110 protein-coding genes, 5 tRNA genes and 2 pseudogenes (2 of these 117 cut by a window edge) are annotated in these 112,150 nt (G+C 70.0%); 30 read left to right on the forward strand and 87 right to left on the reverse strand.

The window, feature by feature from the left end; genetic code table 11:
- The 5 genes from FEF34_RS14890 to glmS form a co-directional block, all read right to left on the reverse strand.
- Positions 1–681, reverse strand: the 5' portion of a protein-coding gene (locus FEF34_RS14890) for an alpha/beta fold hydrolase (RefSeq protein WP_138053635.1). 549 nt of this gene lie to the left of the window's left edge; the window shows 681 of its 1,230 coding nt (coding positions 1–681); the start codon lies at positions 679–681; the stop codon falls past the left edge of the window.
- A 39-nt stretch (positions 682–720) separates the two neighbouring features.
- Entirely contained in the window at positions 721–1,890 is a 1,170-nt protein-coding gene (gene alr, locus FEF34_RS14895; RefSeq protein WP_138053636.1) for an alanine racemase, read from the reverse strand.
- Between the two features lie 91 nt (positions 1,891–1,981).
- Entirely contained in the window at positions 1,982–3,415 is a 1,434-nt protein-coding gene (locus tag FEF34_RS14900; RefSeq protein WP_138053637.1) for an NAD(P)H-hydrate dehydratase, read from the reverse strand.
- A gap of 309 nt (positions 3,416–3,724) precedes the next feature.
- Entirely contained in the window at positions 3,725–4,093 is a 369-nt protein-coding gene (locus FEF34_RS14905; protein ID WP_138053638.1) for a holo-ACP synthase, read from the reverse strand.
- A complete protein-coding gene (glmS, locus tag FEF34_RS14910) occupies positions 4,090–5,937 on the reverse strand; it encodes a glutamine--fructose-6-phosphate transaminase (isomerizing) (RefSeq protein ID WP_138053639.1) in 1,848 nt (615 codons plus the stop codon). Before glmS ends, FEF34_RS14905 begins: the two co-directional genes overlap by 4 nt.
- A gap of 245 nt (positions 5,938–6,182) precedes the next feature.
- On the opposite strand from glmS, the gene coaA reads away from it, so the two are divergent.
- Complete coding sequence (gene coaA, locus FEF34_RS14915) at positions 6,183–7,175, forward strand: type I pantothenate kinase (protein WP_138053640.1); 993 nt, start codon at positions 6,183–6,185, stop codon at positions 7,173–7,175.
- A 61-nt stretch (positions 7,176–7,236) separates the two neighbouring features.
- Positions 7,237–7,422 (forward strand): hypothetical protein, encoded by a 186-nt coding sequence (locus tag FEF34_RS14920; RefSeq protein ID WP_138053641.1) that lies wholly within the window; start codon positions 7,237–7,239, stop codon positions 7,420–7,422.
- 48 nt (positions 7,423–7,470) lie between these two features.
- Here the strand turns inward: FEF34_RS14920 and FEF34_RS14925 are convergent, their stop codons facing one another.
- A complete protein-coding gene (locus FEF34_RS14925; RefSeq protein WP_138053642.1) occupies positions 7,471–7,719 on the reverse strand; it encodes a GntR family transcriptional regulator in 249 nt (82 codons plus the stop codon).
- 338 nt (positions 7,720–8,057) lie between these two features.
- Here FEF34_RS14925 and FEF34_RS14935 point away from each other — a divergent pair, with 338 nt between their 5' ends.
- Complete coding sequence (locus FEF34_RS14935) at positions 8,058–8,291, forward strand: hypothetical protein (protein ID WP_138053643.1); 234 nt, start codon at positions 8,058–8,060, stop codon at positions 8,289–8,291.
- Positions 8,288–8,485 carry a hypothetical protein gene (locus FEF34_RS14940; protein ID WP_138053644.1) on the forward strand — a complete coding sequence of 66 codons (198 nt, stop codon included), beginning with the start codon at positions 8,288–8,290 and terminating at the stop codon, positions 8,483–8,485. The genes FEF34_RS14935 and FEF34_RS14940 overlap by 4 nt, the downstream gene beginning before the upstream one ends.
- A 78-nt stretch (positions 8,486–8,563) precedes the next feature.
- Here FEF34_RS14940 and FEF34_RS14945 read toward each other — a convergent pair whose 3' ends face one another.
- The 5 genes from FEF34_RS14945 to FEF34_RS14965 all read right to left on the reverse strand — a co-directional run bounded on the left by FEF34_RS14945 (position 8,564) and on the right by FEF34_RS14965 (position 14,574).
- Complete coding sequence (locus FEF34_RS14945) at positions 8,564–9,970, reverse strand: alpha/beta hydrolase family protein (protein ID WP_138053645.1); 1,407 nt, start codon at positions 9,968–9,970, stop codon at positions 8,564–8,566.
- An 85-nt stretch (positions 9,971–10,055) separates the two neighbouring features.
- A complete protein-coding gene (glmM, locus tag FEF34_RS14950; RefSeq protein WP_138053646.1) occupies positions 10,056–11,414 on the reverse strand; it encodes a phosphoglucosamine mutase in 1,359 nt (452 codons plus the stop codon).
- 200 nt (positions 11,415–11,614) lie between these two features.
- A complete protein-coding gene (gene rpsI, locus FEF34_RS14955; protein WP_093656348.1) occupies positions 11,615–12,133 on the reverse strand; it encodes a 30S ribosomal protein S9 in 519 nt (172 codons plus the stop codon).
- Between the two features lie 41 nt (positions 12,134–12,174).
- Complete coding sequence (gene rplM / locus FEF34_RS14960; protein ID WP_017949632.1) at positions 12,175–12,618, reverse strand: 50S ribosomal protein L13; 444 nt, start codon at positions 12,616–12,618, stop codon at positions 12,175–12,177.
- Between the two features lie 294 nt (positions 12,619–12,912).
- Positions 12,913–14,574 (reverse strand): ABC-F family ATP-binding cassette domain-containing protein, encoded by a 1,662-nt coding sequence (locus tag FEF34_RS14965; RefSeq protein ID WP_138057497.1) that lies wholly within the window; start codon positions 14,572–14,574, stop codon positions 12,913–12,915.
- A gap of 47 nt (positions 14,575–14,621) precedes the next feature.
- Between FEF34_RS14965 and FEF34_RS14970 the strand changes: the two genes are divergently transcribed.
- Positions 14,622–15,494: a hypothetical protein gene (locus tag FEF34_RS14970; protein ID WP_138053647.1), complete on the forward strand. Its 873-nt coding sequence runs from the start codon at positions 14,622–14,624 to the stop codon at positions 15,492–15,494.
- A 197-nt stretch (positions 15,495–15,691) separates the two neighbouring features.
- Here the strand turns inward: FEF34_RS14970 and FEF34_RS14975 are convergent, their stop codons facing one another.
- From FEF34_RS14975 to FEF34_RS14990, 4 genes are read right to left on the reverse strand one after another with little or no spacing between them, the layout of a single operon-like run.
- The gene (locus FEF34_RS14975; protein ID WP_138053648.1) at positions 15,692–17,041 is read right to left on the reverse strand and encodes a UDP-glucose dehydrogenase family protein; all 1,350 of its coding nucleotides are present in this window, start codon (positions 17,039–17,041) and stop codon (positions 15,692–15,694) included.
- A gap of 49 nt (positions 17,042–17,090) precedes the next feature.
- Entirely contained in the window at positions 17,091–19,019 is a 1,929-nt protein-coding gene (locus FEF34_RS14980; protein ID WP_138053649.1) for a glycosyltransferase family 39 protein, read from the reverse strand.
- The gene (locus FEF34_RS14985; protein ID WP_138053650.1) at positions 19,019–20,023 is read right to left on the reverse strand and encodes a glycoside hydrolase family 26 protein; all 1,005 of its coding nucleotides are present in this window, start codon (positions 20,021–20,023) and stop codon (positions 19,019–19,021) included. The genes FEF34_RS14980 and FEF34_RS14985 overlap by 1 nt, the downstream gene beginning before the upstream one ends.
- On the reverse strand, positions 20,020–21,624 hold the full coding sequence (locus FEF34_RS14990) for a glycosyltransferase family 2 protein (protein WP_234042406.1): 1,605 nt from the start codon (positions 21,622–21,624) through the stop codon (positions 20,020–20,022). The genes FEF34_RS14985 and FEF34_RS14990 overlap by 4 nt, the downstream gene beginning before the upstream one ends.
- A gap of 272 nt (positions 21,625–21,896) precedes the next feature.
- Between FEF34_RS14990 and FEF34_RS14995 the strand changes: the two genes are divergently transcribed.
- Positions 21,897–22,805, forward strand: a complete 909-nt coding sequence (locus tag FEF34_RS14995; protein WP_138053651.1) for a UTP--glucose-1-phosphate uridylyltransferase — start codon at positions 21,897–21,899, stop codon at positions 22,803–22,805.
- A 98-nt stretch (positions 22,806–22,903) separates the two neighbouring features.
- Here the strand turns inward: FEF34_RS14995 and truA are convergent, their stop codons facing one another.
- From truA to FEF34_RS15170, 34 genes and pseudogenes are all read right to left on the reverse strand, one after another.
- Positions 22,904–23,773, reverse strand: a complete 870-nt coding sequence (truA, locus tag FEF34_RS15000) for a tRNA pseudouridine(38-40) synthase TruA (protein ID WP_138053652.1) — start codon at positions 23,771–23,773, stop codon at positions 22,904–22,906.
- Positions 23,774–23,871: 98 nt separating this feature from the next.
- Entirely contained in the window at positions 23,872–24,381 is a 510-nt protein-coding gene (gene rplQ / locus FEF34_RS15005) for a 50S ribosomal protein L17 (protein WP_138053653.1), read from the reverse strand.
- Between the two features lie 200 nt (positions 24,382–24,581).
- Complete coding sequence (locus FEF34_RS15010; RefSeq protein ID WP_003956430.1) at positions 24,582–25,604, reverse strand: DNA-directed RNA polymerase subunit alpha; 1,023 nt, start codon at positions 25,602–25,604, stop codon at positions 24,582–24,584.
- Positions 25,605–25,802: 198 nt separating this feature from the next.
- The gene (rpsK, locus tag FEF34_RS15015; protein WP_017949643.1) at positions 25,803–26,207 is read right to left on the reverse strand and encodes a 30S ribosomal protein S11; all 405 of its coding nucleotides are present in this window, start codon (positions 26,205–26,207) and stop codon (positions 25,803–25,805) included.
- 65 nt (positions 26,208–26,272) lie between these two features.
- Positions 26,273–26,653: a 30S ribosomal protein S13 gene (gene rpsM / locus FEF34_RS15020; protein ID WP_138053654.1), complete on the reverse strand. Its 381-nt coding sequence runs from the start codon at positions 26,651–26,653 to the stop codon at positions 26,273–26,275.
- Between the two features lie 196 nt (positions 26,654–26,849).
- Complete coding sequence (gene rpmJ, locus FEF34_RS15025; RefSeq protein WP_003956441.1) at positions 26,850–26,963, reverse strand: 50S ribosomal protein L36; 114 nt, start codon at positions 26,961–26,963, stop codon at positions 26,850–26,852.
- A 58-nt stretch (positions 26,964–27,021) separates the two neighbouring features.
- Positions 27,022–27,243 carry a translation initiation factor IF-1 gene (gene infA, locus FEF34_RS15030; RefSeq protein ID WP_003956442.1) on the reverse strand — a complete coding sequence of 74 codons (222 nt, stop codon included), beginning with the start codon at positions 27,241–27,243 and terminating at the stop codon, positions 27,022–27,024.
- 217 nt (positions 27,244–27,460) lie between these two features.
- Positions 27,461–28,297 (reverse strand): type I methionyl aminopeptidase, encoded by an 837-nt coding sequence (map, locus tag FEF34_RS15035; protein ID WP_138053655.1) that lies wholly within the window; start codon positions 28,295–28,297, stop codon positions 27,461–27,463.
- 132 nt (positions 28,298–28,429) lie between these two features.
- A complete protein-coding gene (locus tag FEF34_RS15040) occupies positions 28,430–29,095 on the reverse strand; it encodes an adenylate kinase (protein WP_138053656.1) in 666 nt (221 codons plus the stop codon).
- On the reverse strand, positions 29,095–30,414 hold the full coding sequence (gene secY / locus FEF34_RS15045) for a preprotein translocase subunit SecY (protein WP_138053657.1): 1,320 nt from the start codon (positions 30,412–30,414) through the stop codon (positions 29,095–29,097). The genes FEF34_RS15040 and secY overlap by 1 nt, the downstream gene beginning before the upstream one ends.
- A 243-nt stretch (positions 30,415–30,657) precedes the next feature.
- The gene (rplO, locus tag FEF34_RS15050) at positions 30,658–31,113 is read right to left on the reverse strand and encodes a 50S ribosomal protein L15 (RefSeq protein WP_017949648.1); all 456 of its coding nucleotides are present in this window, start codon (positions 31,111–31,113) and stop codon (positions 30,658–30,660) included.
- Positions 31,114–31,115: 2 nt separating this feature from the next.
- Positions 31,116–31,298 (reverse strand): 50S ribosomal protein L30, encoded by a 183-nt coding sequence (rpmD, locus tag FEF34_RS15055; protein WP_071273185.1) that lies wholly within the window; start codon positions 31,296–31,298, stop codon positions 31,116–31,118.
- The gene (gene rpsE / locus FEF34_RS15060) at positions 31,298–31,909 is read right to left on the reverse strand and encodes a 30S ribosomal protein S5 (protein ID WP_093656378.1); all 612 of its coding nucleotides are present in this window, start codon (positions 31,907–31,909) and stop codon (positions 31,298–31,300) included. The genes rpmD and rpsE overlap by 1 nt, the downstream gene beginning before the upstream one ends.
- Positions 31,910–31,947: 38 nt before the next feature.
- A complete protein-coding gene (gene rplR / locus FEF34_RS15065; protein ID WP_138053658.1) occupies positions 31,948–32,331 on the reverse strand; it encodes a 50S ribosomal protein L18 in 384 nt (127 codons plus the stop codon).
- A gap of 3 nt (positions 32,332–32,334) precedes the next feature.
- Positions 32,335–32,874 (reverse strand): 50S ribosomal protein L6, encoded by a 540-nt coding sequence (gene rplF, locus FEF34_RS15070; protein WP_138053659.1) that lies wholly within the window; start codon positions 32,872–32,874, stop codon positions 32,335–32,337.
- 22 nt (positions 32,875–32,896) lie between these two features.
- The gene (rpsH, locus tag FEF34_RS15075; protein ID WP_017949652.1) at positions 32,897–33,295 is read right to left on the reverse strand and encodes a 30S ribosomal protein S8; all 399 of its coding nucleotides are present in this window, start codon (positions 33,293–33,295) and stop codon (positions 32,897–32,899) included.
- A 211-nt stretch (positions 33,296–33,506) separates the two neighbouring features.
- Positions 33,507–33,692, reverse strand: a complete 186-nt coding sequence (locus FEF34_RS15085; protein ID WP_003956452.1) for a type Z 30S ribosomal protein S14 — start codon at positions 33,690–33,692, stop codon at positions 33,507–33,509.
- Positions 33,693–33,697: 5 nt separating this feature from the next.
- On the reverse strand, positions 33,698–34,255 hold the full coding sequence (gene rplE, locus FEF34_RS15090) for a 50S ribosomal protein L5 (protein ID WP_123188895.1): 558 nt from the start codon (positions 34,253–34,255) through the stop codon (positions 33,698–33,700).
- Positions 34,255–34,578 (reverse strand): 50S ribosomal protein L24, encoded by a 324-nt coding sequence (rplX, locus tag FEF34_RS15095; RefSeq protein WP_017949655.1) that lies wholly within the window; start codon positions 34,576–34,578, stop codon positions 34,255–34,257. Before rplX ends, rplE begins: the two co-directional genes overlap by 1 nt.
- Before the next feature lie 2 nt (positions 34,579–34,580).
- On the reverse strand, positions 34,581–34,949 hold the full coding sequence (gene rplN, locus FEF34_RS15100) for a 50S ribosomal protein L14 (RefSeq protein WP_003956455.1): 369 nt from the start codon (positions 34,947–34,949) through the stop codon (positions 34,581–34,583).
- A gap of 166 nt (positions 34,950–35,115) precedes the next feature.
- On the reverse strand, positions 35,116–35,400 hold the full coding sequence (gene rpsQ, locus FEF34_RS15105; RefSeq protein WP_093656384.1) for a 30S ribosomal protein S17: 285 nt from the start codon (positions 35,398–35,400) through the stop codon (positions 35,116–35,118).
- On the reverse strand, positions 35,400–35,624 hold the full coding sequence (gene rpmC, locus FEF34_RS15110) for a 50S ribosomal protein L29 (RefSeq protein WP_030759371.1): 225 nt from the start codon (positions 35,622–35,624) through the stop codon (positions 35,400–35,402). The genes rpsQ and rpmC overlap by 1 nt, the downstream gene beginning before the upstream one ends.
- Positions 35,624–36,043, reverse strand: coding sequence for a 50S ribosomal protein L16 (gene rplP / locus FEF34_RS15115; RefSeq protein WP_017949658.1), 420 nt, complete (start codon positions 36,041–36,043; stop codon positions 35,624–35,626). Before rplP ends, rpmC begins: the two co-directional genes overlap by 1 nt.
- Positions 36,044–36,048: 5 nt before the next feature.
- Positions 36,049–36,903, reverse strand: a complete 855-nt coding sequence (gene rpsC, locus FEF34_RS15120; RefSeq protein ID WP_138053660.1) for a 30S ribosomal protein S3 — start codon at positions 36,901–36,903, stop codon at positions 36,049–36,051.
- Positions 36,903–37,250: a 50S ribosomal protein L22 gene (gene rplV / locus FEF34_RS15125; protein WP_138057499.1), complete on the reverse strand. Its 348-nt coding sequence runs from the start codon at positions 37,248–37,250 to the stop codon at positions 36,903–36,905. Before rplV ends, rpsC begins: the two co-directional genes overlap by 1 nt.
- Before the next feature lie 42 nt (positions 37,251–37,292).
- A complete protein-coding gene (gene rpsS / locus FEF34_RS15130) occupies positions 37,293–37,574 on the reverse strand; it encodes a 30S ribosomal protein S19 (RefSeq protein WP_003956461.1) in 282 nt (93 codons plus the stop codon).
- A 12-nt stretch (positions 37,575–37,586) separates the two neighbouring features.
- Complete coding sequence (gene rplB, locus FEF34_RS15135) at positions 37,587–38,423, reverse strand: 50S ribosomal protein L2 (protein WP_017949662.1); 837 nt, start codon at positions 38,421–38,423, stop codon at positions 37,587–37,589.
- Between the two features lie 37 nt (positions 38,424–38,460).
- Entirely contained in the window at positions 38,461–38,775 is a 315-nt protein-coding gene (gene rplW / locus FEF34_RS15140; protein WP_018889347.1) for a 50S ribosomal protein L23, read from the reverse strand.
- On the reverse strand, positions 38,775–39,425 hold the full coding sequence (gene rplD, locus FEF34_RS15145) for a 50S ribosomal protein L4 (RefSeq protein ID WP_138053661.1): 651 nt from the start codon (positions 39,423–39,425) through the stop codon (positions 38,775–38,777). Before rplD ends, rplW begins: the two co-directional genes overlap by 1 nt.
- Before the next feature lie 8 nt (positions 39,426–39,433).
- The gene (gene rplC, locus FEF34_RS15150; protein ID WP_017949665.1) at positions 39,434–40,078 is read right to left on the reverse strand and encodes a 50S ribosomal protein L3; all 645 of its coding nucleotides are present in this window, start codon (positions 40,076–40,078) and stop codon (positions 39,434–39,436) included.
- A 13-nt stretch (positions 40,079–40,091) separates the two neighbouring features.
- Entirely contained in the window at positions 40,092–40,400 is a 309-nt protein-coding gene (gene rpsJ, locus FEF34_RS15155) for a 30S ribosomal protein S10 (RefSeq protein WP_003948644.1), read from the reverse strand.
- Between the two features lie 647 nt (positions 40,401–41,047).
- Complete coding sequence (locus FEF34_RS15160) at positions 41,048–41,545, reverse strand: allene oxide cyclase barrel-like domain-containing protein (protein WP_138053662.1); 498 nt, start codon at positions 41,543–41,545, stop codon at positions 41,048–41,050.
- 343 nt (positions 41,546–41,888) lie between these two features.
- Positions 41,889–42,935, reverse strand: a pseudogene (gene tuf / locus FEF34_RS15165) (elongation factor Tu); the annotation flags it as partial.
- A gap of 324 nt (positions 42,936–43,259) precedes the next feature.
- Positions 43,260–44,384 (reverse strand): hypothetical protein, encoded by a 1,125-nt coding sequence (locus FEF34_RS15170; protein WP_138053663.1) that lies wholly within the window; start codon positions 44,382–44,384, stop codon positions 43,260–43,262.
- Positions 44,385–44,791: 407 nt separating this feature from the next.
- Here FEF34_RS15170 and FEF34_RS15175 point away from each other — a divergent pair, with 407 nt between their 5' ends.
- On the forward strand, positions 44,792–46,462 hold the full coding sequence (locus FEF34_RS15175) for an RNA ligase family protein (protein WP_138053664.1): 1,671 nt from the start codon (positions 44,792–44,794) through the stop codon (positions 46,460–46,462).
- Positions 46,463–49,387, forward strand: coding sequence for a poly(A) polymerase (locus tag FEF34_RS42835; protein ID WP_234042407.1), 2,925 nt, complete (start codon positions 46,463–46,465; stop codon positions 49,385–49,387).
- A 285-nt stretch (positions 49,388–49,672) separates the two neighbouring features.
- Here FEF34_RS42835 and nshR read toward each other — a convergent pair whose 3' ends face one another.
- Positions 49,673–50,488 carry an NshR/TsnR family 23S rRNA methyltransferase gene (gene nshR / locus FEF34_RS15185; RefSeq protein WP_138053665.1) on the reverse strand — a complete coding sequence of 272 codons (816 nt, stop codon included), beginning with the start codon at positions 50,486–50,488 and terminating at the stop codon, positions 49,673–49,675.
- Positions 50,489–50,517: 29 nt separating this feature from the next.
- Positions 50,518–50,862 (reverse strand): hypothetical protein, encoded by a 345-nt coding sequence (locus FEF34_RS15190; RefSeq protein ID WP_138053666.1) that lies wholly within the window; start codon positions 50,860–50,862, stop codon positions 50,518–50,520.
- Positions 50,863–51,176: 314 nt separating this feature from the next.
- Here FEF34_RS15190 and FEF34_RS15195 point away from each other — a divergent pair, with 314 nt between their 5' ends.
- A complete protein-coding gene (locus FEF34_RS15195; protein WP_138053667.1) occupies positions 51,177–52,379 on the forward strand; it encodes a cytochrome P450 in 1,203 nt (400 codons plus the stop codon).
- 98 nt (positions 52,380–52,477) lie between these two features.
- On the opposite strand, the gene FEF34_RS15200 is transcribed toward FEF34_RS15195, so the two are convergent.
- From FEF34_RS15200 to FEF34_RS42840, 3 genes are all read right to left on the reverse strand, one after another.
- Complete coding sequence (locus FEF34_RS15200) at positions 52,478–53,527, reverse strand: lantibiotic dehydratase C-terminal domain-containing protein (protein ID WP_138053668.1); 1,050 nt, start codon at positions 53,525–53,527, stop codon at positions 52,478–52,480.
- On the reverse strand, positions 53,418–56,093 hold the full coding sequence (locus FEF34_RS15205; protein ID WP_138053669.1) for a lantibiotic dehydratase: 2,676 nt from the start codon (positions 56,091–56,093) through the stop codon (positions 53,418–53,420). The genes FEF34_RS15200 and FEF34_RS15205 overlap by 110 nt, the downstream gene beginning before the upstream one ends.
- A 347-nt stretch (positions 56,094–56,440) precedes the next feature.
- Positions 56,441–56,584, reverse strand: a complete 144-nt coding sequence (locus tag FEF34_RS42840; protein ID WP_094030676.1) for a thiocillin/thiostrepton family thiazolyl peptide — start codon at positions 56,582–56,584, stop codon at positions 56,441–56,443.
- A 185-nt stretch (positions 56,585–56,769) separates the two neighbouring features.
- On the opposite strand from FEF34_RS42840, the gene FEF34_RS15215 reads away from it, so the two are divergent.
- The 5 genes from FEF34_RS15215 to FEF34_RS15235 are packed head-to-tail and all read left to right on the forward strand — an operon-like array spanning position 56,770 to position 62,213.
- Complete coding sequence (locus FEF34_RS15215) at positions 56,770–57,846, forward strand: hypothetical protein (protein ID WP_138053671.1); 1,077 nt, start codon at positions 56,770–56,772, stop codon at positions 57,844–57,846.
- 46 nt (positions 57,847–57,892) lie between these two features.
- Positions 57,893–59,239 (forward strand): YcaO-like family protein, encoded by a 1,347-nt coding sequence (locus tag FEF34_RS15220; RefSeq protein ID WP_138053672.1) that lies wholly within the window; start codon positions 57,893–57,895, stop codon positions 59,237–59,239.
- The gene (locus FEF34_RS15225; protein ID WP_138053673.1) at positions 59,236–59,874 is read left to right on the forward strand and encodes a TOMM precursor leader peptide-binding protein; all 639 of its coding nucleotides are present in this window, start codon (positions 59,236–59,238) and stop codon (positions 59,872–59,874) included. Before FEF34_RS15220 ends, FEF34_RS15225 begins: the two co-directional genes overlap by 4 nt.
- A 15-nt stretch (positions 59,875–59,889) precedes the next feature.
- Positions 59,890–61,515 carry a tpaE gene (locus tag FEF34_RS15230; protein ID WP_138053674.1) on the forward strand — a complete coding sequence of 542 codons (1,626 nt, stop codon included), beginning with the start codon at positions 59,890–59,892 and terminating at the stop codon, positions 61,513–61,515.
- Positions 61,512–62,213 (forward strand): tpaF, encoded by a 702-nt coding sequence (locus tag FEF34_RS15235; protein ID WP_234042409.1) that lies wholly within the window; start codon positions 61,512–61,514, stop codon positions 62,211–62,213. The genes FEF34_RS15230 and FEF34_RS15235 overlap by 4 nt, the downstream gene beginning before the upstream one ends.
- A 206-nt stretch (positions 62,214–62,419) precedes the next feature.
- Here FEF34_RS15235 and tuf (FEF34_RS15240) read toward each other — a convergent pair whose 3' ends face one another.
- The 14 genes from tuf (FEF34_RS15240) to FEF34_RS15310 form a co-directional block, all read right to left on the reverse strand.
- Positions 62,420–63,613, reverse strand: coding sequence for an elongation factor Tu (tuf, locus tag FEF34_RS15240; RefSeq protein ID WP_138053675.1), 1,194 nt, complete (start codon positions 63,611–63,613; stop codon positions 62,420–62,422).
- 152 nt (positions 63,614–63,765) lie between these two features.
- Positions 63,766–65,892, reverse strand: coding sequence for an elongation factor G (gene fusA / locus FEF34_RS15245; RefSeq protein WP_138053676.1), 2,127 nt, complete (start codon positions 65,890–65,892; stop codon positions 63,766–63,768).
- A gap of 40 nt (positions 65,893–65,932) precedes the next feature.
- Entirely contained in the window at positions 65,933–66,403 is a 471-nt protein-coding gene (rpsG, locus tag FEF34_RS15250) for a 30S ribosomal protein S7 (protein ID WP_006347241.1), read from the reverse strand.
- A gap of 2 nt (positions 66,404–66,405) precedes the next feature.
- On the reverse strand, positions 66,406–66,777 hold the full coding sequence (gene rpsL / locus FEF34_RS15255; RefSeq protein ID WP_003948652.1) for a 30S ribosomal protein S12: 372 nt from the start codon (positions 66,775–66,777) through the stop codon (positions 66,406–66,408).
- Between the two features lie 621 nt (positions 66,778–67,398).
- Positions 67,399–71,313 (reverse strand): DNA-directed RNA polymerase subunit beta', encoded by a 3,915-nt coding sequence (locus FEF34_RS15260; RefSeq protein ID WP_138053677.1) that lies wholly within the window; start codon positions 71,311–71,313, stop codon positions 67,399–67,401.
- A 93-nt stretch (positions 71,314–71,406) separates the two neighbouring features.
- Complete coding sequence (gene rpoB, locus FEF34_RS15265; protein WP_138053678.1) at positions 71,407–74,892, reverse strand: DNA-directed RNA polymerase subunit beta; 3,486 nt, start codon at positions 74,890–74,892, stop codon at positions 71,407–71,409.
- A gap of 541 nt (positions 74,893–75,433) precedes the next feature.
- Positions 75,434–75,823, reverse strand: a complete 390-nt coding sequence (gene rplL / locus FEF34_RS15275; RefSeq protein ID WP_138053679.1) for a 50S ribosomal protein L7/L12 — start codon at positions 75,821–75,823, stop codon at positions 75,434–75,436.
- Positions 75,824–75,936: 113 nt separating this feature from the next.
- Entirely contained in the window at positions 75,937–76,467 is a 531-nt protein-coding gene (gene rplJ, locus FEF34_RS15280) for a 50S ribosomal protein L10 (RefSeq protein WP_138053680.1), read from the reverse strand.
- Between the two features lie 362 nt (positions 76,468–76,829).
- Positions 76,830–77,774, reverse strand: a complete 945-nt coding sequence (locus FEF34_RS15285) for a LolA-like protein (RefSeq protein ID WP_138057503.1) — start codon at positions 77,772–77,774, stop codon at positions 76,830–76,832.
- A gap of 156 nt (positions 77,775–77,930) precedes the next feature.
- Complete coding sequence (gene rplA / locus FEF34_RS15290) at positions 77,931–78,653, reverse strand: 50S ribosomal protein L1 (RefSeq protein WP_138053681.1); 723 nt, start codon at positions 78,651–78,653, stop codon at positions 77,931–77,933.
- Between the two features lie 82 nt (positions 78,654–78,735).
- On the reverse strand, positions 78,736–79,170 hold the full coding sequence (gene rplK, locus FEF34_RS15295; protein WP_138053682.1) for a 50S ribosomal protein L11: 435 nt from the start codon (positions 79,168–79,170) through the stop codon (positions 78,736–78,738).
- A gap of 174 nt (positions 79,171–79,344) precedes the next feature.
- Positions 79,345–80,229, reverse strand: coding sequence for a transcription termination/antitermination protein NusG (gene nusG, locus FEF34_RS15300; RefSeq protein WP_138053683.1), 885 nt, complete (start codon positions 80,227–80,229; stop codon positions 79,345–79,347).
- A gap of 74 nt (positions 80,230–80,303) precedes the next feature.
- Positions 80,304–80,591: a preprotein translocase subunit SecE gene (gene secE, locus FEF34_RS15305; RefSeq protein ID WP_093656441.1), complete on the reverse strand. Its 288-nt coding sequence runs from the start codon at positions 80,589–80,591 to the stop codon at positions 80,304–80,306.
- A gap of 106 nt (positions 80,592–80,697) precedes the next feature.
- A tRNA-Trp gene (locus FEF34_RS15310) sits at positions 80,698–80,770 on the reverse strand.
- Between the two features lie 204 nt (positions 80,771–80,974).
- Between FEF34_RS15310 and FEF34_RS15315 the strand changes: the two genes are divergently transcribed.
- A complete protein-coding gene (locus FEF34_RS15315) occupies positions 80,975–82,201 on the forward strand; it encodes a pyridoxal phosphate-dependent aminotransferase (RefSeq protein WP_138053684.1) in 1,227 nt (408 codons plus the stop codon).
- Positions 82,202–82,370: 169 nt separating this feature from the next.
- Entirely contained in the window at positions 82,371–83,423 is a 1,053-nt protein-coding gene (locus FEF34_RS15320) for an adenosine deaminase (protein ID WP_138053685.1), read from the forward strand.
- A gap of 275 nt (positions 83,424–83,698) precedes the next feature.
- Here FEF34_RS15320 and FEF34_RS15325 read toward each other — a convergent pair whose 3' ends face one another.
- The 6 genes from FEF34_RS15325 to FEF34_RS15350 all read right to left on the reverse strand — a co-directional run bounded on the left by FEF34_RS15325 (position 83,699) and on the right by FEF34_RS15350 (position 86,516).
- Complete coding sequence (locus FEF34_RS15325; RefSeq protein WP_138053686.1) at positions 83,699–84,754, reverse strand: UDP-N-acetylmuramate dehydrogenase; 1,056 nt, start codon at positions 84,752–84,754, stop codon at positions 83,699–83,701.
- Between the two features lie 312 nt (positions 84,755–85,066).
- Positions 85,067–85,495 (reverse strand): MaoC family dehydratase, encoded by a 429-nt coding sequence (locus FEF34_RS15330; RefSeq protein ID WP_138053687.1) that lies wholly within the window; start codon positions 85,493–85,495, stop codon positions 85,067–85,069.
- A gap of 4 nt (positions 85,496–85,499) precedes the next feature.
- Positions 85,500–85,952 carry a MaoC family dehydratase N-terminal domain-containing protein gene (locus tag FEF34_RS15335; RefSeq protein ID WP_138053688.1) on the reverse strand — a complete coding sequence of 151 codons (453 nt, stop codon included), beginning with the start codon at positions 85,950–85,952 and terminating at the stop codon, positions 85,500–85,502.
- Between the two features lie 120 nt (positions 85,953–86,072).
- Positions 86,073–86,237, reverse strand: a complete 165-nt coding sequence (rpmG, locus tag FEF34_RS15340; protein ID WP_003948671.1) for a 50S ribosomal protein L33 — start codon at positions 86,235–86,237, stop codon at positions 86,073–86,075.
- An 86-nt stretch (positions 86,238–86,323) separates the two neighbouring features.
- Positions 86,324–86,396: transfer RNA gene (locus tag FEF34_RS15345), tRNA-Met, on the reverse strand.
- A gap of 47 nt (positions 86,397–86,443) precedes the next feature.
- Positions 86,444–86,516 (reverse strand) — tRNA-Thr (locus FEF34_RS15350).
- A gap of 288 nt (positions 86,517–86,804) precedes the next feature.
- Here FEF34_RS15350 and FEF34_RS15355 point away from each other — a divergent pair.
- The 4 genes from FEF34_RS15355 (at position 86,805) to FEF34_RS15370 (ending at position 90,571) form a co-directional block, all read left to right on the forward strand.
- The gene (locus FEF34_RS15355) at positions 86,805–88,052 is read left to right on the forward strand and encodes an amidohydrolase family protein (protein ID WP_138053689.1); all 1,248 of its coding nucleotides are present in this window, start codon (positions 86,805–86,807) and stop codon (positions 88,050–88,052) included.
- 301 nt (positions 88,053–88,353) lie between these two features.
- Positions 88,354–89,010: an SDR family oxidoreductase gene (locus FEF34_RS15360; protein WP_138053690.1), complete on the forward strand. Its 657-nt coding sequence runs from the start codon at positions 88,354–88,356 to the stop codon at positions 89,008–89,010.
- A 503-nt stretch (positions 89,011–89,513) separates the two neighbouring features.
- A complete protein-coding gene (locus FEF34_RS15365; RefSeq protein WP_138053691.1) occupies positions 89,514–89,738 on the forward strand; it encodes a GyrI-like domain-containing protein in 225 nt (74 codons plus the stop codon).
- A gap of 374 nt (positions 89,739–90,112) precedes the next feature.
- Complete coding sequence (locus FEF34_RS15370; RefSeq protein WP_138053692.1) at positions 90,113–90,571, forward strand: transglycosylase SLT domain-containing protein; 459 nt, start codon at positions 90,113–90,115, stop codon at positions 90,569–90,571.
- A gap of 217 nt (positions 90,572–90,788) precedes the next feature.
- Here FEF34_RS15370 and FEF34_RS15375 read toward each other — a convergent pair whose 3' ends face one another.
- Positions 90,789–92,570 carry an FAD-dependent monooxygenase gene (locus tag FEF34_RS15375; RefSeq protein ID WP_138053693.1) on the reverse strand — a complete coding sequence of 594 codons (1,782 nt, stop codon included), beginning with the start codon at positions 92,568–92,570 and terminating at the stop codon, positions 90,789–90,791.
- A 972-nt stretch (positions 92,571–93,542) separates the two neighbouring features.
- On the opposite strand from FEF34_RS15375, the gene FEF34_RS15380 reads away from it, so the two are divergent.
- Positions 93,543–94,778, forward strand: a complete 1,236-nt coding sequence (locus FEF34_RS15380; protein WP_138053694.1) for a cation:proton antiporter domain-containing protein — start codon at positions 93,543–93,545, stop codon at positions 94,776–94,778.
- A 994-nt stretch (positions 94,779–95,772) separates the two neighbouring features.
- Complete coding sequence (gene nadE / locus FEF34_RS15385) at positions 95,773–96,603, forward strand: ammonia-dependent NAD(+) synthetase (RefSeq protein ID WP_138053695.1); 831 nt, start codon at positions 95,773–95,775, stop codon at positions 96,601–96,603.
- A gap of 333 nt (positions 96,604–96,936) precedes the next feature.
- On the opposite strand, the gene FEF34_RS41250 is transcribed toward nadE, so the two are convergent.
- A tRNA-Cys gene (locus FEF34_RS41250) sits at positions 96,937–97,024 on the reverse strand.
- Positions 97,025–97,103: 79 nt separating this feature from the next.
- Entirely contained in the window at positions 97,104–97,232 is a 129-nt protein-coding gene (locus FEF34_RS43665) for a hypothetical protein (RefSeq protein WP_267905221.1), read from the reverse strand.
- 554 nt (positions 97,233–97,786) lie between these two features.
- Here FEF34_RS43665 and FEF34_RS15395 point away from each other — a divergent pair.
- Together FEF34_RS15395 and FEF34_RS15400 are read left to right on the forward strand one after the other, a co-directional pair.
- The gene (locus tag FEF34_RS15395; protein WP_138053696.1) at positions 97,787–98,482 is read left to right on the forward strand and encodes a type 1 glutamine amidotransferase domain-containing protein; all 696 of its coding nucleotides are present in this window, start codon (positions 97,787–97,789) and stop codon (positions 98,480–98,482) included.
- A gap of 3 nt (positions 98,483–98,485) precedes the next feature.
- Entirely contained in the window at positions 98,486–99,115 is a 630-nt protein-coding gene (locus tag FEF34_RS15400) for a TetR/AcrR family transcriptional regulator (protein ID WP_138053697.1), read from the forward strand.
- 214 nt (positions 99,116–99,329) lie between these two features.
- Here the strand turns inward: FEF34_RS15400 and FEF34_RS15405 are convergent, their stop codons facing one another.
- The gene (locus FEF34_RS15405; protein ID WP_138053698.1) at positions 99,330–99,911 is read right to left on the reverse strand and encodes a TetR/AcrR family transcriptional regulator; all 582 of its coding nucleotides are present in this window, start codon (positions 99,909–99,911) and stop codon (positions 99,330–99,332) included.
- 236 nt (positions 99,912–100,147) lie between these two features.
- Here FEF34_RS15405 and FEF34_RS15410 point away from each other — a divergent pair, with 236 nt between their 5' ends.
- On the forward strand, positions 100,148–100,402 hold the full coding sequence (locus tag FEF34_RS15410) for a hypothetical protein (protein WP_138053699.1): 255 nt from the start codon (positions 100,148–100,150) through the stop codon (positions 100,400–100,402).
- Positions 100,403–100,590: 188 nt separating this feature from the next.
- A pseudogene (locus FEF34_RS15415) lies at positions 100,591–100,761 on the forward strand (transposase); the annotation flags it as partial.
- Between the two features lie 183 nt (positions 100,762–100,944).
- On the opposite strand, the gene FEF34_RS15420 reads toward FEF34_RS15415, so the two are convergent.
- Positions 100,945–101,026: transfer RNA gene (locus tag FEF34_RS15420), tRNA-Tyr, on the reverse strand.
- A 190-nt stretch (positions 101,027–101,216) separates the two neighbouring features.
- Between FEF34_RS15420 and FEF34_RS15425 the strand changes: the two genes are divergently transcribed.
- The 3 genes from FEF34_RS15425 (at position 101,217) to FEF34_RS15435 (ending at position 103,081) form a co-directional block, all read left to right on the forward strand.
- Positions 101,217–101,705, forward strand: coding sequence for a YajQ family cyclic di-GMP-binding protein (locus tag FEF34_RS15425; RefSeq protein ID WP_138053700.1), 489 nt, complete (start codon positions 101,217–101,219; stop codon positions 101,703–101,705).
- A gap of 201 nt (positions 101,706–101,906) precedes the next feature.
- Positions 101,907–102,413, forward strand: a complete 507-nt coding sequence (locus FEF34_RS15430; protein WP_138053701.1) for a methylated-DNA--[protein]-cysteine S-methyltransferase — start codon at positions 101,907–101,909, stop codon at positions 102,411–102,413.
- Entirely contained in the window at positions 102,410–103,081 is a 672-nt protein-coding gene (locus FEF34_RS15435) for an alpha-ketoglutarate-dependent dioxygenase AlkB family protein (protein WP_138053702.1), read from the forward strand. Before FEF34_RS15430 ends, FEF34_RS15435 begins: the two co-directional genes overlap by 4 nt.
- A 39-nt stretch (positions 103,082–103,120) precedes the next feature.
- Here the strand turns inward: FEF34_RS15435 and FEF34_RS15440 are convergent, their stop codons facing one another.
- On the reverse strand, positions 103,121–103,390 hold the full coding sequence (locus tag FEF34_RS15440) for a GlsB/YeaQ/YmgE family stress response membrane protein (RefSeq protein WP_138053703.1): 270 nt from the start codon (positions 103,388–103,390) through the stop codon (positions 103,121–103,123).
- Positions 103,391–103,505: 115 nt separating this feature from the next.
- On the opposite strand from FEF34_RS15440, the gene FEF34_RS15445 reads away from it, so the two are divergent.
- Complete coding sequence (locus FEF34_RS15445) at positions 103,506–104,750, forward strand: APC family permease (protein ID WP_138053704.1); 1,245 nt, start codon at positions 103,506–103,508, stop codon at positions 104,748–104,750.
- 179 nt (positions 104,751–104,929) lie between these two features.
- On the opposite strand, the gene FEF34_RS15450 is transcribed toward FEF34_RS15445, so the two are convergent.
- The 7 genes from FEF34_RS15450 to nuoK all read right to left on the reverse strand — a co-directional run.
- Positions 104,930–105,322, reverse strand: a complete 393-nt coding sequence (locus FEF34_RS15450) for a YccF domain-containing protein (RefSeq protein ID WP_138053705.1) — start codon at positions 105,320–105,322, stop codon at positions 104,930–104,932.
- Complete coding sequence (gene htpX, locus FEF34_RS15455; RefSeq protein ID WP_138053706.1) at positions 105,319–106,182, reverse strand: zinc metalloprotease HtpX; 864 nt, start codon at positions 106,180–106,182, stop codon at positions 105,319–105,321. Before htpX ends, FEF34_RS15450 begins: the two co-directional genes overlap by 4 nt.
- 163 nt (positions 106,183–106,345) lie before the next feature.
- Positions 106,346–106,804 carry a large conductance mechanosensitive channel protein MscL gene (gene mscL, locus FEF34_RS15460; protein ID WP_138053707.1) on the reverse strand — a complete coding sequence of 153 codons (459 nt, stop codon included), beginning with the start codon at positions 106,802–106,804 and terminating at the stop codon, positions 106,346–106,348.
- 192 nt (positions 106,805–106,996) lie between these two features.
- The gene (locus tag FEF34_RS15465; protein WP_138053708.1) at positions 106,997–108,535 is read right to left on the reverse strand and encodes an NADH-quinone oxidoreductase subunit N; all 1,539 of its coding nucleotides are present in this window, start codon (positions 108,533–108,535) and stop codon (positions 106,997–106,999) included.
- A complete protein-coding gene (locus FEF34_RS15470; protein WP_138053709.1) occupies positions 108,532–110,109 on the reverse strand; it encodes a complex I subunit 4 family protein in 1,578 nt (525 codons plus the stop codon). Before FEF34_RS15470 ends, FEF34_RS15465 begins: the two co-directional genes overlap by 4 nt.
- Before the next feature lie 3 nt (positions 110,110–110,112).
- Positions 110,113–112,104, reverse strand: coding sequence for an NADH-quinone oxidoreductase subunit 5 family protein (locus FEF34_RS15475; RefSeq protein WP_138053710.1), 1,992 nt, complete (start codon positions 112,102–112,104; stop codon positions 110,113–110,115).
- Positions 112,101–112,150 carry the 3' end of an NADH-quinone oxidoreductase subunit NuoK gene (gene nuoK, locus FEF34_RS15480; protein WP_138053711.1) on the reverse strand. Its footprint extends 310 nt past the window's final position, so 50 of the gene's 360 nt are visible here — the last part of the coding sequence; its start codon lies off the right edge, out of view; its stop codon occupies positions 112,101–112,103. Before nuoK ends, FEF34_RS15475 begins: the two co-directional genes overlap by 4 nt.

Raw genomic sequence — 112,150 nt, forward strand, 5'->3', positions numbered from 1 at the left:
GGCCGAGGTACCGACGAACGCGGCGCCCACGACCCTCTCCCGGATCAGCTCCGGGTGCGCGGCGGCCAGCGCCATCAGCGTCATACCGCCCATCGAATGGCCCACCAGCACCAGCGGCCCCTCCGGGGCGGCCTCGTCGACCACCGCCTTCAGATCACGGCCCAACTGGTCGATGGAGACCGGCACCCCGTCCGGGCCGGTCTGGGCGGCGCCCCGCCCCGACCGGCCGTGGCTGCGCTGGTCCCAGTGGACGGTACGGACCAGCCCGCGCAGCGCGGCCCGCTGGAAGTGCCAGGAGTCCTGGTTGAGGCAGTAGCCGTGGCAGAACACGACGGTCACCGGCGCGGGGGCCTTGCGGCCGAACAACCTGCGCCTGCGCGGCGCGGTGCCGCCCGCCTCCGGGTCCACCTCGTCCGTCTCGAAGTACAGGGCCGTGCCGTCGTCGGCGACGGCCCTGCCCGGAGTGCCGCGAAGCGCCCCGTACGGCCCCGAGGCGTCCAGGGCGAGCCTGGCCTTCCGGCGCATGCCACGGCCGACGGTCATCCGCTCCATCGCGACGCCCGCCGCCGCACCGGCGGCGATCACCCCTATGGCGGCGCCGGCGACACCCGCCCGGCGCCAGTTCCCCGTGGCGGCGTCGGTCACCGCCGCCGCCACGTCCCCCGCGCTGTTCTCGCTCACCGTGCCGCTCCTACTGGTCGTCGTCTCCTGGTCGTCCGGTCAGTCGCCGGATGCCGTGCCGTCGCCCTCGTGGAGATGGACACGCGGGACGCGCGCCCCGATCCGGGTCACGATCTCGTAGGCGATCGTGTCCGCCGCGTCCGCCCAGTCCTGGGCGGTCGGCTCGCCCCGGTCGCCCGGGCCGAACAGCACCGCCTCGGCGCCCTCCTCGACCGACTTCCCCTCGGGACCGAGGTCGACGACGAACTGGTCCATCGCCACCCGGCCGGCCACCCGCCGCCACTCGCCGCCGACCAGCACAGGTCCGCGACCGGAGGCGTGCCTCGGAATGCCGTCCGCGTACCCCACCGGCACCAGGCCGAGGGTGGTCTCGCCACCGGTGACGTAGTGGTGCCCGTAACCGACGCCGTGTCCGGCGGGGACGCGCTTCACCAGCGCCACCGACGCCCTGAGCGTCATCACCGGGCGCAGCCCGAAGTCGGCGGGCGTGCCCAGCTCCGGGCTCGGCGAGATCCCGTACACCGCGACGCCCGTGCGCACCAGGTCGAAGTGGCTCTCCGGAAGGGTCAGCGTGGCCGCGGAGTTGGCGATGTGCCGCACCTCCGGCTCGATGCCCTCCTTCTCCGCGTACGCCACCAGGTCCTTGAAGACGGACAGCTGGGCGGCGACGGAAGGGTGACCGGGCTCGTCGGCGCAGGCGAAGTGCGACCAGAGGCCGGTGACCCTGACGGTGCCCGCCTCCTCGGCGGCCCGGGCCGCCGCGACCAGTTCCGCCCAGTCGGCCGGCGGGCAGCCGTTGCGCCCGAGGCCCGTGTCCGCCTTGAGCTGGATCCTCGCGCGGCGGCCGGCCCCGGCGGCGGCCCTCGTCACCTCGCGCAGCGCCCACATGCCGCTGACCGCCACGTCCAGGTCCGCCTCGACCGCCTCGCGCCAGGGGCCTCCGGGCGTCCACAGCCAGCACATCATTCGGCCGCCGATCCCGGCGGCCCGCAGTCCGAGCGCCTCCTCCGGCGTCGCGGTGCCCAGCCAGTCGGCACCCGCGGCCAGGGCGGCTCGCGCGCAGGGCACCATCCCGTGCCCGTACGCGTCCGACTTGACCACGGCCATGAGGGCGGCGCGGGGCGCCCGCGCGCGCAGTGCGCGGACGTTGGCGCGCAGCGCGGCGAGGTCGATCTCGGCACGGGCACGGAAAGGTGCGTTCTGAGTCATCGCGCTCAGTCTCTCAGAGGCCCGCCGCTCGGTTCGTACGGCAACGGCCAACAGTGGCCCTGCTCACCCGCGCGCTGTGGCCCGCGGCACGTCAGGGTGTCCGCGTGTCGCGCCAGGCCCGGGGAATCGCCCCCGCCACGTCCTGTGCGGTGACCGGGGCGCCCCGCGAGGCGAGCCGCGCCGCCAGGCCGTGCAGGTACGCGGCGGCCGATGCGGCGTCGAGCGGTTCGAGGCCGGCCGCGAGAAGCGAGCCGGCGAGCCCCGACAGCACGTCGCCGCTGCCGGCCGTGGCGAGCCAGGAGGTACCCGTCGGGTTCACCCTGACCGGACGACGGCCGTCCGCGTCGGCCACGAGCGTCGTGGAGCCCTTCAGCAGCACCGTGGCACCGTACTTGGCGGCCAGCGCCCGTACGGAGCCGAGCCGCGCGGCCTCCACCTCCCCGCGCTCCACCCCGAGCAGCACGGCCGCCTCGCCCGCGTGCGGAGTGAGCAGCGTCGGGGCGCTGCGGGCCCGCAGCGTGTCCGGGTCGAGGCCCCGGAGACCGTCGGCGTCGACCAGGACCGGGACGTCGGACTCCAGCACCTCCGCCACCCCCGGACCGTCGCCCAGGCCCGGTCCGACGACCCAGGACTGCACCCGGCCCGCCCGGGACGGCGGCCAGCCGTGCACCAGCACCTCCGGGAACCGGGCGATCACCGCGTCCGCCCCGGGCCCCACGTACCGAACGGCCCCGGCGCCGCCGTGCACCGCGCCCGCCACGGCGAGCACCGCGGCGCCCGGGTAGCGGGCCGATCCGGCCACGACGCCGACGACCCCGCGACGGTACTTGTCGCTCTCGGCGGCGGGCACCGGCAGCAGGCGTGCCACGTCCGCGTGTTGCAGCGCCTCCAGGTCCGGTACGGACGGCAGCCGGGGACCGAGACCGATGTCGACGAGCCGCACGGCACCCACGTACTCGTGCGCCGGGTCGACGAGCAGGCCCGGTTTGTAGGTGCCGAAGGTGACGGTGGCGTCGGCGCGCAGGGCCTCGCCCTTCACCTCGCCGGTGTCCGCCTCTACGCCGCTCGGCAGATCGACGGCGACGACCGTCGCGCCGGAGCCCCGCGCGGCCCGCGCGAGCGGGACCGCGTCCGGGCGCAGACCGCCCTGGCCGCCGATGCCGGTGATGCCGTCGAGGACGACGTCGGCGACGGCGAGCACTCCGAAAGGGTCCTCGGCGACCCGGCCCCCGGCGGCCCGCAGCGCCTCGAGCCCGCCGCGGTGGACGCGGTCCGGGGCGAGCAGCACCGCGCTCACGCCGGCGCCGCGGCGGGCCAGCCGGGCGCCCGCGTACAGGGCGTCGCCGCCGTTGTCGCCGCTGCCGACGAGCAGGACGACCCGGGCGCTGGAGACGCGGGGCAGCAGTCCGGTGACCGCCGCGGCGACCCCCGCGGCGGCCCGCTGCATGAGGGCACCCTCCGGCAGCTCGGCCATCAGTTCGGCCTCGGCGGCCCTTACGGTGTCGACGCTGTAGGCATGACGCATGCTCAGAAGCATGCCGTGCGCGCGTGCGCGGCGCTTGCGGTGGCGTGACGTTGGCTCGCTCTCGACGGCGCCACCCGCTGCGGCCGGTCCCGGTCGGACCCGGTCGGACCCGGCCGCCGCGCAGGTCGTGGCGCGGCAGGCGCTGGGGAGACGCGAGGAGGGCGGATCCCACCCCCTGGGCGGGACGCCGAAAAGCACTCGGTTCCACCGGCGGAGCGCCGTCGGCGCCCGCCGACCAGCCGTTCCGGGCCGGGAGCGACCCCAGGCGGTCCGACCGGCAGGGGCCCGCCGCCCGGGACGCGCCGCGCCCTACCCCTCCGCGACCACCATCGCCGACGCCACCCCCGCGTCATGGCTCAGCGAGATGTGCCACGACCGCACCCCCCGCTCCCGCGCCGCCGACGCCACCGTGCCGGTGACCCGGAGGCGCGGCCTGCCGGAGTCCTCCACGTAGACCTCGCAGTCCGTCCAGAGCAGCCCTGCCGGTGCACCCAGCGACTTGGCGACCGCCTCCTTCGCGGCGAAGCGCGCCGCGAGGGAGGCGATTCCGCGCCGTTCCCCGCTCGGGAGGAACAGCTCGCTCCGCAGGAAGAGCCGGTCGGCCATCGCAGGTGTCCGGCGCAGCGCCTCCTCGAAGCGGTCGATCTCGGCGACGTCGATCCCCACCCCAATGATCATTCGACGGTGACCGACTTCGCCAGGTTGCGCGGCTGGTCCACCTCGTTGCCCCGGGCGGTGGCGAGTTCGCAGGCGAAGACCTGGAGGGGGACGGTCGCGACCATCGGCTGGAGCAGCGCCGGCGTCTGCGGGATGCTGATCAGGTGGTCGGCGTACGCCTCGACCGCCGCGTCGCCCTCCTCGGCGATGACGATGGTGCGGGCGCCGCGGGCCCGGATCTCCTGGATGTTGGACACGATCTTGTCGTGCAGCACGGAACGGCTGCGCGGCGACGGCACGACGACGACCACGGGCAGGTCGTTCTCGATCAGGGCGATGGGCCCGTGCTTGAGCTCGCCGGCGGCGAAGCCCTCGGCGTGCATGTAGGCGAGTTCCTTGAGCTTCAGCGCGCCCTCCAGGGCCACCGGGTAACCGACGTGCCGGCCGAGGAAGAGCACCGTGTTCTTGCGGGCCAGCGAACGGGCGAGCTCGCGCACCGGCTCCATGGTCTCCAGGACCTGGTCCACCTGGGTGGCGATCTGCGAGAGGTCCCGGATGACGGCCCGGATCTCGTCGCCCCACTTGGTGCCGCGCACCTGCCCCAGGTACAGCGCGACCAGGTAGCAGGCCACCAGCTGGGTCAGGAACGCCTTGGTCGAGGCGACGGCGACCTCCGGCCCGGCGTGCGTGTAGAGCACGGCGTCCGACTCGCGCGGGATCGTGGAGCCGTTGGTGTTGCAGATGGCGAGGACCTTCGCACCCTGCTCGCGGGCGTGGCGCAGCGCCATGAGCGTGTCCATGGTCTCGCCGGACTGCGAGATGGCGATGACGAGGGTGCGCTGGTCGAGGATCGGGTCGCGGTAGCGGAACTCGCTCGCCAGCTCCACCTCGCACGGGATCCGCGTCCAGTGCTCGATGGCGTACTTGGCGATGAGACCGGCGTGGAACGCCGTGCCGCACGCCACGATCACCACCTTGTGCGCCTCCCGCAGCACCGCGGCGGGGATACGCACCTCGTCGAGCGTGAGCGAGCCCTCCGCGTCGATCCGCCCGAGAAGCGTGTCGGCGACGGCCTTCGGCTGCTCGGCGATCTCCTTGAGCATGAAGTAGTCGTAGCCGCCCTTCTCGGCGGCGGAGGCGTCCCAGTCCACGTGGTACGAGCGCACCTCCGCGGGCGCGCCGTGGAAATCGGTCACCGTGACGCCGTCGCGCCGGAGTTCGACGACCTGGTCCTGCCCGAGCTCGACGGCCGAGCGCGTGTGGGCGATGAACGCGGCGACGTCCGAGGCCAGGAACGCCTCACCGTCGCCGACACCGACGACGAGCGGGGAGTTGCGCCGCGCGCCGACGACGACGTCGGGCTCGTCCGCGTGGACCGCGACCAGGGTGAACGCGCCGTCCAGCCGCCGGCACACCAGCCGCATGGCCTCGGCGAGTTCACCGCAGGACGAGAACTCCTCGGCGAGCAGATGGGCCACGACCTCCGTGTCCGTCTCGGAGGCCAGGTCGTGGCCGCGCTCGGCGAGTTCGGCCCGCAGCACGGCGAAGTTCTCGATGATGCCGTTGTGGACGACGGCGACGCGCCCGGCGTTGTCCAGGTGCGGATGGGCGTTGGCGTCGGTGGGGCCGCCGTGGGTGGCCCACCGGGTGTGCCCGATGCCCGTGGAACCGCTCGGCAGCGGCCGGTCGGTGAGTTCCTTCTCCAGGTTGAGCAGCTTCCCGGCCTTCTTGGCCGCGGCCAGCCCTCCGTCGGAGAGGACGGCCACGCCTGCCGAGTCGTAGCCCCGGTATTCGAGCCGCTTGAGCCCGGCGATGACGACATCGAGCGCGGACTGCGCTCCCACGTAACCCACGATTCCGCACATGGCGGCAGCCTACGACTCCGGCGCCCCGCCCGCCGCCGTCGCGGACCGCGTGAGCGCGGCGGTCCGTCGCGGGTCGGCCGAGCGGCCGGCGGCGGAAGCGGTCGGCGGCGGAAGCGGTCGGCGAGGCGACCGTGCCGGGTGCGCCGGTGCCCGGTGCATGACGCCCCGTGACCACCCGGCGGGGTCCGGCCCCGCGTGACCGAGCCCACCCCCCACGACCCGCCCTCAGCCCCGACAATGAGCATGTGATCACTTCGCCGCCACGAAGCCGCAGGGGCGACCGGACCGAGGCGTCCCCGTATGTCGACCTGACCCGTGAGGAGTGGAGCGCCCTCCGCGAGAAGACGCCGCTGCCGCTGACCGCCGCCGAGGTCGAGCGGCTCCGCGGCCTCGGTGACGTCATCGACCTCGACGAGGTACGGGACATCTATCTGCCGCTGTCCCGGCTGCTCAACCTGTACGTCGGGGCCACCGCCAATCTCCGCGGCGCCCTCAACACCTTCCTCGGCGAGGCCGGCAACGGCCACGGTACCCAGCGCGGCACCCCGTTCGTCATAGGCGTCGCGGGCTCCGTCGCCGTCGGCAAGTCCACGGTGGCCCGGCTGCTGCAGGCGCTGCTCGCCCGCTGGCCCGAGCACCCGCGCGTCGAACTGGTCACCACCGACGGGTTCCTCTACCCGATGAAGGAGCTCCGGGACCGGGGGTTGATGTCGCGGAAGGGCTTCCCCGAGTCGTACGACCGCCGCGCCCTGACCCGTTTCGTCGCCGACATCAAGGCCGGCAAGGACGAGGTGTCCGCGCCCGTCTACTCGCACCTCATCTACGACATCGTCCCGGGCGAACGGCTGACCGTGCGCCGCCCCGACATCCTGATCGTCGAGGGCCTCAACGTCCTCCAGCCCGCCCTGCCCGGCAAGGACGGGCGCACCCGGGTCGGTCTCGCCGACTACTTCGACTTCTCCGTGTACGTGGACGCGCGTCCGGAGGACATCGAGCGCTGGTACCTCAACCGCTTCCGCAAGCTGCGCGAGACCGCGTTCCAGGACCCGTCCTCGTACTTTCGCAGGTACACCCAGGTCTCCGAGGAGGAGGCACTGGACTACGCGCGGACGATGTGGCGCACGATCAACGGCGTCAACCTCCAGGAGAACGTGGCCCCGACGCGCGGGCGCGCCACCCTGGTCCTGCGCAAGGGCCCCGACCACAAGGTCCAGCGGCTCTCCCTGCGCAAGCTCTGACCCGCCGCCGGCCGGCCGAGGCCGGACCGGCCGACCGGACGAACGCCGAGGAGCCGTCCGCGTGCCGCGTCTGCGCCTGCCGGCGGTGGCACCCGGTCACGGCGACGACGGGCAGGCAGGGGGCTTCAGCCGCCAACTGCTGCTGAACCTGGTCGGGATCGTCTTGGCGGGGACGCTGACGCTGCTCGTCCAGAAGAGGCCGTGGACGCGCCGGCGCCGGGCTATGTCGAAGCCGGCGGGAGCCTGAGCGTCGTACGAATGGTGCGCGCGAACGATTCGCCAGGGATCCTGTCGCTCAGGCGCCCGTTCCTTTACCGTCCACGACGAAGACGCCCATGCCCGTCACGGTTTCGACGAGGCCCTCGTCCTTGAGTACCTTCACCGCCTTGCGCAGGGTGTCCCTGGCCACTCCGAATTCCGCTTCGAGTTCGACCAGGCTCGGAATGCGCCGCCCAGGGGGAATCGCGCCGCTCTCGATGCGCTCACGCAGAAACGCGGCGATCTGCTGATACGGCGGCACGGGGCCTTCCCGGTCAATACTCATGATCGCGACCGTAGACGTCGGGCGTTCACTCTCCATAGCTACCCCAGAGGCTAGACGGGGGTAGTACACCTCCTCTACGCTGCAAAGAAGCACCCCGGCGACGGATACAGCCGTCCCGGGGCGTGGCCATCAACCGACTAGGGCGTGTTGCGAAAGTAGCTCCGTCCGCCCGTAGGGCGGGGCCTGCGGCGTCTGGTGCGTGCGATCGCAAGGCGGAGGATCATCCTCGTACTGGACGTACTTGGATGACTCCGACAACGCAGCGAGCGTGCGTGCCAGGCGTCGCGGGCCAGGAGGGACTTTCGCAACACGCCCTAGGGAACCAAGGAGCCGATGACGTGACCGACCTTATCCCCCGCCTCGCCGCGCGGCTGCGGAGTTGGCTGGACCGGCGCTTCCCTCCGGGAGCGGGCCCCGGTACCACTCCCCCGCCCGCGCCGGGCGCGCGACCGGCGCCGCCCCTGCCCGCGCACCGCAGTCCGTACGGCCTCGACGAACCGCTCGACGGGGACGCGGGCGCGCTGGTGCGCCCCTACCTCGGCGACGCCCTCCTCCGCGAGGCGGCCGCATGAACCGCGACCGCTCCCCGGAACGGCCGCCGCCCGTGCGCATGTGCGTGCGGTGCGAGCAGGTCACGGACGATCCCGTACTGGTGCACGAGGTCCACGGTGCGAGCGGTCCCGGCTGGAACGTGTACGCCTGCCGCCGCTGCGCCCCTCTGTTCCCGCCTCCCGTCGACGTGTTCGACCTGCTGCGGGGCGACTGAACCGGGGCGACCGGGCCCGGAACGACGACGGGGCGGACCGGCCCGGCGCCGTGCCCGCCCCCGGAGCATCCGGACGGACTACCCGAGCGTCCCCTGCAGCCAGTCGAAGACGACCTCGCAGTGCAGCTGCGGCGCCATCGGCGAGCAGTGCAGCTGCGCACCCTCGGCCGCGGTGAGCTTCAGATAGTCCTTGGGCGCGGTCAGTGCGTCGAACATCTGCTGCGCCTGACCCGGGTAGAACTGCTCGTCCTCGTAGTCGAGCACGAGCGTCGGCGTCTTGATGCGCGGCACGATGTCCGTGATCGTCAGCGCCTGGATGCGCTTGGCGGGCGTGTAGAAGTCGGTGAAGATCTTGCCCTCGCGGGCGGCGAGCATCGCCGGGATGGAGAAGGGCTCGAAGCGCTTCTTCATCGTCGCGGCGTCGGCGGGGGACATTCCGGGAACGACTTCCTCGTTCCAGATGTTGTTCGTCTCCTCCTTGCTCGGGGTGAGGATCTCCCGGACCTCCGCGGGGAAGCCCAGCCACGGCTCCACGCAGCCGGGCATGGCCACCAGCGCGGCGATCCGGTCCTCGAATGCCGCGGCCCGGGGTGCCAGGTCACCGGCCATGCTCAACCCGGTGAGACCGATCTTGGCGGTGTCCACGTCGGAACGCTGCGACAGCCAGTCGACGAGGGGACCGACGACCTTCTCCCAGGTCGGGGTGAAGACCACCCGGTCCACGAAGAGCAGCTGGCCCTGGCCGGGACCGTCGTAGACGAGGGCGTTCCAGCCGCGGTCCAGGGCGGCCGCGACGCCGTAGGTCCACATGTCGACGTTCTGTCCGTCGCTGCCGTTGGTCAGGATCACGGTGGGGCGGCGGGTGTCCGACGAGTCCGGACGGAAGAACCACACCGGCAGCGGGGTCTTGCCGTAGGGGACGTTCGCCTTCACCGGTGCCGGGTCGCACAGGTCGCAGAACTTGTCCCAGGCGCCCCGCCCGGCCTTGTACAGGTCCTCCTCGCTGCCCGGGTCGTCCGAGCCGAGGACGAAGAACAGCGCCTGGGCGTAGTACTGCGCGGCGCGCAGCGCACGGAAGCGGGTGGTCTGGTCGTCGGGCTTGCCGCCCGGGGGCGGCCCCATCAGCTTGTCGCCGAGCTCGCGGAAGGTCGCGACGTACGTCTGCGCGGAGAGGCCGGCCTTGTTCACGGCGTTCACGGCGGTGAGGACCTCGCCCACCTCCCCCGCGCTGAAGCCGGCCCCGCCGAGAGCCCACAGACAGCTGAAGTTGTAGGCCGGATCCTCGAAGAGCGTCATCGCCCCGGGCGTCGGGCTGTCCGCCTGGGGCTGCGGCGAGGTCGCCCCGCTCGGCGTGGGCGCGTTCGCTGGCCTCGCCCCCGACGAGGTGCACCCGGCCAGTGCGGCGGCCCCGGCCCCGCCGAGGATCCCGGCCAGTGCGGTGCGACGGCTGGGCCCTGACGAGCGGTCAGCTGATACGTACGTCATGCCAGCCGAACGTAGGAGCCGTGCCGCCGGGCCTCCGGCCGCGACACCCGCCGTTCCCCCGAACGGCGGGCCGCGGAGTCCCGCGTCAGCCCAGCGCGGACTTCACCGCGTCGGCGAGCCGCCCGGCCACCGAGCGGGCCTGCTCGATGTCCGCCGCCTCGACCATCACCCGGACCAGCGGCTCGGTGCCGGAGGGGCGCAGCAGTACCCGGCCGGTGGTGCCGAGCTCGCGCTCGGCGTCGCCGACGGCGGCCGCCAGCTCGGCCGACGACGAGACGCGCGACTTGTCGACGTCCGGGACGTTGACCAGGACCTGCGGGAGGCGGTCCATGACACCGGCCAGCTCCGCCAGGGACCGGCCGGTCGCGGCGACGCGGGCCGCCAGCATCAGCCCGGTGAGCGTGCCGTCTCCGGTGGTGGCGTGGTCGAGGACGATGACGTGGCCGGACTGCTCGCCGCCCAGGGCGTAGCCGTGCTCCTTCATCGACTCCAGCACATAGCGGTCGCCGACGGCGGTCTGCACCAGTTCGACGCCCTCGCGCTCCATCGCCAGCTTGAAGCCCAGGTTCGACATCACGGTGGCGACGACGGTGTTGCCGCGCAGCGTGCCCGCCTCGCGCATGGCGAGCGCCAGCACCGCGAGGATCTGGTCGCCGTCGACCTCGTTGCCCTCCGCGTCCACGGCGAGGCAGCGGTCGGCGTCGCCGTCGTGGGCGATGCCGAAGTCGGCCCCGTGGTCGACGACCGCGGCCTTCAGCAGGCCGAGGTGGGTCGAACCGCAGTTGTCGTTGATGTTGAGGCCGTCCGGCTCGGCGCCGATCGTGACCACCTCCGCGCCGGCCCGCGCGAACGCCTCGGGCGAGACCCGGGCCGCGGCGCCGTGCGCCTCGTCGAGAACGACCTTGAGCCCGTCCAGCCGGTTCGGCAGCACGGCGATGAGGTGGGCGACGTACTTGTCGAAGCCCTCGTCGTAGTCCCGGACCCGGCCGACGCCCGCGCCGGTCGGCCGGTCCCACGGCGCGCCGGTGCGGTGCTCCTCGTAGACGGACTCGATCCGGTCCTCCAGCTCGTCGGCGAGCTTGTGGCCACCGCGGGCGAAGAACTTGACGCCGTTGTCCGGCATGGCGTTGTGGCTCGCGGAGAGCATCACTCCGAGGTCGGCGCCGAGCACGCCGGTGAGGTACGCCACCGCCGGGGTGGGCAGCACACCGACCCGCAGGACGTCCACGCCCGCGCTCGCGAGGCCCGCCACCACGGCGGCCTCCAGGAACTCCCCGGACGCGCGGGGATCACGTCCGACCACCGCCGTCGGCCGATGGCCCTCGAACGTGCCCGCCTCGGCCAGCACGTGCGCCGCCGCGACCGACAGGCCGAGCGCCAGCTCCGCCGTCAGATCCGCGTTCGCGACACCGCGCACACCGTCCGTGCCGAAGAGTCGTCCCACTGGTGTCCTCCGATTGTGCTCCGAAAAACGCAAGCCCCGTGGTGTCCCTGCGTGAGGGTGCGGGGTCCCCCGTGTGCCGTTTATACGCCGGGGGTACGGGGCTGTGTCACCCCGGGGGCGCCCCGGGTCCGGTATACGGAACGCCCCGGCGGCACCGAGTGCCGCCGGGGCGAACGTAAGCCGTACAGGCGAGCAGGCGATTAGCGCTTGCTGTACTGCGGGGCCTTGCGGGCCTTCTTCAGACCGGCCTTCTTCCGCTCGACCGCGCGGTCGTCGCGGCGCAGGAAGCCGGCCTTCTTCAGCGGGCCGCGGTTGTTCTCCACGTCCGCCTCGTTCAGCGCGCGGGCCACGCCGAGGCGCAGGGCGCCGGCCTGGCCGGACACGCCGCCACCCGCGATGCGGGCGATGACGTCGTAGCGGTCGTCGAGCTCGAGCACCTTGAAGGGCTCGTTGACTTCCTGCTGGTGCACCTTGTTCGGGAAGTAGTCCTCGAGGGTGCGACCGTTGATCGTCCACTTGCCGGTGCCCGGCACGATGCGGACACGGGCGATGGCGTTCTTGCGGCGACCCAGGCCGGCGGCCGGCTGCGGCTCGCCGAAGCGGGACGCGAGCGACTCGCTCGTGTACTCGCCCTCGACGGGGGCCTCGGACTCGAAGGTGGTGACCTCGGCGTAGGTCTCTTCGCCCTCGAGCGGGGTCTCGGTGGTGGTCTCGGCCACGATTCTCCTCAGATTCTGTTCGTCTTAGGGGGTGGCCGGACTTACTGCGCGACCTGGGTGATCTCGAACGGGACCGGCTGCTGGGCAGCGTGCGGGTGGTTCTCGCCCGCGTAGACCTTCAGCTTCGAGAGCATCTGACGGCCCAGGGAGTTCTTGGGCAGCATGCCCTTGACGGCCTTCTCGACGGCCTTCTCGGGGTTCTTGTCGAGCAGCTCGTCGTAGCGGACGGAGCGCAGACCACCCGGGTAGCCGGAGTGGCGGTACGCCATCTTCTGGGTCCGCTTGTTGCCGGACAGGTGCACCTTGTCGGCGTTGATGATGATGACGAAGTCACCAGCGTCGACGTGGGGCGCGTAGATCGGCTTGTGCTTGCCCCGCAGGAGGGTGGCAGCGGTGGTGGCCAGACGACCCAGGACGACGTCCTGGGCGTCGATGACGTGCCACTGGCGCGTCACATCGCCGGGCTTGGGGCTGTACGTACGCACGGTCGTAGCCTTCGCTTCTTCAGTGATGGGGATCCCCCGGCTCGTGAGAGCACGGAGGACGGGGTCCTGACAAGGCCACCCGGACGATCACGACAGCCCTGGCCGCACATCGGGGACGCAACCCGAGTGCATGCCGCTGGTCATCGGCCCGGTGAACCGGCGTAAGGGCCCCTCACGTGAGATAGAGCAAGCCAATACGCATAACGAACCAGCAGAATACCCGCGCTCCCCCGCACGGGTCAAAACGCCCCCGGCCCGGCGGCGCGGCCCGGCACGGAGGCCCCGGGGCCTCCGCTACCGCGCCCGGACCACCCTGCGCTCGTCCCAGACCGGCTCCGGCGCCTCCCTGACCACCCCGTCCGAGCCGAAGACGAGGAAGCGGTCGAAGGACCGGGCGAACCAGCGGTCGTGCGTCACCGCGAGCACCGTGCCCTCGTACGCCTCCAGGCCCTCCTGCAGTGCCTCCGCGGACTCCAGGTCCAGGTTGTCGGTCGGCTCGTCCAGCAGCAGCGAGGTCGCGCCGCGCAGCTCCAGCAGCAGGATCTGGAAGCGGGCCTGCTGCCCTCCCGAGAGCCGGTCGAACGTCTGGTCGCCCTGGCGTTCCAGCTCGTAGCGGCGCAGGGCGCTCATCGCGCCGCCGCGGTCCTTGGCGTGCTCGGTCCACAGGATGTCGACGAGCGTGCGGCCGAGCAGCTCCGGGTGGGCGTGGGTCTGGGCGAAGTGCCCGGGCACCACCCGGGCGCCCAGCTTCCACGTGCCCGTGTGGGCCACGTCCTCCCCCGCGAGCAGCCGCAGGAAGTGGGACTTGCCCGAGCCGTTCGAGCCGAGCACCGCGACCCGCTCGCCGTAGAAGACCTCCAGCGAGAAGGGTCTCATCAGCCCCGTCAGCTCCAGGTTCTCGCAGGTCACGGCCCGTACCCCGGTCCGGCCGCCGCGCAGCCGCATCCGGATGTCCTGCTCGCGCGGCGGCTCCGGCGGCGGGCCGGCCTCCTCGAACTTCCTGAACCGCGTCTGCATCGCGCGGTACCGCGATGCCATGTCGGGACTGATCGCCGCCTGCTGGCGCAGCTTGTGGACCAGGGCCTTCAGCCGGGCGTGCTCCTCCTCCCAGCGCCGCTTCAGCTCCTCGAAGCGCGCGAACCGCTCGCGCCGGGCCTCGTGGAAGGTGCCGAAACCGCCCCCGTGGACCCAGACGTCGCTGCCCGCGGGCCCCGGCTCCACGGCCACGATCTTCTGCGCGGCCGTGGCCAGCAGCTCCCGGTCGTGGGAGACGAAGAGCACGGTCTTGCGGGTCTCCCGCAGCCGGTCCTCCAGCCAGCGCTTGCCCGGTACGTCCAGATAGTTGTCCGGCTCGTCGAGCAGCAGCACCTCGTCCGGGCCGCGCAGCAGCGCCTCCAGCACCAGCCGCTTCTGCTCCCCGCCGGACAGGGTGCGCACCAGGCGCCACTGGGCCTTCTCGTAGGGGACGCCGAGCGCGGCCGTGGTGCACATGTCCCAGACGGTCTCGGCCTCGTACCCCTGCACCTCGGCCCAGTCGCTGAGCGCCTGCGCGTACCGCATCTGCGCGGCCTCGTCGTCGACGGTCATGATCAGATGCTCGGCCTCGTCGACCGCGCGGGCCGCGTCCCTGATCCTGGGCGGCGCGACCGAGACCAGCAGGTCCCGGACCGTGCGCTCGTCGCTCCCCCGTCGCCCTCCGGGCACCGGGGGCGCCGCCGCGGAACCCACGAACTGCGGCATCACTCCGAGGCCGCCGCTCGCCGACACCGTGCCGCCGTGCGGCTTCAGCTCACCGGACAGCAGGCGCAGGAGGGTCGTCTTGCCCGCGCCGTTCGCCCCGACCAGGGCGACGACCGACCCCTCGCCCACCCGGAACGACACGTCGCCGAGCAGCACCCTCCCGTCCGGGAGGAAGTACTCCAGATGCGCGGCCTCAAGATGTCCCATGGCGGGCATTGTCACCGCAGGACATGCTCACGCCCAACCGGTTTAGGATGCGCGGCATGAGCTTTGGGGGATCGCAGTGGCCGCAGGAGCCGCGGCAGCCGTACGAGTCCTACGGAGAGCCTCCGTCGTCGACGCCCGACTGGGCGGCGCTGGCCGACGCCTCCGCCGCGCGGGCCCGCCGCAGGAGATGGCTGCTCATCGGGGCGGGCGGTGTCGCGACGGCAGCCGTCGCCGCGATCGTGGCCACGGCGGTCGTCTTCACCAACGACGCGTCGTCCTCCGGCAAGACCGCCGGTGACCTGCCCACGGCTCCCCAGCTGCCGAACGAGACCACACAGCCGGAGCCGTCGTTCTCGACGGTCGCTCCCCCGCCGCCGCCGAACCCCAAGGACTTCATCTCCAGCGCGAAGAAGGACACCGCGCCGCTGAGCGCCGACACCCTCTTCCCGGGGAAGAAGCTCACGATGGGCGACCGGGTCTACGCCAAGGGCCCCACGGCCCGCACCACGAACTGCGCCTCCGCGACCCAGGCCTCGCTGGGCACGGCGCTCCGCTCGCACGGCTGCGACCAGGTCATCCGCGCCACGTACACCAAGGACGGCGTGGCCGTCACCATCGGCGTCGCCGTCTTCCCGACCGAGGCGCAGGCGCAGGCGGCCGTGAAGCAGTCCGCCCGCAGCATCGCCCCGCTCTCCGGCTCGGGCGTCGCCGCCTTCTGCAAGGGCGGGCCGGTGTGCCGCTTCGTGGGCAACTCCTACGGCCGGTACGCCTACTTCACCGCCACCGGCTACGTCAGCGGAAAGTCCGTCGCCAAGGGCGACAGCAAGGCGTTCCAGCCGGGCGACGACCTCGCGGAGTTCACGTTCCGCCAGATCGTGCGCCGCGGCGAGATGCAGGCGTCCGCGGCGGCCACGGCCCCGGCGGGCTGACGGCCGGGGCCGTTCCGGCACGGTCCCGGGCGCGGCCGACCACGCGGACGGGCGCCGGAACCGACGGCGGTCCGGCCGCCGCCCGGTGACCGCGTCGGCCCGGGTTCGCCCGGCGAGCCGTGCCTGACGCGAGAGCGGCCGTCACCGGCCTGCCGACGGTGTGCGCCCGACGCGCCCCGATCGCGGGGCGGCGGTCGTCATTCGGCACGCACGGCGGTCCCGGCCGAGCTGCGCGCAGGGCGGCCCAGCGCATGGAAGTCCCAGCCGGCGGCCATCCAGCGGTCCGCGTCCAGCGCCCCTCGGCCGTCGACGATCCGGCGCGCGCGGACGCGGGAGGCGAGGGCCGCCGGGTCGAGGTCCCGGAACTCGCGCCACTCGGTGAGGTGGAGCACCACATCGGCGTCCACCACCGCTTCCTCCGCCGACAGGGCGTAACCGAGCAGCGGGTGCGTCTTGCGCGCGTTGTCCATCGCCTGCGGGTCGTACACCGTGACATCGGCACCGTCCAGGTGGAGCCTGACGGCGATGTCCAGGGCGGGAGAGTCCCGGATGTCGTCGGAGTCCGGCTTGAAGGCCGCACCCAGTACGGCCACCCGGGCCCCCGCCGGATCCCCCGCGCACAACCGGCGCGTCAGGTCGACGACCCGGTCCCGGCGGCGCAGGTTCACCGCGTCGACCTCCTTGAGAAAGGCGAGGGAACGTCCGGTACCGAGCTCCTCGGCGCGGGCCGCGAAAGCCCGGATGTCCTTGGGCAGGCAGCCGCCGCCGAAGCCCACGCCGGCCCGCAGGAAACGGGCCCCGATGCGCTCGTCGTGGCCGATCGCGGTGGCCAGTACGGACACGTCGGCACCGGTGGCCTCGCAGACCTCCGCCATCGCGTTGATGAACGAGATCTTGGTCGCGAGGAAGGCGTTGGCGGCCGTCTTGACCAGCTCGGCCGTGGGGAAGTCGGCGGTGATCAGCGGGATCCCGGTGGCCAGGACGGGCGCGTAGACCTCCCGCAGCAGGGCCTCCGCCCGGTCCGAGCGGACTCCGAGGACCAGCCGGTCCGGCCGGAGGGTGTCCCGCACCGCGAAGCCCTCCCGCAGGAACTCCGGGTTCCAGGCGAGTTCGGCACCGGCTCCGGCGGGAGCCAGCGCCGCCAGCCGGGCGGCGAGCCGGTCCGCGGTGCCGACGGGCACCGTGGACTTCCCGACGACCAGGGCGGGGCCGGTCAGATGCGGCGCCAGGGCGTCGATCACCGCGTCCACATAGGTCAGGTCGGCGGCGTCGGAGCCCCTGGACTGCGGCGTGCCGACACAGCTGAAATGGACCCGGGCGAAGGCCGCGGCCTCCTCGTACGACGTGGTGAAGCGCAGGCGGCCGGTGGCGATGTGCCGGTCGAGCAGCTCCTGGAGGCCGGGCTCGTAGAACGGGAGCCGCCCGGACCGCAGTGAGGCGATCTTGTCCGGGTCGATGTCGACACCGAGTACGTCGTGGCCGAGTTCGGCCATGCAGGCGGCGTGGGTGGCACCAAGGTAGCCGGTGCCGATGACGGTGAGGCGCAACTGGCACTCTCCTTGATGTGATGCGGGTCGAGGGAACCCGGGGGACGGATCAGTACCTGACCCAGATGCGGTAGGTGCCCTTGCCTTCGCCCAGCTCGAACGGGACGGTGCCGAGGAGCCGGTACCCGCCGCTCCGCTTCACCGCGTCCTCGACCACCTTCTCCATCCGCGGGGAGGCGACTCCGTCGAGGACGACGAGGTCGAACCAGCCGTCGGCGATGGCCTTGCGGTAGCCCGCCTCGCCGCGGTGCATCGTGCCCTGGGCGTCCTCGTAGCCGATTCCGTAGAGCGAGGTCCAGCGCGACTGGTCGGTGCGGTCCCGGAGGTAGTAGACGGGGACGTTCGGCGTGGAGGCGAGGTACCGGCCCTTGTCGCCGACGTGCTCGCGCAGCACCTGGTTCAGCTTGGTGGCGGAAGCCCACGAGGAGAAGCGTTCCTCCGACTGCGCCAGCCCCATGCAGAGCATCGAGACCCAGAGGATGATGCCCAGCTGCGGATAGCGGAAGTGCGCCCCGATCAGCCGGGTGACGCCGATGCCCGCCATCGGGGCGGCGAAAAGCAGGCCGAACCCGATGTGCTTGTAGAGCGCCACGGACGTGGCGAGATGGACCTGGTACGCGGGCGCGAGCAGGGCGGTACCGCACAGGACCAGGCCGAGCAGCCCACGCCAGCGCCAGCCGGGGCCGCTCAGCCGGAGGGCGAGCGGAGACTCGTTCATCCGGCCGCGGCGGGCGTACGAGACGGCGCCACCGCAGGCGGTGGCGAACATCAGCCCGCCCCACAGGCCCGACTTCGCCAGCAGGGACAGGGCGGAGTCGGCGCCGTGCTCCCGTTCGGTGGTCGTGGCGCGCACGCCGTCCAGCACGTCCGTGAGGAACAGGCCTGCCGCGGCCAGCCCCGCCAGACCGACGGTCAGGAGCACGGCCCGGCCGAAGGCCCCGCGGCCCCGGTGGGGCCACGACGTCAGGAGCGCGAGTACGACGAGCGTGGGGAGGTAGAGCGCGGTGGCGTACTTGACGCCCACGGCGAGCACCGCGACCGGGGCGGCGAGCAGCACCGCGGCCGCCGGAGCCCGGTCCGTCCGGACCACGAGCCAGGTGGCGGCGGCGAGCAGGAAGATCGCGGCGGCGTCGTAGGTGGCGAAGAACCCGAGGACGACGGTGGACTGCGTCACGGCGAAGAGCGCGGCCGCGGCCAGTGCCGCGCGCTCGTTGAACAGCCGCCGGGTGAAGGAGTACAGCAGCGTGGTCGCGCCGAGCATGAACAGCAGGCTCAGCACCCGGGCGCCGGTGAGCCCGAACCGCCCGTCGACCGCCGCCGCCAGCACCGGGTACAGCTGGGGCGATCCGGAGAAGTAGGACACGTAGTCGCTCGGCAGCGGGGCGCCGTTGAACAGGTGGTCCAGTTGGGCGTGACCGGCCGACAGATACAGCGCCTCGTCCTGGAAGGCGGTGTTGGCGAGCCGCAGCGACAGCACCGCCTGGATCGCGAGCACACACAGCAGCAGGGCTCGGCTGACCCAGGAACGCCGTCGGCTGCCCCCCATGTCCCAGCCCGCTTCGGGGGTCTCGGGAATCTCGTAGCCCTGCCCGGATTCCGTCTTCGGTTCGGACGCGGCGCGGGGTTCGGGCACGACGACGACCGCGGGATCGAGGGTGCGGAGCCCCTGGGTGACCTCGTCCTGCGGGATCTCCGTCGGCACCTGCACGGCGTACGATGGCACGGCGTAGCCCTCGTGCTGCTGGGGATGCACGATGTACGCCTGAGCCGTGTACACCTCGTCGGGGTACCCCTGCTGCCCGTAGTGCTCGGCGGGCCAGGTGCCGGCCGGCTGCGCGGGGGCGGCTCCCGGCGGTACCCCGGTGTCCGTCTGGAACCAGGCGAACTCGGAGTCGTCCCCGCGGTAGGCGTCGTAGGGCTCGTACCGTTCGGGGTGGTGGACATGACCGGTGTTCCGGCCCTGGGTGGGAGAGGTCATCACGGCTTCCGTACGTCGAACCCGAACAGGTCATCCGCGGCCAGCCGGTTGAACTCGGCCAGCGCCAGCGGACTGGCGGACAGGCGCCAGTCGGCCCGCTTGCGGTAGTCGAACCAGACGAAGCCGACGATGTCGTCGTTGCCCTCGACGCCGGCGAAGAGGTTCCGGACGTCGGCGCGACGGCGCTCCCCCGGGGCCGCCGCCGTCTCGACGATGATCAGCGGCTTCTTCGTCAGCGTCCCGATCTTCTCGATCGTCGGGCCGAAGACGCTCCCGAAGGCGTTGTCCTCATCCTGGGTGAAGTAGCCCACCATGCCCACCCAGTCGACATAGGCGTCTCCCGGGTAGTAGTCGGCGAGGTCCACGCTCCTGACCGGGTTGACGATGTTGGGCGTCCAGGTCCAGATCACGTTGGACGCACCGGCCTCGGTGAAGACGTCGTGCACGTGCCGCCACGCCTCGACGTAGTCGGCGGCGTCGACGTGCTTGGTGCCCCACTTCTCCCAGTGGCCGTTCATCTCGTCGGCAAAGCTGATCGCCACCGGCAGGTTCAGCTCCCGCACCGCGGCGGCGTACTTCTCGAGGTACGAGTCCGACTTGCCCGCGGCGATGTCGGCGAGCGGGACGTCGAAGGGCTCCCAGGACGTGATCGTCAGGGCGCCGGACTTCCAGGCGTTACGGACACCGCTGGCGTTGAACCCGTCGCCGAAGGCCACGTAGTACTCGATCAGGTTGGGCTGCTTGCCCGTCTGGGCCGTGAACTTCTCCACGGACGCCATGGAGGTCGGGGCCCCCTCCAGCGCCGCGCCGAAGTACTTCTTCTCCGGCTTGATCAGCGGCCGGACGTCGAACGGGAGGTCGGCGGCGGAGTCCGCGGGGGCGGTGGTGGAGGAGCCGGCCGACGGCGTGCCGTCGTCGTCGGTGAGGGAACAGCCGACGGTGCCGAGCAGCAGCATCGCCGTCAGGGCGGCGCACAGCGACGTGGAACGGAAACGGGAGATCATGCCGCGCTCTCCTGACGGGGCTGGATGAGCACGCGGCCGACGACCAGCGCGTAGAAGAGGCCGGACGAGAGGATGAGAGCGAAGTCCGGCGCGTCCATGGAGAACATCCGCCACACGGCCGCGGCGACCCAGATCACCGCCGTCCCCCCGCCCCAGACCCACATGCCGATCCAGAAGCGGCGGGTCTTGTTCTTCTTGGCCCCGGAGGAGCCGGTCGGCTGCCAGCCCATCCGGTTCTTGCGCAGGATGTCCCAGATGGCGAAGACGTGCGCCCAGCCGTACATCATGCGGGCGGCCCAGGCCTCCAGCCGGTAGGGCGCACGATGCCACATCGGGAAGATCACCGTCGTGTAGACGATGCTCGGCAGCACCAGCCACAGGTGCTCGACCTTCAGCTTCTCCGGCATGGCCAGCAGCAGCACGATCGGGATGATCGGCGCGGCAAACGTGAAGAGCGCGGTGTGGATGTAGTAGAAGAAGCCGGACATGTAGCAGAGCCGGGTCGACAACCTGAGCTTCGACCGCCAGAACTTGCTGCTGCCCAGGAGGCTCATCGAGCCGGAACACCAGCGGTACTGCTGGTTGAAGAACGCGCCGGCGCTGTCCGGGCAGACGCCCGTGGACACCGCCACCGGCACATAGCGCAGGTCCCAGCCCAGCTCGCGCAGGTCGTACCCGGTGTGGACGTCCTCGGAGTGCTCGATCAGCGTGGTACCGCCGTTGGTCTCCAGAGCGGCCCTGCGGTAGACGGCGCAGCTGCCGACGCAGATGGAGCCGTCGCTGCCCTGCCGCGACACCTGCACGGAGCGGTAGAAGAGCTCCTGCACCGCACCCGCGCCCCGTTCGATCCAGTTCTGGGAGTCCAGGACCCGGAAGTACTGCGGGGACTGGACGATCCCGACCCGCTCGTCCGCCTCCATATAGGGGAGGAGCTCCTCCAGCAGGTCGGCACGCGGCGTGAAGTCCGCATCCAGGATGAGGATGTACTTGCCGTCCGACTGGCCGAAACCGAAGTGCAGGTTGCCGGCCTTCTTGTACCAGCCGCGGTTGGGACGGGTGCCGTACCGGAAGCCGAAGTCTGCCGCCATGGCCTTGAGTTCCGGGCTGGCACCGTCGTCCAGGACGAAGGGGACGCAGACGCCCGGGTAGCGGTCGGCGAGAGCCCGAACGTGGGTCCAGGTGTTGTGCAGAACCTCGATCGGCTCGCCGCAGACGGGCAGGAAGACGTCGACGGTCGGGTACACCTCGGGCCGCCACCGCCGGACCAGTTGCCGGTGGTGCTTGATGTCGAAGTCCCGGGTGAACGCGTTCACCCGGAGCGACACCAGGTAGTAGAGAACCGTGAAGAGCAGCAGCGGCGTGTAGATCCACAACAGCGGAGTCGACTGCGCCAACTTGAACTGACTGACCGTGAGGCAGCAGAAGCTCACCAGCGAACTGAGGGTGAGTACCCAGAGATGCCGCTTGGCGTATGCGTACTTCTCGGTCTCCGTGGGCGGCAGCGGCAGCAGTCCGAGGCTGCTCTCCCCCTGCCCCGCCCTCCTCCGGCCACGCTGTCGCCCCCGCCGTCCGGACACCCGGACCGGGTTCACTGCACTCATCTGAAGACTCCCCCGGGCCCCTACCCGTCATCCCCCATGGAACCCGGCACCTCCATCGTTTGAACACGACGGTGAACAAAATGCCGAGCTTCGGAAGGGTACACGATTCTTTAGGACACAGGTGAAAGTTACGTTTCAGTACACCCGATGCCTATAAGCGGACTAATACCGACATCTGGCGGGTGAGTCACCTCCTCGACCTTCTACGATGTGTCTTCCATGTGAAGAAGACGAGGAGGGGGACGGTCGCGCGAGCGGCCGTGCACAGACATATGAGCCTTCACACAACCGGCGTGCCGCCGGTGGTCAAGGCGGTCATTCCGGCCGCCGGACTCGGTACCCGCTTCCTTCCCGCGACCAAGGCGACGCCGAAGGAGATGCTGCCCGTCGTGGACAAGCCCGCGATCCAGTACGTGGTCGAGGAGGCCGCCGCCGCCGGTCTGACCGACGTACTGATGATCACCGGGCGGAACAAGCGGGCGCTCGAGGACCACTTCGACCGCGCCCACGAGCTGGAATCGCTCCTGGAGGACAAGGGAGACCTCGGGCGACTGGAACTGGTCCGCAGATCCAGTTCACTGGCCACCGTCCACTACGCGCGGCAGGGCGACCCCAAGGGCCTCGGTCACGCCGTGCTCTGCGCCGAGGCGCATGTGGGGGACAGCCCTTTCGCCGTCCTGCTCGGCGACGACCTCATCGACCCCAGGGACCCCCTGCTCGCGCGGATGGTCGAGATACGCCGGCGGCTCGGCGGGAGCGTCGTCGCGCTGATGCCCGTCCCGGAGGACCGGATCCATCTCTACGGCTCGGCCGCCGTGGTCCCCTCGGAGGCCGGGGACGACGTGCGCGTGCTCTCCGGTCTCGTCGAGAAGCCGGCGCCCGGCACAGCGCCGAGCAACCTCGCGGTCATCGGCCGCTATGTCCTCGACCCCGAGATCTTCGCCGTGCTGCGGGACACCCCCCCGGGCCGCGGCGGGGAGATCCAGCTCACCGACGCGCTGCACACCCTCGCCTCGGACGACCGCCACGGACCCGTGCACGGCGTGGTCTTCGAAGGCCGCCGGTATGACACGGGCGACCGGGGCGACTACCTGCGCGCCCAGGTGCGCCTCGCCTGTGAGCACCCCGAGCTCGGGCCGTCCTTCACCGGCTGGCTGCGGAAGTACGCCGCCGCGCTCTGACCGGCCGTGACGTTCGGAGGGCCGGCCGTTCCCCCCGGGGTGCCGGCCCTCCCTCGGCGGCACCGGGTGGAGGTGCGCACGGCCGAGCTGCCGCAGGCTCAGCAGCAGCCGGCCGCCCCCGCGCCCCGGGCCGGGAGGGTGCGCCGGTTCCGCGCCTCCAGGTTCCTGGCGGCCAGCAGTTCGTCGGCGGGATAGCCGACTTCCTCCAGCGTGAGCCCGTGCGGCCGCACGACGTGGACCGCCGAGTCACGGACACCGGCGGCCAGGACCTTCGCCGGCCAGTCCGCCGGCCGGTGGCCGTCGCCGACGAACAGCATCGCGCCGACGAGCGAGCGGACCATGTTGTGGCAGAAGGCGTCGGCCTTCACGGTCGCGGTCAGGATCCCGGACGCGTCGCGCTCCCAGCGCAGTTCCTGGAGCGTCCGGATGGTGGTGGCCCCCTCGCGCTTCTTGCAGTACGCGGCGAAGTCGTGCTCCCCGAGGAGCCGTCCGGCCGCGGCGTTCATGGCGTCCAGGTCCAGCGGCCAGCCGTGCCAGAGCACATGCCCGCGCAACAGCGGGTCGACGCCCGCCGGGTGGTCGGTGACGCGGTAGGCGTAGCGGCGCCAGACCGCCGAGAAGCGCGCGTTGAAACCGGCGGGGGCCTCCTCGGCCTTCCACACCCGGACGTCGTGGGGCAGCCGGCCGGCCAGCCGCCGCAGCAGCTTCTCCCGGTGCTCGGCCCAGACATGCTGCGGCAGGTCGACGTGCGCGACCTGTCCGCGGGCGTGCACACCCGCGTCCGTGCGGCCGGCGACGGTCAGCTCGTACGTGTCCTGTGAACGGGTGACGGTACGGATCGCGTCCTCGATCTCGCCCTGGACCGTCCGCTGCCCGCGCGTCTGCCGGGCCCAGCCCGAGAAGTCCCCGCCGTCGTAGGACAGGTCCAGCCGCACCCGTACGAAACCCGGCCTCACGTCATCGCTCACGTCTCGTATGCCTCTCAGGTCCTCTCAAGGGAACGGGCCCGCCCCCGGTAAGTGGGGAACGGGCCCGTCCGTCAGCCGTAAAGCCGTCTCGGAACGCCTCAGGCGCCCTTCGACTCCTCGGCCGGAGCCTCGGCGGCGGCCTCGGCCTCGGTCTCCTCGGCCTTGGCCTCGCTGGCCTTGGCCTCGTCGGCCTCCTTGACCGCGCGCTTTGCGGCGGCCTCGGCCTCGGCGACGGTGGCCTTCTTCGCGATCTCGCCCTCGACGAGCTCGATCACGGCCATCGGGGCGTTGTCACCACGACGGTTGCCGATCTTGGTGATCCGGGTGTAGCCACCCGGACGCTCGGCGTAGCGCGGGGCGATCTCGGTGAAGAGCGTGTGGACGATGCTCTTGTCCGTGATCGTCTGCAGCACCAGGCGACGGTTGTGGATGTCGCCCTTCTTCGCCTTCGTGATCAGACGCTCCGCGACGGGGCGCAGGCGGCGGGCCTTGGCCTCGGTCGTGGTGATGCGGCCGTGCTCGAAGAGCGACTTCGCGAGGTTCGCGAGAAGCAGCTTCTCGTGCGCGGCGCTGCCGCCCAGACGGGCACCCTTGGCGGGCTTCGGCATGGTTCTTCTCCTTGTGATCTGCACCGGCCGTGTCAGGTACCGGTGTCAGCCTGTGCGAGAGGCTCACGCCCCTCGCGCACCCCCCGGCGGTGCCGGGGACATCTGTGCCGGGCTCGCGCCCGGAGCCCGGGGCCGCGGCCCCGGAGGCAGCCCCCCGGCGGGGTGCGGGGCCGTACGCCCCGCACCCCGCCGGGAGGTGCTCAGTACTGCTCGGTCTCGACGAAACCGGCGTCCGCGTCGTCGTCCGCGCCGAAGGCGTCGGCGGCGGCGGTCGGGTCGAATCCGGGCGGGCTGTCCTTGAGGGCCAGACCCATGCCGGCCAGCTTCGCCTTGACCTCGTCGATCGACTTCGCACCGAAGTTGCGGATGTCGAGGAGGTCAGCCTCGGAGCGGGCGACGAGCTCACCCACGGAGTGGATGCCCTCGCGCTTGAGGCAGTTGTAGGAGCGGACCGTGAGCTCCAGCTCCTCGATCGGCAGCGCCAGATCGGCGGCCAGGGCGGCGTCCGTCGGGGACGGGCCCATGTCGATGCCCTCGGCGTCGATGTTGAGCTCGCGCGCCAGACCGAACAGCTCGACCAGGGTCTTGCCGGCCGACGCCATGGCGTCGCGCGGGCGCATGGCCTGCTTGGTCTCGACGTCGACGATCAGCTTGTCGAAGTCGGTGCGCTGCTCGACACGGGTCGCCTCGACCTTGTACGTGACCTTGAGCACCGGGGAGTAGATGGAGTCGACCGGGATACGGCCGATCTCCTGGCCCACCTGCTTGTTCTGCACGGCGGAGACGTAGCCGCGACCGCGCTCGACGGTCAGCTCCATCTCCAGCTTGCCCTTGCCGTTCAGCGTGGCCAGGACCAGGTCGGGGTTGTGGACCTCGACACCGGCCGGGGGCGCGATGTCGGCGGCGGTGACCAGACCCGGGCCCTGCTTGCGCAGGTACATCACGACCGGCTCGTCGTGCTCCGAGGAGACGACCAGCTGCTTGATGTTCAGGATGAGGTCGGTGACGTCCTCCTTGACGCCGGGCACGGTGGTGAACTCGTGCAGGACGCCGTCGATCCGGATGGACGTGACGGCCGCGCCCGGGATCGAGGAGAGGAGCGTACGGCGGAGGGAGTTGCCGAGGGTGTAGCCGAAGCCCGGCTCCAGCGGCTCGATCACGAACCGGGAGCGGTACTCGTCGACGACCTCTTCGGTCAGCGAGGGACGCTGAGCGATCAGCATGTCTGTGATCCTTCAGTCATGGGCGCCCGCTATTTGACGCCCGACTCGACCGGGCCGAGACCCGGCTGTCGAAAATACTGCGTACTGCAAGGGTACGGGCGGCACGTCCCACGAGGGGCCGTACCGCCCGAAGCCTCGGACCGGGTGTGACGTGTCGGACACGCCGGCACCCGGAGTCAGCCGTGCAGCGGCGACGCGTCAGACGCGGCGGCGCTTGGGGGGACGGCAGCCGTTGTGCGGCGTCGGGGTGACGTCCTGGATGGAGCCGACCTCGAGACCGGTGGCCTGGAGGGAACGGATCGCGGTCTCACGGCCGGAGCCCGGACCCTTGACGAAGACGTCGACCTTGCGCATGCCGTGCTCCTGCGCGCGGCGGGCGGCCGACTCGGCGGCCATCTGCGCGGCGAAGGGGGTGGACTTGCGCGAGCCCTTGAAGCCGACGTGGCCGGCGGAGGCCCAGGAGATCACGTTGCCGCTGGGGTCCGTGATCGAGACGATCGTGTTGTTGAACGTGCTCTTGATGTGCGCGTGGCCGTGAGCGACGTTCTTCTTTTCCTTGCGGCGCACCTTCTTGACGGCGCCCTGGCGTCCCTTGGGGGGCATGTATTTCTCCCGTGGAGGTGGTCGGTCCTACAGCGAAGACCGCTGGTAGAGCGTCCTGCTGAGGACTACTTCTTGCCCGGCTTCTTCTTGCCGGCGATGGCGCGACGCGGGCCCTTGCGGGTCCGGGCGTTCGTGCTGGTGCGCTGGCCGTGGACCGGCAGACCGCGGCGGTGGCGCAGACCCTGGTAGCAGCCGATCTCGACCTTGCGGCGGATGTCGGCCTGGATCTCGCGACGGAGGTCACCCTCGGTCTTGAGGTTGGCGTCCACGTACTCGCGGATCTTGACGAGGTCCTCTTCGGCCAGGTCACGAACGCGGGTGTTCGGGTTCACACCGGTCGCGGCGAGGGTCTCCTGCGCCAGGGTGCGGCCGATGCCGAAGACGTAGGTGAGTGCGACCTCCACGCGCTTGTCGCGCGGGATGTCAACACCGGAAACGCGTGCCATTCAATGGCTCCTGTGGTGTTCGGGGGTCTGCAGCAGAGCCGTCCCGGGCCGCCGACCCCTCCTGAAAGAGAGGTGGTACGTCCCGGTCCCCGGCCCCCGCCGGAGGTGCCGCCGGTCCTTGCGGACTGGGCGGGCCCTGCTGGTGAACGTGTTGCTCGCGTCGCGCGAAGATCTGCGAAGTGCAGGTCGGCGTGCGTCAGCCCTGGCGCTGCTTGTGGCGCAGGTTGTCGCAGATGACCATGACCCGGCCGTGGCGGCGGATCACCTTGCACTTGTCGCAGATCTTCTTGACGCTCGGCTTGACCTTCATGGGATGTGAGGTTCTCCGGGTCAGTGCCAGCACCCCTCGGGAGAGGTGAGGGCAAGATCTACTTGTAGCGGTAGACGATCCGCCCACGCGTCAGGTCGTACGGAGAGAGCTCCACGACGACCCGGTCGTCCGGAAGGATTCGGATGTAGTGCATCCGCATCTTGCCGGAGATGTGCGCGAGGACCTTGTGACCGTTCTGGAGCTCTACCTTGAACATGGCGTTCGGCAGGGACTCGATCACGGTGCCCTCGATCTCGATGGCACCTTGCTTCTTGGCCACGCTTCGCCCTTCGAATCGGCTACCTTGATCGGCTCTTGTCGCCCTTCGACCGCAAGCGGGCATACGGGTACACGCGAACCGACGCATCAGTCTACGTCAGGCCCCTGGAAAAGACGAATCCGAGGAGTTTGCCCAAGGTGGGAGATCCTTAAGCAGAACCGGGGCGGCCGGGAATCCCCTCCGCCCCGTCCATGGCTCGGGTGCACCCGGGCCCGGGTCAGGCCAGGGGGTCCGGAGCAGCCGTGACGCCCAGCTCCGCCAGCTTCGCCCGGCCGCCGTCGACGGCCGTCAGCACCAGCGGACCCTCCTCGGTCAGCGCCACCGAGTGCTCCCAGTGCGAGGACCAGGTGCCGTCCGTGGTGATCACGGTCCAGTCGTCGGAGAGCACCTCGGTGTGCGGGGTGCCGAGCGACACCATCGGCTCGATCGCCAGGCAGAAGCCGGGGACGAGCTTCGGGCCCTTGCCGCGCTTGCGGCTGACGTAGTTCAGCAGATGCGGGTCCATGTGCATCTCGGTGCCGATGCCGTGGCCGCCGTAGTCCTCGATGATCCCGTAACGGCCGCCGCCCGGCTTCGGCTGACGGCGGATGTAGGTCTCGATCGCACGGGACACGTCGACCAGCCGGTTGCCGCTCTTCATGGCGGCGATACCGGCCCACATGGACTCCTCGGTCACCCGGGACAGCTCGACGAGCTCCGGAGCGTGACCGCCGCCCACGAACGCCGTGAACGCCGCGTCGCCGTGCCAGCCGTCGACGATCGCGCCGGCGTCGACGGAGATGATGTCGCCGTCCTTGAGGACCGTCTTGCCGTCCGGGATGCCGTGGACGACGACCTCGTTCACCGAGGTGCAGATGGTGGCGGGGAAACCGCCGTACCCGAGGAAGTTCGACTTCGCCCCGTGGTCGGCGATCACCTTGCGGGCGACGTCGTCCAGGTCCTTCGTCGTGGCGCCGGGGACCGCCGCTTCACGGGTCGCCGCGTGGATGGCGGCGACGACCAGTCCCGCCTCACGCATCTTCGCGATCTGCTCGGGGGTCTTGATCTGCACCATGAGGGCCGGCGCCTTTCAGAGTCGGAGAGTGGTTCGGCGGAATGCCTGGGTAATCAACGATACGGCCGCGGCGTCCTGGGGACACCGCGGCCGTATGCGATCCGGTCGGAGGATACGCCTGGGGTACGACGTTCAGGCCTGGGCGGCCCGGTCCTTCTGCAGCGCCTCCATCGCGCGCTCGGTCACCTCGTCGACCTTGCCGAGCGCGGAGATGGTGACCAGCAGGCCCTGGGCCCGGTAGTGGTCGATGATCGGCTCGGTCTGCGTGTGGTAGACCTCGAGCCGCTTGCGCACGGTCTCCTCGGAGTCGTCGTCGCGCTGGTACAGCTCTCCGCCGCAGACGTCGCAGACGCCCTCGGTCTTCGGGGCGCTGTAGGTGATGTGGAAGACGTGCGCGCTGTCGTTCCGGCAGATGCGGCGGCCCGCGATCCGCTTGACGACCTCGTCCTCGGGCACCTCCAGGTCCAGGACGGCGTCCAGCTTCACGCCGTCCGACGCCAGCGCCGCGTCGAGGGCCTCGGCCTGCGACACGTTCCGCGGGAAGCCGTCCAGCAGGAAGCCGTTCTGGGCGTCCGCCTGGGCCATCCGGTCCCGCGCCATCCCGATGGTGACCTCGTCCGGCACCAGGTTGCCGGCGTCCATGTACGCCTTGGCCTGCTTGCCCAGGTCCGTGCCCTTGCTGATGTTGGCCCGGAAGAGGTCGCCCGTGGAGATGTGCGGGATCGACAGGTTCTTGGCGAGGAACGCGGCCTGCGTTCCCTTGCCGGCACCGGGCGGTCCGACGAGGACGATTCGCATCAGCGGAGGAACCCTTCGTAGTTGCGCTGCTGGAGCTGGCTCTCGATCTGCTTCACGGTCTCCAGACCGACACCCACGATGATGAGGATGCTGGTGCCACCGAACGGGAAGTTCTGGTTCGCACCACCGAAGCCGGCCAACGCCATCGTCGGCACGAGAGCGATCAGACCCAGATACAGCGAGCCCGGCCAGGTGATCCGGTTGAGCACGTAGCTCAGGTACTCGGCGGTAGGTCGACCAGCCCGGATACCCGGGATGAAGCCACCATACTTCTTCATGTTGTCCGCGACTTCCTCGGGGTTGAACGAGATCGCCACGTAGAAGAAGGCGAAGAACACGATCAGAAGGAAGTACGTCGCGATGTAGTACGGGTGGTCGCCCTTGACGAAGTGGGCTTCGATCCAGGTCTTCCATCCGGCGTTCGAGCTCGAGAACTGCGCGATCAGCGCCGGGATGTAGAGCAGCGACGACGCGAAGATGACGGGAATCACACCCGCCTGGTTCACCTTGAGCGGGATGTATGTGGACGTACCGCCGTACGACCTGCGGCCGATCATGCGCTTCGCGTACTGGACCGGGATGCGGCGCTGGGCCTGCTCGACGAAGACGACGAGGGCCACCATCACGAAGCCGATCAGGATGACCGTGCCGAACTCGATCCAGCCCTTGGCGAGCTTGCCGCTCTCCTTGATGGCCCACAGCGCGCCGGGGAAGCCGGCGGCGATGGAGATGAACATCAGGATGGACATGCCATTGCCGATGCCGCGGTCCGTGATGAGCTCACCGAGCCACATGACCACGGCCGTACCGGCGGTCATGGTGATCACCATGGTGGCGGTCACGAAGATCGACTGGTCGGGGACGATCTCGTTGGCCACCTGACAGCCGGAGAACAGCGCACCGCTGCGGGCCGTGGCCACCAGGCCGGTGCCCTGCAGCACGGCCAGCGCGACCGTGAGGTAACGCGTGTACTGCGTGATCTTCGCGGTGCCGGACTGACCCTCCTTCTTGAGGGCCTCCAGACGCGGGATCACCACGGTCAGCAGTTGCAGGATGATGCTCGCCGTGATGTACGGCATGATGCCGAGCGCGAAGATCGTGATCTGCAGCAGCGCGCCGCCGCTGAACATGTTGACGAGGCCGAAGAGGCTGCTGTTGTTCTTCGAGGCCTGGTCCACACAGATCTGGACGTTCTCATAGCTGACGCCGGGCACCGGGATGTGTGCGCCGAGCCGGTACAGCACGATGATGCCGAGCGTGAAGAGCAGCTTCTTGCGCAGGTCGGGCGTCTTGAACGCCCGGGCGAACGCGGTGAGCACGGTGCCTCCTGCGACCCCCGCGCAAAGCGTCAGAGGTGACGGTCTTGAGGTTCGACGAATTCGTATGAGACAAGAACCGCTCCGGGGGCCGGGTGGGCCTCCGTCACGGCGTGGGGGTCGCCCCCCGGGGATAACAGCAACAACGCACGCCACCTTACCGGCGAGTGTGCCCCCTTGGAACGACCAACCGGGGATGCCCCGTTTGAGAGCATCCCCGGTTGGTGTTCAGGCCATCGGCTCGTCTCAGACGAGCTCGGTGACGGTGCCGCCGGCGGCGGTGATCTTCTCCTTGGCGGAGCCGGAGACGGCGTCGACCGTCACCTGCAGCGCCACGGAGACCTCGCCCTGGCCGAGCACCTTGACGAGCTGGTTCTTGCGAACCGCGCCCTTGGCGACCAGGTCGGCGACCGTGACCTCGCCACCCTCGGGGTAGAGGGCGGCGAGCTTGTCCAGGTTCACGACCTGGTACTCGGTCTTGAACGGGTTCTTGAAGCCCTTCAGCTTCGGGAGGCGCATGTGGAGCGGCATCTGGCCACCCTCGAAGCGCTCCGGAACCTGGTAGCGGGCCTTCGTGCCCTTGGTACCACGACCGGCCGTCTTACCCTTCGACGCCTCACCACGACCGACACGGGTCTTGGCGGTCTTGGCGCCGGGGGCGGGACGGAGGTTGTGGATCTTCAGCGGGTTCTGCTCCGCCATGATCAGTCGACCTCCTCGACCGTCACGAGGTGGCGGACGGTGTGCACCATTCCGCGGAACTCGGGGCGGTCCTCCTTGACGACCACGTCGTTGACCCTCTTCAGGCCAAGCGAACGCAGGGTGTCACGGTGGTTCTGCTTGCTGCCGATGTACGACTTCGTCTGCGTGATCTTGAGGCGGGCCATCACGCACCCGCTCCCGCACCGGCGCGCGCACGAAGCAGAGCCGCGGGGGCGACGTCCTCGAGCGGCAGACCGCGGCGGGCCGCGATCTCCTCGGGACGCTGCAGACCCTTCAGGGCCTCCACCGTCGCGTGCACGATGTTGATCGCGTTGGACGAGCCGAGCGACTTCGACAGGATGTCGTGAACGCCGGCGCACTCGAGCACGGCACGCACCGGGCCACCGGCGATAACACCGGTACCGGGGGAAGCAGGCTTGAGCAGGACGACGCCCGCCGCCTTCTCGCCCGTGATCGGGTGCGGGATGGTGCCCTGGATACGCGGGACCTTGAAGAAGTGCTTCTTGGCCTCCTCAACGCCCTTGGCGATGGCGGCCGGCACCTCCTTGGCCTTGCCGTAACCGACACCCACGGTGCCGTCACCGTCGCCCACCACGACCAGCGCGGTGAAGCTGAAGCGACGACCACCCTTCACAACCTTGGCGACGCGGTTGATCGCGACGACGCGCTCAACGTACGCGGTCTTCTCGGCGGCAGCAGCGCCGCCGTCACGGCCCTTCCGGTCCCGCCGCTCGCCGCCACCGGCACCGCTGCCGCGGCGCTGGGGTCCAGCCATTGGATTTACCTCTCTCTTTTCCGCTAGCTACGAACGGCTCAGAACTTCAGGCCGGCTTCGCGGGCGGCGTCGGCCAGGGCGGCGATGCGCCCGGCGTACTGGTTGCCGCCACGGTCGAACACGACAGCCTCGACGCCGGCGGCCTTCGCACGCTCGGCCACGAGCTGGCCGACCTGCTTCGCCTTCGCCGACTTGTCGCCCTCGCCGCCGCGGATGGAAGCGTCCAGGGTGGACGCCGACGCCACGGTGTGGCCCTTGAGGTCGTCGATGACCTGAGCGGTGATACCGCGGTTGGACCGGGTGACGACCAGACGCGGACGGTCCGCCGTACCCGAGATCTTCTTGCGGATGCGGATGTGGCGACGCTTCAGGGAAGCGCCCTTGTAGGCCTTGCCCTTGGCAATCTTCACGCCGTATGCCATGGCTTACTTACCAGCCTTTCCGACCTTGCGGCGGATGACCTCGCCCGCGTACTTCACGCCCTTGGCCTTGTACGGGTCGGGCTTGCGCAGCTTGCGGATGTTCGCGGCGACCTCGCCGACCTTCTGCTTGTCGATGCCCTCGACCGAGAACTTGGTCGGCGACTCGACCTTGAAGGAGATGCCCTCGGGGGCCTCCACCAGGATCGGGTGGCTGTAGCCGAGCTGGAACTCCAGGTTGGAGCCCTTCGCGGCGACGCGGTAACCGACACCGCTGATCTCGAGCGCCTTCGTGTATCCCTGGGTCACACCGGTGATCATGTTGGCCACCAGCGTGCGGGACAGGCCGTGCAGGGCCTTGTTCTGACGCTCGTCGTTGGGGCGGGTGACGTTGAGAACGCCGTCCTCACCCTTCGCGATCTCGATCGGCGCGGCAACGGTGTGGGTCAGGGAGCCCTTGGGGCCCTTCACCTGGACCGTACGGCCATCGATGGTGACATCCACGCCGGCGGGAACCGAGATGGGGAGCTTGCCGATACGCGACATTGTTCTTCTCCTCCGTTCCCGACTACCAGACGTAGGCGAGGACTTCCCCGCCCACACCCTTCTTGCTGGCCTGCTTGTCGGTGAGGAGCCCGTGCGACGTGGAGATGATGGCCACGCCCAGGCCGCCGAGCACCTTCGGCAGGTTGGTGGACTTCGCGTAGACCCGGAGACCGGGCTTGGAGATCCGCTTGATGCCCGCGATGGAGCGCTCACGGTTCGGGCCGAACTTCAGCTCGAGGACGAGGTTCTTGCCGACCTCGGCGTCCTCGACCTTCCAGCCCGTGATGAAGCCCTCCTGCTGGAGGATCTCCGCGATGTGCGACTTGATCTTGCTGTGCGGCATCGTCACGGAGTCGTGGTACGCCGAGTTCGCGTTACGCAGACGGGTCAGCATGTCCGCGATCGGATCAGTCATGGTCATGAATTGGCCTTCGGCCTCTCTCGCCGGGGTTTCCTGTATGTGCCATCCCTCTCCCCGCACAGGGGCGGGACGGGTGCGGCACGGGGACCTACGGCGTAGTAAGTCGTTCAGGGCGGCGGGCGCCCAACCCCACAAGCCTACGGCATGTGAGGGAGGGCCCCGCCGACCCGTTGCTTACCGAGAGCCTCTGGTAGTCCCGCGAAAGCGGTGACTACCAGGAGCTCTTGGTCACGCCCGGCAGCTCGCCACGGTGAGCCATCTCACGAAGGCACACGCGGCACAGGCCGAACTTGCGGTACACGGAGTGCGGACGGCCGCAGCGCTGGCAGCGGGTGTACGCACGCACACCGAACTTGGGCTTACGAGCAGCCTTGGCAATCAGAGCCTTCTTCGCCATCTCGCTCACGCCTCCTTGAACGGGAAGCCGAGGTGACGGAGAAGGGCACGGCCTTCAGCGTCGTTGGTCGCCGTGGTGACCACGGTGATGTCCATACCCCGGACGCGGTCGATCTTGTCCTGGTCGATCTCGTGGAACATGACCTGCTCCGTGAGACCGAAGGTGTAGTTGCCACGGCCGTCGAACTGCTTGGGGGACAGGCCGCGGAAGTCGCGGATGCGCGGCAGCGCGAGCGACAGGGTGCGGTCCAGGAACTCCCACATGCGGTCGCCACGGAGCGTGACGTGGGCACCGATCGGCTGGCCCTCACGCAGCTTGAACTGCGCGATGGACTTACGGGCCTTGGTGACGGCCGGCTTCTGACCGGTGATCGTGGTGAGGTCGCGGATGGCGCCCTCGATCAGCTTGGAGTCGCGGGCGGCGTCGCCCACACCCATGTTGACCACGATCTTGACCAGACCGGGGACCTGCATGACGTTCTCGTACTTGAACTCGTCACGCAGCTTGCCGACGATTTCCTCGCGGTAGCGCGTCTTGAGACGCGGCGCAGTCGTGGTAGCCATCAGATGTCCTCACCGGTCCGCTTGGCAACGCGGATCTTGTTGCCCTCGTCGTCAAACCGGTAGCCGACGCGGGTGACGACCTTCTTGCCGTCCTTCTCCACGACGAGCTGCACGTTGCTGACGTGGATGGGGGCCTCGGTGGTCACGATGCCGCCGGCCTGGGAGGCACGGCCCGGCTGGTTGGCCTTGGTGTGCTTCTTGACCCGGTTGACACCCTCGACCAGGACACGCTCGTCGCGCGGGAAAGCGGCGATGACCTTGCCCTGCTTGCCCTTGTCCTTGCCGGTGATGACCTGGACCAGGTCGCCCTTCTTGATCTTCATGCTTACAGCACCTCCGGCGCGAGCGAGATGATCTTCATGAACTTCTTCTCGCGCAGCTCACGGCCCACGGGGCCGAAGATACGGGTGCCGCGAGGGTCGCCGTCGTTCTTCAGAATGACGGCGGCGTTCTCGTCGAAGCGGATGTACGAGCCGTCCTGGCGGCGGCGCTCCTTGACGGTGCGAACGATGACCGCCTTGACGACGTCACCCTTCTTCACGTTGCCACCGGGGATCGCGTCCTTGACGGTGGCGACGATGACGTCACCGATGCCCGCGTAGCGGCGACCCGAGCCACCGAGAACACGGATGCAAAGGATCTCCTTGGCACCAGTGTTGTCGGCGACGCGAAGTCGCGACTCCTGCTGGATCACGTCTATCTCCTGATCGTCTGCCGGTTCCCGGCGGGGGCTGGTCCCGAAGGGGACAGCCCCCGCCGAGCCTGGCGGAACTTAGTGCTGGGGCAGTGCCCCCGGAGGGGTTCCCCCAGCGAGGGGCATGCGGGGGAGCACTCCCCTTCCAGGGAGGGCCCCCGCAAAATTACTTGGCCTTCTCGAGGATCTCGACGACGCGCCAGCGCTTCGTCGCGGACAGCGGCCGGGTCTCCATCAGGAGGACGCGGTCGCCGACACCCGCGGCGTTCTGCTCGTCGTGCGCCTTGAGCTTGTTGGTACGGCGGATGACCTTGCCGTACAGCGCGTGCTTGACACGGTCCTCGACGGCGACGACGACGGTCTTGTCCATCTTGTCGCTGACGACCAGACCCTCACGGGTCTTGCGGAAACCGCGCTCGGTCTTGTTCTCGGTCACGTTGCTCTCGCTCATCAGGCGTTCTCCACCGTCTCGATGCCCAGCTCGCGCTCACGCATCAGGGTGTAGATCCGGGCGATGTCCTTGCGGACGGCCTTCAGCCGGCCGTGGTTCTCGAGCTGACCGGTCGCCGCCTGGAAGCGGAGGTTGAACAGCTCTTCCTTGGCCTCGCGGAGCTTGGCAACAAGCTCCTCGTTGCCCAGCTCGCGCAGCTCGGACGCCTTGGTTCCGGCCGACATCACGCCTCACCTGCCTCGCGCCGAACGATGCGGCACTTCATCGGAAGCTTGTGAGCAGCGCGGGTGAGCGCCTCACGAGCAATCTTCTCGTTCGGGTAGGACAGCTCGAACATCACCCGACCGGGCTTGACGTTCGCGACCCACCACTCCGGCGAACCCTTACCGGAACCCATGCGGGTCTCGGCAGGCTTCTTCGTCAGCGGGCGGTCCGGGTAGATGTTGATCCAGACCTTGCCGCCACGCTTGATGTGACGGGTCATCGCGATACGAGCGGCCTCGATCTGACGGTTCGTCACGTACGCCGGGGTGAGCGCCTGGATGCCGTACTCGCCGAACGCAACCTGCGTACCACCCTTGGACATACCGCTGCGCTTCGGGTGGTGCTGCTTGCGGTGCTTGACCCTACGGGGGATCAGCATTTCGGTCAGGCCTCCGTTCCGGTGCTCTCAGCAGCCGGAGCGGCAGCGGCGGGGGCGTCGGCCTTGGGAGCCTCGGCCGACTGCTGCTGGCCACCCTGGGCCGACTGCTGCTGCGGCTTGCGACCGCGACCGCCACGCTCGCCGCCACGGCCACCACGGGCCGGGCGGTCGGAGCCACCACGGGCCGGGCGGTTGCCGGCGCGGGCAGCGGCGTTCTCGGCGCGGACCTCGGCGATGTTCTTGACGTCGCCCTTGTAGATCCAGACCTTCACGCCGATGCGGCCGAAGGTGGTCTTGGCCTCGAAGAAGCCGTACTCGACGTTCGCGCGGAGCGTGTGCAGCGGCACACGGCCCTCGCGGTAGAACTCCGAGCGGGACATCTCGGCGCCGCCGAGACGGCCACCACACTGGATCTTGATGCCCTTGGCGCCCGCCTTCATGGCCGACTGCATGCTCTTGCGCATGGCGCGGCGGAAGGAGACGCGGGAGGACAGCTGCTCGGCAACGGCCTGGGCCACGAGCTGAGCGTCGACCTCGGGGTTCTTGACCTCGAGGATGTTCAGCTGGACCTGCTTGCCCGTGAGCTTCTCGAGGTCGCCGCGGATGCGGTCGGCCTCGGCGCCACGGCGGCCGATGACGATGCCGGGACGCGCGGTGTGGATGTCCACCCGCACGCGGTCACGGGTGCGCTCGATCTCGACCTTGGAGATGCCGGCGCGCTCCATGCCGGACGTCATCATCCGGCGGATGGCGACGTCTTCCTTGACGTAGTCCTTGTACAGCTTGTCGGCGTACCAGCGGGACTTGAAGTCCGTGGTGATGCCGAGCCGGAACCCGTGCGGGTTTACCTTCTGGCCCATTACCGGGTTCCTTCCTTGCTGCTGACGACCACGGTGATGTGGCTGGTCCGCTTGCGGATCCGGTAGGCACGGCCCTGGGCGCGCGGACGGAACCGCTTCAGGGTCGGGCCCTCGTCGACGTACGCCTCGCTGATGAACAGCGAGGAGGCGTCCGTGTGGTCGTAGTTGTGCGCGGCGTTGGCGATGGCACTGTCCAGCACCTTGCCTACCGGCACGCTCGCGGCCTGCGGGGCGAAACGCAGGACCGCCTGAGCCTCCGTGGCGGCCATGCCACGGATGAGGTCCACCACGCGGCGGGCCTTCATGGGCGTGACGCGGATGTACCGCGCCTGGGCCCTGGCTTCCATGGTTGTCCCTTCGGTGTAAGTCATAGTCGTTCCACCCCGCGATTAGCGGCGCTTCGACTTCCGGTCGTCCTTGACGTGGCCGCGGAAGGTGCGAGTCGGCGAGAACTCGCCGAGCTTGTGGCCGACCATGGACTCGGTGACGAACACCGGGACATGGGTCTTGCCGTTGTGCACCGCGATCGTGTGGCCCAGCATGGCCGGGACGATCATCGAGCGACGGGACCAGGTCTTGATGACGTTCTTGGTGCCTGCTTCGTTCTGGACGTCCACCTTCTTGATCAGGTGGTCGTCGACGAAGGGCCCCTTCTTGAGACTGCGCGGCATCTAAACCCGCTCCTAGCGCTTCTTGTTCGTCTTGCGGCGGCGGACGATGTACTTGTTGCTCGCCTTCTTGGGAGAACGAGTACGACCCTCCTTCTGACCCCAGGGGGAGACCGGGTGGCGACCACCGGAGGTCTTGCCCTCACCACCACCGTGCGGGTGGTCGACCGGGTTCATGGCGACACCGCGGACGGTCGGGCGAACGCCCTTCCAGCGCATACGGCCGGCCTTGCCCCAGTTGATGTTCGACTGCTCGGCGTTGCCGACCTCGCCGACGGTGGCGCGGCAGCGGACGTCGACCAGGCGGATCTCACCGGACGGCATGCGCAGGTGGGCCATGGAGCCCTCCTTCGCCAGCAGCTGCACGGAGGCACCCGCGGAGCGGGCGAACTTCGCGCCGCCGCCGGGCCGCAGCTCGATGGCGTGCAGGGTCGTACCGACCGGGATGTTGCGCAGCGCCAGGTTGTTGCCGGGCTTGATGTCGGCACCGGGGCCGTTCTCGATCCGGTCACCCTGCGACAGACCGCGCGGGGCGAGGATGTAGCGCTTCTCGCCGTCCGCGTAGTGCAGCAGCGCGATGCGCGCGGTGCGGTTGGGGTCGTACTCGATGTGCGCGACCTTGGCCGGCACGCCGTCCTTGTCGTGACGACGGAAGTCGATCACGCGGTAGGCGCGCTTGTGGCCACCACCCTGGTGGCGAACGGTCACACGACCGGCGTTGTTACGGCCGCCCTTGCTGTGCAGGGGGCGGACCAGCGACTTCTCCGGCGTGGACCGCGTGATCTCGACGAAGTCGGCGACGCTGGAGCCACGACGGCCCGGAGTCGTCGGCTTGTACTTGCGGATACCCATTTCTCAGTCCTCGTCCGATATCGGACCAAGGTCTCCGTTAGGAGGCCTGGCCGAAGATGTCGATACGGTCGCCCTCGGCGAGGGTCACGATGGCGCGCTTGGTGTTGGCGCGCTTGCCGAAACCGGTGCGGGTGCGCTTGCGCTTGCCCTGCCGGTTGATCGTGTTCACCCCGGTGACCTTGACCGAGAAGACCGCCTCGACGGCCTGCTTGATCTGGGTCTTGTTGGCGTTGGGCGCGACGATGAACGTGTACTTGTTCTCGTCCAGCAGCGCGTAGCTCTTCTCCGAGACAACCGGCTTGACGAGAACGTCACGCGGGTCGGTGAAGGTCTTGCTGGTGATCTCGGCCATCAGGCCTCGCTCCCCTCATTGTCGTTGGCCTTGGGGCCGGACACGAAGGACTCGAAGGCGGCCTGGGTGAAGACCACGTCGTCGGAGACGAGCACGTCGTACGTGTTCAGCTGGCCCGGCTCCAGGATGTGCACCTGGGGCAGGTTGCGGGCGGACAGCCACGCGGCCTCGTCGGTGCGCTCGGCGACCAGGAGCAGGTTCTTGCGCTCCGAGATCTTGCCGAGCAGCGTCTTGGCGGCCTTGGTGGAGACCTCGCCCTCGACCACGCCGGAGACGACGTGGATGCGGGAGTTGCGGGCCCGGTCGGTGAGGGCACCGCGCAGGGCGGCGGCCTTCATCTTCTTCGGGGTCCGCTGCGAGTAGTCGCGCGGCACGGGGCCGTGCACGACGCCACCGCCGGCGAACTGCGGCGCACGGGTCGAGCCCTGACGCGCGCGGCCGGTGCCCTTCTGGCGGTAGGGCTTCCTGCCACCGCCACGGACCTCGCCGCGGGTCTTGGTCTTGTGCGTGCCCTGGCGGGCAGCGGCCAGCTGCGCGACGACGACCTGGTGGATCAGCGGAATGCTGACCTTGGCGTCGAAGATCTCCCCGGGGAGCTCGACGCTACCGGCCTTGTCGCCAGCGGGCGAAAGGATGTCAATGGTGCTCATCGGTTACCTCAGGCCCCCTTGGCCGCGGTACGGACCAGGACGAGGCCGCCGTTCGGACCGGGAACCGCGCCCTTGATGAGCAGCAGACCCTTCTCCGCGTCAACGGCGTGGACGGTCAGGTTCTGGGTGGTGACCCGCTCGTTGCCCATGCGGCCCGCCATACGGAGGCCCTTGAACACACGGCCCGGGGTGGCGCAGCCACCGATGGAACCGGGGGAGCGGTGCTTGCGCTGGGTGCCGTGTCCGGCGCCCAGGCCACGGAAGTTGTGGCGCTTCATGACACCGGCGAAGCCCTTGCCCTTGCTCTTGCCGGTGACGTCGACCTTCACGCCCGCCTCGAAGACCTCGGCGGTGATCTCCTGGCCGAGGGTGTACTCGCCGGCGTCGGCGGTACGGATCTCGACGAGGTGACGACGGGGGGTGACGTCGGCCTTGGCGAAGTGGCCCTTGAGGGGCTTGTTCACCTTGCGCGGGTCGATCTCGCCGAAGGCGATCTGGACCGACTCGTAGCCGTCGGTGTCGTTCGTACGGATCTGGGTGACGACATTGGGGCCGGCCTTGACGACGGTGACCGGGACGACACGGTTGTTCTCGTCCCAGACCTGAGTCATGCCGAGCTTCTCGCCCAGGATGCCCTTGATCTGCTTAGCCATCTCGCGCGTCACCTCAGAGCTTGATCTCGATGTCGACGCCGGCCGGCAGGTCGAGACGCATGAGCGAGTCGACCGTCTTCGGCGTGGGGTCGAGGATGTCGATGAGGCGCTTGTGCGTGCGCATCTCGAAGTGCTCGCGCGAGTCCTTGTACTTGTGCGGCGACTTGATGACGCAGTACACGTTCTTCTCAGTGGGCAGCGGCACCGGGCCCGCGACCGACGCACCAGTACGGGTCACCGTCTCGACGATCTTCTTCGCCGAGGAGTCGATGACCTCGTGGTCGTAGGCCTTGAGCCGGATGCGGATCTTCTGTCCCGCCATGGCTACTTCGTAGTCCTGTCTCTCGTAACGCTCCGGAACCCGGTGTTCCCAGCCCTCTCCTCCGACCCACGCGGTCGGGCGTGTCGCGCTCCCGCTACGCAGATGTCCGATGCCGGATTTCCCTGCTGGAGGGGATTGCGATCCGCAGAAGAGACCGCTGGACGTGGGCGAGGGCCCACCGGGTGCCTGGCCGGCGCCCCGCTGACACTTCCCGGAAGATTCCCGTACGTCCGCCCCAGCGCTGCCGGGAGGCAGTTAGGGCGACGAGTACTGTGGGACTCGCTTCCGGTCCTCCCGGCGGGAGGCGCGCAGCATCGGCACTCAACCGAGCAACCCGGACAGTCTGCCATACGGGCCGCGACGGACGCCAATCGAGCCGAAGAGGTTACCCCGGTCGCGAAGAAGGTCAAACCGCGGCACGCGGAGCATTCTGCTGCCGGGCTGTCGCCCACCAACGGCGCAACAGGGGACGAGCCGCCCCGCAGCGCGAGGGCGTCCCTCCGGCGGTGCCGGATTCACCTGGTCCGGAGCTCCCTGCAGCAGGCGGGGAGTTCCGGAACGCAGGAGAGATGGTCGAAACGGCGGCAGCTGGCATGACGACGCTCATCGCCCGCTGTCCAGCCCGGGCCTCGCCGGATCGTTCCCGACTACTTCACGTTCCGCAGGTGGAAAACCACGCGGTAGGACGAGACGTCCAACCGGCTGAAATCGGCGTAGCCCGTCACATGGGCGTAGTGGCCCGTGCCGCCGGTAACCGCTTCCGTGAATTCGTCCGGCTGCCGATTGCCCCGGTCCGTCTTGATCCCCTGCACGGTGATCTGCCCACGCGGCGTGTCGAAGGTCTCGATGCACTGCGAGACGACGTCCGGCGCTTCGACGGCCATGATCAGGCACTGCACCCCGTGGGTCCCGAACGGCTTCCCCGTGTCGTAGAGGTAGTTCACGCCCGTGAACCCGAACTGTGTGCCGGCCACAGCGGCCGGGGGTACGCCGAACGCCCCGGTCGTCTGGCTCACGATGTCCAGAACCTTTCCGCCGCCGGGGGTGGCTTCCTCGGTAGCCATGGCGGTGGCAGGCGTCAGCATCGCGGCGGACAGCGCCAGCGCGCCCACTGCGAGCGCGCCCTTGGGCCTCAAGAGGTTCATGTGTGTCCTTCCAGTGGAGAGAGACCTGACGTCGCCCAACCTGCGACGTGTGCGCGGGTGGCGCCAGCGCAGATACCTGTCCCCTGGTCCGCCCGGGTCTGCAATGCCGCGCAATGGCGTAGTCGAGCGTGGAGTCCGTAGAGGCGCCGCCGACCACCCTGATCCGCACGCGGGCCGTCCCGTCATGCCCGCTCCAGACCCCTCACCGTCCCTCTCCCCCGGAGCTTCCTCCCCTGATAGCGCCTATGCCGGGCGCACCACGCCAAGAGGCCCCGCACCTCCACGGTGCGGGGCCTCTCGCTTGCAGCTCGCTTCGGAGCTACCAGGTCAGGCCGTCGAGAACTTACTTGACGATCTTGGTGACCTGGCCGGCGCCGACGGTCCGGCCACCCTCGCGGATGGCGAACTTCAGGCCCTCCTCCATGGCGACCGGCTGGATCAGCTGGACGGACATGGTGGTGTTGTCGCCCGGCATGACCATCTCGGTGCCCTCGGGGAGGGTCACGACGCCGGTCACGTCCGTGGTACGGAAGTAGAACTGCGGGCGGTAGTTGTTGAAGAACGGGGTGTGACGACCACCCTCGTCCTTCGACAGGATGTAGGCCTGGGCCTCGAACTCGGTGTGCGGGGTGACCGAACCGGGCTTGATGATGACCTGGCCGCGCTCGACGTCCTCGCGCTTGATGCCGCGGAGGAGCAGACCGACGTTCTCTCCGGCCTGGCCCTCGTCGAGCAGCTTGCGGAACATCTCGATGCCGGTGACCGTGGTGGTCGTCTTCTCGGTCTTGATACCGACGATGTCGACGGTCTCGTTGACCTTGAGGACACCACGCTCGATACGGCCGGTGACGACGGTGCCACGACCGGTGATCGTGAAGACGTCCTCGATCGGCATCAGGAACGGCTTGTCGATGTCACGCTCGGGCTGCGGGATCGCCTCGTCGACGGCGGCCATCAGGTTCAGGACCGACTGGCCCCACTCCTTGTCGCCCTCGAGAGCCTTGAGCGCCGAGACCTTGACGACCGGAACGTCGTCGCCCGGGAACTCGTACTCGGAGAGGAGCTCACGCACCTCGAGCTCGACGAGCTCCAGGATCTCCTCGTCGTCCACCATGTCGGCCTTGTTCAGGGCGACGACGATGTACGGAACGCCGACCTGGCGGGCCAGGAGCACGTGCTCCTTGGTCTGCGGCATCGGGCCGTCGGTGGCGGCGACCACGAGGATGGCGCCGTCCATCTGGGCGGCACCCGTGATCATGTTCTTGATGTAGTCCGCGTGACCGGGGCAGTCGACGTGGGCGTAGTGACGCGACTCGGTCTGGTACTCGACGTGCGCGATGGAGATGGTGATACCGCGCTGGCGCTCCTCAGGAGCCTTGGGGTCGACCTGTCAAACCGCGCCACGCACGGGTGCGGCAGCGCCCTGCGGCCGGGCACCCGGGTGACCCGGGAACCCGCCCTCCCACCCGAACGGACGATCGAAGCCAACGTACCGCCGCCGGAGCCTTGTTGACGTCCCACCCTGCCCGCACCCACCGGGCGTGGCACCGTGCGCCCGGCCGCTTCCCGGTACGCGGCGACCCTCGCCCCGAAGGGGTGGGCTCTTCCGCGGGGCCACGGACCCGCTCGCGCGCGAGGCCCCCCGCCTTCCGTCGACGTCCACACCGGCGGGCGCGCCGCGCCCGCCGGGCGGCGGGTGCGGCGCGGCAACCCGTCAGGTACGCGTCACCGTTCCGCACTCCTGCGGCAGGGCGTCGAGGTCCTTGCTGCGGTCGTACGGATCCACGGCCGGGCCGGACCCTTCGGGGCCGGGGACCTGGTCCGCCCGGAACTGCGGGTGGAAATACCCGTCGCCGTCCCGGGCGCAGTCGGTGTTCCCGGTGGTCGACTTCCACGCCACCACGACCAGCCTGCCCGGCGTCGTCACCGTCCCCGCCGGGTCGTACAGGGCGACCGTCAGCTCCCTGCGGACGATCGTGCGCGCCACTTCGTCCGCGCCCGCCTCCGCCTCCACCAGGGGGTACACGAAGGTGTAGTCGGCCTTGACCTCGACGGAGCCGTCTCGGTCGCCCTTGGCGAAGGTCAGCCGCCCGCGGGTCCTGACCGCGTCACCCACCACCCGCACCTCGGCCGGGTCGAAGCGGCTGAGCAGCCACAGGGGGTCCTGGTCCTCGCGGGGCTCGCGCAGCCCCTTCTCCATCAGACCGTGGCCGTCCTTCTGGAGCGGGTCCAGCAGCCGGAGGGCCTTCACCGGGTGCTCACCCCTGAGGGTCGCGGGATCGAGGTTCGACGCGACCAGCAGCTCCTTCGTGCTGCGCAGCGCATGCGCGACCTGGTCCCTGCTCATCCCGCCGACCGCCCTGGCCTCGGGCACCTCGATCCCCGCCGCCCCGTCCGCCCAGTCCACCGCCGGCGACCCCCGGAACGGCTCCTTCAGGGTCGGCGTGTCCGGAAAGAGCTCCCCGGAGGGCGCCGCCGTGGGACGCGCGGTCTCCGCGGCGAGCGGCGCGCCGTCCGTGCCGGAACCGCCCCCGGCGCCCGGAAGCCGGTCGACGACCAGCTCCGGCCGGACGGCGACGACGGCGAGCGCCAGGACGGCCACCCCGATGATGACGGGCGCGAGCCGCCGGCGCCTCCGCGGCCGCTCGTTCCACCGGTGCGCCCGCCCGGCAGTGCTCTCCCCCGCCCTCAGCCGCCGGGTCACCATGCGTGCTCGCGCCGACGGCTCCACTGGCGCGTCACGCCCGCCCTCCCCTGCCGTGCGAAGGAACTCGGCCCACTCCTCGTCCGAAACCGACGGCTCGTCACCGGGCCGGTTCTCCGGCCTACTCGTTCCCACTGGTCCCCACCCCTGGTCCGGGCACACCGTGCCCATGTCGTGGACATTCCACGACCAGGCGGAGGATACAAGCAGCGGCGGACCGGCCTCCTTCTCCCTCACGCTCCCTCACGCCTGCGATCCTCTGCGCCTCGCCCGCCGGCCGCTCGATGTGGGGCACGGCCCGCACCAGCGGGAATCCGGAGCACGAGGGGCAGATCGCCCGCACGGGCAAGGCGCCGGCTGACCGGGGAAGGCCCCGGCCGCAGGACGAGGCGGGGCCGCCGCCGCACCCCGGGCCCCGCCCACCGGTTCCCCGCCGCTCAACCGGGCGTCCACCCCGGGGTATTTGGGTCGAGCACCGTCGTACCCCCGCCTACAGTGGCGTCGCACCGCATGACGGGGACGGGGACGGGGGGACGGACACCATGGGCCGGCATCCGGCGCGTACGCACTATCCGCGCACGCCGCACCTGCCGTGGTCGCCCGGCGCGTCGAGCGACGACGTACGGATCGGGGACCTCGCCGCGCTGTACGGCAGGGAGGTCGTCGTCACCGAGAAGCTCGACGGTGAGAACACCACGCTGTACGGCGACGGGCTGCACGCACGGTCCCCCGACTCCGCGCACCATCCGTCGCGGGCCTGGGTGAAAGCGCTCCAGGGCCGCATCGGCGACCGGATCCCGGCGGGGTGGCGGGTGTGCGGGGAGAACATGTACGCCCGGCACTCACTCGCCTACGACGACCTGGAGAGCTGGTTCTACGGTTTCTCCGTCTGGGACGGCGACGGCCGCTGCCTGGACTGGGACAGCGGCGCGGCCTTCCTGCGCGGACTCGGGATCCCCGTACCGCGCGTGCTGTGGCGCGGGGTCTTCGACGAGCGGGTCCTGCGGCGGCTGAAGGTCGACACCGAGCGCCACGAGGGGTACGTCGTCCGCACGGCCGGGGGCTTCGCCGCCGACGAGTTCCGGCACCGGGTCGCCAAATGGGTCCGGCCGGGGCACGTCCGCACCTCCACCCACTGGATGCACACCGCCGTCGTGGCGAACGGGCTGGCACCGGCCGCCGCGCTGTGGGCGGTGCGGTCGGGGGCGGCACCGGACCCGGCCGCCCTGCTCGAGGCGGTCGGACTGCCGGACGGCGACGCCCGGGCCGCCTGCGACGTCGCCGCGCGCCTCGGCGGCACCGGGGACGAACGGCTCGCCGGCGTGCTCGCCGGGCTGCTGCACACGCGGCACCGCGGGACGCTCGCCGGCCGGCTGGCCCGGCCGCTCGGTCTTCCGCTCGCCCGGCGCGTCGCCGATCTCGTCGGTCTGCACACCGGACTGCACCGCCCCTACCCCGACGAGCAGCGCCGGACCGGGCTGCTGCGGATGTCGTACGCCGTCGGCCTGGACGCGCTGCACGCCGTCGCCGCCGCGGCCGCCCCGGACGCGGCGGCCCGTGAGCAGGTCGAGTGGTCCGCCCTGCACGCCGAGGAGGCGCGTCCGATCGGTCCGCTGCGGGAGGCGTTCGCCGGACTGGACCCGGAGGCCGCGGCGCGCTGCCTGGGCGAGGCCCGGGAGGCGTACGCGCTGGGCCGCGTCGGAACCGTCGAGGAGGCGGTCGCGGCCACCTGGCGCCGGCGCTCCGGGGACTTCCCGCGACTGATCCACCTGGTCGGCCCGTCCGGCAGTGGCAAGAGCACCTTCGCACGGGCGCTGAGAGGCGTCGACGCGTACGTCTCGCTCGACGCCCTGCGCGAGGCCCGCGGCGCCCGCGCGGACCAGAGCGCCAACGGCGAGGTCCTCCGCCGGGGCCTCGACCGGCTCGGCACCGCGCTCGCGGAAGGTGCGACGGTGGTATGGGACGCCACATCCCTCAACCCGCACCAGCGGTCCCTGGTCCACACGGTCGCCCGCCGCCGCGACGCCCTCGTCACCCACGCGGTGGCGCTCGTCGACGAGGACGAACTGGTCCGGCGCAACGAACGGCGGCCCCACCCGGTCCCGGCGGAGGTGCTCACCGCGCAGCTGCGCCGGTACGTGCCCCCGTACCCCGGCCAGGCGCACCGCACCTGGTACATCGGCGCGGGCGGCACGATCGAGGAGGAGGCGTAGGTGCGTACCAGCGAGGAGATCTACCACCGGGTCCGCTGGGACCCGCGCTTCGACCCGGCCCGTTTCGTGATGGGCATCCACCAGCGCGCCGCCGCGCCGAAGCGGCTACGGCTGGACGACTTCGACCCCTCCGGGGAGATCCCCTGGCACCGGGTGCTGTTCTTCGAGGCGGACGGCGAGGTGGTGTGGGACCGGTCCGCGGGCGTGGACCGGATCGACGCGACCGGCGCCGGACGGGTCCGGGACCCCCGCAGGCTGCGCGCCCCGTTCTTCGCCGCCCGGACACCCTACGCGTGGGACCCGGCGCACGGCTGGGCGCCGTACGTGTGGGGCGACCAGCCCGGGACCACCGCCGAGGCGCGGCGGCCCGCACCGGCCACCGCGGGCCTGCGTGTACTGACCTGGAACACGCTGTGGGACCGGTACGACCGCGACCGCATCGACACCGCCCGGCGCAGACCGCTCCTGCTGGCCGCCCTGCGCGGTGCCGACGCCGACGTCATCGCGCTCCAGGAGGTCGAGGCGGAACTGCTCGCGATGCTGCTCGCCGCCCCCTGGGTACGGGAGTCGTACACGCTGGGCACCGACCCGGGCGGAAGGGACGTCGGAGAGTGCGGCCTGCTGCTGCTCAGCCGACTGCCCGTGCGTGAGGCGGCCCTCCACCCCCTCGGCCCGCACAAGGCCGTCGCCGCGGTGGTGGTGGAGACCGCCGGGGGCCCGGCCACCGTCGCCGTGACTCATCTGAGCAGCGACCACTCGGAGGACGGGCCGGCCCGTCGGGACGCCGAGCTGGGCCGGCTGGCCGAGGCCCTCGCGGGCGTCGAGGGCGAGGTACTGCTGCTGGGGGACTTCAACGACGGCGGGGACCTGCCCGCGACGGCGCTCGGGCTGCGCGACGCCTGGACCGAGGCGCACGGACCGGCCGACAGCACACCGACCTTCGACCCCGGCGTCAATCCGCTGGCCGCGGTCTCGTCGAGGAGCGGCCGGGCCGCCCGGCTCGACCGGGTGCTGGTCGGATCGGAGGGGCTGCGGGTGGACGCGGCGGCACTCCTCGGCGACACCCCCGCACCCGGGGGGCTGTACATGTCCGACCACTACGGCGTCGTGGCCGACCTCAGCCCCGGGGAACCGGTGCCGGGCGCCCGGAGGACGGAGGGAGCGGGCAGCACCCCGGCGTCGGGGTCCGGCAGCGGGGTGGCTCCCGACGCGTCGCGGACGACGGACGCGGACGGGGGCTCCCTGGCGAGCGCCGGCGCGGACCTCGGCACCGGCGCGGACGGGCCGGCCGGGGTGCTCGCCGTCCGGCCCACGCCCCGGACGGCCGTCGCCTGGCTCCCGCCGGACGAACTGTGGCCCCCGATCCAGCACATCCGCCGTGAGCACGACCGGCAGATCCGGCGCTGGCCGCCGCACGTCAACGTGCTCTTCGGCTTCGTACCGGAGTGCGACTTCGAGCGGGCGGCGCCGCTGCTGTCCGCCGCGGTCTCGGACACGCCGCCGTTCACGGCGCGCCTGGAAGGGGTGCGCAGCTTCCGGCACCGGGAGGACTCCACCCTCTGGCTCGACCCTGCGGCGGACGGAGCGGAGCCGTGGGACCGGCTGTACGAGGCGCTGGCCGAGCGCTTCCCCCGCTGCACGGGCCGCACCGACGGCTTCACCCCGCGCCTCTCCCTCGGCCGGACACACCGTGCGCACGAACTCGCCGCCCACTGCGAGGCACTGCTCGGCAGCCTGACGGCGCGCGTCGGCGACGTCGTCCTGCTGTCGCGGCGCGGTGACGAGCCCATGCGGGTACGGGCGAGGGTCGCCCTCGGCACCGGCGAGGTGCACTGGGAGCCCGAGGAGAGCGACGCGACCGCGCCGACCGCCGAGGACCGGGACCGCGCGGCGCACGCCCGACACACCGCGCAGCGCATCGCCGGGGCGCTGTCCGACGGCGTCGTACATCTCGCCGGCTCGCGGCGCATGGGCTGTGCGCTGACCGGCGCGGACCTCGACCTGGTCGCCGCCCTGCCGGGGACTACCGGACCGGACGAGGTACGGACCCGGCTCACCGAGGCCCTGCCGGAGGCGGAGGACGTGCGGGAAGTGGTGGGGGCGCGGGTACCGGGCCTGCGGCTGCGGGTCGGCGGGCTGGCGGTCGACCTCGTCCTGGTGTCCACCGGACCGATGGACCCGGACGAGGCCGTCGCTCGCAGGGCCGAGCTGGGCGAGGCCGCCGCCGTCGCACTCAGCGCCGTCAGCGACGCCGATGCCGTACTGGACCTGGCGGGCCCGCACCGGCAGGCGTTCCGGCGGCTGGCCCGGGAGGTCAAGGCGTGGGCGAGGGCACACGGGCTGGACTCGGCCCCGCACGGCGGGCTGCCCGGGCTGGCGTGGGCGCTGCTGGCCGCACGTACCGTGCGCGAGGCCGGGGATCTTCCCGCCGCCGAACTGCTGCGCAGGTTCTTCGCCACCTGGGCGGTGGCCGACTGGAGCGAGCCCGCGGTGCTGACCCCGACCGAGCCGGTCCGTTCCTGCACCGCGCAGGCCGGCCCCGGCTTCCGTGAGCTGCTGGCCCAGGAGCTGTTCCGGGCCTGGGAGCTGCTGGAGGCAGGCGACCCGGTCGGGACCCTGCTCGCCCCTCCCCCGCTGCACCGCAGGCATGCGGCGTGGGCGGTGCTGACCGCCGGGGCCGGCGCGGACGAGGGGCAGGTGCGCGGCCGGATGCGGGCCGTGCTGTCCGACCTCGAGGAAGTGGCTCCGGCCGCCCACGCGTGGCCACGCCCGTTCGCGTTCGGCCCAACTCGGTGGGCGATCGGTCTCGGCCAGTCGCCGCCGGGCCCGGGCGTCGTCGACCGCGTCGCCCGGGAACGGTTGCGGAGTCTGGCCGAGGTGACGTTGGCGTACGCGGACGGCGGCGAGGTCCCGACCCTGCCCTGAACCCGGCCCGGCACGGAAACCGGGGAGGCACAGGGTCCCCGACGGAGAACGGGGTGGCACGCGGCCGATGCCGGGTGCCACCCCGCAGGAGTCATGGGGACGAGCGCGCCCACGGCGGGCATGGGAGAGGATACGGTTGCGTGCACGACAAGCTCGTGATCATCGGGCTCCGGACACCACAATGGTCACGGAGCCGGTGCCTGCCTTGCCGTGCATCCCACCGTCACACCCCGAGCCGCACGGCCCCGAAACCTGCGACTGCCCCGCCTGCACCCACGGCCCGGTCTACGCCGTAGGAGACGCGGAGAGATTCCGGCGCGCTCGCCCGTGCAACGCGATTCCGGCCGACACGGAGACGTTGAGCGACTCAGCTGCGGGGTTCATGGGAATCGACACTGATTCGGCTGCGACACTCGAGAACTCGTCCGACGGGCCCGCCTTCTCGCTGCCGAACATGAGGACGATCCGCTCGTCGATAGCGTTGAGATCATCGACGGTGAGATCCCCATCGGCCTCGAAGACCATCGTCCGCATGCCGCTGTCCTGGAAGTAGCGGAGCGCCTCGGTCCGTGGCGAAAGGACGATCGGCAGAGAGAACACATATCCCCGGCTTGCCCTGATCAGACGCCGGTCCGCTACGGTGTCGAGATCACTGTCCACGAGGACGATACCCGAGGCTCCGAGCGCGAACGCGGTCCGCACGATGGCCCCGATGTTGCCGACGATCTTCACGCCGTCGAGGACGACGATGTCACCGGTCTTGTCGGCCAGGTCCTCGAGGCGGCTGGGCCGCGGGACCCTGGCGATACCGAAGGCCTTGGGCTTCTTCTCGGCCTTGAAAACCTGATTGGCGATCGCCGACGCGAGCAGCCGGACCGGAATTTCGCGCTTCTCACATGCGGCGAGCAGGTCGGCCGGCAGGGGCGTGGTGTCAATGCCGTAGACCTCGATGAACATTACTCCGGCGTGGATGCTCTGCAGAAGAGGCTCGACGTCCTCGATCAGCACGGTCCGTACGACGGACCTCGAATGCTTCGCGACATCGATGATTCGCTGTACCGCAGGATCGGAACGTTCGATAATAACATCTTGACTGGCCACGATGGAGACGCTAGCACAGGCACTTCCGGTTACGGCGCCCCGCCCTCCAGAGCGACACCCAGGCCGGCCAGCGTCTCGTGGGCGCTCTTCCCTTCGGCGATCGCCTCAAGTGCGAAGCCGCCGACCGAGGTCGGCGGATAACCGATGAGTTCGACCACGCGGCTGACGCCGTACAAGCCCGGCATCTGGTCTGCCCTGTCCCATAGGTAGACCGCGCCCCACAACTGTCGATCGACGTCGGAGAACCACGCCTTGAGTCGCATGCCTTCCACTGTGGAGTAGGCATCCACGGCATAGTCCCGCAGATATTCCCGGAGGCTCTCCACGGTGGCCTCCGACTTCTTCAGATCCCACATAACGATCGAAAGGTACATACCTCGAACCCCCTGAGCGTAGAGCTGCCATCGACACCGTGAAGCATACTCTTCGCAACTCGGAGCATGCGGCGCACGATTGCGCCTTCACGCCACCCATACCCGGAAGAAAACGTTCCGGATCTCCGCGAAGGCGACCTGTTCTCCTTGGAGCGAAACAGGCGCGGAGCCACCCGAAATGAAGACGCGCGCGATCTGCCGTGCGCAACCGCGTGAGTTCAAACTCATTCCGTTGCGCCGCCACGAACGAAGTGGCCCATCCGCTTGGATGGAGTCGCAAGTCGATTCCCTTGAATCAACAACGGAGACAGACCATGACGGACCGTCAAGAAACCTCCTTCCCCTATCCCCGTACCTGCCCGCTCCACCCGCCACGGGAGTACGCCTCACTGCGCGCCGAGCAGCCCATCAGCAAAATCACACTGGCCTCGGGTCGAACCGCCTGGCTGCTCACCCGACACGAGCACATAAGGAAGTTGCTCGCCAGCCCTGATGTGAGTTCGAATATGGCCCACCCCGGCTATCCGCTCCACTTCGACGTGCCGACGGAAGTCATGGAACAGCTGCGACCGGTGCTGCTCGCCATGGACCCCCCTGTGCACACCGCACAGCGCAAGATGCTGATTTCGGAGTTCACCGCCAAGCGGGTGCAGCGACTGCGTCCACGTATCGAGGAGATCGTGGACGAGTGCATCACCTCCTTGCTCACCCGGAAGGGGCCTGTCGATCTGGTCGAGGCGCTCGCCCTCCGCGTCCCGTCCCTGGTGATCTGCGAACTGCTCGGAGTGCCGTACGCCGACCGAGAGTTCTTCCAGGGCCGCACCGAGCAGCTCGTCTCGGTCGAAGCCGACCCGCAGGAGCGGAACACCGCCCATCAGGAACTCCACGAATACTTCGACAAGCTGGTCACCGCACAGGAGGCCGATCCCGGTGACAACCTGCTCGGCAGGCTCGTCGTGAAGAACCGCGAGACCGGCACGTTCACCCACGGAGAACTGGTCGGGATCGCGAACGTCCTGCTGGTCGGCGGTCACGAGACCACCGCGAACATGATCTCTCTCGGCGTCCTGGCCCTGTTGGAGAATCCCGACCAGCAGGCCAAGCTCAAGGCCGACCCGGGTCTGGCCCCGCAGGCCGTCGACGAGCTGTTGCGCTACTTCAGCATCGCCGACCAGGTGACCTCCCGCGTCGCGACAGCCGACATCGAGATCGACGGGGTGCTGATCCGCGCGGGCGAAGGCGTCATCGGGCTCAGCGCCTCGGGTAACCACGACGAGTCGGTGTTCTCCGATCCGGAGCGTCTGGACTTCGAGCGCGGCGCCAAGCATCACCTGGCCTTCGGCCACGGCATCCACCAGTGCATCGGCCAGAACCTCGCCAAGGTGGAGCTGGAGGTCGTGTTCAACGCCCTCCTCGCCAGGGTTCCCGGCCTGAAGCCCGCCGCCCCGGTCTCGGAACTGCCGTTCAAGGACAGCATGGGCGTGTACGGCCTTCACAGACTTCCGGTGACCTGCTGAGACACCGTGAGCCTCCGGCCGGCGCGGCTCGGGCAGGGAGCCTTGCCAGGCCGGAGGCTTCACGGTCGTTCGACGCCGGGGCCACCACGCCCCGCTGCCTACTCGGGCAGCTCTGCGAGCGCTCGGCGCACGAGGTACGCGACGAGCCCCTCGGCCGCAGGGACCAGCCCGAGGCGGTTGTTAGTGGTGTGCACGTAGTTCGAGAGGCAGCCCGAGTACGGAGTGCCGTCGAGACGCAGGTCGCGGGCGTCGCCGTCGGGCTCCGCACCGCACAGGGAACGGGCATGGGCGGTGGCCTCCGCGCTGATCTCGTGGAACACGTCGTCCGTGGCACCACCACGCCAGATCGCGTTGCACAGCTTGGCGAGCCGGGCCGAGGCACTGCTGTACAGCTGCGGCCAGGCACGCTGCATGACTTCCGGCGCGTACGTGCGCCACCAGTCCTCGTAGTCCCGCAGGAACAGCGTCGCGGCCTCCGGGTCGAAGCCCGCCCCGTGGAGGGACATTGCCATGACTCTCGCGGCCTCCCCGATCGGGGCCCGTCGCTCTTCGACCCATGCCCGCGGTTGCCGGCCCAACAGGTCGAGGACCGCCGCCGACGACTTCCGGAAGACGGTCTCGGCGATCTCCACCCCCTCCGGCCCCCCGTACTTGCGGTGCTCCGGCTCATAGGGCACCCGATCGAGGGCGCCGACGGGCCGGCCCTCCCTCGGGATCTCCCCCTCCAGCCGGGCAAGTTCGTCCTGCATCGCGAGCCCGAGCGCGTACTCCTCCCGCACCTCGGCCCCGAACTCCGGCATGGCGCCGGCCAGACCCGCAACGACCCGTTCGGCCGCCTCCGCCGATCCGGCCCCGGGGCCGCAGAGCATCCGCAACCGCAGGTGGGGTCCGCCCTGCCAGTAGCGGAGGAAGAAGAAGTCGTCCCGGAGCCCCTCGGCCCGGAGAAGCGGGTCGACCACGTCACACAGGAAGGGGGTGTGGAGTGAGTGCGGAACGTGGATGTGCACCACCCGCCACTCACGCGTCCCTGCCTGCCCACTATTTGTCTGTGCATAGTTCAATGAAGAACTCCTCTGCCGCGGTCCAGCCAGTGTCAGGACCGTAGTCGTCCACCGAAGGGAGGCACTCGCGCATGGACACGAGCACATCGCCGCGCGACAGCGCGGACTTCGCGAAGCTCCGGACCAGGAAGGGGTTCCGGAAGTCGACGTACATCGGCTTGTGGACACTGGCGCGACGCAGGTGCGCGTAGTCCGACCACTGACGAGTCACCTTCCGGCTGCGCCCGGCCATCACGTCGCGCTCCTCGGGCGTCTGGCACAGCACGAAGGCGTGACGGGGAAGGCCCCGGGACCGGCGCCACGCGTCGAAGGCGACGAGGGCGTCGAACGAGTCCCGGCTCAGATCCTGGAGCATGGGAATGTCGGCGGCGGTCACATTCCAGGACCTGCGCTCCGCCACGACGTCACCCACGAGGAGGCGCGGTGCGGTGTCGCTGTACGCCACGGGCCCCCCGGCGTCCTGGATGTCCTCCAGTGGCTTCCACAGGTAGCGGTTGGACGGGGAGAGCGCCTCGAGCAGACGGTAGAGAAGCGGCACGCCGACCGGGGTCATGAAGTTCATGGGTACGAGGTCGACGAACTCTTGCGCCTCCGGGTCCCAGAGACGCAGGGACTTGGAGCCGGGCTCCGCACGGACCTCCAGGCGGTTCAGCGTGTACACCGTCCGGTCGGCGCCGAGCGACACCGCACCTGGGTAGTTCACGACCCGCCGCGTCACCGAGGGGTGCAGGTTGAAGTTGAACCCGAGCACGGAGTTGAGGTCGACCTGGCCGGGGAACCGGTCGGCGAGATGCGCCCGCTGCGCTGCCGGCAGGGACCAGTCGCCGGTGCCTTTGACGAAAGATCCGAACCGTGAGAAGTAGACGCCGTAGCCGGTCAGCAGACCGTTCACGACGAGCGTCCGGTCCCGGTCCGGCAGCACGCCCCGGGCGAACTGCGCCCGGAAGGTCACCGACTCGGTGTACAGGAGGTCCTCCACCCCTTCGCAGGCCCGCTCGATGTCCGTCGGGTCCAGGTGCACTGCACCGTCCCCGGGCACAAGCCGCTCCCGGATCGTGCGCAGGGCCTCCGCCCGCTGTGTCATGTACCGCCCGGCAGCCTCCACTTCACGCCCCATGAACACGTCGGCCTGTTCCTGGTCGGTCAGCGACGAGAACGCCTGGAAGAACTCGATGAAGGGCATGCTGCGGCGCTCCCCGAGCACACGGATCGCGAAGGCGTGCAGGCCGAGCCGCTTCACCTGGCCGTTGTCCATCATCGCGGCCAGACGCCAGAGACCTGTCAGGGCGGGCATGCTCTGCTGCACCGTCGGCAGGCTCCACGCCTGGGGCGCCGTGGAGGCGGGTGTGTCCTCGAAGACCGGTGACTTCAGGACGTCCTCGGGGGGCGGCGACACCTTGCACAGCCCGGCGATCCTGTCGATCGCGGCGTAGGCCGAGTCGAGCAGCTTCTGGCGCTCCCCGGCGGCCGCTGCGGCGAAGTCCACCTCCAGTCGCCGGAGTTCGGAGAAGTGCCCGCGCAGCGCCGCCATCTCCCCCGTGCCGCCGTCGGCGAGCGTCTCCTCCAGCTTCGCCGCGTAGTCAGGGTCGTGATCGTCGATCTTTGGCCGGAAGAACAGGGTGCCAGCCCTGATCAGACCATGCGCGACCTCCCGGCTCACCACTTCCCTGCCCGTGACGGCGGTGAGCTCGCGCAGCACATGGGCCGCCGGCGCCGCGCCGTCGGGCATCGCCACGAGCAGCGCGTTGAAGATCGCCTCCCGGCGGATGCGCAGTACCGTCTCCGAGGGGATCTTCCCGTCCTCGCGGGACCCGGGCGCGACACCGATGAACTCGATCGACTCGTCGCCGGCCCGCAGGGTCGAGTTCAGCACCAAGTGCCCGGATTCCAGGCCACCCGGTACCCGCGGCACCGCTGCGAGCACCCAGTTCACGAGCAGGCGGTTCAGCGTCGTGACCGACTCGTCCGGCTCCTGTTCGCGGCGGCCGGAGCCCACCGTGACCAGGTCACCCCGATCGCCCGGAGCATCCGGGCGGAAGGCGCCGATTTCCGTGAACCGTCCGAACGGCGACGGCTTCAAGCTCGCCCGGTACGCGAAGTTGACGAGGGACGACTCCCGCAGTCTGGCCTTGCTCGGCTTGAGGGTGGCCTCTGCATCGCCCGTTACGAAGTCACGCAGGCCGCGGTAGAGCCGGTCGCCGGAGAGCTGGATGCTCCGGGCCATCGCATCGTGCTCGAAGAGCGCACGGAAGCCGTCGGCGGCCTGGGCCATCTCACGGTCGAGCTCCGTACCGCCCTCTCGCTCGCACTGCGCGGCCCGGAGACCGAGTCCGCACCAGCTCTCGACCTCGTCGAACAACTCAGCGTCCAGATGCGGGCGAAGCGGCTCCAGCCGTGCCACCACCCGGTCGTGCCGCAGATTGTGCACGTCGCGCCGCACCCCGATGAGGTGGGTCCTGACGTCGTTGCCCAGCGTGGGCACGGCCTCGCCGAGACGCTCGGCCAGGCCGACGGCACGGTCACGGATCTCCGCCCGCAGGCCATGGAGTTCATCGATGCGCGACCAGGCGGTGGTGAACGACATCCCTCCGAGCTCGCCCAGCGGAAGCCGGCTCCGCCTGTAGACGACATACGGACTGATGTTCACATCCATGGGTATCCCCCAACTTCGTCACGCGGGCCCGGTTCACCACGGCGGGCGGACGCCGGGGCCGGGCCACGAAGAAGGGGGCCTGCCCCACGGATCCCGCCGATCATTCCTCTGAGCCGGCCGGTTCGCGTGCGCAACCATGCGATCAGGTCTCCGCTGACCGGCGGCGCACGCTCTGGCCCCGCCCTGACGCAGGCCCTGGCGCCGCTCCGAGCGGTTCGACACCCTTGCCTTGGCGCGCCGCCGAGAACGACTTGATTTCTCGATACTCAATTAAAAGCGTCAGAATTAAATTGAGCCACCGTCGAGGTGCACCTCGACGGTGGCTCAACTATTTCCTAGTCCCTTAATCAGGACGAGGACGACGAAGAAGACGTCGAAACGCTGCTGGTCGTGCACGAGGCGGCCATCACCTGCGCCAGGTCGTCGTTCTCACCAGCGCCAGCGATGAGGTCCGAGATCTCGAGGACGTCGAGCTCAATCTGCTGCTCCACTGCTTTCACCTCCTTTCGTCGATGCACTTCGAACCTAACTCCGGCAATCGATCTTCGGCAACCAGCAACCGGGTGACGTAGATCACAACACATTGGATGCCCTCGGACTTGACCATTCGAGTTACAGTCGGTTCAAGATCATGTGACGGCATACCTGGCGTCGGCTCGAATCTGGGGGCTACTTCGTGCATCTTTTCGCCGGCATCCCGCAGCCCGATGGCGCAAAATACACCGATACTTTTGCGCCACTCATTCGGGCACTGTTCTCGCCAGAGCGGGTAGGAGGCCACGGCCCCTACTACTTCGTCCGCACACACGACGGGCAGGTCGGCGCGAACACCCTTCAGATCAGCATCGATGAGGTGGTGAATCCCGACTCCATACGCGACGAGCTGCAGAGTCTCGCCCAACAGTACGGGTGTGTCGCGCGCGTCGACGAGGTGCCGCGAGAGGTGGTCCCGTCACCGATGTGGAATGCAGGGTTCAGCGGAAGCGGATTCTCCGCCTCTTCTCAGCGACTCTTCCAGGAGGCCGCACCCGCCCTCGTCTCGTTCTTGAACCATGCAGCGGAAGAAGGGCGTCCGCTGTTGAGAGCACTCGGCGCCCTCCGCCTTATGGCCGCGCATACCAGAGCGACTCTATTGAGGTCTCCGCAGCGGAGTATTGGCGGTTACGAACTCCGCGACCTGCTGTCGCTGCGCCTACTGAGCTACCGATCGCATTTCGAGGCGGTCTATCTTCGCACCAAGGATCCGGAGTCCTTCGAAGCCGCTTGCGCGCGGTTCTACGAACAGGTCGGACCGACCATTCGAGCCTTCATCGAGGCGTGTGGAGACCCGAACGTAGACCTGGCGGATGATACGCCGGTGCAGAAATGGACGGAGCTCATCACGTCCCAATCCAGCCACCTGGCTGAAACCTTTCTGGACGGCTCCATCGTCAACGCCGGCTACACCCTCGAAGACCTCGTGCGCGAGCGCGGGGCTCCGGTCGAACCCACACGGTTCCACACGCCGCCCAGTCCGGAGCTGGACCGCCTGATGCACCGCGACGCCGACTTCCTGGCCTTCCGGCTGCAGACCAGCCTGCTGTACAGCGGCCTGTACTCGCTCGGTTTCAGCCTGGCGGAGCGATACGTCTTCTGTTACGTCATCGCACGTGCCAACGAAGAGGTCTGCGGAAAGTCCATGCAGGAGCTCCAGGACGGCCTCGACGACCTCGCCAAGACCATGGCGGCGGTCCCCTCGGCGGCTGTCGAGTGACGCGGCCCGGGCTCGCAGATCTCACGACCGCAGGAAGAAGATCCACATGCACGTGAACAGGCACCATGAGTACATCCCCGACGAGCTGCGCCGTCTCGAGGAACTCGTCTCGCCGTACGGACTGGTCTCGCGCACCTCACCGCTGCCGGTACGCGAGGGCGAGCCGCCCTTCGCGGTCCATCTGTCGCACCTCGGCGTCCCATCCCGCGCCCTCTCGAACCTCCGGACGTGGGCCGCCGACGAGGACACTGGCAACTCCGACGGCGCGGGCACCGGACTCACGCCCGAGCGGGCCAAGTTGCTCTCCATCGCGGAGGCGCTCGAGCGGTACTCCACGTGTGCGTGGGACGACGGCGAGATGGTGGTCGCCGCTGAGAACGACCTCACCGAGGAGTTCGCGTCGCCGTCGCGGTGGCCCAGGTGCTCGCCCACGGAGCTGGATCGGGACGACTGCAGACTGAGCGAGTACGACCCGTCCGTCCCGATCCGCTGGGTCCGCGCGTGGTCGCTCACCCGACAGGTGCCCGTGCTCGTCCCCGCGATCTCTGTATACCTCCATATGCCCTACTTCTCGGAGTCCGAGAAGTTCACCCGCGGCATCACGACCGGGGCCGCGGTGCACTCCGACGTACGGGCCGCCGTGCTCGGCGGGTTGCTGGAGGTCGTCGAGCGGGACTCCATCGCGCTGGTCTGGCTCCAGCGGCTGCGACTGCCCGAGCTGGTCGTGGACCCGGAACAGCTCAGCGCCGGCACACGGGCGCTGCACCGGGTCGGCACCTCGACGGATCTACGAGTCAGGCTGTTCGACGCGACGACGGACTTCGGTGTCCCGGTGATCTACGCGGTGCAGCTCGCCGACGCCGATCCCACGCTCGCCCAGATCGTCGCCGCCACGTGCGACGTCCGTCCGGAGGGTGCTCTGGGCAAGATCTACCGCGAACTGTCCTCCCTGCGCGTGGCATTGCGCGGGTACGTATCCGCCTACGACGGGCGCGAACCCGACCTTTCCCAGGTGAGCGTGGTCGGCGGCGCCGTCCACAACGCGTCATCAGAACGGCGAGAGGTCTTCGACTTCCTGCTGGAAGGCGAACGCCCCGCGTACGGACTCGACGGCATGCCGAGCCTGTCCGCGGAGGCGGACCTGCTGGACACCGTGGTCTCCCGGCTCGCGTCACGCGGCGCCGAGGTACTCGTCGCCGACATCACCACGGACGAGGCGCGCCAAGTGGGCATGCGGGCGGTGAAGGTGCTCGTGCCCGAGGCGATGCCCGTGTCGTTCGTGCACGGCGAGCGCTACCTCGGCACGCCGCGCCTGTACAAGGCGCCCCATGCCATGGGACACACGAGCCACGCCGAGGACGCGCTCAACCCCGAGCCGCAGGCGTTCGCATGAGCGAGAAGAAGGAGCAGAGCAGCATGTCGCCCGATCCCCGTCCGCGGTGCCTGTACCTCGTACGCGACAGCTTCGGCCGAAAGCTCATGGAGCACCGTGGTGTCCCCGCGGAGCAGCGGGTCTCCTTCGAGGACTTCGTGAGCGGCGTGGCGCCGCACGCGGATGCCGTCGTCCCCGTGCATTCCGGCAGCGCCCCCGAGCTCCGCGACGAGGTCGACCGGATCTGCGCGGAGCAGGGCACGCCGTCCGTCGGACTCCAGCTGCTGTCGACCAAGATCGTGTGCGGGCCGGCCGTCGTTCCGGGCCGCACGGCGTGCTACGCGTGCTATCGGAAGCGCGCCGCCCAGCACGCGGGCACGGCTCACCCGTACGACATGGAGGCGGCGCTGACCGGCCTGCCGGAGGGCTTCGGCCCGCTGCACCTGGCCGTCGCCTCCGGCCTCCTGGAACTCGCTCTCGCCGACATCGCAGCCGGCACCACCGGGATCGGGGGCACCGTGCGCACGTTCAGCCTCATCTCGGGAGCCGTGTCGTCCGCGGCGACGGTGTCGGTGAACCGGTGCCCGCGGTGCGGGGACCGGTTCGCCCAGATGCGTCCCGACAGCGCGATGCCGTTCCCGGAACTACTGCGGTAAGGAAGGAGATCGATCATGGTTGCCGAGATGAAGGCCGAGCAGATCGGGCAGGCCGCACGTACGGACATGCAGTTGATGGTGCCTGTCCGGCCCATCCTTCGACGCGGGGTGCGACTCCGACGGGCCGGAGATTCCGTCGTGCTCGACGGGGCGGACCGGGCACAGGTGTTCTCTGGTGCGTTCGCGCGGGACGGGCTGGTGCCCCTGACCGACGCGTGCGACGGCACCCGCGGACACGCGGAGTTGGCGAGCAAGGTCGGGTTCGACGAGAACACGGTCTACAAGTGCCTGGCCCTGCTCTGGACGGCCGGGGCGATCGAGGAGGCCGCGTCCGGCGAAAAGCCGAGCGTGGCGCCGGAGTGGGCCGTCTTCCTGTCCCGGCTGGGCAACTCCACGGGGGCGAACCCGTCCTGGGCGGACGCCGTCTCGCATCTGGCCCGCCGTACAGTGCGCCTCGAGGGGGACCCCGCCCTCGTCACCGCGGCCCGGCGGTCGCTGCGGGAGGTGTGCCGGCCGGTCACAACCCCGGTCGGCCCGTCGGACCTCCCGGACGAACTCACCGTGTTCTTCGAAACGGCCTCGTCGACGCCTCTTCTGGCAGCCATCGAGGAACGATGCCGACAGGACGGGCGTCCGCTGCTGCGGGTGCGCGCCGACGCGCGGGCGATCACCGTCGGCCCCTACGTCGACGTCTCGATCACTCCCTGCCTGGACTGCGGCAGCCACGGCGAGGCGGAGTTCTCCGGCGAGCTGCCAGAGCACCTGCACGACCTGGTCGCCGGCCTCGCGGCGCACCACGTCGTCGCTCTGCTCGCACGGGCCACGATCTCGCACCTTCCGGCCGACTCCACCGTGACGGACACCGCGACCCTCTCCACGGACTACCGCCCGGCCGCCATCCGCCCGGGATGCCCGCGGTGCTCTTACACGCGGGGGCCTGTCGCGCAAGCGCCCGCCGGCGCCGTCTACGAGGCCTCGGTCGCGATGCCGCCGCGTGCGTTCCTCGCGCCGAAGGACCACCAGGCGCACTACTACGCAGCCAATCTGCGCCTGCAGTCGCAGTTCAAAGACTGGCCGAGCCGCCCGCACACACCGCTTCCCGCCCTCGATCTCGCCGCCCTCGCGAAATCCGAGCGGCACGATCCGTCCCGCGGCGATGTCCCGCTCTCCCTGGACGCCCTGGGAACGGTGCTGAAGATCGCCTTCGGGGTCAAGGACGAGGAGAGCACGACGGAACGCGTGAAGCGATGGACCGCGGCGTCGGGGAACATCGGGTGCACAACCGCATACGTGGTCCTGCGCGACGAACGGATCATGCCTCCGGGAATCTACGCGTACGCCCAGGGCAGTCACACGCTCGCGGCCATCTCCAGCCGGGTGCCCCCGGGTGACGCGCCGTGCGAGATCGTCATCACCGGCGATCTCAAGAAGGTCATGACCAAGTACGGCACGTTCGGCTTCCGCCTGGTCTTCCTGGACGCCGGCTGCAACCTGGCCGCCGCCCGGGAGGTCGCGCAGCAACTGGGACTCGGCTTCGCGCCGCACTCGGACTGGGACGACGAGGCGCTGGCCCTCGTACTCGGCACATCACCTGCCGATGAGCCCATCGCTGGCGTGGCAACCCTCGGAGGTACGGCGTGAGAAGCGATCTGACATCCATGACGGCCGTGCTGGAGGGCTTCACCTCCCGGAAGAGCACGTCGGACGGCCTGGCCGCGGAGCGCCGGCCGGTCCCGTTCCCGAACGCCGTGCCCGTCGAACCGGCTGTGCAGGCCGACGACCTGCGACCTGTCCACGATCTGCGGGACACGCTTCAGCGCCGGCGCTCCACGCTCCAGTACGCGCCGCAGCCGGTACGTACCGGCGTGATCCTGTCTCTGCTGACCGAGGCGCTGCTCAGGGACCGCGACGACTGGGGGCTCGACGCCGCGGCGGGCGCGCTGGAGGGCTTCGTCTTCGCCTTCCGCAGCGAGGGCGCGGCGCCGGGGCTGTACCGCGTGACAGCCGAGGGCAGCTGGCACCTGGCGGGACTCGACGCACTCGGGCCGGTCGAGAACCTCGGCGTCCAGCGCGAGTTCTCCACCGCGGCGGGGATCGTCGCGGTGTACGCCAACCTGGACCGGGCAGACACCTGGGCGGGGTCCCACGGGTACCGCGTCAGTGCGGGTCGGGTCGCGATGGCAACCTACGACCTGAATCTCCGGATTCAGGCGCTGGGGCTCGTCGGCACGCTGTTCGGCGGATTCATCCCCTCTTCCGTGCATCGTCTGGTGCACAGCGACGGGGCGTCCCGCCATTCCCTCCTGGCCACCACATACGCCTGTCCCCCACGGAACTGACCTTACTCAGCAAGGGCGAGACCGGGGCCAGTAGACGACGGCCTGCGCAACCGATGGGTTGCGCAGGCCGTCGTTGTACGCACGGAGGCGTCATCCGCGCGCGGGCACGGCGAAGGGCCCGTACGACGTGCTGCCGTACGGGCCCCTGCTTGGTGCGATGCGCTCTAGTTCAGAGCAACCGGGTCAACCCGATCGAACAAGCGAGATTACTTGGTGATCTTGGTGACCTGGCCGGCGCCGACGGTCCGGCCACCCTCGCGGATGGCGAACTTCAGGCCCTCCTCCATGGCGACCGGCTGGATCAGCTGGACGGACATGGTGGTGTTGTCGCCCGGCATGACCATCTCGGTGCCCTCGGGGAGGGTCACGACGCCGGTCACGTCCGTGGTACGGAAGTAGAACTGCGGGCGGTAGTTGTTGAAGAACGGGGTGTGACGACCACCCTCATCCTTCGACAGGATGTAGGCCTGGGCCTCGAACTCGGTGTGCGGGGTGACCGAACCGGGCTTGATGATGACCTGGCCGCGCTCGACGTCCTCGCGCTTGATGCCGCGGAGGAGCAGACCGACGTTCTCTCCGGCCTGGCCCTCGTCGAGCAGCTTGCGGAACATCTCGATGCCGGTGACCGTGGTGGTCGTCTTCTCGGTCTTGATACCGACGATGTCGACGGTCTCGTTGACCTTGAGGACACCACGCTCGATACGGCCGGTGACGACGGTGCCACGACCGGTGATCGTGAAGACGTCCTCGATCGGCATCAGGAACGGCTTGTCGATGTCACGCTCGGGCTGCGGGATCGCCTCGTCGACGGCGGCCATCAGGTTCAGGACCGACTGGCCCCACTCCTTGTCGCCCTCGAGAGCCTTGAGCGCCGAGACCTTGACGACCGGAACGTCGTCGCCCGGGAACTCGTACTCGGAGAGGAGCTCACGCACCTCGAGCTCGACGAGCTCCAGGATCTCCTCGTCGTCCACCATGTCGGCCTTGTTCAGGGCGACGACGATGTACGGAACGCCGACCTGGCGGGCCAGGAGCACGTGCTCCTTGGTCTGCGGCATCGGGCCGTCGGTGGCGGCGACCACGAGGATGGCGCCGTCCATCTGGGCGGCACCCGTGATCATGTTCTTGATGTAGTCCGCGTGACCGGGGCAGTCGACGTGGGCGTAGTGACGCGACTCGGTCTGGTACTCGACGTGCGCGATGGAGATGGTGATACCGCGCTGGCGCTCCTCAGGAGCCTTGTCGATCTGGTCGAACGCCGAGGCCTCGTTCAGGTCCGGGAACGCGTCGTGCAGCACCTTGGTAATGGCGGCCGTGAGGGTCGTCTTACCGTGGTCGATGTGACCGATGGTGCCGATGTTGACGTGCGGCTTAGTCCGCTCGAACTTCGCCTTCGCCACTGGGGTCCTCCTGTGGAGTGGTTCTGTACGCCTTACTCATCGGCGCCAGGGTGATCTTTGCTGGTGGTGCCGACCGCCGGGACGAGCCTCACGGGTTCGCGGGGAACGCCCCGACGGTTCGGCGTCAAGCCTAAAGCGTGTACTCGGGTGAGTTACTCGCCCTTGGCCTTCGCGATGATCTCCTCGGCGACGTTCCGCGGAACCTCGGCGTAGGAGTCGAACTGCATCGAGTAGCTTGCGCGACCCGAGGTCTTGCTGCGGAGGTCGCCGACGTAGCCGAACATCTCCGACAGCGGCACCAGGCCCTTGACGACGCGGGCACCGGCACGCTCCTCCATGGCCTGGATCTGGCCACGGCGGGAGTTGATGTCACCGATGACATCACCCATGTAGTCCTCGGGCGACGTGACCTCAACGGCCATCATCGGCTCGAGGAGAACCGGGGACGCCTTGCGCGCGGCCTCCTTGAAGGCCTGCGAACCGGCGATCTTGAACGCGAGCTCGGAGGAGTCGACCTCGTGGAAGGCACCGTCGAGAAGCGTGACGCGGACGCCCGTCATCTCGTAGCCGGCGAGGATGCCGAACGACATCGCCTCCTGGCAGCCGGCGTCCACGGAAGGGATGTACTCCTTCGGGATGCGGCCACCGGTGACCTTGTTCACGAACTCGTAAGCGGCGTCGCCGCCCTCGATCGGCTCGACCGCGATCTGCACCTTGGCAAACTGACCGGTACCACCGGTCTGCTTCTTGTGGGTGTAGTCCACGCGGTCGACCGACTTACGGATGGTCTCGCGGTACGCGACCTGCGGCTTGCCGACGTTGGCCTCGACGCGGAACTCGCGCTTCATGCGGTCGACGAGCACCTCGAGGTGAAGCTCGCCCATACCGCCGATGACGGTCTGGCCGGTCTCCTCGTTGGTGTGCACCTGGAAGGAGGGGTCCTCCTCCGCGAGACGCTGGATGGCAACACCCAGCTTCTCCTGGTCGCCCTTGGACTTGGGCTCGATCGCGACCTCGATGACCGGCGCCGGGAAGTCCATGGACTCCAGGATGACCGGGTTCTTCTCGTCCGCGAGCGTCTCACCGGTGGTGGTCTGCTTCAGGCCCATGACGGCGACGATGTCGCCGGCGCCCACCGACTCGATCTCCTCACGCTTGTTGGCGTGCATGCGGTAGATCTTGCCGATGCGCTCCTTGCGGCCCTTCACAGAGTTCAGCACCGCGGTGCCGGACTCCAGACGGCCGGAGTAGATGCGCACGAAGGTGAGCTTGCCGAGGTGCGGGTCGCTCATGATCTTGAACGCCAGCGCCGACAGCGGCTCGTCGTCGGACGGCTTGCGGCGGACGACCTGCTCGGCGTCCTTGACGTCGTGTCCCTCGATGGCCTCGACGTCGAGCGGCGACGGCAGGTAACGGACGACCGCGTCGAGCAGGGGCTGCACGCCCTTGTTCTTGAACGCGGTGCCGCAGAACACCGGGGTGACCGTGGTGCCCTTGCTCTTGCCGGAGGCGATGGTGATACGACGGATCGCGGCGTACAGCTGCTCCTCGGAGGGCTCCTGGCCCTCGAGGTACAGCTCCATGATCTCCTCGTCGTTCTCGGCCACGGCCTCGAGCAGCTTGCCGCGGTACTCCTCGGCAGCCTCGGTGTGGGTGTCCGGGATGTCGACGGTGTCGTACATCTCGCCCTTGGCGGCCTCGGCGGACCAGACCAGGGCCTTCATGCGGACCAGGTCGATGACGCCCTTGAAGTCGGCCTCGGCGCCGATCGGGAGCTGCATGACGATCGGCTGCGCACCCAGGCGGTCGCTGATCATGTCGACACAGCGGTGGAACTCGGCACCGGTGCGGTCGAGCTTGTTCACGAAGCAGATGCGCGGAACGCCGTAGCGGTCGGCCTGACGCCACACGGTCTCGGACTGCGGCTCGACACCGGCCACGCCGTCGAACACCGTCACGGCACCGTCGAGCACACGCAGGGAGCGCTCCACCTCGACGGTGAAGTCGACGTGCCCCGGGGTGTCGATGATGTTGATGGTGTGGTCGACGTCCTCGAGCGGCCAGTGACAGGTCGTCGCGGCGGACGTGATCGTGATGCCGCGCTCCTGCTCCTGCTCCATCCAGTCCATCGTGGCGGCGCCGTCGTGGACCTCACCGATCTTGTACGAAACACCGGTGTAGAACAGGATGCGCTCGGTGGTGGTCGTCTTGCCCGCGTCGATGTGGGCCATGATCCCGATGTTGCGGACCTTGGCCAGGTCAAGCGAAGTGGTAGCCATAAGGCTTTCGTCTTCTCTCGGTTCTCGATGGGGTCTGCGACTACCAGCGGTAGTGCGCGAAGGCCTTGTTGGACTCGGCCATCTTGTGCGTGTCCTCGCGCTTCTTGACCGAAGCACCGAGGCCGTTCGAGGCGTCCAGGAGCTCGTTCATGAGGCGCTCGGTCATGGTCTTCTCACGGCGGGCGCGGGAGTAACCGACGACCCAGCGCAGCGCGAGGGTGGAGGCGCGACCGGGCTTGACCTCGATCGGCACCTGGTAGGTGGCGCCACCGACACGGCGGGACTTGACCTCGAGGGACGGCTTGACGTTCTCGAGGGCGCGCTTCAGCGTGATGACCGGGTCGGCGCCGGTCTTCTCACGGAGGCCTTCCATGGCGCCGTAGACGATGCGCTCGGCGGTGGAACGCTTGCCGTTGAGCAGGATCTTGTTGATCAGCGAGGTCACCAGAGGAGAACCGTAGACCGGGTCGATGATGACCGGGCGCTTCGGGGCGGGGCCCTTACGAGGCATTCTTACTTCTCCTTCTTGGCGCCGTAGCGGCTGCGGGCCTGCTTGCGGTTCTTGACACCCTGGGTGTCGAGGGAACCGCGGATGATCTTGTAGCGAACACCCGGCAGGTCCTTCACACGGCCACCACGCACGAGCACGATGGAGTGCTCCTGCAGGTTGTGTCCCTCACCCGGAATGTAGGCCGTGACCTCGATGCCCGAGGTCAGACGCACACGCGCGACCTTACGGAGGGCCGAGTTCGGCTTCTTCGGGGTGGTCGTGAACACACGCGTGCAGACACCGCGACGCTGAGGGGAACCCTCGAGTGCGGGCGTCTTGTTCTTCTCGACCTTGTCCTGCCGGCCCTTCCGGACCAGCTGCTGGATCGTAGGCACTACTTCTCCGGTTTCTGTGTGCCGTGTAGTAAAGCTAACCTGGAACGTCGCCGACCCACGCGGTCGGGTGTGTCGAATACCGCGGACCCCCGCCGAAGGCGGAAAAGGCGCAGATTACGGTGGCCGGTCTTGGCTCGCTGTGCGGCTGAGGACACGCACATGAGCCCAGGCACACCCCAGGCACAAGGTCTGAGCGTACCTACCTCACCGACTTCGGTCAAAACAAATGGAGCCCGCCCGACACTCCGGACTTTCGCCAGATGTCCACCCGAGCCGCCGACGCCCTCGATTCCATTGTGCCGCGCCCCGCGGAACTTCTCTCCATCGATCGCCACCCCGGCTCCCCACGGGGCCGGGGCGGGCACCCTGCGTAGCCGTCCGTCGGCGGAGAACCACCACGTGAAAGCGGGTGCCGAGACGCGTGGGCGGCCCCGGGCAGGGCGATCGGACCCGACGGCACCGCCAGTCCCCCGCCGAACGCTGCACGGCGGGCCCCGAGCCGAGCCGCCCGCCCAGGCGCCCCGTCGCACGGGGCAGTTGCCCGGCCCGCCGGCATCGCCCGGGACACGCCGAAGGGCGGCCACCCCGGAGGGTGACCGCCCTTGGCGTCAGACGTACGCCTTACTGGTTGTACGGACCGTAGTCGTAGTCCTCCAGCGGAACGGCCTGGCCGGAGCCGGTGCCGAACGGCGAGTAGTCGATGTCGTCGTAGCCGACGGCCGAGTACATCGCGGCCTTGGCCTCCTCGGTCGGCTCGACCCGGATGTTGCGGTAGCGGGCGAGGCCCGTACCGGCCGGGATGAGCTTACCGATGATGACGTTCTCCTTGAGGCCGATCAGGGAGTCCGACTTGGCGTTGATCGCCGCGTCGGTCAGGACCCTGGTCGTCTCCTGGAAGGACGCCGCCGACAGCCACGACTCGGTCGCCAGCGAGGCCTTGGTGATACCCATCAGCTGCGGACGGCCGGAGGCCGGGTGGCCGCCTTCCTGGACCACGCGACGGTTCTCGTGCTCGAACTTCGAGCGCTCCACCAGCTCGCCCGGCAGCAGCTCCGCGTCGCCGGACTCGATGATCGTCACGCGGCGCAGCATCTGCCGGATGATGATCTCGATGTGCTTGTCGTGGATCGACACACCCTGCGAGTTGTAGACCTTCTGGACCTCGCCGACCAGGTGGACCTGGACGGCGCGCTGGCCGAGGATCCGCAGCACGTCGTGCGGGTTGGTGGCACCGAAGGTGAGCTTCTGGCCCACCTCGACGTGGTCGCCGTCCCGCACCAGGAGCTTGGCGCGCTTCGAGATCGGGTACGCCGCCTCGTCGCTGCCGTCGTCCGGGGTGATGACGATCTTCTTGGTCTTCTCGGTCTCCTCGACCCGGACGATGCCGGCGACCTCGGAGATCGGGGCGACACCCTTCGGGGTACGGGCCTCGAAGAGCTCGACGACACGCGGCAGACCCTGCGTGATGTCGTCACCGGCCACACCACCGGTGTGGAAGGTACGCATCGTCAGCTGGGTACCGGGCTCACCGATGGACTGGGCGGCGATGATGCCGACCGCCTCACCGATGTCGACCAGCTTGCCGGTGGCGAGCGAACGGCCGTAGCAGTACGCGCACGTGCCGACCGCGGACTCGCAGGTCAGGACCGAGCGGGTCTTGACCTCCTCGACACCCGCGCCCACGAGCGCGTCGATCAGCACGTCACCGAGGTCGACGTTGGCCGGCGCGATGACCTTGCCGTCCACCACGACGTCCTCGGCGAGCATCCGCGCGTACACCGACGTCTCGACGTCGTCCGCCTTGCGCAGGACGCCGTCGGCGCCCCGCTCGGCGATCCGCAGCTTCAGACCGCGGTCGGTGCCGCAGTCCTCCTCGCGGATGATGACGTCCTGCGAGACGTCGACCAGACGACGGGTCAGGTAACCCGAGTCGGCCGTACGCAGGGCGGTGTCGGCGAGACCCTTACGGGCACCGTGCGTGGAGATGAAGTACTCCAGCACGGAGAGACCCTCGCGGAAGGACGCCTTGATCGGACGCGGGATCGTCTCGTTCTTGGCGTTCGACACCAGACCACGCATACCCGCGATCTGACGCATCTGCATCATGTTTCCGCGAGCACCCGAGTTGACCATCATGAAGATGGGGTTGGTCTTCGGGAAGTTCTCGTTCATGGCCTCGGCGACCTCGTTGGTCGCCTTGGTCCAGATCGCGATGAGCTCCTGCGTGCGCTCGTCCTTGGTGATCAGACCGCGCTCGTACTGCTTCTGGACCTTCTCGTCCTGCGCCTCGTAGCCCGCGACGATCTCCTTCTTCGCCTCGGGAACGACGACGTCGGAGATGGCCACGGTGACACCGGAACGGGTCGCCCAGTAGAAGCCGGCCGCCTTCAGGTTGTCGAGCGTCGCCGCCACGATGACCTTCGGGTAGCGCTCGGCGAGGTCGTTGACGATCTCGGAGAGCTGCTTCTTGCCGACCGTGTAGTCCACGAACGGGTAGTCCTCGGGCAGCAGCTCGTTGAAGAGCGCGCGGCCCAGGGTGGTCGTCAGCCGGAAGCTGTCGCCCTGCTGCCAGGGACCGGTCCCGACGGCGTCGTCCCCGTCCTCGTCCACCGGCGGGGTCCAGCCGCGCGGCGGCACGGTGCCGATGGGGAAGCGGATGTCGATCTTCGCCTGGAGCGAGAGCTCCCGGGCGTCGAACGCCATGATCGCCTCGGCGGTGGAGTTGAACGCGCGGCCCTCGCCGCGCACCTCGCGCTCCTGCTCGTCCGTGGTGAGGAAGAAGAGGCCCAGCACCATGTCCTGGGTCGGCATGGTGACCGGACGGCCGTCGGCCGGCTTCAGGATGTTGTTCGAGGACAGCATCAGGATGCGGGCCTCGGCCTGCGCCTCCGCGGACAGCGGCAGGTGCACGGCCATCTGGTCACCGTCGAAGTCCGCGTTGAACGCGGTGCAGACGAGCGGGTGGATCTGGATGGCCTTGCCCTCGACCAGCTGCGGCTCGAAGGCCTGGATGCCGAGGCGGTGCAGCGTGGGCGCACGGTTCAGCAGCACCGGGTGCTCGGCGATGACCTCTTCGAGGACGTCGTACACGACGGTGCGGCCGCGCTCGACCATGCGCTTGGCCGACTTGATGTTCTGCGCGTGGTTCAGGTCGACCAGGCGCTTCATCACGAACGGCTTGAAGAGCTCCAGCGCCATGGCCTTGGGCAGACCGCACTGGTGCAGCTTCAGCTGCGGGCCGACGACGATCACGGAACGCGCCGAGTAGTCGACCCGCTTGCCGAGCAGGTTCTGACGGAAGCGGCCCTGCTTGCCCTTCAGCATGTCGCTGAGGGACTTCAGGGGGCGGTTGCCCGGACCGGTGACCGGGCGGCCGCGGCGGCCGTTGTCGAACAGCGCGTCGACGGCCTCCTGCAGCATCCGCTTCTCGTTGTTCACGATGATCTCGGGGGCACCGAGGTCGAGCAGACGCTTCAGTCGGTTGTTGCGGTTGATCACACGGCGGTACAGGTCGTTCAGGTCGGAGGTCGCGAAGCGGCCACCGTCCAGCTGCACCATCGGACGCAGGTCCGGCGGGATCACCGGCACGCAGTCCAGCACCATGCCCTTGGGGCTGTTGCTGGTCTGCAGGAAGGCGGAGACGACCTTGAGGCGCTTGAGCGCACGGGTCTTCTTCTGCCCCTTGCCGGTACGGATGATCTCGCGGAGGCGCTCGGCCTCCTCCTCCAGGTCGAAGGACTCCAGGCGCTTCTGCAGCGCCGCGGCACCCATCGAACCGTCGAAGTACGTGCCGAAGCGGTCACGCAGCTCGCGGTAGAGCAGCTCGTCGCCCTCGAGGTCCTGGACCTTGAGGTTCTTGAAGCGGCTCCACACCTCGTCGAGACGGTCGATCTCGCGCTGGGCGCGGTCGCGCAGCTGCTTCATCTCACGCTCGGCACCCTCGCGCACCTTGCGGCGCACGTCGGCCTTGGCGCCCTCGGCCTCGAGCTCGGCCAGGTCGGCCTCGAGCTTCTTGGCGCGGGCCTCCAGGTCGGCGTCGCGGCGGTTCTCGACCTGCTGGCGCTCGACGGAGATGTGGGCCTCGAGCGAGGGCAGGTCGCGCGTGCGGCGCTCCTCGTCCACGTACGTGATCATGTACGCGGCGAAGTAGATGACCTTCTCCAGGTCCTTCGGGGCGAGGTCGAGCAGGTAGCCCAGCCGCGACGGAACGCCCTTGAAGTACCAGATGTGGGTGACGGGAGCGGCCAGCTCGATGTGGCCCATCCGCTCGCGGCGCACCTTGGCGCGCGTGACCTCGACGCCACAGCGCTCACAGATGATGCCCTTGAAGCGGACGCGCTTGTACTTGCCGCAGTAGCACTCCCAGTCCCGGGTAGGACCGAAGATCTTCTCGCAGAAGAGTCCGTCCTTCTCGGGCTTGAGCGTGCGGTAGTTGATGGTCTCCGGCTTCTTGACCTCGCCGTGGGACCACTGACGGATGTCGTCAGCGGTAGCCAGGCCGATCCGCAGCTCGTCGAAGAAGTTGACGTCGAGCACTATGCGTCAATCCCTCTCAGGGTCGTGTCTCAATCATGGTCTGTACGGGGTCCCGGGACCCGCCACCCCGGGTGAGGGGTGGCGGGAGGCCCGTCAGACCTCTTCGACGCTGCTCGGCTCGCGCCGGGACAGGTCGATACCGAGCTCCTCCGCGGCGCGGAAGACGTCCTCGTCGGTGTCGCGCATCTCGATGGACATGCCGTCCGAGGACAGCACCTCCACGTTGAGGCACAGGGACTGCATCTCCTTGATGAGCACCTTGAAGGACTCGGGGATGCCGGGCTCGGGGATGTTCTCGCCCTTGACGATGGCCTCGTAGACCTTCACGCGGCCGGTGACGTCGTCGGACTTGATGGTCAGCAGCTCCTGGAGGGCGTATGCGGCGCCGTATGCCTCGAGCGCCCACACCTCCATCTCACCGAACCGCTGGCCACCGAACTGAGCCTTACCACCCAGCGGCTGCTGGGTGATCATCGAGTACGGACCGGTCGAGCGCGCGTGCAGCTTGTCGTCGACCAGGTGGTGCAGCTTGAGGATGTACATGTACCCGACCGAGATCGGGTCCGGGAACGGCTCGCCGGAGCGCCCGTCGAACAGGCGCGCCTTGCCGGACGGCAGGACCATGCGGTCGCCGTCGCGGTTCGGGATCGTGTGCTCCAGCAGACCCGCCAGCTCGTCCTCGCGGGCGCCGTCGAAGACCGGGGTCGCGACGTTGGTGCGGGGGTCGACCTGGTCGGCACCGATGGCCTGCAGGCGCTGGGCCCACTCGTCGGCGAGACCGGAGACGTCCCAGCCCTGGCTGGCGAGCCAACCGAGGTGGATCTCCAGGACCTGTCCCGGGTTCATTCGGGACGGGACGCCGAGCGGGTTGAGGATGATGTCGACCGGGGTGCCGTCCTCCAGGAACGGCATGTCCTCGATCGGCAGGATCTTGGAGATGACGCCCTTGTTGCCGTGGCGGCCGGCGAGCTTGTCACCGTCGGTGATCTTGCGCTTCTGCGCGACGTACACGCGCACCAGCTGGTTCACACCGGGGGGAAGCTCGTCGCCCTCCTCGCGGTCGAAGACGCGGACGCCGATGACCTTGCCGGTCTCGCCGTGCGGCACCTTCAGCGAGGTGTCACGGACCTCGCGGGCCTTCTCACCGAAGATCGCGCGAAGCAGGCGCTCCTCCGGGGTCAGCTCGGTCTCACCCTTCGGGGTGACCTTGCCGACCAGGATGTCGCCGGCGACGACCTCGGCACCGATACGGATGATGCCGCGCTCGTCGAGGTCGGCGAGGACCTCCTCGGAGACGTTCGGGATGTCCCGGGTGATCTCCTCCGGGCCGAGCTTGGTGTCACGGGCGTCGACCTCGTGCTCCTCGATGTGGATCGAGGAGAGGACGTCGTCCTGCACGAGGCGCTGCGACAGGATGATCGCGTCCTCGTAGTTGTGACCCTCCCACGGCATGAACGCCACGAGCAGGTTCTTGCCGAGCGCCATCTCACCGTTCTCGGTGGCCGGCCCGTCGGCGAGGACCTGGCCCTCGATGACCCGGTCGCCCTCGGAGACGACGACCTTCTGGTTGACCGAGGTGCCCTGGTTGGAGCGGGAGAACTTCGCGATGCGGTACGTGGTGTACGTGCCGTCGTCGTTGGCGACGGTGACGTAGTCGGCCGAGACCTCCTGGATCACACCGTCCTTCTCCGCCTTGATGACGTCGCCGGCGTCGGTGGCGCAGCGGTACTCCATGCCGGTGCCGACGAGCGGGGCCTCCGCCTTGATGAGCGGAACGGCCTGGCGCATCATGTTCGCGCCCATGAGGGCGCGGTTGGCGTCGTCGTGCTCGAGGAACGGGATCATGGCGGTCGCGACCGACACCATCTGGCGCGGCGAGACGTCCATGTAGTCCACGTCCTCGGGCGACACGTAGTCGACCTCGCCGCCGCGGCGGCGGACGAGTACGCGGGCCTCGGAGAAACGCAGGTCGTCGTTGAGCGCGGCGTTGGCCTGCGCGATGACGAAGCGGTCCTCCTCGTCGGCGGTCAGGTAGTCCACCTCGTCGGTGACCTGGCCGCCCTCGACCTTGCGGTACGGCGTCTCGACGAAGCCGAACGCGTTGACGCGGCCGTACGAGGCGAGCGAACCGATCAGACCGATGTTCGGGCCTTCGGGGGTCTCGATCGGGCACATGCGTCCGTAGTGGGACGGGTGCACGTCACGGACCTCGAAGCCCGCCCGCTCACGGGACAGACCGCCGGGGCCCAGCGCCGACAGACGGCGCTTGTGGGTCAGGCCCGACAGCGGGTTGTTCTGGTCCATGAACTGGGACAGCTGGCTGGTGCCGAAGAACTCCTTGATGGAGGCGACGACCGGCCGGATGTTGATCAGGGTCTGCGGCGTGATCGCCTCGACGTCCTGGGTGGTCATGCGCTCGCGCACGACGCGCTCCATACGGGCGAGACCCGTACGGACCTGGTTCTGGATCAGCTCGCCGACGTTGCGCAGGCGGCGGTTGCCGAAGTGGTCGATGTCATCGGTCTCGACGACGATCTGCGTGCCGCTCTCGCCGACCGTCTCGGTCTCACCGGCGTGCAGCTTGACCAGGTACTTGATGGTGGCGATGACGTCGTCGGTGGTGAGCACGCCGGCGTCCAGCGGCTCGTCCGCGCCGAGCTTCTTGTTGACCTTGTAGCGGCCGACCTTGGCGAGGTCGTAGCGCTTCGGGTTGAAGTACAGGTTCTCGAGAAGGGTCTGCGCGGCCTCACGCGTCGGGGGCTCGCCCGGGCGCAGCTTGCGGTAGATGTCGAGCAGCGCGTCGTCCTGGCCCTGGGTGTGGTCCTTCTCCAGGGTGGCGCGCATCGACTCGTACTCGCCGAACTCCTCGAGGATCTGCTCGGTGGTCCAGCCGAGCGCCTTCAGGAGGACGGTGACGGACTGCTTGCGCTTGCGGTCGATGCGCACACCGACCATGTCGCGCTTGTCGATCTCCATCTCCAGCCAGGCACCCCGGGACGGGATGATCTTGGCCGAGAAGATGTCCTTGTCGGACGTCTTGTCGATGGAGGAGTCGAAGTAGACACCCGGCGAGCGGACCAGCTGCGACACCACGACACGCTCGGTGCCGTTGATGACGAACGTGCCCTTGTTGGTCATGAGCGGGAAGTCGCCCATGAAGACCGTCTGGGACTTGATCTCGCCGGTCTCGTTGTTGGTGAACTCGGCCGTGACGAAGAGCGGGGCGGCGTACGTGAAGTCGCGCTCCTTGCACTCGTCGATCGAGTTCTTCGGAGGCTCGAAGCGGTGGTCGCGGAAGGTCAGCGACATCGACCCGGAGAAGTCCTCGATCGGGGAGATCTCCTCGAAGATCTCCTCCAGACCGGACTTGGTGGGGACGTCCTGTCCGGACTCCAGAGCCGCCTCGACACGAGCCTTCCACGCGGCGTTGCCGAGCAGCCAGTCAAAGCTCTCGGTCTGCAGCGCGAGGAGGTTCGGAACCTCGAGGGGCTCCTTGATCTTTGCAAAGGAGATGCGCAGCGGGGCGGTGCTTGCGCCGTTGTTCGTATTCGCGGTCGAGGCGTTGCGCGAGGCGGCCAAGAGGGGGTCCTTCCGAGGGCTCGGACTCACTACGCGCGTACCGGTCCCAAGCCGGGCACAAAGACAGAAATCCCAGGTCAGGGCTATTCTGGTCAACGATACTCGTGCGTGGGGATGCCCCTGGTGACGGGCAGGGGGCAGCTAACAGGCAGCGCAAAGGGTCAGTGTAGCCACTTGGCCCACTGATGTCCAGGGCGGGTAAACCGAGACCCTCGTTGTTCTCAACTCCGCGGTATGCCGTGCGCCGGGAGGCGCACACCGATACTGCCCGTTCGGTCGCCGATCCATGCCTCGAACTTGGACCGTTGTGACGACGCGTCCTGAGAATTGCGCGCTGCGTGCGGTTCGTCAAGGCCCCCCAGCCCAATCCTGCTGCGGGGATCGTCACCTGGCGCACGGCGAAGATCACCTTACTCTCCGCAGCGGACATCGCAAGGCGCCCACCCGACGGTGGAGGGAACGCCGAAGGGCGACCACCCGAATGGATGATCGCCCTTCAGTGTGCGCGCGTTACAGCGCGGGAGTCAGAAGACTCGCAAGGTCACTTGACCTCGACGGCCGCACCGGCAGCCTTGAGGGACTCGGCGGCCTTGTCGGCGGCCTCCTTGTTGACCTTCTCGAGGACCGGCTTCGGGGTGCCGTCGACGAGGTCCTTGGCCTCCTTCAGGCCCAGGGAGGTCAGCTCACGCACGACCTTGATGACCTGGATCTTCTTGTCGCCGGCGCCGGTGAGGATGACGTCGAACTCGTCCTTCTCCTCGACGGCCTCGACGGCAGCGGCACCGGCGCCACCGGCGGCGGCGGCAACGGCGACCGGGGCGGCGGCGGTGACGTCGAACTTCTCCTCGAACGCCTTCACGAACTCGGAGAGCTCGATGAGGGTCATCTCCTCGAACTGCGCGAGCAGGTCTTCCTGAGACAGCTTCGCCATGATGGCGGGTCCTTCCACTAAATCGGCTGGTGCCGGGTGTACATGTCGGCGGGCGTACGTTGGGCCCGCTGCGACCCGCGCGCTAGGCGGCGCGGATCAATGCGCGAGCCGAATTACTCGGCACCGCCCTGCTCGGCCTGCTTGGCGCGAAGCGCGTCCACGGTGCGGACGAGCTTCGACGGGAGCGCCTGGAAGAGCGCGGCAGCCTGGGACTGCTTGCCCTTCATGGCACCCGCCAGCTTGGCGAGCAGAACCTCGCGGGACTCGAGGTCCGCAAGCTTCTTGATCTCATCGGCGGACAGCGCCTTGCCGTCAAGGACACCGCCCTTGATGATGAGGTTCGGGTTCTCCTTGGCGAAGTCACGAAGACCCTTCGCCGACTCCACCGGGTCACCGGTGATGAAGGCGACCGCCGTCGGACCAGCGAACTGGTCGTCGAGCGAGGTGATCCCGGCCTCGTTGGCCGCAATCTTGGTCAGCGTGTTCTTCACCACGGCGTACTGGGCGTTCTCACCGAGCGAACGGCGCAGCTGCTTGAGCTGCGCCACGGTGAGACCGCGGTACTCGGTCAGCACGGCGGCGCTCGAGCTGCGGAACTTGTCCGTCAGCTCGGCGACCGCGGCGGACTTGTCGGGCCTCGCCATGAGCCTCGGCCTCCTTCCGGGTGATTCGGACCGCGTGGGCTGAAGGAAGGAGACTGGGCAAAACGAAACGCCCCGGCGCAGGCGCACGGGGCGTGGCTCGACCGGACGGACGTCCGGGAGCTTCATCCACAGTCACCTGCGCGGGTCGTCCGCAGCTAGCGGATCCTTCGGCCGCCGAAACCCTCACGGGCACGGCAACGACCAGCGGTCTTTGGCTTCCGGGGAAGAGTACGCGAACGGATCGGCGTCAAGCAAATCGGGCGTCCGGACCGGCCGGAACCGGTGGACGGGGGGCGGTCGGCAAGATCTGCCGACCGCCCCCCCGTCAGGGATGTCCGGGCGCTGCCGTGTCGGCCGGGCCGTCAGCCGTCCAGGCCGGGGCCGCCCTCCGCGCCCGAGCCCTCCAGCTCCTTGAGCATCTTGAAGAGGTCGAAGGTGTCCTTCGCCGGCGGCGCCTGGACCGTGGCCGCGGCGCCGTAGTCGGAGTAGTTCGCCGTCATGGTCATCGTGCCCTGCGGCATCTTCATACCGACGACCATCTTGACCGGGTAGTCGTCCTCGTTGACCCAGACCTCGGTGTCGTAGCCCGTGATGCCGGCCTTCTTGACGTTGGCGACCAGCTCCTTGCGCTCCTCCGCGGAGAGCACGTCGAGGGACTCGTTGGCGTCGAGCATCTCCTGGAAGGTCAGCGCGCCCTTGTAGTGCCGTGTCTCGACGCCGTCGACCTTCTCCGCGCCGACGTGCTTGATGTTCGGCGAGCCGAGCAGCAGGGCGAGCTGCTGGGCCGGGTCCTGGTTCATGTTCTCCAGGCTGCCGGTCATCTGCTTCTGGAGCGCCTTGTCGCCGCTGGCCTCGGCGGCGGCCTTGAAGTCCATCTTCATCCAGCGCTTGCCGTCCATCTCGGCGGCCTGCTTGGCACCCATTTCCATGTACATGGCCTGGTCCACCATGACCATGCGCACCTGGGAAGGCGCGTCCGGGTCGCCCGCGGTGAGCATCGAGCCCTTCACGGTGACGTCCAGCACACCGGGGTCCCAGCCCTGCACACCCGACATCTCCATCGTGCCGCCGCCCTCCATGCCCGCCGGCATGGCCATGGTCATGCGGACCTTGGCGGACCTGGCGTCCGCCGTCTTCTTGTACGCGGCCTGGATCACCTTGGTGATCTCACCCTGCGACTGGACGGCGGACTGCGGGGAGTCGGCGGCCTTCTTCTTCCCGCCCCCGTCACCGTCCTGACAGCCCGCGACACCCGCGACGACGGCCACGGCCGTCAGGGAGACGCCCACGCGCTTCCACGTCGACATACCCATGATTCCCCACCCCTGCTTTTCAGTTCTGTTGCGTCCGTGAAGTCGACTGAACGGTAACGCACCCCACCGACACCGCCGTAATCAGAAACCGGCCCCCGCGCCTCGGGAGGAGGTACGGGGGCCGGTGTCACCGTGTGCGAGCCGTCAGGCTCAGACCGCGGCCGGGTCCTCCTCGACGAGGAGGTTGCGGGTGCGGTTCGAGTCCAGCGGGATGCCGGGACCCATGGTGGTGGTCAGGGTCGCCTTCTTGATGTAGCGGCCCTTCGCCGCGGACGGCTTCAGACGGAGGATCTCCTCCAGCGCCGCGGCGTAGTTCTCCACCAGCTTGGTCTCGTCGAAGGAGACCTTGCCGATGATGAAGTGCAGGTTCGCGTGCTTGTCGACACGGAACTCGATCTTGCCGCCCTTGATGTCGGTGACGGCCTTGGCGACGTCCATGGTCACGGTGCCGGTCTTGGGGTTCGGCATCAGGCCACGGGGACCGAGCACGCGGCCGAGACGGCCGACCTTGCCCATGAGGTCCGGGGTGGCGACGACGGCGTCGAAGTCCAGACGGCCCTTCGAGACCTCGTCGATCAGTTCGTCGGAGCCGACGATGTCGGCGCCCGCGGCCTCCGCGGCCGCAGCACGGTCACCGGTCGCGAAGACCAGGACCCGGGCGGTCTTGCCGGTGCCGTGCGGAAGGTTCACGGTGCCACGGACCATCTGGTCGGCCTTGCGCGGGTCGACGCCCAGGCGGAAGGCGACCTCGACGGTGCCGTCGAACTTGGTGGTGGCGGTGTCCTTCGCAATTCGGACGGCCTCGAGCGGGGCGTAGTTGCGCTCCCGGTCGACCTTGGCGTCCGCGTTGCGGAGAGCCTTGCTGCGCTTCACTTCTTCTCCTGTGGTGTATCAGGCGTGGAGTTCGTGGTCCGGGCCGGCGCTGGCCCTGCCACTGAGGTCTCGGGGGAGCTGGTCAGCCCTCGACCGTGATGCCCATGGAACGGGCGGTGCCGGCGATGATCTTCTCGGCGGAGTCCAGGTCGTTGGCGTTCAGGTCGGGCATCTTGGTGGTGGCGATCTCGCGGACCTGGTCGCGCGTCAGCTTGCCGACCTTGGTCCTGTGCGGCTCGCCGGAGCCCTTGGCCACTCCCGCGGCCTTGAGGATCAGCTTGGCGGCCGGCGGAGTCTTGGTGATGAAGGTGAAGGAACGGTCCTCGTAGACCGTGATCTCCACCGGCACGACCATGCCACGCTGCGACTCGGTCGCGGCGTTGTAGGCCTTGCAGAACTCCATGATGTTGACGCCGTGCTGGCCCAGCGCGGGGCCGACCGGCGGAGCCGGGTTGGCCGCGCCGGCCTGGATCTGGAGCTTGATAAGCCCCGTGACCTTCTTCTTCTTGGGAGGCATTGCTCTCTCCGGGTCCAGTTGAGAGTGTGCTGAAACTGCATGACTTCCACCCGATCATCCGGATGGAGGCATACCGCACCACGATAGCGGGTATCAGTGTGCGGCTAAAAACCGAGCAGGTCAGAACAGCCGCGAGGGCCGCTCTGACCTGTTCGGAAGCTGTGGGGCGATCCGTCAGTTCTTCTGGATCTGGTCGAAGCTGAGCTCGACCGGCGTCTCGCGGCCGAAGATCTCGACGAGGCCCTTGACCTTCTTCGAGTCGGCGTTGATCTCGTTGATCGTGGCCTGCAGGGTGGCGAACGGACCGTCGGTGACGGTGACCGAGTCGCCGACCTCGAAGTCCAGGACCTGGACCTCGACCTTGCGGGCCGGTGCCGGCTTGCCCTCGGCCTCGGCCGCCTCGCGGGCCGCCTTCTCCTCCGCCTCCGGGGCGAGCATCTTCACGATCTCGTCCAGGGTCAGCGGGTAGGGGTCGTAGGCGTTGCCGACGAAACCGGTCACACCGGGGGTGTTGCGGACGACGCCCCAGGACTCGTTCGTCAGGTCCATCCGGACGAGCACGTAGCCGGGCAGCTTGTTCTGCCGGACGTTCTTGCGCTCGCCGTTCTTGATCTGGACGATCTCTTCCTCGGGCACCTCGGCCTGGTAGATGAACTCCTCGACGTTCAGCGAGACGGCGCGCTGCTCCAGGTTGGCCTTCACGCGCTTCTCGTAGCCGGCGTAGGTGTGGATCACGTACCACTCGCCGGGCAGCCCGCGCAGCTCCTCGCGGAGCGCGGCGACGGGGTCGGCCGGAGCCTCCGGCTCGGCCTCCTCCAGGGGCTGCTCGTCGGCCACGGCCTCCGCCGCCTCCGCGTCCTCGTCCACCTCGGCCACGGCCTCGGCTTCGTCGTCCACGTGGATCGCGGCCTGCTCCGCGGGCTCGCCCGCAGCGGCGTCAGCAGCCTCCGCCTGGTCCGGGTCGACGGAGTCCGCCGCCTCGACGATGTCGAGCGCGTCCTCAGCGGACTCGAGGCTGTCGCTCGGCTCAACGGCGTCGTTCAGGTTCGGGTCAGACACGGTGGCTGCTTCTTCCTGGATACAGATGGGGTGGAACATGCGAAAAAGGCGCCGTGCAGGCGCCCTCCGCGGGATCAGCCGAAGACGTACTTGACGGCTGCCTGGAAGCCATAGTCGATCACGGTCACGAGACCGATCATGATGACCACGAAGACGATCACCACGGTCGTGTACGTCGTCAGCTGGCTGCGCGTGGGCCAGACGACCTTGCGAAGCTCGGCGACGACCTGCCGGTAGAACAGCGCGAGGCGGCCCAGGGGGCCCTTCTTCCCGCGCTTGCCACCCTTTCGGGTCTTCTTGCGGGACTCAGGCGCCTCATCCTCGGCATCAGGCATGTCGATGGAGCCCACGGCGTCCGTCACGTCTCTCACCTGATTCCGGGTCGTGGCCGTGCCGCGCCCGGTCGAGCCGCACGGCTATGCATCGAAGTACGTACATGCGCACACATCCTGGCGAAGGTGTGTGTAGCAGGGCCGGAGGGACTTGAACCCCCAACCGCTGGTTTTGGAGACCAGTGCTCTACCAATTGAGCTACGACCCTTTGTGGTTCCCCCCAAACCTACCGCATCCGCGGTGGTGGTCCGTGAGGGCCAACGACCAGTGAGTGTACGTGGTCGGAAGCCATGCGTCGAACAGATAGCTTCGAGGCGGTTCCTGTCCGCGTTCTGTCCGGACCCTGTCAGCCGCCACCCGACCCGCGAAACCCCTGTGCCCGGGCACTCCGCGTTCTGGGACGATGGACCGTATGAGCGCTGCAACTCCTTCCACCGAGCGCCGGGTCTCCGCCCGTATCGGCGCGATCTCCGAGTCCGCGACCCTCGCCGTCGACGCCAAGGCCAAGGCCCTCAAGGCCGCCGGCCGTCCGGTGATCGGTTTCGGGGCGGGCGAGCCGGACTTCCCGACCCCGGACTACATCGTCGAGGCCGCGATCGAGGCCTGCAAGAACCCGAAGTACCACCGCTACACCCCGGCCGGCGGCCTGCCCGAGCTGAAGAAGGCGATCGCGGAGAAGACGCTCCGCGACTCCGGCTACGAGGTCGACCCCGCGCAGGTACTGGTAACCAACGGCGGCAAGCAGGCGATCTACGAGGCTTTCGCGGCGATCCTGGACCCGGGCGACGAGGTCATCGTCCCGGCGCCGTACTGGACGACCTACCCGGAGTCGATCCGGCTGGCCGGCGGCGTCCCCGTGGAGGTCGTCGCCGACGAGACCACGGGCTACCGGGTGTCCGTGGAGCAGCTGGAGGCGGCCCGTACCGAGAGGACGAAGGTCGTCCTGTTCGTCTCCCCGTCCAACCCCACCGGCGCGGTTCACAGCGAGGCGGACACCGAGGCGATCGCCCGCTGGGCGCTGGAGCACGGTCTGTGGGTGCTGACGGACGAGATCTACGAGCACCTGGTCTACGGCGATGCCACATTCACCTCGATCCCCGCTGTGGTGCCCGAGCTACGCGACAAGTGCATCGTGGTCAACGGCGTGGCGAAGACGTACGCGATGACCGGCTGGCGGGTGGGCTGGATCGTCGGCCCGAAGGACGTCGTCAAGGCCGCGACCAACCTGCAGTCGCACGCCACCTCCAACGTCTCCAACGTGGCGCAGGTCGCCGCGCTCGCCGCGGTCTCCGGCGACCTGGACGCGGTCGCGAAGATGCGCGAGGCGTTCGACCGCCGTCGGCAGACCATCGTGCGGATGCTCAACGAGATCGACGGCGTGGTCTGCCCGGAGCCCGAGGGCGCCTTCTACGCGTACCCGTCGGTGAAGGGCCTCCTGGGCAAGGAGATCCGCGGGCAGCGTCCGCAGACCTCCGTGGAGCTCGCGGCACTGATCCTGGAGGAGGCCGAGGTCGCGGTCGTTCCCGGTGAGGCCTTCGGCACGCCGGGTTACCTGCGGCTGTCGTACGCGCTCGGCGACGAGGACCTCGTCGAGGGCGTCTCGCGCATGCAGAAGCTGCTGGCGGAGGCCCGGAACTGAGGTTCCGTTCCCATCGGACGACGTGAGGGGCGGGCCCCGGCCGGACGGCCGGGGCCCGTTCTCCGTCCCGCGCTCCGCTTCCCCGCCGGAACGTGATTCTTCGTTCGGGCAGGGACCCGATCGGGGAAAGGGGCTGCCGTTCGGCCGGTGTCTGCGGCAAGATCCTTCAATGCTGCGCCCGTCAGGGGGACACCCCCCGAACCCCCCGAGAGTCCGCGATCTCAGCCTGCTGCCCAAGGCCCATCTGCATCTGCACTTCACCGGGTCGATGCGGCCCGGCACCCTGCTCGAGCTCGCCGACAAGTACGGTGTGCACCTCCCCGACGCGCTGACCGGTGGCGAACCGCCGAAGCTCCGGGCGACGGACGAGCGGGGCTGGTTCCGCTTCCAGCGGCTCTACGACATGGCGCGGTCGTGTCTGCGGCGGCCGGAGGACATCCGGAGGCTGGTGCGGGAGGCGGCCCAGGAGGACGTCCGGGACGGCTCGGGCTGGCTGGAGATCCAGGTCGACCCCACCTCGTACGCCCCGATGCTGGGCGGGCTGATCCCCGCCCTGGAGATCATCCTGGACTCGGTGGACGAGGCGGCACGGGAGACGGGGCTGGGGATGCGCGTCGTGGTCGCCGCCAACCGCATGAAGCATCCGCTGGACGCCCGCACGCTGGCGCGACTGGCGGTGCGCTACGCGGACCGCGGGGTGGTCGGTTTCGGACTCTCCAACGACGAGCGCCGCGGTATGGCCAGGGACTTCGACCGCGCGTTCGCGATCGCCCGCGACGGCGGCCTGCTGGCGGCACCGCACGGCGGCGAGCTGACCGGCCCGTCGTCCGTGCGGGACTGCCTGGACGACCTCCACGCCGCCCGGATCGGCCACGGGGTCCGCGCGGCCGAGGACCCGCGGCTACTGCGCAAGCTGGCGGAGCGCGGCGTGACCTGCGAGGTCTGCCCCGCGTCGAACGTGGCCCTCGGGGTGTACGAGAAGCCCGAGGACGTACCCCTGCGGACACTGTGGGACGCGGGTGTGCCGATGGCGCTGGGCGCTGACGACCCGCTGCTCTTCGGGTCGCGGCTGGCGGCCCAGTACGAGATCGCCCGGCGCCATCACGGCTTCACCGACGAGGAACTGGCCGAGCTGGCCCGCCAGTCGGTCCGCGCCTCGACCGCTCCGCAGCACGTGCGGGACGGCCTGCTGGGCGGTATCGACGAGTGGCTGAAGGACTGATCCGGCAGTCCCGCCGCGGTCGGCCCGCGCGAGCTCGGGCCGGGACCGCGCCCGAGCGCCCTTGAGCCCGCGTGCGGTGCCCGTGTGCGGGACTCGCGGTGCGTGACGTCGCCGGGCGGACCGCCGTCCTCGTCCCCGGCATACCCCGACGTACCCGGACGACCGACGACGCGGCGGGTGCACGTGCCGGGCGGGCGGGCGGACCAGGAGCACGCACCGGACGGCCGCGCGCCCCGCCCCGCGACCGGACCGGGCGCCGGTCCCCCAACGCGGCCTCAGAGACCGACGCCGACCGTCACCGGCTCGTTGACGAGGGTGACCCCGAAGGCGTCGCGGACTCCGGCGACCACTTCGCGTGCGAGCGCGAGGAGGTCCTCGGTGGTGGCCTCGCCTCGGTTGGTGAGGGCGAGGGTGTGCTTGGTGGAGATGCGGGCGGGGCCGCTGCCGTAGCCCTTGGTGAAGCCGGCCTTGTCGATGAGCCAGGCGGCGGAGGTCTTGGTGTGCCCGTCACCGGCAGGGTAGGCGGGCGGGGCGACGTCGTCACCGAGCCGCTCCCGGACCCGGCCGAGGAAGGTCTCGTACTCGGCCGTGGTCAGGATCGGGTTGGTGAAGAAGGAGCCGGCCGACCAGGTGTCGTGGTCGTCGGGGTCCAGGACCATGCCCTTGCCGGCTCGCAGCTTCAGGACCGCCTCGCGGGCCGCCGCCACCGGTACGCGGTCACCCACCCCCACCCCGAGCAGCCGCGCGGTCTCCGCGTACCTGATGGGCGCGGACAGGCCCCCCGCGTCCTCCAGCCGGAACCGGACGCGCAGCACCACGTGGCGTTCGGGGTCGGCCTTGAAGCCGCTGTGGCGGTAGGAGAAGCCGCAGTCGGCGTTCGGCACGGTGACGGTCCGGCCGCTGCGGCGGTCGTAGGCGACGACCTCGGTGATGGTGCTGGAGACCTCCTGCCCGTACGCCCCGACGTTCTGGATCGGGGTGGCCCCGGCCGAGCCGGGGATGCCGGAGAGGCACTCCAGTCCGGCCAGTCCGGCCTCGACGGTGCGGGCCACGGCGTCGGTCCACACCTCGCCCGCTGCGAGTTCCAGCTCCCCGCCCTCCAGCCGGAAGCCGGTGGTGGCGATGTGCAGCGCCGTGCCGTCGAACCCCTTGTCCCCGATCACCAGGTTGCTGCCGCCGCCGATGAGGAGCAGCGGGGTCCCGGCGGCGTCCGCCGCCCGGACGGCGGCGATCACCTCGTCGTCGGTGGTGGCCGTGACGAGACGGGTGGCCGGACCACCCAGACGGAAGGTGGTCAGCGGGGCGAGAGGCGCGTCATGGAGTTCCAGCACGGGGACAAGGGTACGGTCCGGACCGCTCCGGCCAGGGAGCGGCCGGGGCGGTGGGCGGCCGGTCGCGGGGCCCCGGCAGGATGCTTCCGGGCGGGGGCGGGACCCGCCCGGCCCGGAGCGTGTCCGGGCTCACACCGTCGCGGGGAGCCCGCCGGCCCCGCACCGTGGCCGCGCGCAGGGCCGGATCCCGGCTCCCTGCCCGCAGCGGCCGGGGGCCGGGCCGTGACGCCGGCCCCGCACCGTGGAAGGCGTGGAAGAACCGCGCACCGGAGCGGTGGCCGCTCCTGAACGCGGGGTCGGGTGGAGCGCCCCTCAGGCGAGGCGGACGACCGCCCGGGACATCCCGAGCACCTTCTGCCCCGCCGAGACCGCGGTCAGGTCGACGCGCACCCGGTTGCCGTCCAGCTTGGCCGCGACCTTGCCGCTGACCTCGATGACCGCGCCCCGGTCGTCGTTCGGCACGACCACCGGCTTGGTGAAGCGGACCCCGTACTCGACGACGGCGCCCGGGTCGCCCGCCCAGTCGGTGACCACGCGCGCCGCCTCGGCCATCGTGAACATGCCGTGCGCGATCACGTCAGGCAGTCCGACATCCTTGGCGAACTTCTCGTTCCAGTGGATGGGGTTGAAGTCCCCGGACGCGCCGGCGTAGCGGACCAGCGTCGCCCGGGTCACCGGGAAGGTCTGCGCGGGCAGTTCGGTGCCGACCTCGACGTCCTCGTACGCGATCTTCGCCGTCATCGGGTCAGCCCTCCTCGGCGGCACGCGCCACCAGCTTGGTCCACGCGGTGACGACGTGCTCTCCTGCCTCGTCGTGCACCTCGCCGCGGATGTCCAGGATGTCGTTGCCCGCGAGCGACTTGATCGCCTCGATCGTGGAGGTGACCGTCAGCCGGTCCCCAGCCCGCACCGGCCGGCTGTAGGCGAACTTCTGGTCCCCGTGCACCACGCGGCTGTAGTCCAGGCCGAGCTGCGGATCCTCGACGACCTGTCCCGCCGCCTTGAACGTGATGGCGAACACGAAGGTCGGCGGGGCGATCACGTCCGCGTGGCCGAGCCGCTCGGCGGCCTCGGGGTCCGTGTAGGCGGGACTGGCGTCACCGACGGCCTCCGCGAACTCCCGGATCTTCTCCCGGCCGACCTCGTACGGCGCGGTGGGCGGATAGGTCCGCCCGACGAAGGACTGGTCGAGCGCCATGGACTCGCTACCTCCTGGTTTCCGTTCCTGGCCGGTGCCACCGGAACACTCGCCGGTAACCCCGTGACAAACGACGCGAGGCCGCCCCCGAGTGGGGGCGGCCTCGCATTCGAGCCTGGTTCAGCGCGTCTCGCGGTGCGCGGTGTGCGCGTTGCAGCGCGGGCAGTGCTTCTTCATCTCAAGACGGTCCGGGTTGTTGCGCCGGTTCTTCTTGGTGATGTAGTTCCGCTCCTTGCACTCCACGCAGGCCAGCGTGATCTTCGGGCGGACGTCGGTGGCAGCCACGTGAGTGCTCCTTGGACGGATGGACGGATTGAACGCAGAAAAGAGTAGCCGATCGGAGGACCGACCCCACAATCGGCTACTGTGTGTAGCGGTGACCGGACTTGAACCGGTGACACAGCGATTATGAGCCGCTTGCTCTACCGACTGAGCTACACCGCTTCGATGACGGATCCCCTCGCCCGAAGGCGAGGATCATCCAACACCAGAGCCCCAATACGGAATCGAACCGTAGACCTTCTCCTTACCATGGAGACGCTCTGCCGACTGAGCTATTGGGGCGAGCGATGAAGACATTACACGGTCGGTCGCCGATCGCCCAAATCCGTTTACGGGCCACGTTGGCCGCCTTCGTCGGGTACCGGCGGAGCCCCCTCCCGGCCGCCTCACGGGACACCGCGGGCCCCGCCGCCGCACCCGCCCCCGTACGCCACTCGTGGTCACACCGGTACGACTATTGCGCTCCTCCTCGATGCGCGGTCAAGGCGCCCCTAGGCTCGGCACACGCCGGGTGATCTTGATCGTCCCGCTGGCCGTCTCCAGGCCACTCCCCCGCCCGTCAGGAGCGCGATGCCCGACAGCCAGGCGCAGCCGCCCGACGGCGCCACCGCAGACAGCACCACCCTGCTCCTGTGCGGCGCCCGGCTCACCGACGGCCGCACGGTCGACGTGCGGCTGAGCGGCGCGCGCATCGAGGCCGTCGGCACCGCCGGCAGTCTCAGCGCCGCGCCGAAGACGCACTCCGCACGCGTGGACCTCGGCGGCTACCTGCTGCTGCCCGCCCCCGCCGAGCCGCACGCCCACGCCGACACCGCCCTGACCGCGCTCGCGCCGGAGGGGCCCGTGTCGTACGCCACGGAGGACGTGCAACGGCGCGCCACCGAGGCGGCGCTGCTCCAGCTCGGGCACGGGGCGACGGCGCTGCGGTCGCACGTGCGGATCGGCGATGTGCAGGGGCTCGGCCCGCTCGAGGCCGTGCTGGAGGCACGGCGGGCGCTGCGCGGGCTCGCCGAGGTGACCGCCGTCGCCGTGCCCCGGCTGCTCACCGGCGTGGCGGGCGCGGACGGCCTCGTGATGCTGCGGGACGCGCTGAAGACGGGCGCGTCCGTGGTGGGCGGCAGCCCGGACGCCGATCCGGATCCGACGGGGTACACGGAGGCGGTGCTGGAGGCCGCCGCGGAGCACGGCTGCCCCGTCGACCTCCACACCGACGGCGACGACCCGGCCCGGCTGGCCCGGCTGGCCGCGATGGCCGGGGGCCTGCGCCCCGGTGTGTCCATCGGCCCGTGCGCCGGTCTGGCGCGGCTGCCCGCCGATGTGGCGTCGCGGACGGCCGACCAACTGGCGGCCGCCGGGGTCACGGTCGTCTGTCTGCCGCAGGGCGGCTGCGCGGGCTCCGAACTGCGCGGTGTCGCTCCCGTGCGGCTGCTGCGGGCGGCTGGAGTGCCCGTCGCCGCGGGCAGCGGGGCGATGCGGGACGTGGCGAACCCGGTGGGCCGCGGCGATCCGCTGGAGGCGGCCTTCCTGCTCGCGTCCCAGGGCGGGCTGCGGGTCCCGGACGCGTACGACGCGGTCAGCGCGGCGGCGCGGGCGGCGATGGGCCTGCCGGAAGTGCGGGTGGAGGCCGGCTTCCCCGCCGAGCTCCTCGCGGTCCGGGGCGAACGCCTCCCGGGCGTCCTCTCGCTGGCGTACAGCCGGATCGTCATCCACCGCGGCCGCGTGGTCGCACGGACCAGCGCGGTACGGGAGTACTGCGACTCCGCCGCGGCGGTGGCGCTGGAGCTGCCACGGCAGGGGCGGCCCGAACCCGGGCCGTGAGACGGGCGTGGGCGAACCGGGCCGGGCACCACGCCACCCGCCGGTTGGGGCGCCCCGGGACGGCCGGCTCGGTCGATGGCGCCGGGGCCGGCGGGTGGGCCGGACGCGCCGGCTGAACGAGCGTCCCGAGCGACCGGGCGAGCGCACCGCCGCCGCGCCGGTGGGACGTCGGGACCCGAGCCCCGGGGCAGACGGGCGGTGGAGACGGGGCGGAGACCAGCCCTCGACGGTGGCCGGAAATGGCGCCCGGGTCCAGGACCGTCGCGAGCGTCCGGCGTGGGACGGGCGTACGGTCGGGAGCATGCGCATAGTCATCGCAGGAGGACACGGCCAGATCGCGATGCGCCTGGCACGGCTGCTCGCGGCGGGCGGGAACGAGCCGGTGGGCGTCATCCGGAAACCCGAGCACGGTGACGACCTGCGGGAGGCCGGTGCGGAACCGTGCCTGCTCGACCTCGAGTCCGCCTCGGTGGAGGAGGTCGCCGCGGTGCTCCAGGGCGCGGACGCCGCGGTGTTCGCGGCGGGCGCCGGGCCGGGAAGCGGCGCCGAGCGGAAGAAGACCGTGGACCGGGACGCCGCGGTCCTCTTCGCCGACGCGGCCGAACGGGCCCGAGTGCGGCGGCACATCGTCATCTCGTCCATGGGCGCCGACCCGGAGCACCGGGGCGACGAGGTGTTCGACGAGTACCTGCGGATGAAGGGCGAGGCGGACGCCTACGTCAGGGGCAAGGAGACCCTGGACTGGACGATCCTGCGCCCCGGAATGCTGACGAACGACGCCGGAACCGGGCTGGTCCGGCTGGAGGCCCGCACCGGACGCGGACCCATCCCCCGGGACGACGTGGCCGCGGTGATCGCGGAACTGCTGGAGACCTCGGCCACGGCGGGGCTGGCCCTCGACCTGATCGGCGGAAACGTCCCGGTCTCGGTCGCGGTGAAGGCGGTCGCCGGCAACTGACCCCCGCGGCACGGCCGATGCCGCGGGGTACGGCTCGGTCCGGCCGGGCACGGGCGAGAGGCGGCGGGCACGGGCGAGGGGCGGGGATACCGCGGAACCGACGCCGGGCGGGACGCGTCAGTACCGCGGTCGGCGGGGCGGCGCGGGGCGAACCGGTCGGCGGGGCGGCGCGGGGCGCCGACGGGTACGGGTGGGCGCACAGTGGACTCCGGCCGTGGAACGCCCTCGCCGGCCCAGCCAGCACAGGCACAGCGGTCGGCGCCCGGACCCATCCGACCGATGGATTCCGGCCACAGTCGCGGCCGGTAGCGCCATGAGCGAGACCGCACAGCGGCGCCGGACCGCCGTGGAGCGCCCCGAGCGGACCCACGTGGCCGTCAGGCGTTCCGTCCGGATGTACGGCTTCGCCGCCATCGCCGAACGCTGCCCGAGATCACTGCCGGGGCCGGCCTCGCACGGCCGGCCCCGGCAGAGCGGCCGTTCTCCCCTTCCACTCCGTCGGCGTGGACACCGGGTGGGACGTCGAGACGGGCGCCCCCGTCGTCTCCGCGACGGCCCGTGGCCACATCGCCGTCGGCAGTCTCCCGGCGGGCCGCTACGGGGCGCTGGACACACACGGCCACCCCGACGGGCTTTTCGACGCCGTCACACGGCTGCGGGAGTGGGCCACGGAACAGGGACTGGAGCGGGAGACGACAGCGGTCCGGGTGCGTTCTCGCTCCACCTGATTCAACGTCACCAGCGTTTTGGAAAAGGCGTGTTGCGACCCGGGAGCCCGCACACAGGTTGATCGGATCCCCCGCGGACGGGAATCGTTGCGCAACGATTCCCGCCGCATCCCCGCGGACGGGAATCGTTGTGCACACACCCACTCACGTAAGGGAGAGGCCGTTCACCCCCTCCACCGCCCGAACTGCCACGTGACAGGAAGCACATCCCGCTTTACCTCCCATTTATTCCCCTTGTGGCGCCAATCACAGAATTTCCTCTTGTCGTCACCCGCCTCCACTCGGATGCTGAAAACCCCGGCGGAAATCCCCATTCCCGATTAACCGCCTTACATGGGATCAGAACCCCGAGATTCATGTGAAAGGGCGGCGTCATGCAGCTTTCCCCACTCCCCCGTCGAGCGACGTCCAAGATCGCCAAGTACCTCGTGGGCGGCGTCGCCGCCGCCGCGGTCGTCACCGGCGTGACCACGGCAGTCGCACCGACCGAGGCTTCCGCGGCCCCCGCCAGCGCACACCGGATCGACGGCTGGATCAAGCACTCGCTCCTGGTCATGAAGGCCAAGGGAATTCCCGGCAGCTACGACGGGATCCACCGCAACCTGATGCGCGAATCGAGCGGCGATCTCTACGCGATCAACCTCTGGGATTCGAATGCAAAGAAGGGCATTCCGTCCAAGGGGCTCATGCAGGTCATTGACCCCACATTTCGGACATACCACGTGGACGGCACCTCGTGGGACATTTATGACCCAATTGCGAATATTACGGCGGCGTGCAATTACGCGGCGAAGCGCTACGGGTCCATCGACAACGTGAACGGCCCCTACTGACCCGAGCCCCGGCGGACTCCGCTTCGCCGGACCCGGCAGCCGGGGTGTGCCCGTGGCTCCGCCCGGGGGCTACGGACGCGTTCCGTCGGCAAGGCGATCAACCAGGCCACGGCGGAGCCTCGCCCGGGCCCCTCGCACTCACGACCCGGTGGCCGGCTGCGGCTGAGGCGCGCCCGGGTCGGCACCGGGGTTCTCGCCCCGACGTCGAGGACCCCCGTTACAGCCGGAAGACCCGCGCCAGCTGCTCGGAAAGCGCGGCGACCGTACCGGGAACCGCCAGCGGCGCCAGGCGCGCGCCCAGATAGCCGTCCGGCCGTACGAGGAAGGCCGTGGAGCCCGCCGTGCGGTAGCCCCGCGCGAACTCGCCCCGGCTGTCGAGGAAGGCCGGCAGGTGCCGGCCGTCCGCGTCCGTGACGTAGCCCACGGTCTCCGCGACGTCCCCGGCCCCGGTACCGGCTGTCACAGACCCGGGCTCCGCACCCGTGACCGGGCTCGTACCCGTGTCCGCACCCGTTCCCGTACCACCGTCCGCACCCGTGCCCGGGGCGAGCAGCACCAGGGCCGTCGCATGTCCGTCCGTCAGATGACGGACCCCGGAGGCGATCTCCCCGCACACGTCGAGCGCCGCGGCCGAGTCGGCGTGGAGCAGGAGCACATGGCCGCGGTCGCGCAGCAGGTCGTACAGCCGCAGGGGCACGGCGGCTACACCCCCGGTGAGGCCGCCGCAGTCGGGCGCCCGGTCGCCGGGTCCCGGACCCTGCATTCCAGGGGTGCCCGGGCCCACGAGGGGGCTGTCCGGGTAGGCGACGAGCAACTGGGCCTCGCGCAGCATGACGGTCGTGAAGTCGTCGGGGTCGGCCTGGACGCCCTCGGCGGCATGTCGGACCGTGCGTCCCACGACCTCCTCACCGACGGGTCGGCGCTCGGAGTCGTAGCTGTCGAGCAGGCGCGGATGCGCGGCGCCCCGCACGGTGAGAGCCAGTTTCCACGCGAGGTTGCAGGCGTCCTGGATACCGGTGTTCATGCCCTGGGCGCCGGTCGGCGGATGGATGTGCGCTGCGTCACCGGCGATGAAGACCCGGCCGTTCGCGTACTTGTCCACGAGGCGGTGGCTGATGCGGAAGACGGAGGACCAGCGCATGGCCGACGCCGTGGTGGGTTCCGGGGACAGCCGGTCGAGGACGGCCTGGATGTGCTCGACGCCGGGTACCCGCTGTCCGGTCTCCAGCCCGTGCGCGACGCCGTCCCCCCGGTCCGCGTCCCCCACGGGCTGCCGTGCGGCGGAGAGTTCGGGCGGGACCAGCGTGGACACGCGGTAGCGGCCGCGGCCCGGCAGCGGGATGCAGACGAGCAGGTCGTCGACGGACCCGTCATCGCCGTGGTGCGTGGCACGGACGCCGTAGCCCGGTGGCAGGCTCCAGTCGACCTCCACGTCCGCGAGCATGTACTCCTCGGGGAAGGCGGCGCCCTCGAAGGTGAGCCCGAGCGTCTTGCGGACGATACTGTGCGCCCCGTCGCAGCCGACGAGGAAACGTGACCGGACCTCCTCCTCCCCGCCGTCGACGGTGACGATCCGGCTGAGGACCCCGTCCGTGTCCTGCTCGAACGAGACGAGCTCGGTGCCGCGCTCGATGCGTGTGCCGAACCGGGCGAGGTGCTCCTCGACGACGCGCTCGGTCTCGTACTGCGGCAGTGCGGCGAAGCCGTAGGGGACGTCCGGCGGGAGACGGAAGTCGATACGCCCCTGCTCGGCACCGTCGGCGTACAGCAGCTGGCCGCGCATCGGCACGGCGGCGTCCAGGGCGTCGCGGACCATGCCCATCCGGTCCCAGATCTCCAGGGTCCGGGGCTGGATCCCCACCGCCTTGGCGTACGGAAGCCGGGCCGGGAGCCTGTCGACGATACGGCAGTCCGCTCCGTGACGGCGCAGCTCCGCGGCCGCGGTCAGCCCGACGGGTCCGGCACCCACGATCAGTACATCGGTGTCCACCACTGGCATCTCCCACCGAGAGCCCCCGGCTGCGCTGTCCCTCCGTGTCCCTCCGTGTCCCTCCATGGTCGGCCGATGAGCCCGGTCCGGCGACTCGGGTCCCGTGGACGGACGTCGTCCCCGCCGGTGGCGTCCCGGCCGGTGGAAGGGCACGTCCTCCCCCGGAGGTCGCGGATACCGGACCGGGGCCGGCGGCCCCTCGGCCGGACGACGGCGGACGGTTCGGCGATTCCGTCCCACGTCCACGGGCGCCGGACCCCGGGCACTCCCTCCCGGCACAGCCGTTGCGCGAACTCCCGGGCTCCACGTCCGGGTCGGGGTTGGGCCGGCCCTGTGGCGCGGTGGATGCTCGGCATCCAGGCCCGGCAGCGGGGCCGGCCCGATCGGCGGCCAAGGGCTGTCCCGTGATCACCGGTGGATCAGCGCGCGGCGTCGGACGCGGTGCATCGCGAGGCGGAGGGTCGTCCTCATACTGGGCGTATTCGGGCGATCCGGCAACGCAGCGAGGTACTGCGGCTGTCGTCGTGCGCCCGCTGGGGATTACGGGACAGCCCTATGGGTCGGCGCGGCGGGGCCGAGGGGCCGCACCCATCGGGGCCCTTTCCCGCTTCCTCCTCAATTCCCCTTCCGGGGAGACGACTTCACACCGAACGCGTACGAGCTCGAACATCCGCCTGAGGGCGGGGATGCAAAGTCGACCCGTTTCCCGGCGCCGTCGGCAGGGGCTGCGGAAAGCGACGTGACCAAGGTCTGTCCCGCAATCCCCGGCCGGGTGCGCGACGACAGTCACGGCGCCTCGCTGCGTTGCCGGATCACCCGAGTAGACCCCGGTACGAGGACGGCCCTCCGCCTCGCGATGCACCGCGTCCGACGCCGCGCGCTGGTCCCCCCGGGATTGCGGGGCAGCCCTTAAGCTCGGTTGCCGAGCCGGGCGATGCGAAGAGAAGAGATACGAAGAGAAGAACGGAAATCGGGGGCTGCATGCTTGCCGTCACGGTCATCGCGGGAATTCTCTTCGTCTGGTCGCTGCTGGCGTTCAGGCTCTCGCGCTGGAGTATCACCGCGCCCATCGCGATGATGGCGGCGGGCACCGCCCTGACCGCCGGCTCGAACCCTCCGCTGCATTTCGAACTCGAGACGAACGTCTTCGAACACGCGGTGGAAGTCATCCTGGCCCTGCTGCTGTTCGTCGACGCCATCGAGGTGCCCGGCAGGATCCTGGGCCGGGAGAAGGGCATCGTCCTCCGTCTGCTGGGCGGCGGGCTGCCGTTGACGCTCGGCGCCGCGTTCCTGAGTGGTCTCCTCCTCTTCCCCGACCGGTCCGGATGGCTGCTCGCGGTACTGGCGACCGTCGTCGTCCCGCTGGATCTCGCCCCCACCGCGTCCGTCGTCCGCGACCCGCGGATCCCCGCGCGACTGCGCGAGGTCCTCAACGTCGAGGGCGGCCTCAACGACGGCATCGTCTCGCCGGTGTTCCTCCTCTGCATCGCGGTGGCCGTCGAATCGCACGATGTGCACGCCGACTACGGCGAGGCGCTGCTGACGGCGGTCGAGGCGGCCGGCTGGGCACTCGCCACCGGACTCGTCGTCGGCTGGACGAGCGGCCTGCTGCTGCGCAAGTCGTGGTCACGGGGCTGGACGCAGACGTCGGCGATGCGACTGGGCGTGCTCGCCGTCCCGTTGGTGGCGTACACCTTCTCCAGCGCCGTGGGCGGGAACGGGTTCGTCGCGTCCTTCATCGCGGGTGTCCTCTTCGGCCCGGCGGTCCGGGAACTCCCGGAGACCGCGGTGGAGCTGACCGACGACATCGTCACCCTCATGAGCCTCGCGCTGTGGTTCATCTTCGGGCAGATCGTCAACAACGCGTTCTGGCCCGGCTTCCAGGCCGCGATCATCCTCTACGCGCTGCTCGCCGTCACCCTGGTCCGCATGGTTCCCGTGCTCCTGGTGCTCACGGGAGCGGGGGTGAGCCGGGCCGACAAGCTCTTCCTGGGCTGGATGGGACCGAGAGGCGTGACATCCATCGTCTTCGGCTCCCTGGCGGTCATCGAACTCCCTGACGTGAGTGCCGACTTCGTCTCCCGGGTCATGGTGATCACCGTGATGCTCAGCATCGTGCTCCACGGGCTGAGCGCCGAGCCGATCGCCCGCTTCTACGCCCGGCGGCGTACGGAGGGGACCCGGCCGGCCGCTCCGGCCGCCGACGCCGGCCCCTGAGCTCCGGCGGGCGGGACGCCGGCCCGGGACCCGGCCGACGACGCGGCTCCGGCGTCGACGGCCTCCCGCGCGGGTATGGCCCCAGGCACGAGTCTGCCCGGCAGGTGGACGGGGTCTGGTTCCGCCCGTGCGGACCGGACAGCGTGACATACGAGACGCTGCGTCGCAGCAGTGCCCGCCGGCGTCCGTTCCGCAGCCTCCGAGGCGAGCGGAACGACCGGTGCACCGCGCGGACCGCCACCGCTGTGGGCGCCGTGTCCTCCACGGACTCGACGAACTCGCGGAGGACACGGCTCCCCGACGGGCGCGGCATGCCCGCTCGTTCCCGAACAGCGCGTCGAGTCCGCCTCACGGGGCGGCGAGCCGGCGGGTCCCACCACGGGTCGCGCGGCGAGGCGAACGGGGCGTCGAGCGTCCGGGCGAGGAAGCGCTCGTCCAGTGGCCTGAGCAGGGCGCGGAGCTCACGCGCCGACCTCCTGGAGAGGCCGGCCCGCAGCGCCTCCAGGAACGCTCGCACGTCGCTGCCCGTGGCGGGCTCGCAGCACGGGCAGTCGTCGTCCAGCACGGCGTACATCACCCACGGGCCGGGCTTGTAGGCGATCGATCCCGCCAGCGCGCCGGCGCCCGGTGCGTATCACCGGTCCGGAAGCGGCTCAGCTCGATCCGGGCGATCTCGGCACGCGTCCTGCCCGAGAGCCCGGAGTCACCGCTCCGCCGTCCCACGCCCGTGGGGCGTGTGGCAGGCCCTGCCTGACCTGCGAGGGAGCCCTACGCGGCATCGGCCTTGCGTACATTCGTCATGGGTCGATCACGCACCACGGCGTGCGTACCGCCCGCCCAGCGGTTTTCCGTTCCCCCTTGCGACCACGGGCGGCCCTTCGTGTCGCGGTCCGAGCTCCGTACGGCTGTGGCCGTACAGGCCCCGGTCCCCCGGAGAACCCTCGGTAGGGTGGGCGCGACAGCAGCGGACCGTGAACCGGAGCAAGGAGCAGCTGTGAACGAGTCGGCGTCCCTCGCCCTGCAGCAGGAGATCGCCCAGGGGCTCCAGGTCGCCGAGACCTTCGAGGCCGAGCGCGAGATCGAGCGACGGGTGGCCTTCCTCGCCGAGCGTCTGACCTCCACCGGTCTGCGCTCCCTCGTGCTCGGCATCAGCGGCGGTGTGGACTCCACCACCACGGGCCGGCTGTGCCAACTCGCCGTGGAGCGGGCCCGGGCGACCGGCCACGAGGCGCGGTTCTACGCGATGCGGCTGCCGTACGGGGTCCAGGCCGACGAGCACCACGCCCAGCTCGCGCTCTCCTTCATCCGGGCCGATCACGTGCTGACCGTGGACGTCAAGCCCGCGAGCGACGCTGCGCTCGCCGCCCTGCCGACCGGGGAGGTGAGCTTCCGCGACGCCCACCACCAGGACTTCGTGCACGGCAACATAAAGGCCCGGCAGCGCATGATCGCCCAGTACGCGGTGGCGGGCGCGCACGACGGCCTGGTCGTCGGCACCGACCACGCCGCCGAGGCGGTCTCGGGCTTCTTCACCAAGTTCGGCGACGGAGCCGCCGACCTGGTCCCGCTGACCGGTCTGACCAAGCGCCGGGTGCGTGCCGTGGCGGACGCGCTGGGTGCGCCGGCCGAGCTGGTGTGGAAGACGCCGACGGCCGACCTGGAGAGCCTCGACCCGGGCAAGGCGGACGAGAACGCGCTCGGGGTCACGTACGACGACATCGACGACTTCCTGGAAGGCAAGCCCGTCGGCGAACGCGCCTTCGAGACGATCGTCCGCCGCTACCGCGCCACCGACCACAAGCGCGCACTGCCCGTCGCTCCCTGACGCCGGTCCCGGGGGGTACGTCCACGGGGCACTCCGAGGGGCTGAGCCCGGTAACGGTGTGAGGACGGTGCGGGATCGGTCCCATCATGGCCAGGGTGCCGGTCAGACCTCGATGACGACCTCACCCTCGGCGGCCCTGCCCTCCACGGCCGTGTCGGTCTCGGCGACGGCGCAAGCGTGAAGTGCCCGGGGTCGAGCAGCGGTTCGGGTTTCTCCGGTCGCCGAGTGCGGCCGTCCCGCACCGGACCTCGGTGGGAGCGCCACCCGTCCGTGGCACACACGACAACGTCCCCTGATCCGCGTTTTCTCAGGTCAGTGGACGTTCTCATCGCGTGGCGGCGCGCCAGGATTCGAACCTGGACGGGCTAAGCCGACGGAATTGCGGTCCACCGCGCCGCGCCATCGAACGCGGCCTCTCGCCAGCGGATGGGTCCACCTCCGCGGCCCGTCACGCGCCTGTGGCCCGCAGCCGGCCCGGATCTTGCTCTGCCAGCCACCACTCAGACCCGCTCATGGGGGTAGAGGTCCGGCCCCTTCTCCGTCAGCCGGTACTCCTCGCGGGTCCGCCGGGCGTCCCGGTATGCCCGGCGGCTCGCTTCGGGCCCCACCAGGGCACTCGCCGCCGCCACACAGCTCGTCGACCTCGCCCAGGCGGGCGGCGTCGGCGCGGCGGACGCGGCGATGCCCGCCCTCGTCGGCGAGATCGTCGCCTCCGTGGACCTGCAAGGAAGGGGCGGCGTCCCTCCTGGCCCACGGTCCCGGCCGTGCGTCGTTCACGGGTCGCTGAGCCCCCGTCAGCACCGGCGGCGAGGCGCCATTCCGGAGGGGCGCGGCAGCGGGCGGCGCTCCTCCGTCGGCCCGTCCGGGCCTCCGGCGCTCCCTCCGCTCCGCACTCGGACTCCCCACCCCCGGGAGATCGCCCCGGGGCCGGCGATTCATCCGAGGCACTCCGGTCGGCCGTGGTGAGGGCGGTCCCGGTCCGGCGAGGTGTCCGCCGTACCGGCATGGCGCCGGGCCGGGGCTCGCGGCGCTTCGGGGCCGGATGCCGTCCAGGTGCCCGGACGCCCCCTGCCGCTCCGGACCCACAGACGCCTGACGCTCTGACGTTTTACACTCAGAATGTCATTCCGTAGAGTGGAGGCACGACGGACCGCCGAGGTCCGCGCCAGAGGAAGGTTCGATCATGCCGAAGATCCTTTTTGTTGTGAGCGGGGCCCAGTTCTGGACCCTCAAGGACGGCACGAAGCACCCGACCGGCTACTGGGCCGAGGAGGTCGTGGCCCCGTTCGACGAATTCACGGCAGCAGGGCACGAGATCACCGTCGCCACGCCGGGTGGCGTGATCCCGACCGTGGATCAGAGCAGCCTCACCCCGGAGATGGCCGGCGGGCAGGAGAACGTCGAGAAGTTCCGGCAGCGGCTCGCCGACATCGCCCAGCTGCAGAACCCGATCCGCATCGAGGACGTCGCCCTGGACGACTACGCGGCCGTCTACTACCCCGGCGGCCACGGCCCGATGGAGGACCTGGCGGTGGACAAGGACTCCGCCGGCCTGCTGGTGTCCGCCATGCGATCGGGTAAGCCTCTCGGCATCGTGTGCCACGGCCCGGCCGCCATGCTCCCCGCCGTCGACGAGCACGGCACCAACGTCTTCACCGGCTTCCAGGCGACCGGCTTCACCAACGTCGAGGAGGAGCAGGCCGGTTTCGCCGACAAGGCCCCGTGGCTGCTCCAGGACCGTCTGACCGGGATCGGCGCGCGTTTCCGGGAAGGCGACGCCTGGGCGCCGAACGTCGTCGTCGACCGCAACCTGGTCACCGGCCAGAACCCCGCGTCGTCCCTCGACGCAGCGCGGGAGCTGCTGAAGAAGCTGGGCTGATCCATGGACGCCGACCGGCACTCCGAAGTCCTCGACGCGACCTACGCCTGCCTGGTCCGGCACGGGGTACGGCGTACCACGATGGACGACATCGCCTCCGCGATGGGAGTGTCCCGGTCGGCGGTCTACCAGTACGTCCGCAACAAGGACGACGCCTTCCGCAAGCTCGCCGAACGCCTCCACGCCCAGGCACTCCAGCGCGCCCGGCAGGCAGCAGCCGAGGACGCCCCCGATACCCACCGCATCCGGGGTGTCCTGGCCGCCAAACACGACCTGGCCCTCCAACTCATCGGCGACTCACCCCACACCGCCGAACTCATGGACGCCAAAGCCCGGCTCTTCGCCGAGACCTGCTCCACCTTCACCACCGAGCTACGCACCCTGCTCACCGACCTGTTCACCCAGGCCGGAACCACCGACCCCGCACAAGCGGCCGAAGCAGCCGACATCTGCCTCGCCCTCGTCATCGGACTGGAAACCGCCCCCGACAGCCGGCGCCTCCTCCCCCGCGCCGCGGACGCCCTCATCACCGGCCTCCTCCACCAGAACACCCGGCGTCTTCCCCCGGACGGAACGACGCGGGCTCCGCGCTTCCCGTCAGCGGGCGCCCACCCGGGTGCAGCCGCCCGCTGACCGGAACAACCGATGCCGCCGCGTCGGCACGGCCACCGCATCCCCGCCGGCAACCGGCACGGAACACTCCTGCATCGGCTGAGGCGCCCCACCGACCCTTCCCGCGGCTCCCCTCGTCAGGTGACGCCGTCGAGGCTGGGCCGAGGCCTGACACGGTGCCGCTACGTCTGAGCGGTGAGGACACCGGCGGGCTCGGGGGTCCCACCGGGGTGGGTCAATTGATCAGACACTCCCCCACCACCGTCGTGCCGTTCTGGTGGAGGAGGCCGGTGATGAGGGCGTCCGCGGCGCGGGGGAGGAGGCGCCGGCTGTCGGGGGCGGTTTCCAGTCCGATGACGAGGGCGAGGCAGATGTCGGCTGCTTCGGCCGCTTGTGCGGGGTCGGTGGTTCCGGCCTGGGTGAACAGGTCGGTGAGCAGGGTGCGTAGCTCGGTGGTGAAGGTGGAGCAGGTCTCGGCGAAGAGCCGGGCTTTGGCGTCCATGAGTTCGGCGGTGTGGGGTGAGTCGCCGATGAGTTGGAGGGCCAGGTCGTGTTTGGCGGCCAGGACACCCCGGATGCGGTGGGTATCGGGGGCGTCCTCGGCTGCTGCCTGCCGGGCGCGCTGGAGTGCCTGGGCGTGGAGGCGTTCGGCGAGCTTGCGGAAGGCGTCGTCCTTGTTGCGGACGTACTGGTAGACCGCCGACCGGGACACTCCCATCGCGGAGGCGATGTCGTCCATCGTGGTACGCCGTACCCCGTGCCGGACCAGGCAGGCGTAGGTCGCGTCGAGGACTTCGGAGTGCCGGTCGGCGTCCATGGATCAGCCCAGCTTCTTCAGCAGCTCCCGCGGACAGGCCGTCGGCTCCAGGGTGGGCAGCGGTTCGCCGTTGCGGAACACGGCCACTCCCTTCTCTCCCTGGGTCGCACCTGTCCCGATCGGATGACCGGGCGACCGCCAGGGCCCGGTGGATCCCCCGGCCGTCCACCGGCACGGGAGGCGCGGGCCTCGGATCCGATATCACGCCCCCCGGACGGATTACCGGAGGGTACCAAATGGCCTGGCTGCCTCAGGAGCCGGTGGGGCACGGAGCGGTGGCCCTGCTCGCACAGCAGCCGCCCGCGACGTGGCCGCACGACCTGGACGCCTACGCCGCGAACACGGCATCCTCGGTGGTCTTCGGGGCCGCCGCACTCGGACGGCTGCCCTATCCCTCGGCCACCCCGGACTGCGGCACCCTCGCGGACCTGTTCACGGCCCCGTCCGCGACCGGGGCCGCCTCCGGGCCACCGAGATCCCCGACCACATAGCTCCACGACCGGGATGGAGTCCGGCCCAGTCGATCCGACCGCGCCGGGCATGACGAGCCGGCAGCCCCACCGCCCGCGGGAGGCGTCTAGGTGGCCGTCCCATACCGCGGGCCGGTGTCGGCCGTTGAGCGTCCGGGCGATGCGCATGAGGGAAAGGGGACGTGACCGGGACGGCAAGTGAACCGTGCCGGAATCGTCCGTACCCGGAGCGGCTGCGGCAGCAGTTCGAAGGCGTGATCCGGCGGTTCAGGGCGGGTGTGCAGTGGCGTGAGGTGCCGAGTGAGTTCGGCGCCTCGACCGTGTCCAACCGGTTCCGGCAGTGGCGGGACGACGGGGCCCTCGAGGCGCTCCTGGAGGGTGATCGCGGAGGCCGCGCCTGGCCCGCGTTGGCCCCCGCACACGCTGGTCAAGCCCCCGGATCCGGGCGTAACAGACTGGGATGGGACGCCTTTTATCGATTCCGCTCGAAAGATCGCCCCGGAGCAACGAGAAGACCCCCGCCGCCCTGCGTCTCCGCAGGTCAACGGGGGTCTCACTTCGCGTGGCGGCGCCAGGATTCGAACCTGGGTAGGCTAAGCCGACGGATTTACAGTCCGCTCCCATTGGCCACTCGGGCACACCGCCATGGGATGTCGCTCCGGAGCCGTTTTCGCGCGGCGTTCCGTGGCAACGACGTAAACGATACCTGATCCCCAGGGGTGCTCCGCCACCGGATTGATCAGCGCCTCCGGCCGGTGCGGGTGGCTAGGCTTTGCGGTGGCGGTCCGGGCATCCGGCCGTGCTTCTACCCACCCGATACAAGGAGCCACAGGACATGGCCGACTCCAGTTTCGACATCGTCTCGAAGGTCGAGCGGCAGGAGGTCGACAACGCCCTCAACCAGGCCGCCAAGGAGATCTCGCAGCGCTACGACTTCAAGGGCACCGGCGCGACCATCGAGTGGTCCGGCGAGAAGATCCTGATGCAGGCGAGCGGGGAGGAGCGGGTCAAGGCGATCCTCGACATCTTCCAGTCCAAGCTGATCAAGCGGGGAATCTCGCTGAAGGCGCTGGAGGCGGGAGAGCCCCAGCTCTCCGGCAAGGAGTACAAGATCTTCGCGTCGATCCAGGAGGGCATCTCCCAGGAGAACGCGAAGAAGGTCGCCAAGGCCATCCGCGACGAGGGCCCGAAGGGCGTCAAGGCGCAGGTGCAGGGCGACGAGCTGCGGGTCAGCTCGAAGAGCCGCGACGACCTGCAGGCGGTCATCGCGCTGTTGAAGGGGAAGGACTTCGACTTCGCCCTTCAGTTCGTGAACTACCGCTGAGCCGTGACCGCCGCTGAGCCGTCCGGCCGTGCGGAGACAGGCACTCGGGGGTGGTGCGGCCGGGCCGCACCACCCCCGCCTCGCGTCCCGGTGCGGGCCGGAAGCGACCTCCGAATACCGTCGGTGCGGTCGGCCCCCGCGCCGCGGAGTCATGGAGGCGGGACCGCGGAAGGACGGGCCCACGGCGGAGAGGAAAGAGCCATGACGGTGTACACGACGGTCGACAGCCCGCTCGGTGAGCTGCTGCTGGTCGGCGAGGAGTCCGCGACCGCCGTAGGCGGGACCGCGCTCGTCTCGCTCTCGCTGCCCGGGCAGAAGGGCGCGGCGGAGGTGCGGGAGGGCCGGAGGCCCGCGCCGGAGGAGTTCGAGGAGATCACCGCGCAGCTCCGGGCCTACTTCGCCGGGGAGCTGACGTCCTTCTCGGTCGAGTTCGCGAGGGGCGCCGGCACGGACTTCCAGCGGCGCGTCTGGCAGGCGGTGGAGGAGATTCCCTACGGGCGGACGGCGACCTACGGCCAGATCGCCGAGCGGGTCGGCGCCGCGGGGGCCGGGGTGCGGGCGGTGGGGACGGCCGTCGGCCGCAATCCGCTGCTGATCGTGCGGCCGTGCCACCGGGTGATCGGCGCCGACGGCGCACTGCGCGGGTACGCGGGGGGCCTGCCGTGCAAGGAGCGGCTCCTCGGGTTGGAAGGCGCGCTGGTGCCGTGAGCGAAGGACTCTTCCCGCGGGAGCGGGCCGAGCCGGCGCCGGGGGCGGTGCACGTCCCCGGCTGGCTGTCCACCGCCCGGCAGCGGGAACTCGTCACGGTGTGCAGGGAGTGGGCGCGCGGACCGGTCCCGATCCGGCACACCAGGCTGCCGACGGGCGGGGTGATGTCCGTGCGGACGGTCTGCCTCGGGTGGCACTGGCAGCCGTACCGGTACACCCGGACCGCCGACGACGTGAACGGCGCCCGGGTCGCCGGATTCCCCGACTGGCTGGCGGAGTTGGGACGCGAGGCGCTGGCCGTCTCGTACGGCGGCACCGCGGTGGCCGACGGGAGCGGCAGGCCGTACGCGCCGGACACCGCGCTCGTCAACTTCTACGACGGGGACGCCAGGATGGGCATGCACCAGGACAAGGACGAGCGGTCCGGCGCCCCGGTGGTGTCTCTCAGCGTCGGCGACACCTGCGTCTTCCGCTTCGGGAACACCGCGAACCGCGGCCGGCCTTACACGGACGTCGAGTTGGCGTCCGGCGACCTGTTCGTCTTCGGCGGGCCGTCCCGCTTCGCCTACCACGGGGTGCCCAGGGTCCTTCCGGGCACGGCCGATCCCGCGCTGGGTCTGGCCGGCCGGCTGAACATCACCCTGCGCGAGACCGGCCTCCGGGATTGAGCGCCCCGGTTCGGCCGGGGGCGGCCCCGGCCGGCTTTGTCAGCGCGACCGTGAATGGCCGAAGAGGATGCGGTAGGCGATGAGCAGGACGAGCGCGCCACCGATGGCGGAGACCCATGTGGCGCCGTCGTAGAAGTCCTTGGTGATCGGACGGTCCAGGAAGCGGGACGATATCCAGCCACCGACGAAGGCGCCGGCGACACCGATGAGGGTGGTGCCGATCAGTCCGCCCGGGTCGCGGCCCGGCAGCAGGATCTTGGCGATGATCCCGGCGAGCAGACCGAGGACGATCCAGCTGATGATGCCCATGCCATGACCTGCCTTTCCTCGTGCGCGTCCCCGGACTCCTGCCCGTAGCGCGCTGCTGTCATGTCAGACGCCGGCGGGGCGGAGCGCGGTTGCGGCCGTCAGTAGGGTGCGATGCATGACACAGGAACTGCGCAGGTCGCTGGGCGTGTTCGACGCGGTCGTCATCGGGCTCGGCGCGATGATCGGCGCCGGGGTCTTCGTCGCACCGGCGCCCGCGGCCGCGGCGGCCGGCACCGGTCCGCTGCTGCTCCTGGCGCTGGGACTGGCCGCGGTCGTGGCGTACTGCAACGCCACCGCGTCGGCCCGGCTCGCGGCCCGCTACCCGGCCTCGGGCGGGACGTACGTGTACGGGCGGGAGCGGCTGGGCCCGTTCTGGGGCTATCTCGCGGGCTGGGGCTTCGTCGTCGGGAAGACCGCCTCGTGCGCGGCGATGGCACTGACCGCGGGGGCCTACCTCTGGCCCGAGCAGGCACACGCCGTCGCGGTGGCCGCGGTCGTGGCGCTGACGGCCGTGAACTACGGCGGCGTTCAGAAGTCCGCCCGGCTGACCCGGGCGATCGTCGCGGTCGTGCTGGCGGTCCTGGCGGCGGCGGTCGTCGCCTCCCTCACCTCCCCGTCCGCTGCCCCCGGCCGTCTGCTGTCGGGTGGCTCCGGCGGCGGCGCGGGCGGTGTGCTGCAGGCTGCCGGACTGCTGTTCTTCGCGTTCGCCGGGTACGCGCGGATCGCCACGCTCGGCGAGGAGGTGCGGGATCCGGCCCGGACGATCCCGCGTGCGATCCCGCTGGCCCTGGGGATCGCGCTGGGCGTGTACGTGGTCGTGGCCTGTGCGGTCCTCTCCGTGCTGGGCGCGGAGGGACTCGGCGGGGCGACGGCTCCCCTGGCCGACGCCGTCCGGGCGGCCGGGGCGGAGAGGCTGGCCCCCGTCGTACGGGTCGGAGCGGCGGTGGCCGCCCTCGGAGCGCTGCTGGCACTGATCCTCGGTGTCTCCCGGACGACGCTCGCAATGGCCCGGGACGGCCATCTGCCGCGCACTCTCGCGGCCATCCACCCCCGCTTCCAGGTGCCGCACCACGCCGAGCTCGCGGTGGGGGCGGTGGTCGCCGTGGTGGCTGCGACGGCGGACCTGCGGGGCGCGATCGGCTTCTCGTCGTTCGGCGTGCTCGTGTACTACGCCATCGCCAACGCCTCGGCGTGGACACTCGGATCCCGGGGAAGGGCCCTCACGGTCGTCGGGTTGGCGGGCTGTCTGGTGCTGGCTCTCGCACTGCCGTTGGCGTCGGTGGTGGCGGGCGCGGCGGTGCTGGCGGCGGGCGCGGCGGCGTACGCGGTACGGGGGCGGGCCGGCGGTGATCGCCCCTGACACTCGGCCCCGAGGAGGTCGACGACCTCCTCGAAGGGGCTCGTCGGCCTACGCCTGCATCGGCCGCTCCCGCTCGCCCGCTCCCTCGTCACCGGCCGCGCCGCAGCTCCGTGCAGGGCGTCAACGGCTCGGGGCTCACGGGGTGCCGTCCCGCGGGCTCGGGGCTCGGGGCTCCGGTCTCACCTCGCCGTGAACGGCTGGTCGGTCGGCACGATCTCCTTGCCGAGCGGCAGCAGCGAGACGGGGATCAGCTTGAAGTTCGCGAGGCCCAGCGGGATGCCGATGATGGTGAGGCACAGGGCGATGCCCGTGACGACGTGCCCGAGCGCCAGCCACCAGCCGGCCAGGATCAGCCAGAGCACGTTCCCGATGCAGGAGGGCGCGCCCGCGTCCCTGCGTTCCACCACCGTCTGGCCGAAGGGCCACAGCGCGTAGACGCCGATGCGGAAGGCGGCCAGGCCGAAGGGGATGCCGATGATGGTGATGCACAGCAGGACGCCGGCCAGCAGATAGCCGAGGAACATCCAGAAGCCGCAGAGGATGAGCCAGATGACGTTCAGGATTGTCTTCATGGGCGGTGACCTGCCATCTGTTCGAGACGGGCGATGCGTTCGGCCATCGGCGGGTGGGTGCTGAACAGCTTGGTGACGCTCCGGCCCGGTCGGAAGGGGTTGGCGATCATCATATGGCTCGCCGTCTCGATCTTCGGCTCGGGCGGCAGGGGCAACTGCTTGGCGCCCTCCTCCAACTTGCGCAGGGCGCTCGCAAGGGCGAGCGGGTCGCCGGTGAGCCTGGCCCCGTCGGCGTCGGCCTCGAACTCGCGGGAGCGGCTGATGGCGAGTTGGATGACGGACGCCGCGAGCGGACCCAGGATCATGATGAGGAGCAGGCCGAGCAGCCCGGGGCCGTCGTCGTCGTCCGAGCGGCCTATGGGAATCAGCCAGGCGAAGTTCACCAGGAACATGATCACTGAGGCGAGGGCGCCGGCGACGGACGAGATGAGGATGTCCCGGTTGTAGACGTGGCTCAGCTCATGGCCGAGGACCGCCCGCAGTTCCCGCTCGTTGAGGATCCGCAGGATGCCCTCGGTGCAGCAGACCGCCGCGTTGCGCGGATTGCGCCCCGTGGCGAAGGCGTTCGGCGCCTGGGTCGGCGAGATGTACAGCCGGGGCATCGGCTGACGGGCCTGTGTGGAGAGCTCGCGGACGATCCGGTACAGCGCGGGCGCCTCGAACTCGCTGACCGGCCGGGCGCGCATGGCCCGGAGCGCGATCTTGTCGCTGTTCCAGTACGCGTACGCGTTCGTCCCCAGGGCCACGACGACGGCGACGATCAGGCCCGTACGGCCGAAGAGACTGCCGATGACGATGATGAGGGCGGACAGCCCCCCGAGGAGAACGGCAGTCCTCAGTCCGTTGTGCCGGCGGTGCACGGTACGCCCTCCAAGTGGTTCGGCAGGGGAACCCTCTGCGGTCGTGGTCCGCTCTCCAGTGGACCCTCCCGTACTGGTCAACGCCAGGCGGGAGCCGCGGGTTCCCCCGCCGCCACGGGCGGGGAGCCCGGCATCGCTGGGCCGTTCGGGTGACCCGGCCGGCTCAGCGCTGGGAGGGGAGCACCCCGGCCTTCTCCAGTGCCTCGGGGAGAGGCTCCACATCGCTCGTGCAGTGCGCGCAGCGGCTGGCGATCGCGGGGATCTCCGTGTAGCAGCGCGGGCAGTCGCGCACCGCCGCCTTGATGCTGACCGGCTCCTCCTTGGTGAAGCGGTTCTGCACCTTCAGCATCGGGACGACGACGCAGAAGTAGAGGACGGCGGCGGTGATCACGAAGGCGATGGTGGCGCTGATGAAGAGGCCGTAGGGAAACTTCACCCCCTGGACCGTGAAGGCCGCCTTGCTGAAGTCCCCGGCGCCCTGCGTGGCCACGCCGATCAGCGGGGTGATGAAGGCGTTGGTGAGCCCCGTGACGACCGCCGTGAAGGCGGAGCCGACCGCGAGGCCGATCGCCATCGTGATCACGTTTCCACGGAGGATGAAGTCCTTGAATCCGCTCAGCACAGCGGTACTCCCTCGTCGTTCTGCGGCCATGTCGTTCCTGCTGCTCGTCCGGATGCGGTCAACACCGTGCCCGCTCGGGGCACCGCTTGTCGAACCGACGGATCCGCCTACCCGGCGCAGCGCGTTCCACGGCTGCCGGGAGGACACGTGTCCGGTGCCGCGCGGGCGACCTGCGGTTCTGTCGTGCGCCCGTCAGAACAGGTCGACGGCGGCGAAGCGCAGCACCAGCTGCGGCCAACCGGACAGCAGGACCCCCGCGGCTGCGGTGAGCGCGATCGCCGCGGTGACCAGAGCGGGTGCGGTGCGGCGTGCCGGCACGGTCCCGGCCGCGCCCTCGGGCGCCTCCTCCGGCGCCCGGAAGAGCTGGGCGGTCCACTGCAGGTAGTAGTAGAGCGCGATCACCACGTTCACGCCCATGACGACGGCGAGCCAGCCGAGGCCCGCGTCGACCGCGGCCGAGAAGACCGTGACCTTGGCGAAGAGCCCGATGACGCCCGGCGGCAGTCCGGCCAGGCAGAGCAGGAAGAAGGCCAGCACCAGGGCGGTCACGGGACGGGTCGCGTACAGGCCGCGGTAGTCGGCGATCCGGTTCCGGGGTTTCGTGCGGGCGACCAGGGCGACCACGGCGAAAGCCCCGAGGTTCACGACCGCGTACATGAGGGCGTACGCGACGGTGGAGCCGATCCGGACGTCGCCGGACCAGGCGGCCGCGGCGATCGGGACCAGGAGGTAGCCCGCCTGCCCCACGGAGGACCAGGCGAGCAGCCGTACGGCGCTGTTCTCACGGGTGGGCGACTGGCGCACGGCCGCGACGTTGCCGGCGGTCATGGTGAGGGCCGCGAGCACGGCGACGGCGGGACCCCACACGTCCGCATGGGCGGGGAAGGCGATGACCGTCACCAGGATCAGCCCGGAGAAGCCGACGGCCTTGCCGATGACGGAGAGGTACGCGGCGACGGGCAGCGGCGCGCCCACGTAGGTGTCGGGCACCCAGAAGTGGAACGGAACGGCCGCCGTCTTGAAGGCGAACCCGACGAGGGTGAGCGCCACACCCACCTGGGCCAGGGTGTCCAGCTGACCGGGCACGTCGTCCATGCGGGAGGCGATCCGGGTCAGGTGCAGGGTGCCCGTCACCGCGTACACGAAGCTGACGCCCAGCAGCATCACGGCGGTGGCGGTGACCGAGGACAGGAAGAACTTGAGGGCCGCCTCGCTGGACATCCGGTTGCCGCGGCGCAGGCCGACCAGCGCGAACGCGGGCAGCGAGGCGACCTCGAGGGCGACGACGAGAGTGGCGAGGTCCCGCGCGGCGGGCAGCAGGGCCGCTCCGGCCGCGGAGGACAGCAACAGGAACCAGTACTCCCCCGCCGGCAGCCGCCGGCGGGTCTCGGTGACGGAGATCAGAGCGGTGACCAGCGCGCCGCCCAGCACCAGGAACTGGATGACGAGCGTGAACCGGTCCGCCGTGTAGCTGCACACGTCGGGGGCGGTGGTGAGGCAGAACGTGGCGCGGTCCGCTCCGCGCAGCGGCAGCAGCGAGACCACGGCGACTGCGAGGGAGGCGATGGCCGCGTAGCCGAGGAACGCCTTCTTCCGCTCGGCGACGAAGAGGTCGGCGACCAGGATGAGCAGGGCGGCCACCGCGGCGATGGTGGGTGGGGCGATCGCGAGCCAGTCGACGGACTGGACGACGGGCGCGACGAGCGCCTGCGGTGCGGCGGCCAGGGTCATGCCTTTCCTCCAGCGAGGAGCTTCTGCACGGCCGGGTCGGTGAGGCCGAGGAGGACCGCAGGCCAGAGCCCGGCGAGGACGGTGAGGGCGGCGAGCGGCGTCCAGGCGGCGGCCTCGTAGCCCTCTACGTCGGCGAGCCGCGCCTCTCCGGCGGGCCGGGGGCCGCCCATGCAGACACGGCGGACCACGACGAGCAGGTACGCGGCGGTGAGCAGGGTGCCGAGGCCGCCGACGGCCATGAAGGTCAGGAACGCGGGACGGCTGAGGCCGTCGGCTGGATCGAAGGCGCCGAAGAGGGCGAGCATCTCGCCCCAGAACCCGGCGAGACCGGGCAGACCCAGCGAGGCCACCGCCGCGAAGGCGAGCAGTCCGCCCAGGCGGGGCGCGCGGCCGTACAGCGCGGCCCCGGTGGCGCCGGCGAGCGTGTCGAGGTCGGCGGTCCCGTACCGGTCCTTCACCGCGCCGGCCAGGAAGAAGAGCAGACCGGTGATGAGGCCGTGGGCGATGTTGGCGAAGAGCGCGCCGTTGACGCCGGTCGGGGTCATGGTCGCGATGCCCAGGAGCACGAAGCCCATGTGGCCGACGGAGGAGTACGCGATCAGGCGCTTCAGGTCGCCCTTGGAGCCCGGCCTGGCGAGCGCGAGGCAGGCGAGGGATCCGTAGATGACGCCGACGACGGCGAAGGCGGCGAGGTACGGGGCGAAGACCTGCATGCCGTCGGGTGCGATCGGCAGGACGATCCGGACGAAGCCGTACGTGCCCATCTTCAGCAGGACGCCGGCGAGCAGGACCGAACCGACCGTCGGAGCGGCGGTGTGGGCGTCGGGGAGCCAGCTGTGCAGCGGCCACATCGGGGTCTTCACCGCGAGGCCGACCCCGATCGCGAGAACGGCGACGACCTGCACGGACAGGCTGAGGCCGCGGCCGTTGTCAGTGGCGAGTGCCAGCATGTCGAACGTGCCCGCCTGCAGCCCCACGAGGAGCAGGCCGAGCAGCATGACGACCGAACCGAGCAGGGTGAAGAGGATGAACTTCCAGGCCGCGGGGCGGCGGCCGGCGCCGCCCCAGCGGGCGATGAGGAAGTACATCGGGATCAGGACCGTCTCGAAGGCGAGGAAGAACAGCAGCAGGTCGAGAACGGCGAAGGTGGCGAGGGTGCCGGACTCGAGCACGAGGAGCAGCGCGACGAAGGCCTTGGGGGACGGGCCCTCGGGCATCTTGGAGTAGCTGTACAGCGCGCAGAGGAAGGTCAGCAGCGCGGTCAGGACGAGGAGGGGGAGGGAAATGCCGTCGGTGCCGAGGTGGATCCGCACGTCCAGTGCCGGGATCCAGCTGATGTCCGTCGTGGCCTGCATCTTCGACGGCTGGTCGTGGTCGAAGCCCAGCGCGAGGAGGATCGCGGCCGCGAGGATCGCGCCGGTGACGGTCACACCGTGCCGCAGCACGGCCTGGTCCGGTGACTTCCCCTTCAGCCCGGGAGGGGCCGGCAGGAGGGCCGCGGCGGCACCGATGAGCGGGCCGACGACGATGAACGCGAGAAGGAACTGCATCACGGATTCGCTGATATCGATCACGGCTCACGCTCCCGCGGCGACGAGTACGACGGCGATCGCCAGGACGACGGAGCCGGCCAGCAGTGCGCTGAGGTAGGTCTGCACGTTTCCGGTCTGGGCGCGGCGGACGAGCCACCCGAGCCAGTTGGTGCCGGTGCCCGCACCGCGCACATAGGTGTCGACGACCTCCCGGTCGAGGAACCTCACCAGTTCGGCGCCGGCCGTGACCGGGCGGACGAACAGGGCACGGTAGACGGCGTCGAGGTGGAAGCCGGCGGCCGCGGGCCGGTGCAGCGGACCGAGCAGCAGCCGGCCGGGGTCGGCCGGATCGGGCGCGGCCGCGATGTCCCCGTAGGCGGGTTCGTGGCTGGTGATCGCCTCCGCCTCGGACACGGCCGGTTCGGCCTCGGGGTGGACGGCAACGGCACCCATCGGGGCACGTGCGGCCAGGGCCGTCGTGTGCCGCCAGGTGGCGTAGGTGACGAGCCCGCCGACGAGGGCGACACCCGTGCCCAGCACGGCGGTCGTGAAGGTCGGCTGCAGCGGCCGGCCGTCGAACCAGTCGTCGATGAAGCCCGCGGTCAGGCCGAAGGCGAGCGACGGCGCGGCCAGCACCCAGAGGACTGCGGTCATGGCCAGGGGCTGCCGGCCGTGCTCGGGGGCCTCGGCGCCCCGGCCGCGGAACGCGAGCAACCACAGCCGGGTGGCGTACGCGGCGGTGAGGAGGGCGGTGAGCAGCCCCGAGACCAGAACGGCCCAGCCCGCCGCGGCGGGGGCGACGGCGGAGTCGCCGAGCGCGCTGTGCTCGGCGGCCACGAGGACGGCTTCCTTGGAGAAGAAGCCGGCGAAGGGGGGAACAGCGACGAGCGCGAGCAGGGCGATCGTCATCGTCCAGTACGCGTCGGGGATCCGCTTGGTCAGCCCGCTCATCCGGGACATGGCGGCCAGCGAGTTGGTGCCGGCGGCATGGATGATCACACCGGCCGCGAGGAAGAGCAGTGCCTTGAACGCACCGTGCGACAGGAGGTGGAAGACGGCGGCGCCCCGGTCCCCGACCGCCAGGGCACCCGACATGTAGCCGAGCTGGCCGATCGTCGAGTAGGCGAGCACCCGTTTGATGTCGTCCTGGGCGAGGGCGGCAAGGGCGGAGCCGACCATGGTGATCGCGGCCATCACGGCGAGGACGATCAGCGCCGCGGCTGAGGCGGCGAAGACGGGGAGGAGCCGGGCGACGAAGTACACGCCGGCGGCGACCATCGTCGCTGCGTGGATCAGCGCGGAGACCGGGGTCGGGCCGGCCATGGCGTCGGGGAGCCAGGTGTGCAGCGGGAACTGGGCGGACTTGCCCGCGACACCCGCGAGCAGCAGCAGCGCCACCAGGGTCGGATGGTCGATCGCACCCGCCGCGACGGCTCCGAGGACGCCGGTGATGCGGAACGTTCCGGCATCCACCGCGAGCGCGAACAGACCGAACAGGAAGGGGACGTCGCCGAGCTTGGTGACCAGGAACGCCTTCAGGGAGGCGGCCCGTGCCTCGGGCGTCTCCCAGTAGTGGCCGACCAGGAAGTACGAGCAGATGCCCATGATCTCCCAGCCGACCAGCAGCACCATCAGATCGCCCGAGTAGACGACGAGCAGCATCGCGGAGGTGAACAGCGAGACCAGGGCCGCGTAGGACGGGTAGCGCGGGTCGTCGCGCAGATAGGCGGTCGAGTAGATCTGTACGCAGGAGGCGACGACACCGACGAGCACGGCGACCAGGACGGCGAAGCCGTCGAGGTAGAGGGCGAGGTCGACGGGGACCGAGCCGGTGGGGGTGAGCTGGGTGGACGCGCTGATCGGCCGGCCGCCGCCCTGACGCACGGCGACGAGCGCGGCGAGCACCGTGGCGGCGAGCGTCGGCAGTACGGCCAGGGGCCGGACGAATCCGGGCGCCGAACGACCGAGGAGCAGCCCGGCGGCGGCGCCGAGAAAGGGAAGGAGGGGGACGAGAACGGCGAGGGTCGTCGTTGTCACGCGGTGGCCTCGGCCTTCTCCGCCGGGGCGGCGGTGTTGGCCGGTT

Origin of the sequence: Streptomyces marianii (assembly GCF_005795905.1) — a bacterium.
GTDB lineage: Bacteria > Actinomycetota > Actinomycetes > Streptomycetales > Streptomycetaceae > Streptomyces > Streptomyces marianii.

Excerpts from the sequence above, each read along its gene's own strand:
- alr (WP_138053636.1), bottom strand. The coding sequence starts at position 1,890 with ATGACTCAGAACGCACCTTTCCGTGCCCGTGCCGAGATCGACCTCGCC.
- FEF34_RS14900 (WP_138053637.1), bottom strand. The coding sequence starts at position 3,415 with ATGCGTCATGCCTACAGCGTCGACACCGTAAGGGCCGCCGAGGCCGAA.
- FEF34_RS14905 (WP_138053638.1), bottom strand. The coding sequence starts at position 4,093 with ATGATCATTGGGGTGGGGATCGACGTCGCCGAGATCGACCGCTTCGAG.
- glmS (WP_138053639.1), bottom strand. The coding sequence starts at position 5,937 with ATGTGCGGAATCGTGGGTTACGTGGGAGCGCAGTCCGCGCTCGATGTC.
- FEF34_RS14925 (WP_138053642.1), bottom strand. The coding sequence starts at position 7,719 with ATGAGTATTGACCGGGAAGGCCCCGTGCCGCCGTATCAGCAGATCGCC.
- FEF34_RS14940 (WP_138053644.1), top strand. The coding sequence starts at position 8,288 with ATGAACCGCGACCGCTCCCCGGAACGGCCGCCGCCCGTGCGCATGTGC.
- FEF34_RS14945 (WP_138053645.1), bottom strand. The coding sequence starts at position 9,970 with ATGACGTACGTATCAGCTGACCGCTCGTCAGGGCCCAGCCGTCGCACC.
- FEF34_RS14965 (WP_138057497.1), bottom strand. The coding sequence starts at position 14,574 with ATGCCCGCCATGGGACATCTTGAGGCCGCGCATCTGGAGTACTTCCTC.
- FEF34_RS14970 (WP_138053647.1), top strand. The coding sequence starts at position 14,622 with ATGAGCTTTGGGGGATCGCAGTGGCCGCAGGAGCCGCGGCAGCCGTAC.
- FEF34_RS14980 (WP_138053649.1), bottom strand. The coding sequence starts at position 19,019 with ATGACCTCTCCCACCCAGGGCCGGAACACCGGTCATGTCCACCACCCC.
- FEF34_RS14985 (WP_138053650.1), bottom strand. The coding sequence starts at position 20,023 with ATGATCTCCCGTTTCCGTTCCACGTCGCTGTGCGCCGCCCTGACGGCG.
- FEF34_RS14990 (WP_234042406.1), bottom strand. The coding sequence starts at position 21,624 with ATGAGTGCAGTGAACCCGGTCCGGGTGTCCGGACGGCGGGGGCGACAG.
- FEF34_RS14995 (WP_138053651.1), top strand. The coding sequence starts at position 21,897 with ATGAGCCTTCACACAACCGGCGTGCCGCCGGTGGTCAAGGCGGTCATT.
- rplQ (WP_138053653.1), bottom strand. The coding sequence starts at position 24,381 with ATGCCGAAGCCCGCCAAGGGTGCCCGTCTGGGCGGCAGCGCCGCGCAC.
- FEF34_RS15010 (WP_003956430.1), bottom strand. The coding sequence starts at position 25,604 with ATGCTGATCGCTCAGCGTCCCTCGCTGACCGAAGAGGTCGTCGACGAG.
- rpsK (WP_017949643.1), bottom strand. The coding sequence starts at position 26,207 with ATGCCCCCCAAGGGACGCCAGGGCGCCGTCAAGAAGGTGCGCCGCAAG.
- rpsM (WP_138053654.1), bottom strand. The coding sequence starts at position 26,653 with ATGGCACGCGTTTCCGGTGTTGACATCCCGCGCGACAAGCGCGTGGAG.
- rpmJ (WP_003956441.1), bottom strand. The coding sequence starts at position 26,963 with ATGAAGGTCAAGCCGAGCGTCAAGAAGATCTGCGACAAGTGCAAGGTG.
- map (WP_138053655.1), bottom strand. The coding sequence starts at position 28,297 with ATGGTGCAGATCAAGACCCCCGAGCAGATCGCGAAGATGCGTGAGGCG.
- FEF34_RS15040 (WP_138053656.1), bottom strand. The coding sequence starts at position 29,095 with ATGCGAATCGTCCTCGTCGGACCGCCCGGTGCCGGCAAGGGAACGCAG.
- rplO (WP_017949648.1), bottom strand. The coding sequence starts at position 31,113 with ATGGCGGAGCAGAACCCGCTGAAGATCCACAACCTCCGTCCCGCCCCC.
- rpmD (WP_071273185.1), bottom strand. The coding sequence starts at position 31,298 with ATGGCCCGCCTCAAGATCACGCAGACGAAGTCGTACATCGGCAGCAAG.
- rpsE (WP_093656378.1), bottom strand. The coding sequence starts at position 31,909 with ATGGCTGGACCCCAGCGCCGCGGCAGCGGTGCCGGTGGCGGCGAGCGG.
- rplR (WP_138053658.1), bottom strand. The coding sequence starts at position 32,331 with ATGGCATACGGCGTGAAGATTGCCAAGGGCAAGGCCTACAAGGGCGCT.
- rplF (WP_138053659.1), bottom strand. The coding sequence starts at position 32,874 with ATGTCGCGTATCGGCAAGCTCCCCATCTCGGTTCCCGCCGGCGTGGAT.
- rpsH (WP_017949652.1), bottom strand. The coding sequence starts at position 33,295 with ATGACCATGACTGATCCGATCGCGGACATGCTGACCCGTCTGCGTAAC.
- FEF34_RS15085 (WP_003956452.1), bottom strand. The coding sequence starts at position 33,692 with ATGGCGAAGAAGGCTCTGATTGCCAAGGCTGCTCGTAAGCCCAAGTTC.
- rplE (WP_123188895.1), bottom strand. The coding sequence starts at position 34,255 with ATGGCTACCACGACTGCGCCGCGTCTCAAGACGCGCTACCGCGAGGAA.
- rplX (WP_017949655.1), bottom strand. The coding sequence starts at position 34,578 with ATGAAGATCAAGAAGGGCGACCTGGTCCAGGTCATCACCGGCAAGGAC.
- rpsQ (WP_093656384.1), bottom strand. The coding sequence starts at position 35,400 with ATGAGCGAGAGCAACGTGACCGAGAACAAGACCGAGCGCGGTTTCCGC.
- rpmC (WP_030759371.1), bottom strand. The coding sequence starts at position 35,624 with ATGTCGGCCGGAACCAAGGCGTCCGAGCTGCGCGAGCTGGGCAACGAG.
- rplP (WP_017949658.1), bottom strand. The coding sequence starts at position 36,043 with ATGCTGATCCCCCGTAGGGTCAAGCACCGCAAGCAGCACCACCCGAAG.
- rpsC (WP_138053660.1), bottom strand. The coding sequence starts at position 36,903 with ATGGGCCAGAAGGTAAACCCGCACGGGTTCCGGCTCGGCATCACCACG.
- rplV (WP_138057499.1), bottom strand. The coding sequence starts at position 37,250 with ATGGAAGCCAGGGCCCAGGCGCGGTACATCCGCGTCACGCCCATGAAG.
- rpsS (WP_003956461.1), bottom strand. The coding sequence starts at position 37,574 with ATGCCGCGCAGTCTCAAGAAGGGGCCCTTCGTCGACGACCACCTGATC.
- rplB (WP_017949662.1), bottom strand. The coding sequence starts at position 38,423 with ATGGGTATCCGCAAGTACAAGCCGACGACTCCGGGCCGTCGTGGCTCC.
- rplW (WP_018889347.1), bottom strand. The coding sequence starts at position 38,775 with ATGGCCGAGATCACCAGCAAGACCTTCACCGACCCGCGTGACGTTCTC.
- rplD (WP_138053661.1), bottom strand. The coding sequence starts at position 39,425 with ATGAGCACCATTGACATCCTTTCGCCCGCTGGCGACAAGGCCGGTAGC.
- rplC (WP_017949665.1), bottom strand. The coding sequence starts at position 40,078 with ATGGCTAAGCAGATCAAGGGCATCCTGGGCGAGAAGCTCGGCATGACT.
- rpsJ (WP_003948644.1), bottom strand. The coding sequence starts at position 40,400 with ATGGCGGGACAGAAGATCCGCATCCGGCTCAAGGCCTACGACCACGAG.
- FEF34_RS15160 (WP_138053662.1), bottom strand. The coding sequence starts at position 41,545 with ATGAACCTCTTGAGGCCCAAGGGCGCGCTCGCAGTGGGCGCGCTGGCG.
- FEF34_RS15175 (WP_138053664.1), top strand. The coding sequence starts at position 44,792 with ATGGGCCGGCATCCGGCGCGTACGCACTATCCGCGCACGCCGCACCTG.
- FEF34_RS15190 (WP_138053666.1), bottom strand. The coding sequence starts at position 50,862 with ATGTACCTTTCGATCGTTATGTGGGATCTGAAGAAGTCGGAGGCCACC.
- FEF34_RS15195 (WP_138053667.1), top strand. The coding sequence starts at position 51,177 with ATGACGGACCGTCAAGAAACCTCCTTCCCCTATCCCCGTACCTGCCCG.
- FEF34_RS15200 (WP_138053668.1), bottom strand. The coding sequence starts at position 53,527 with ATGTGCTCGTGTCCATGCGCGAGTGCCTCCCTTCGGTGGACGACTACG.
- FEF34_RS15205 (WP_138053669.1), bottom strand. The coding sequence starts at position 56,093 with ATGGATGTGAACATCAGTCCGTATGTCGTCTACAGGCGGAGCCGGCTT.
- FEF34_RS15220 (WP_138053672.1), top strand. The coding sequence starts at position 57,893 with ATGCACGTGAACAGGCACCATGAGTACATCCCCGACGAGCTGCGCCGT.
- FEF34_RS15225 (WP_138053673.1), top strand. The coding sequence starts at position 59,236 with ATGAGCGAGAAGAAGGAGCAGAGCAGCATGTCGCCCGATCCCCGTCCG.
- FEF34_RS15230 (WP_138053674.1), top strand. The coding sequence starts at position 59,890 with ATGGTTGCCGAGATGAAGGCCGAGCAGATCGGGCAGGCCGCACGTACG.
- fusA (WP_138053676.1), bottom strand. The coding sequence starts at position 65,892 with ATGGCTACCACTTCGCTTGACCTGGCCAAGGTCCGCAACATCGGGATC.
- rpsG (WP_006347241.1), bottom strand. The coding sequence starts at position 66,403 with ATGCCTCGTAAGGGCCCCGCCCCGAAGCGCCCGGTCATCATCGACCCG.
- rplL (WP_138053679.1), bottom strand. The coding sequence starts at position 75,823 with ATGGCGAAGCTGTCTCAGGAAGACCTGCTCGCGCAGTTCGAGGAGATG.
- rplJ (WP_138053680.1), bottom strand. The coding sequence starts at position 76,467 with ATGGCGAGGCCCGACAAGTCCGCCGCGGTCGCCGAGCTGACGGACAAG.
- FEF34_RS15285 (WP_138057503.1), bottom strand. The coding sequence starts at position 77,774 with ATGTCGACGTGGAAGCGCGTGGGCGTCTCCCTGACGGCCGTGGCCGTC.
- rplK (WP_138053682.1), bottom strand. The coding sequence starts at position 79,170 with ATGCCTCCCAAGAAGAAGAAGGTCACGGGGCTTATCAAGCTCCAGATC.
- FEF34_RS15315 (WP_138053684.1), top strand. The coding sequence starts at position 80,975 with ATGAGCGCTGCAACTCCTTCCACCGAGCGCCGGGTCTCCGCCCGTATC.
- FEF34_RS15320 (WP_138053685.1), top strand. The coding sequence starts at position 82,371 with ATGCTGCGCCCGTCAGGGGGACACCCCCCGAACCCCCCGAGAGTCCGC.
- FEF34_RS15330 (WP_138053687.1), bottom strand. The coding sequence starts at position 85,495 with ATGACGGCGAAGATCGCGTACGAGGACGTCGAGGTCGGCACCGAACTG.
- FEF34_RS15335 (WP_138053688.1), bottom strand. The coding sequence starts at position 85,952 with ATGGCGCTCGACCAGTCCTTCGTCGGGCGGACCTATCCGCCCACCGCG.
- FEF34_RS15355 (WP_138053689.1), top strand. The coding sequence starts at position 86,805 with ATGCCCGACAGCCAGGCGCAGCCGCCCGACGGCGCCACCGCAGACAGC.
- FEF34_RS15360 (WP_138053690.1), top strand. The coding sequence starts at position 88,354 with ATGCGCATAGTCATCGCAGGAGGACACGGCCAGATCGCGATGCGCCTG.
- FEF34_RS15370 (WP_138053692.1), top strand. The coding sequence starts at position 90,113 with ATGCAGCTTTCCCCACTCCCCCGTCGAGCGACGTCCAAGATCGCCAAG.
- FEF34_RS15375 (WP_138053693.1), bottom strand. The coding sequence starts at position 92,570 with ATGCCAGTGGTGGACACCGATGTACTGATCGTGGGTGCCGGACCCGTC.
- FEF34_RS15380 (WP_138053694.1), top strand. The coding sequence starts at position 93,543 with ATGCTTGCCGTCACGGTCATCGCGGGAATTCTCTTCGTCTGGTCGCTG.
- FEF34_RS15395 (WP_138053696.1), top strand. The coding sequence starts at position 97,787 with ATGCCGAAGATCCTTTTTGTTGTGAGCGGGGCCCAGTTCTGGACCCTC.
- FEF34_RS15400 (WP_138053697.1), top strand. The coding sequence starts at position 98,486 with ATGGACGCCGACCGGCACTCCGAAGTCCTCGACGCGACCTACGCCTGC.
- FEF34_RS15405 (WP_138053698.1), bottom strand. The coding sequence starts at position 99,911 with ATGGACGCCGACCGGCACTCCGAAGTCCTCGACGCGACCTACGCCTGC.
- FEF34_RS15410 (WP_138053699.1), top strand. The coding sequence starts at position 100,148 with ATGGCCTGGCTGCCTCAGGAGCCGGTGGGGCACGGAGCGGTGGCCCTG.
- FEF34_RS15425 (WP_138053700.1), top strand. The coding sequence starts at position 101,217 with ATGGCCGACTCCAGTTTCGACATCGTCTCGAAGGTCGAGCGGCAGGAG.
- FEF34_RS15430 (WP_138053701.1), top strand. The coding sequence starts at position 101,907 with ATGACGGTGTACACGACGGTCGACAGCCCGCTCGGTGAGCTGCTGCTG.
- FEF34_RS15440 (WP_138053703.1), bottom strand. The coding sequence starts at position 103,390 with ATGGGCATCATCAGCTGGATCGTCCTCGGTCTGCTCGCCGGGATCATC.
- FEF34_RS15445 (WP_138053704.1), top strand. The coding sequence starts at position 103,506 with ATGACACAGGAACTGCGCAGGTCGCTGGGCGTGTTCGACGCGGTCGTC.
- FEF34_RS15450 (WP_138053705.1), bottom strand. The coding sequence starts at position 105,322 with ATGAAGACAATCCTGAACGTCATCTGGCTCATCCTCTGCGGCTTCTGG.
- FEF34_RS15465 (WP_138053708.1), bottom strand. The coding sequence starts at position 108,535 with ATGACCCTGGCCGCCGCACCGCAGGCGCTCGTCGCGCCCGTCGTCCAG.